Genomic DNA, 115,343 nt, shown 5'->3' on the forward strand with positions numbered 1-115,343 from the left:
CAGCGGCTCGCTGAAGAGCGGCACGATATCGAACGCATCGAGCGGCGGCTGGTTGTAGACCACCGCCAGATCGACGCGGCGGTCGAGCACCCATTCCTGCAGCGAGTTGCTGAGCCCCTCGCGAACATGGAGCGATACGCCGGGCCAGTGCGCGTGAAAGTCGCGCACGAGATCGGTGCCGATCAGCCGGCCGATCGTCGGCGGCAGGCCGACCGCGAGATAGCCGCGCTCGGCATCGGCGCTGGCCCGTACCTGGTCCGCCGTTTCGCTGACCATCCGCGTGATCATTTCGGCATGCTCGAGCAGGCGCGAACCCGCGGCCGTCAAGCGCACGCCGCGGCCGTAGCGCGTGAAGAGCGCCACGCCGATTTCCTCCTCCAGCTTGGCGATCTGCCGGCTCAGCGCCGGTTGCGCGATATACAGCTCCGCGGCCGCGCGGCTGAAGCTGCCGGCGCGGGCGACGTGGATGAAGCTGCGCAGTTCTCGAATGTCCATGTCGTTTTTGAGCTATGCCGTCGTGGCATAGAAATACATGTTCATAAGGTCTTTGTCAAAGAAGTCGGCGGATTCTATGCTGAGAACAAATAGCAAATCGACCTATAACGATTCTGGAGACACCATGCCATCCCGTTCTCGCAGCCATTCCATTCCTCGTTCGCCTCGTTCGCGGCACCGCCGCGTCGCTTCGCCGCGACGCTGCTGAGCGTTTTTCCGCTCGCCCGACGAATCAGCGACAACGACATAGGAAGGAATACTGATGAAAAGCTTGAAGAAACTTCACGTCCAGGTATTGATCGGGCTGGCGTGCGCGATCGTACTGGGCCTGCTGGCGCCCAAGGCAGCGATCGCGATGAAGCCGTTCGGGCAGGGGTTCATCGCGCTGTTGAAGATGATGCTCGCGCCGATCATCTTCTGCACGCTGGTCCAGGGAATGGCCCACGTGAAGGACCTCCGGATGCTCGGTCGAATGGGCGTGAAATCGCTCGTCTACTTCGAGGTGGTCAGCACGATCGCGATGGTGCTCGGCTTCGTGATGGTCAACGTGTTCCCGCCGGGCGCGGGCCTCCATGCCGCGAACATCGCCGAGAGCGCCGAAGCGCTGAAGACGACGTCGAACGCGGGCGAGATCTCCGCCGTCACGTATCTGCTGAGCCTCATTCCGCATACGCTCGTCGATGCGTTCGCGAAAGGCGACATCGTGCAGGTGCTGATCATCTCGATCCTGGCCGGGCTCGCGTTGAACGTATCGGTCGGCGCCGATTCGGTGCTGCTGCGCGGCATCGACGAGACGCAAAAGGTGCTGTTCCGGATGCTCGCGTTCATCATGCGGCTCGCGCCGCTCGGCGCATTCGGCGCGATGGCGGCCGCGGTCGGCAGTTACGGCGGCGTGACGCTGCTGTACCTGCTCAAGGTCATCGTTCTCTACTACGCGACGTCCGCGATCTTCGTGTTCGGCGTGCTCGGCGCGATCAGCTGGTCGATCGGTCTGCCATTCGCCGGCGTCATGCGGCTGATTCGCGACGAACTGCTGCTGACGCTCGGGACGGCGTCGAGCGAAGTGGTGTTTCCCCGCCTCGTCGAAAAGATGAAGCGTGCCGGCTGCGACGAGGTCGTGGTCGGGTTCGTGCTGCCGGCCGGCTACAGCTTCAATCTCGACGGCACCGCGATCTATATGGCGATCGCGATCGGCTTCATCGCCCAGGCGACCGATACGCCGTTCTCGCTCTGGCAGCAGCTCGGCCTGCTTGCGATTCTGAGCCTGACGTCCAAGGGCGGCACGACGGTGGCCGGCGGCGCGTTCGTCAAGCTTGCCGCGACGCTGCAGTCGGTCCGCTCGCTGCCGCTCGCCGGGCTCGGCCTGCTGTTCGGCATCGACCGGATCATGGCGACCGCGACCGCGCTCGTGAACGTGGTCGGCAACACGATGGCGGTATTCGCGATCGCCCGCTGGGAAGGGCTCTTCGATGCCGCCGCGTTCAACCGCGAAACCGGGCGCACCGCGCGCCGTTCGATGCTGCGCTCGCGCACCGTGGCCGCCGCTGCCGAGGCGCGGACCGAACGGTCCGGCGCGGCCGCCGAAGCCAACTGAATTCCGTCGAGGTGATTTCATTCATGGACCGTATTGCACCGCTCGCCCCCGAGCACCTGTCCGACGAACAGCGCCACGTGTACGACGCCATCGCCAGCGGGCCCCGCAAGGGCGTGCGCGGCCCGCTGGCCGTCTGGCTGCATCGCCCCAGGCTTGCCAGTTGCGCGCAGGCCCTCGGCCAGTACTGCCGGTATGACAGCAGCGTGCCGCCGCGGCTCTCCGAGCTGGTCATCCTGTCGATGGGGCGCCACTGGCTCGCCGAATACGAATGGGCCGCGCACAAGCCGTTCGCGCTGGAGGCCGGGCTGTCGATCGACGTGATCGATGCGATTCGCGACGGCGTCGAGCCGCCGTTCGTGTGCGACGACGAGAAGCTCGTCCACGCGTTCGTGACGCAACTGCACGAACGGCACGCGATCGACGACGCACTGTATGCGGCGCTCGTCGACACGCTCGGCGAAGGCGCAGTCGTGGATCTCGTCGGCATTGCCGGTTACTACACGCTGATCTCGATGACGATCAAGGTTTTCAACGTGCCGCCGCCGGCCGGCGTCGCACCCGAACTTCCCGCAACACACGGTTGAACACATCCATCATGAACGACACCTCCCTCCATGAAGCGGGCGCGGGCCGCCTGCAAGGCAAGATCGCCATCGTCACCGGCGCGGGCTGCGTCGGGCCCGGCTGGGGCAACGGCCGCGCCGTGGCCGCATTGTTCGCCGCCGCGGGCGCGAAGATCTTTGCGGTGGACATCAACATGGACGCGATGGCCGAGACGGTCCGTCGCGTCACCGAGCTCGGCGGCGACATCACCGCGCACACGTGCGACGTCACGAACAGCGCGGCCGTCGCGGCGATGGTCGACGCCTGCCGCGAAACCTACGGGCGCGTGGACATCCTCGTCAACAACGTCGGTGGGTCGGCCGCGGGCGGGCCGGTCGCGCTGTCCGAGGACGCATGGGACAAGCAGGTCGCGTTCAACCTGAAGAGCGTCTACCTGACCTGCAAGCACGTGCTGCCCGTCATGGAGCAGCAGGGCGCCGGCGCGATCGTCAACACCGCGTCGACCTCCGGCATCCGCTGGACCGGCTCCGCGCAGGTCGCGTACGCCGCGTGCAAGGCCGGCGTGATCCAGCTGTCGAAGGTGGTGGCCGTCGAGTATGCGAAGAAAGGCATCCGCGTGAACACGGTCGTGCCGGGGCAACTGCATACGCCGATGGTCGAGGCGCGTCTCGCCGGGCAACGTTCCGGCGGCGATATCGACAAGCTGCTCGAAAGCCGGCTCGCGCGCATTCCGCTCGGCTTCATGGGCGACGGCCGCGACACGGCGAACGCCGCGCTGTTCCTGGCCTCCGACGAAGCCCGCTTCATCACCGGCACGGAAATCGTCGTGGACGGTGGCATGACCGCACGGTGCGACTGATGGCGGACGTTCGACAGGGCCGCGCGGCACGCAGCGTATGGGATTGCCACACGCACGTCTACGGGCCGTGGGACCAGTTTCCGGTGCCGGCCGACGCGGCGTACCAGCCCGCCGAGGTGCCGATGACGCGCCTACTCGCGCTGCACGAGCGGCTCGGCGTCACGCACGGCGTGATCGTCCAGGCCGCGTGCTATCGGCACGATCACACCGCGTTGCTGGCGGCGATCGCCGCGACCGGCGGTGTTTATCGCGGCGTCGCGCTGGTCGACGACACGATGGACGACGGCACGTTGCACACGCTGCATGAAGGCGGTGTACGCGGCGTCCGCTTCAACTTCATGGGGCATCTGCCGGGCGAGCGCGACACGGACACGCTGCTGCGCACGGCGGAACGCGTAGCGGCGCTCGGCTGGCACGTGCTGCTGCACGGCCGGCTGGCGGAACTGCTGCCGGTGCTCGATACGTGGGCCGGGGTCGACATTCCGATGGTGATCGACCACATGGCGCGCCCGTCGCTGCACACACCATGGAGCGACGACGAACGCAACGCGTTGCTCGCGCGTCTCCGCGATCCGTACCGCTGGATCAAGTTGTCCGGCGTGGATCGATTCGCCGGCGGCGACGCGCGCGCATGGCCCGATGCGCGGCCGCTCGCGCGCCGGCTGCTCGATGCCGCGCCGGACCGGTCGATCTGGGGAACGGACTGGCCGCATCCGAACATCGAAGGCGCACCGCCGGACGACGTCGCGCTGCTGGCGTTCGTTCGCGGCCTGTGCCGCGACGACGCGCTTGCGGATGCGGTGCTGGCCGGCAATCCGCTGCGGCTCTACGGCTGAGCCGAAGCAGACGACGATCGCTGCCCGACGGAAATACGAAGACTTGCAGTGAACCTCGAGGAGGAGACATGAAGGAAAAAACGAGCAGGCGGGCCTGGCCGGCCGTCGCGGCATGGATAACGCTGTGCGTGGCGTCGCCCGGTGCACATGCCGACGACATTCACGTGCTGGCGACCGGTGCGCTGCACGGCGCGTTCGAGCAACTGGTGCCGCTGTTCGAAAAATCGTCCGGGCATCGTCTCGAGATCGCGTGGGGGCCGTCATACGGCACGTCCCCCGAGGCATTGCCGATGCGTTTGCGCAGCGGCGAGCCGGTCGATATCTGTTTCATGATCAAGCCGGCCCTTCAGCAGGAAGTCGACGCCGGCCGGTTCGACCGGACCTCGCTGTCGGACATCGCCGCCAGCGGAATCGGCGTCGCGGTGCGCAAGGGGCTCGCCGTGCCCGACGTCGGGTCCGACGATGCGCTGCGTCGCGCGTTGCTGTCCGCCCGATCGGTCGCGTTCTCCGAAGGGGCGAGCGGCACCTACATCGTCGGCACGCTGTTCGAGCGGCTCGGCATCGCCGAACAGATGAAATCGAAGAGCGTGCTGATTCGCGGCAAGGAACTCGTTGGCGCCGCACTCGCGCGCGGCGATGCCGAGCTGGGGCTGCAGCAGATCAGCGAACTGAAGGTGACGCCGGGCATCGACTTCGCGGGGCCGCTGCCCGCCGACGTGCAGAAGACCAGCGTGATTTCATCGGCGATTGCCGTGCATGCGCGGGCCGCCGACGCGTCGCGCGCATTCGCGGCGTTCCTGAAGACGGCGCCCGCTGTCGCGGTGCTCAACGAGACGGGCCTCGACCCGCTCTGACGCACCGAGCCGTATCGACCCATGAGGAGACGATGAAGACGAACAAGATCCTGACGCGGCTTGCACTGGCCGCCGCGTTGGCGGCATCGGGTGCCGCCTGTACCACGCAACCTGTCGATGCGAATGCGGTTCAACGCACGCTCGTATCGAAAGGCGATGTGCAGATCGAAACGCTCGCGCAAGGACGCGGGCCGGTGATCGTGATCCTGCCGTCGCTGGCGCGCGGCGCGGAAGATTACGACGAAGTCGCGCGCCTGCTCGCGCACGACGGATTCCGCGTATTGCGACCGCAACCGAGAGGCATCGGCCGCAGTACGGGGCCGCTGACCGGTCTCGACCTGCATGCGTTCGCAGCGGACATTGCGCTCGTGCTCGATCGCGAGCACACGGGGTCCGTCGTGATCGTCGGGCATGCATGGGGCAGCCAGCCCGCGCGCATGCTCGCGGTCGACCGCCCCGATCTCGTGCGCGGCCTCGTGATGGCCGCGGCTTCGGCCGGCAAGCTACCGCTGGGGTCGACCGAGAAGCCATATGGCCGCTTGCGTGACGCGATCGATGGCGCGGGCGACCCTCGGGTGTCGGACGCGCAGCGACTGACCTACCTCCGCCAGGCGTTCTTCGCGCCGGGGCACGATCCGAGCGCATGGCTGACCGGATGGTATCCGGCGGTGCACGCGGCGCAAGCGCATGCGCGCAACGTCACGCCGATCGACGCGTATTTCGGCGGGGGGACGGTGCCGATGCTCGATCTGCAGGCGCAGTACGACGCGGTCGTCGTGCCGAACGTGTTCAAGCCGTGGCTGGGCGATCGCGTGACCGTGCAGGTCCTCGCCGATGCGGGGCACGCGATGGCGCCCGAGCAGCCGCGCGCGATGAGCGATGCGATCGCAGCCTTTGCGCGCAAGGTCTACCGCACGAATTGATCATCATCGGCAGGCGTCGGAACAAGCGAATGGATTCTTCAATCAATCAGGATATCAAAACATGAAAACATCGAAGCGCGGCATCGTCGCCGCATGTCTGTTGTGGTGGGCGGCGTCCGCCTTTGCATCGGCGACCCCGGCCTCGGCCACGGTCGACCGGGAAATCGTCCGGCATGGCGATGTGCAGATCGAGGTACTGCGCGAGGGGCAGGGCCCGTTGATCGTGATTCTGCCGTCGCTCGGCCGCTCGGGAAGGGACTACGACGCGGTCGCCGCCCGGCTCGTGGCCGACGGTTTTCGCGTGCTGCGCCCGGAGCCGCGCGGCATCGGGCAGAGCAAGGGGCCGATGGACAACCTGTCGGTCCACGATTTCGCGGCGGACGTCGCGACGGTGATCGAGAACGAACATCGCGGCCCGGCGATCGTCGTCGGCCACGCGTGGGGGAATTTCCCCGCGCGCATGCTGGCCGTCGACCGACCCGATCTCGTGCGCGGCGTCGTGCTCGCGGCTGCGTCCGCCGGCAAGGTGCCGCCCGGCTCGACGGAGAAGCCGATCAGCGCCGAGATCCGGCAGGCGATCGACGGCGCCGGCGACCTGTCGCTGCCGGAAGCGAAGCGGATCGAATACCTGAAGAAGGCGTTCTTCGCACCGGGCAACGATCCGCGGGTCTGGCTGGACGGCTGGCATGCCGCCACGCACGACGCCGAATCGCATGCGCGCGAGACCACGCCGGTCGATGCATATTTCGCGGCCGGCACCGCGCCGATCCTCGACCTGCAGGCCGAACACGACGCCGTCGCACCGCGCCGGTTTTCGAACGTATTGAAATCGATGCTCGGCGACCGCGTGACGATCGTGCGGATTCCGGATGCCGGCCACGCGCTCGCACCTGAACAGCCGGTCGCCATGGCCGACGCCATCGCCGCGTTTGCCCGGAAGCTCGCGAGCCCGCAATGAGCGTACGTCGACGGCGGTTCGATCGAGCTGCCGTTTCGATGTCGTTTACCGGAAGTGCCTCGCATACGCTCAAGGAATCCATCGACATGACCACGACTTCCCCGGCGATCTCCGGGTCCACGCGCCGATTTTCCCCACCGCCGCTGGCCGAACCACGCCGGCCGCGCTTGCGTCTGCCGGCAAACAGCTGCGACGCGCATTGCCATGTGTTCGGGCCGTTCGACCGCTATCCGTTGCCCGACGACCGCAGCTTCGATCCGTCCGCCGCGCCGGAAACGGCGTTGCGGCACCTGCACGAGCGCCTCGGCTTCTCGCGCGCCGTGATCGTACAGAGCCAGGGGCACGGGTTCGATCATCGCGCGATGCTCGACGCGTTGCGCGCCGGAGCGGGGCGGTACAAGGGCGTCGCACTCGTTCGGCCGGGCGATCCGGACGCGCTCCTTACGGAGTACGCCGCGAACGGGGTGTGCGGCGCCCGGTTCAACTTCCTCGCGCATCTTGGCGGCCGCCCGGATCTGGAGGCGGTCAGGACCGTCGCCGCCCGTATCCGGCCGCTCGGCTGGCACTTGGCGATTCACGTGGCCGGGCGGGACATCATCGAATTTTCGCCGTTCATCCGTTCGCTCGACTTGCCGGTGGTCATCGACCACATGGCGCGGGTCGACATCGACGAAGGGGCGGACAGCCTGTCGGTGCGCGCGTTGTGTGCGTTGCTCGATACGGGAAACGTATGGGTCAAGCTGTCGGGCGCTGACCGGATGTCGAAAACCGGCGCGCCGTTCGACGACACGCTGGCCGTCGCACGCCGCTTCGCCGAGCATGCGCCCGAACGGGTGCTGTGGGGCAGCGACTGGCCGCACGTCAACCTCGGCCATCCGATGCCGGACGACGGCGACCTCGTCGATCTGATCGCGCGAATCGTGCCGGACGACGCACGCCGCATCCAGATGCTGGTCGACAATCCCGCCCACTTCTTCGGATTCAGGTGAACCCATGGCATCGACGCTCTCCATTGCGCACGACCAGCCGGATGTGACGAACGACGCCGCGCTTCAACGCGCATTGCGCAAGAACCTGGTTCGCCTCGTCCCGCTGCTGGCGATCGGCTACTTCTTCAATTACATCGACCGGACCAACATCGGCTTCGCGGCGCTGACGATGAACCGCGATCTCGGCCTGACCGGCAGCCAGTTCGGCATGGCGGCCGGGCTGTTCTTCGTCGGGTACTGCGTGCTCGAGGTGCCGAGCAATCTCGCGCTCTACCGGTTCGGCGCGCGGCGCTGGCTGGCCCGGATCATGATCAGCTGGGGGCTGCTGTCGGCCGCGTGCGCGTTCATCCAGGGGCCGACCAGCTTCTACGTGCTGCGCGTGCTGACCGGGGCGGCCGAAGCCGGTTTCTTTCCCGGCGTGCTGTTCTATCTGTCGTGCTGGTTCCCGAAAGCGTGGCGCGTGCGGGTGCTCGCGTGGTTTCTGGTGGCGATCCCGCTGTCGTCGGTGGTCGGCGGCGTGCTGGCGGCGTTCATCATGCAGCTGGACGGAACCGGCGGGCTCAAGGGCTGGCAATGGCTGTTCGTCATCGAAGGGTTGCCGGCGTGCGTGCTCGGCCTGCTGACCCTATGGTTTCTGCGTGACCGACCCGAGCAGGCGGAATGGCTGACGCGCGAAGAATCCGCAGCGCTCGCCGACGTCCTGGCGCGCGAATCGGCGGCGTTGCCGAAACGGCATTTCGGCACCGTGCTCCGCGACGTGCGCGTCTGGATCATGGTCGGCATTCTGTTCTGCTACTGGATCGGCATCAACGGGATCGCGATCTGGCTGCCGCTGATGCTCAAGGGGCACGGACTGTCGGCGTTTGCTGTCGGGCTGCTGTCGGGCGTGCCGTATCTCGTCGCGGCGGTCGTCATGATCGCGTGGGCGCGGCTGATGGAGCGTCACGGGCGGCACCTGCTGCATCTCGCGCTCGCATGCGTGGTATCGGCGGCGGGCTTGATATTCGCGGTCGCGTTTGCGTCGCTGCTGCCCGCGCTCGTCGGCATGGTGTTCGCGGTGATCGGGCTGAGCGCGGCCCGGCCGGCGTTCTACAGCCTGCCGTCACGGTATCTGACAGGCGTCGCGGCCGCGGGCGGCATGGCGTTCATCAATTCGATGGGCAGCCTCGGCGGCTACGTCGGCCCGTGGATGGTCGGCGCGCTGAAGGACGCGACGCATTCGTATGCGCCGGGCATGCTCGCGATGTCGGTGTCGCTCGCGTTGGCCGCATTGTTGACGTGGGGTCTGGCGATTTATACACGGTATGCCGCGCCGGTGGAAGACATCGGTGACTGAGGGTTGGAGTACAAGCATGTACGACCGACGACGTGGTTCACACGAGCGATATTCGACGTGTAACCATGAGGAATGGCGCCGACGATAATCTCGCGACGTTCGCTAAACATGCCCACGTGGGACACCCAACACGTGAACATCGACCTTCGCGTGCCCGCCTGCAGGCGGGCGTCTGAGCGATTTCATACGCTGCCGTATTCGGCACTCTGCCCTGGATGCCGAATACAGCTGGCTAGCGCGTGGAAAGTACTGCATCCAGCTCCGTCAGCAGTCGGTCGGCGTCGTTTGCTCCAAACACCAGCGGCGGCCGGATCTTCAGCACGCTCGCGTCCGGTCCGGTTGCCGAAATCAGTACGCGACGCTGGCGCAAGCCATTGACGATCTTGAGTGCGGTCGCGATGTCTGTGTCCTTCTTCGCGCGGTCGCGTACGATTTCGACGCCGAAATACAGGCCGGTGCCGCGCACGTCGCCAATGCATTCGTATTTTCTTGCCAGCATGTTCAATCCCTCCAGCATGATCGCGCCGACCCGTTGCACGTTGTCCAGCACGTGTTCGTCGCGCAACACGTCGAGCGTGGCCTGCGCGGCGGCGATGGCCACCGAATTGCCGCCGAACGTGTTGAAGTAGCGCATGTCCTGGCCGAATCCGGCGACGATCTCGGGGCGCACGACCAGGCCGGCCACCGGATAGCCGTTGCCCATCGGTTTGCCGAGCGTGACGATGTCGGGCTCGACCGAGTGACGCTCGTGCCCCCACATATGCGTACCGCTGCGCCCGAACCCCGACTGAACCTCATCCGCGATAAACAGGCCGCCGGCGCGGCGTACGACTTCGGCTACCGGTGCGAGCACGTCGGTCGGGTGGGCGAACACGCCATCCGACGAGAAGAACGAGTCGGCGATGAACGCCGCCAGGCCGCCGCCGTGGCGGCGGATGTCCTCGATCTGCAACGCGACCTGCTCGGCCATGCGCTGGCCGATCTCGGACAGAGGCACACGGTAGGAATCCGGAGCAGGCACCGTTCGCACATAGGGGCCGAGCAGGGCCTTGCGGCCGAGCGACGGGGAAAATCCCGAGGTGAGATGCGAGTTGCCGTGATACGCCTCGCTCGTCACAATGACGCCGGCCTTACCGGTGTAGTGCATTGCGATGCGCATGGCCAGATCGTTCGCTTCGGATCCCGTGCAGGTAAACATCATCTGACCGTCGCGAATCGACGTGTTGAACGTCGCGCGCAGCGCATCGGCATAGTCGAGGATCGGCTCCTGCATGTAGCGGGTGTGCGTACAGAGCGTCGAGAGCTGACGCGCAATGGCGTCGACGATGCGCGGATTGGCATGCCCGACGCAGACGACATTGTTGTAAGCATCGAGATAGTCGTTGCCTTGATCGTCGTACAGATAGACCTTCTCGCCACGCACAATCTTCACTGGCTCGGCATAGAACAGTCGATAAGACGGGCTGAGCAGCCGCAGCCGGCGAGCGATGTGCGTCTGCGTGGCGGCGTCGAGATGAGAGATCGCCGACGGATTGAAGCCGTTCGGCATGTCGCCGCGCAGTGCGTCGGGGGTTTTGCTCGTATCAGCGGCGTTGGCCGGCGCAGTCGGTTTCGATGTCGTGTTCATAGGTCAATCGGGGCAGGTGAGGTGAGCGGGCGAAGGGAAATCAGAGCAAGGCACGCGAAACGGTTTCGTGGTCGCGCTGCATGAACCAGCGCAGATGCTCCCATCCGGGGCGAGTGAAACGCAGGATGTAGGCTTCGTTTTCCGGAAACAGCGTCGCACGCCATGAGGTCAGCAACGCGCGCGCCGCGACGCGCGCCATGGCCAGATGCGGAATCAGGACCAGTTCGTCGACACTCAATTGAGCGTGCGCGAGATAGCCATGCAGGAGCTCACGCGCCTGAGTGAACAGATCGTGCGGCGCGTCGGCGTCGAAGTCGAGCGGAAACTGGTTCATTACCGCGGTGGCGACGTCGATGGCGACCGCGGTGTGCACGGTGTCCCCGAAGTCGATGATCCCGTTGACGAATCGCGGGCCGCCAGGATTTGCGACGATGTTCGAGCGGTTGAAGTCGTTATGTACGACCTGCGTGCGACAGCCTCGCAATGCGGGCTCGATCGTCGCAAAGCGGGTGAATGCCTGCTCGATCAGCGAGCGATGCAACGGGTCGGCGATATGGGCCTGCAATCCTGCTAGGCTCGACAAGTGCTTGACGTCCCACGCGAGTACCCGGCGCTCGTTTGGATGACGGAAGCTGGCGAGGGCCAGTTGCAACTGCGCCAGAACTTCGCCGATCTCGTAATAATTGACCATGGCGGAATGCAGCTTGTCGAGCGGCATACCGTCGAGAAAGCTGTAGAGCCTCGCCGTCCGATGCGGATGGGCCGGTAACGCGAGCGGTAAGACAAACTGCCCCCCTGTACCAGGTATCACGCGCGGCACCGGCAACTGCGGGGCGACCGCGCCGACGTGCCGCATCGCGGCGACCTGCAGGTCAAGCTCTTCAGCCGTCTCACCGGGGTTGGAGACTTTGAGTACGTACCGCGCGCCATCACGAGCATCGATGCGAAAGGTGTCGTCCTTCTCGGTCGAGAACCTCGTTGCTGATCCGTCAATGCCGTACATGCGGTGTGTGATCGCGATCGCGTCCGATTCGTCCAGACGCGTGAAGCCCACCGACAGGCCGCTACCCGGCAGTGTATCGGTGGCAGCCGGGGCTGCACGGTTCGTGCCGCCGGCAACAGGGGACGTGGACAACAGCGACTCCGAGTTTGAGAAGTGGACGACAGTAGTGCGGAACATGGTTGTCGAGCGATCGGCCTGCAGAACGGCATCATTGGAGCAGCGCGATGCGGGCCCACGGCAATCGTCGGAGCCGGGGTGGCGTGATCGGCTCACAAGCCGAGATGCTCGGCCAATTCGATGATGCTCCTGACGGGCGTGTAGCCGTATTCCGGCGCTTCCGGCTCATGGCCGCGCAGCACATGGGCCTTATGGACGATACCGAGGTCGTGTGCGGTCATCAGGTCGTAACGCGGGCTGGACGAGACGTGCAGGATTTCGTGCGGCTGCACATTGAGCTTCCTGAACATGTATTCGAATCCTTGCATCCGCGGCTTGTAAGCGCCGGCGTCTTCCGCGGTGATGACCGCATGAAACGGCGCGCCGAGCTTCTCGATGTTGCTCATGATCTGCGAGTTGTCCGCGTTGCTCAGACCGACCAGCCTGTATTTCTTCGCAAGGCGCGCGAGCCCTTCCGGCACGTCCGGATGCGGTCCCCACGACGGCACAGCCAGATAGAACTGTTCGGCCTCGCGTTCGACGAAGGTCACGCCGGTGCGTTCGCACGTGCGGCGCACCGAATTGACGACGACGTCGTGAAAGGGTTTCCATGCACCAAGCACTTCGTCGCGACGATAGGCGGCGAAGAGCTTCACGAAGTTTTCCATCGCGTCGCCGTGAAGACGATTGCCGTAGATTTCCCGAGCCGTCTCGGCCATTCGGAAGTGGACGAGGGTGCCGTAGCAATCGAAAGTTATGAACTTCGGCTCGAAGTCGATCATGTCGTCAGTCTCGATGAGTAGCGAATCCCTCTGAGGGACCCTTGAACGGAGGCGGTGCCGCGCGCCCGTTCGGACAGGCGTCGATGGCAACGTCGGTACGTGAAATTTAAGCAGGAGCGACTGTGCTATTCAGCCGAATTTCTCGGCGCAAAAAACAAGATTTGACGCGTTTTCGAGTGGGCCGGCGGCAGCTTCTGCGGTGTGGGACGTGCGATGCCAAACAGCGGGGACAGACCGCAAGATGACGGTATTTTCGTTCGAACGGTTGGGATACTATTCGTCTTGGCGGCAGCTTGAAGACACGCGTTCAGAGTTAACCGTACGGAACGACGGCAGGGCGGAAATGAAAGCGGATTGCACACTTGACCGGCTGGACTTGCGCATTCTGGCCGAGTTGCAGAGTGACGGTCGCATGACCAACGTGGAGCTGGCCGACGCCGTCGGGCTTTCGGCCAGCCCGTGCCTGACGCGCGTCAAGCGGCTCGAGAACGCGGGATTCATTACGGGCTACGGCGCAACAGTGCGGATCGAGAAGATCGGCGGGTTTCAAATCGTGTTTGCCAAGATCACGCTCACCGACCATCGTCGTGACGACTTCGTGCGTTTTATTGACGCCATCGCCGATATCGACGAGATCATGGAGTGCCATCACGCTACGGGGGGCTACGATTATCTGCTCAAGGTCGTTACGCGCGACGTCGACCACTTCCGTGACGTGATGGAGGGGCTGTTGAAACGTGATATCGGCATCGAAAAATATGTCAGCCACGTGGTCATTGCGTCGCCATTCGTAAAGAGCAGCTTTCGTCTCGATGCAATTTCTCCTGTGGAATGAGATCGTGTGACTCGGCGCTCGAGACGAGTCGACCCGCGTGGCTGCATGCCGGACGAATTCGGTGCGAATGTCGTTCGCTCGATTCGGCAGACGGAATGTCATGCCGGAATCAGCTCCCTGCAAGATTGCCTGTGCCAGAAGTCATCTTGGTACGAAGTCGTGTGCCGCTGCTACAGCTGTTGAAGGAAGTCGTAAAAATGGCTGGGATGTCTTTTGCTAGGACCACGTAACAGGCCGAGGCGTGCCTTTCTAGCTTGGTTCCTCATTGCCGAATCCAGCTTATCGCGGAGATCAAGCAATTGGGCGAGCTCAGGGGCGAACTGCGGCCAAGCTATCGTGTTTCCCACCCCACCTTCACGACCTGCATCAGTTTGCGCACGTTCAGCGTCGCAAGCAGGCTGCGTGTGAGGCAGACCCGTTGCCCGCGACGCTCGGCCACCCATGTTCGGACAAGGAAGTCCGTGCGCTGGGGCGCATCCTTGATTTCAGCCCGAAAGGTCAAGGCACCCAGCCCATTACCGCCACAGTTATCGAGCAGCGGCTGGGGCAGCAGCTCGCCACAAGAGTGCGTAGCGGTGGGGTGTCACGGCAGATTGGCAGGCGACGATCGAAGCCTTCTTAGTGATACCAATGGCCGTAGAAATATTTGCCAGAGCCGGCTTAGGCCCCCGCCACGTTCGCACAGATCTCTGAGCAGAAATCCAGGAAAGCTTCGACTGCTGCAGGCGCCAGCCGGCGCGATGGACGGGTGACATACAACGGGTAAGTTTCGCCTGGCCACTCCGGGAATAACTCGATCAACGACCCGTCGGCGATCAGATGCGCGACATTGAGGGCAAGCACCTGAGCAATGCCGGCGCCGTTCACACAGGCTTGAACCATGAAATCTACATCGGTCGTAGTCAAATGGCCGCGGGTATCGACCGGCAGTACTTCGCGTCCGCGATGGAATTCCCATGAGAACGGCCTGCCACGACGCGGATCGATGTATTGGATGCACTCGTGATCGAGGAGCTTTTCCGGTCGCTTGGGCCGGCCACGCCGCGCCAGATATTCCGGGGACGCCACGGTCAGTACGCGCGTCTGGAGCAGCAGTCGTGATGTCATGGTTGACGGCGGCTGCGGCCCGAAGCGCACCGCAACATCGATGCCCTCGGTCACCAAATCGCCAACGTCCGGTTGCTGCACGATCGTCAGCTCAAGACTCGGATGGCGTTCGCGCAGGAGGGGGAGTTTCGGCGCCAGGACATAGCGGGCAAAGATCGGGTTCAAGCTGACCCGCAATGCTCCGCGCACTGAGACGGCGGCACCCGAAACATAGCTGGCCGCCTCCTCGATGCCCTCGAGGTGCGGTACAGCGCGTTCATATAGGCTCTTGCCCTCGCTCGTGAGGTGCAGGGTGCGCGTCGTGCGATTCAGCAAACGCACGCCGAGCCTTTCCTCCAACCGGTCTATCGATCTGCTCACGCCAGAGGCCGACAGCCCCAACACTGCGCCTGCGCGGCTGAAGCTGCCGGCCTCGACTACCGCGGCCAGCACACTCATTCCGGACAGCAATCGTCCGTCGAAATTCATCACACCTCCATCTTTGAGTTTTAGCAAAGATAATGTGAATGAATCTACCTTTATCAAAGATGGCGCGCAACCTATCGTGTGAACCGTGACGTTACGAACCGCGGTTTTCCTTGGGACAACACCCACCGAGCGGACCTCGTGGCGACTGGTCCACCGCAACTTCCAAGGAGCATTCCATGACTGCGCAGCGCACTCTTTTCAAAGGCGGCACCATCCTGACGCTGGATGCCAAGGTTCCCAATCTCGCCGTGGGCGACGTCCTGGTCCAGGACGGTCGCATCGCCGCGGTCGGCGCTGCCTTGCAAGCGGATGATGCCCAAGTCATTGACGCCGCGGGCCATATCGTCATGCCGGGCCTGGTCGATGCCCATCATCACATGTGGCTCGGCGTGATGCGCCGCATGATGCCGAACGTGGACGATCTGTTCGCCTACATCGATGTGGTTGCCGAGCAGCTGGGCGCGCACTACCGCCCGCTGGACATGTATCTGAGCACGAAGCTCACGGCCGCCGCCTCGCTGGATGCCGGCATTACCACGATCATCGATGCCAGCCACAATTCGCGCAGCCCGGAGCACACGGATGCCGCGCTCGATGCCCTCGCAACGACCGGCATCCGTGCATTGCACATGGTCGGCGCGGCGATGGACAAGAAAGCCTCCGCCGCGCACTTGCCGGGCGACCTGCAACGGCTCGCGCACAATTGGAACAACGCAGGCAGCCTCGTGCGCGTGGGCCTGTTCGGCCAGCTCAATCTGGACTGGTGGAAGGTCGCACGCGAACTGGATATGCGCATCCTGACCGAGTTCATCGGTGATCTGGCGAAGCTTGGCCCGGAATTCGCGAAGCCGGGCGTGCTGGGCACGCACAACATCTTCAATCACTGCACGCGCGTTCCGCAGGAGACATGGAAGCTGCTGGCCGATGCAGGCGTGAACGTCACGGTCAACCCGCGTTCGGACGCACTGTTCGGTTTCGACGACGAAACCTTCGCCTATCAGCAGGCCGTGGACCACGGCCTGACCCCGGCGCTGGGAATCGACCTCGATACGGCATTCGGCAGCGACATGTTCGGAGAGATGCACGCGCTGTTCGGGCAACAGCGTTCGGCCATGCGCTACCGGCGTTTCCGTGGCGAAGCCGCCGCGCCCACGCCGATTTCCGTCGAAGCGGTGCTGAAGGCTGCAACGGTCAATGGCGCTCGCGCGGCCGGGCTGGAAGACCAGATCGGCACCCTGACGCCGGGCAAGCAGGCCGACATCATCATGGTCCGTACCAACGGGGTGGCCGTTTTCCCGGTGACCAACGCAGTCGGGACGATTGTGCAGGCTGTCGAGCGGGCTGACGTGGACACCGTGATGGTGGCCGGCCAACTGCGCAAGCGTGCAGGCCAACTGATCGGCGTCGACCTGGCCAAGCTCAGCGCAGATGTCACGGCCTCGCGTGACTACCTGATCGAAGCCAGCGGCTATCGCACGGATCTCTTCGCCGCAGCCTGACGACAGGGGGCCACCCGGCGCGCCGGGCCTTCCGCCTCGTTTTCATGCTCATCTCACTGGAGGCTTCCATGCAGGCTTTCGTCAACAAGCGGGCAGTGCAGGCCGACACGGCGCCTGTACTCCTGTCGCGCCCGGCAACGGGCATCATTGCCGCGCTGTTCTGCGGCTATCTGGCAGTCGGCCTGCCATTGCCGGTCATTCCGCTGTTCGTTCACGGCCATCTTGGCTTCAGCAACCTGGTCGTGGGCCTGGTGATCGGCGTTCAGTTCGTCGCGACCGTGCTCACTCGCGGCTATTCCGGACGGGTGGTCGACCATCAAGGCGGCAAGCGTTCCGCGCTACAAGGCGCTGTCATTTCCGCGTTGGCGGGGTTCCTGTATCTGGTGGCGTCCGTGCCCGGCTTGTCGCCCACCACGAGCCTGGGCATCGTGGTGGCCGGTCGTCTCATGGCCGGCTTCGGTGAAAGCCAGTTCGTCACGGGTTGCGTGTCCTGGGCGATTGCGTCGGTTGGGCCTCAGCGCGCCGGCATGTCGATGTCCTGGACCGGCATCGCGATGTTCGCCGCCCTGTCCATCGGTGCACCCGTCGGCATGGCGCTGTATCAAAGGCATGGCTTGGCGGCCGCGATGATCGCCTGCATCGTGGCGCCGGTTCTTGCCGCGCTGATCACATTACGCTCAACCGCGTATTTGTCCCCCGGCGGTGTGCGACTGCCGTTCTATCGCGTGGTCAATCGGATCTGGCGGGAAGGGCTTGGACTGATGCTGCAGGGCGTAGGACTGTCCGGCCTCACGGCGTTCGCTTCGTTGTACTTCGCGGCGCGCCACTGGGGCAATGCAGGGCTGGTGATGACGGCATTCGGCATCGGCTTCATCTTTGTTCGAGTCGTGCTGGGGCATCTGCCTGATCGCTTGGGCGGCTATCGTGTCGCGGCGTGGTCGCTGGCGGGCGAAGCCATCGGACAGGCGATGTTGTGGCTTGGGCCGAACGAGTGGACCGCACTTGCCGGCGCACTGGTGACGGGCCTCGGTTGCGCGCTGGTTTTCCCGGCCTTGGGTGTCGAAGCACTCAAGCGCGTACCGCCGGCCAACCGCGGCAGCGCGATGGGCGCCTTCGTGGCCTTTCTCGACATCGCCTACGGTATTTCAGGCCCAGCCGCCGGCCTGATTGCCGGGCAATTCGGTTATGCCGCCGTCTATTTGTTCGGCGCTGCCTGCGCGCTGCTGGGCGTCCTGCTCGTGGCCGCTTCTCGCAGCCGGCAAACTTGAATCAGCGCCGCATGGGCAGCGCCCAGCGGCTCATCTCAGGAGAAACAACATGTCTCGCGTCTTCATTTCCGGTTCGTCCACTGGCCTCGGCCTGATGGCCGCCGAACTGCTGGTACAACAAGGGCACAAGGTCGTGCTGCACGCGCGCAATGCCAACCGCGCAGAAGACACACGGCGCGCATTGCCCCAAGCGGAGGCGGTCGTCGTCGGTGATGTGGAAACGATTGCTGGCGCCAAAAACGTCGCGGAGCAGGTCAACGCCCTGGGTCACTTCGACGCCGTAATCCATAACGCCGCGGTCGGTTACCGTGAAGGGCATCGCGTCACGAGCGACGGCCTGCCGCACGTCTTCGCGATCAACACGCTGTCGGCCTACATACTTACCGCACTGATCCAACGTCCGCGGCGTCTCGTCTATCTGAGTTCCGGCATGCATCACCATGCGCAGGCCAACCTGGACGATGTCCTTTGGCGCAAGCGCCGTTGGAACGGCTCGGAAGCCTATGCCGAGAGCAAGCTGCATGACGCCATGCTGGCTTTCTCGGTTGCGCGTCGATGGACGGACGTGCGAGTCAACAGTTTGGAACCCGGTTGGGTTCCAACCAAGATGGGCGGACCAGGTGCACCTGACGACATGGACCAGGCTCATCGAACCCAGGTCTGGCTTGCCGCCGGCGACGATCCCCGAGCCGACGTGACAGGCGAGTACTTCTATCACATGAAGCGCATGGCAGCGAATCCTCAGGCACGAGATGCTGTTTTACAGGACCAGCTCCTACGCATGTGCGAGGAACTGTCGGGCGTCGCACTTCCTCAGTAATTAGCGAGCGACCACTGCCGCGCGCATTGCTCACGCTGAACCGCCCGGGTTTTGTGGAGGCTCGGATTCTTGAGAGAATCGAGCCATGATGAACAAGAAGGCAACCAAGTTTTCCCCTCAAGTTCGATCCGGCGCGGTTCAGTAATTGAAACAGCCAAGTCTTCTCAAAATCACATTCTGTTTGAATGAAGCGACGGGGCAGAACGAAGATTCAGCAAAACTCCCGCGACGGGGTCGGTAGGGCGCCGAGCAACTCGGTCCTGTCGACGAGCTTGCTCGCGATCACGTGTCGCACTTTCCCTTCAGCCTGCCACACGCCGCAGACCGCGAGCAGCGCGGCGCCGAGCGCTTCCTTCAAACATCTCCAGCAAGCCCGGCCAGAGGATCACGTTGACCTGGCCCGTCTCATCCTCGAGCGTCATGAACAGCACGCCGTTTGCCGTTCCTGGCCGCTGCCGTACTGTGCGATCTGCATTTACACTCGCAAGCGCACATACATCTGGCGCGCGCGATCTCGCTAAGAACGACTGACTGGAACGCCTACTTCAACGCCGCCGTTTCCATGCTCGCATTTTCAACATTCGATGATGCGCAGACGATGCTCACGCGGGGCGCAGCGGCCCCGCGCAGTCCCTCATCAAGTACGTCGACAAGAAAGCAATAGCGACGCTCAAAGGTTTGATAACGCTGATCATCGACGCATGCTGTTACTTAGCCCAACAAATTGCGGTGCTACTTCCCCGCTATCAGGCAGCCAGAGCAGTTCGCCTTGAGCAACGGAAAAGGCGGCATCTGAGCAGGAATAGACTCGTGGTCAATGAACCTTCACGGCGCGCTGGCTTCGTCGATCCGGCGGATGTCGTCCTGATCGAGCGTGACGCGGATCGCTTCGCCGAGCAGCGCGAGCTGCGCGAGCGACGTCGCGCTCGCGATCGGCGCGGTGATCGTCGGCCGCGCGATCTGCCATGCGAGCGCGATCGCGGCCGGCTGCGTGCCGTGCTTCGCGGACACGGCGTCGAGCGCCGCGAGGATGCGCAGGCCGCGTTCGTTCAGATAGCCGGCGACGCGATCGCCGCGCACGCTCTTCTTCAGGTCGGCCTCGCTGCGGTATTTGCCCGACAGGAACCCGCTCGCGAGCGCGTAGTAGTTGACGACACCGAGCTTCAGGTCGCGCACGACCGGTTCGAGATCGCGTTCGTAGTCGGCGCGGTTGAGCAGGTTGTACTCGGGCTGGATGACCTGATAGGCGGGCAGCCCGTCGCGCGCGCTGATGGCGGCGGCTTCGCGCAGGCGTGCGCCGCTGTAGTTCGACGCACCGATGATGCGCACCTTGCCCGCGTCGATCAGCGTTTGATAGGCGCCGAGCGTTTCTTCGAGCGGGGCCGTGTCGGCCAGGTCGCGGTGCGAGAAATACAGATCGATGTAGTCGGTCTGCAGGCGGCGCAGCGAATCGTCGACGGCCTTCAGGATATTGTCTTTCGACAGGCCCGCGCGCGTGCCGAGCAGGCCGACCTTGGTCGCGATCACGACCTGCTCGCGCTTGCCGGAGCGCTTCAGCCACTTGCCGATGATCGTTTCCGATTCGCCGCCGTGGTTGCCGGGCGCCCAGGCGGAATAGACGTCGGCCGTGTCGATGAAGTTGATGCCGGTGTCGGCGAGCGCGTCGAGCAACGCGAACGATGCGTTCTCGTCGACGGTCCAGCCGAAGACGTTGCCGCCGAACGCGAGCGGCGAAACCTGGATGCTGGATGTACCGAGGGTGCGATGTGCCATGTTCCTCTCCGATAACTGCGGGTAACGGGATTGAACTGCGGGATGGGTCGAGGCGATCGCGGCGGGATGGCAGGATGCGTGGTGCGGTTCCGCCGTGGTCGCGGGACACCGGACATTCTCGCCGATCGTTTCGATTCGTGCAGGCGCAGTAACGCCGTGATGATGGACGGCTTGCGGCAGATGGCGGAGACCGTGTCCGCTGCGTGCGTATTCCGTGCGGCTGCGTTGGATCGGGAGCGAATTTTTGCGGCGACGTGCGCGACGGGAATCACGCAGGTTGCGCCGGCGTGGCGCCGACGCGGAGGGAAAGCCGGGCGGCAGGCGGCCGCCCGTGCGCAGACGGGTCTTCGGTCAGCGTAACTGCACCGCCGCGAGGAACAGCACCATGCCGCCGATCGCGCCATCCAGCACGCGCCACGCGACCGCCTTGCGGAACCACGGCGCCAGCAATCGCGCGCCATAGCCGAGCCCGAGGAACCACACGATGCTGACCGTCATCGCGCCGATCGCGAACGCGAGCCGCGCGCCTTCCGGCTCGCGCGCGCCAGCCGTGCCGATCAGCAGGAACGTGTCGAGATACACGTGCGGATTGAGCCACGTGAACGCGAGCGTCATCAGCACGATCGCGAGCGCGCCCTGCGGCGGCGGCGCGACCGCGTCGCCGCGCACGTCGAGCGTGTCGTGGCCCGGCTTGAACGCACGGCGCAGCGCGTTGATGCCGAACCACGCGAGATACGCGAGGCCGACGTACAGCACCGCATGGACGAAAGTCGGATAGCGCTCGACGAGCACCGAAGCGCCACCGACCCCCGCGCCGATCAGGATCATGTCGGACACCGCGCACAGCAGCACGATCTTGCCGACGTGCGAGCGCATGATGCCCTGGCGCAGCACGAACGCGTTCTGCGCGCCGATGGTGACGATGAGCGACGCGCACAGTGCGGCGCCGTGGGAAAAAGCGAGCCAGTTCATGAGGGGGACAGCCGTGGAAGCAGTAGACGAATGAATCGGGTAGCGCTAGTCTGCGGTCAGCACAGGAATAAGAGAAGCTAAATCACCTAATGCGGATTAAGGAAATCTAATGCTCGACTACGCGTTGCTCGATGCCCTCGCGGCCGTGATCCGGCACGGTTCGTTCGAGCGGGCGGCCAAGGAGCTGAACGTCACGCCGTCGGCTGTGTCGCAGCGCGTGAAGCTGCTGGAGGAACGGGTCGGCAGCGTGCTCGTCAAGCGCGGGCAGCCGTGTGTCGCGACCACGTCGGGCGCGTTGCTGTGCCGGCATACCGAACGCGTGCAGCTGCTGGAAGCCGAATTGGGCGGCCGGATGCCCGCATTGCCGGGTCAGATCGCGAGCGCGTGGCCGACGTTGCGCGTGGCCGTCAACGACGATAGCGTCGCGACGTGGTTCATCGACGCGGTCGGGCCGTTCTGCACCGCGCGCGAGACGCTGCTCGATCTCGTGATCGACGATCAGGATTACACGGCCTCGCGCATCCGCGACGGCAGCGTGCAGGGCGCGGTGACCGCGCAGGCCGAGCCGATCCAGGGATGCCGGTCGGAGCGGCTCGGGAGGATCCGCTATCGCGCGGTGTGCTCGCCGGCGTTTTATGCACGCTATTTCGACGCGGGGATCACGCGTGATGCGCTGCGCCGCGCGCCGTGCGTGATGTTCAATCCGAAGGACGGGTTGCAGGCGCGTTTCATCCGGCGCGTGACGCGTGCGGATCTCGATCCGCCGCAGCACTGGATACCGCACGTCGCAGGCTATCTACGCGCATGCGAAACGGGATTGGGATGGGGGATGTGCCCGGACCGGATGGTCGACCGCCAGCTGGCGGCGGGTGAATTGATCGACATGTCGCGCGGACGAACCATCGACATCGATCTGTACTGGCAGAGCTGGCGTTTGTCGATCGGCTGGCTCGACGATTTCAGCGCGGCGCTGAAGGCGCGCGCCGCGCTGTTTCTCGATTGACCGGCGACGTGATGCAGGCGGCGCGCGCGACGTGTGCGCCGTGCGGTGTCAGACGTGCTGCAGGCCGTCGAAGTCGACGATCTGCACGTGACGGCCCTGCATTTCGATCAGGCCGCGCTTCTGGAATTTCGACAGCGTGCGGCTGACCGTTTCGAGCGTCATGCCGAGATAGCTGCCGATGTCCTCGCGCGTCATTCGCAGGTTGAATTCCGACGGCGAGTAGCCGCGCTTCAGGTAGCGCGACGACACGTCGAGCAGGAAAGCGGCGACGCGCTCTTCTGCATTCAGCGAACCGAGCAGCATCGTTTGCGATGTTTCGCGCACGATCTGTTCGCTCATCAGCTTGTGCATGCGCAATTGCATCGAGCCGGCTTCCGAACACAGCGCCTTGAGCGCGCTGTACGGAATCACGCAGACCGAGCTGTCTTCCAGCGCGACCGCGGTGCGCGGGTGCGTATCGTCGCAGATGCCGTCGAGGCCGAGCGCTTCGCCGGCGAGATGCAGGCCCGTGACCTGTTCGCGGCCGTCATGGCGCGTCGCGACGGTTTTCAGCGAACCCGAGCGCACTGCGTACAGGTTGTCGAATGCGTCGCCTTCGCGGAACAGCGCTTCGCCGCGCTTGACCGGGCGTGCCGCGCAGATGACCGACTCGAGGCGGCTGAGCGCTTCGGGCGCCAGACCCTGCGGCATGCACAGGTGCCGCATCGCGCACGACGAGCAGTGTGCGGCCTGGCGGGGAGCCCAGCTACCGGTATGGGGCACGGCGGCGGGGCGGGTGGCGACGGGCGTCAGCATGATCGTTTACTCCAGCGTTGGATCGACGAAATCATTGTCCCACCGCAAGTTGCCGCTGTCGGGTGACAAAACGTCGCGACCGGCCGCGCGTGCCGAACGCCGCTCAGGCAGCCGGCTCGTCCGCGTTGGCGGCCGCCGGGATCAGCAGCACCGGCAGCGTCGCGTGACGCACGCATTGTTCGGCGATGCTGCCGAGGACGAGGCGGCGGAAGCCGCGGCGGCCGTGCGTGCCGAGCACGAGCAGATCGGCGCCGAACGCTTTCGCGCCGTCGAGGATCAGCGACGATACGTCGTTGAGCGACGTCGCTTCGTTCAGCCGCGTTTCGCCTTTCACGCCGGCGGCCTGCATCAGCTTCGCGAAATCCTGCGCGAGCGCGTTGCCCTGCGCGACGAGCTGATCGCGCAGCACGGACGGATCGTAGCCGGGCACGTTGTAGTAGATCGCGGCGTTCTCGACGACGTAGAAAGGCTGCAGCTCCGCGCCGTGCGCTTTCGCGAGCGCCAGCGCGGCATCGAACGCATGGCGGGACGTGTCGCTGCCGTCGACGGCAACCAGAATACGCTTGTACATAGTGTCTCCGAATGGCGGATTGAAACGAAGTCGGCCGGATGGCCGAGCGGGCCGGGCAATGCGCAACGCTGCGAGGCAGGGTAAACCAACGGCCGCGATCGTGCAGCGAGGCGCACGCCGTGCGGCGCGGCCGTGCTGTCTGCGCCGGCCGTGCGTGGCCATGCACGCGGCGCATGCCGCATCGCGTGATGCGCGTCGTGTGGGTCGGCTGCGTCGTCGGCGAAAACGCATGCGCGCGCATCGACCCGGCCCATCAGTCATGCCGATGCGCCGTACGTATCGCCATTCAATCGCAATCGCGCCGTGATGCCATGACTTCGGTCAACGCATGTGCGTCGACACGATGCGCGGCATGCATGATTGCAACTCCCGATGCCAATATGCGGAATCGTTCATCGCGGCATCGTGCGAGCGCGTGTCGGCGCGCGGTCCGGTCGCGCGCGAGAATGCACCGTCATCGATCATCGTCGTCGACCGGTGGCGGTTCCCACACGAACGATCGATTCAAACGGCGCGCCGGCTATCCCGGCACGACGGTCAACTCGATGACGCGCTCCGGCCGTCGGCCGTGGCCGGGCCAGTACGCGCTGCCGTACATCCGGTGAACGGGACCGAACGGCGTGTCGCCTGCAGACGGCGCGTCGAAGCCTTTCTCGATCACCACGTAGCCGGCGCGCAGCGCGAACGCCGGATGGTTGCCGTCGGGGCGGCTGTCGAAACCGGCGAAACCGTCACCGGCTTCCGGCATCGCATTGACGAGCGACGCGTTGCTGCGCGTGACCTGGTCGGGCGAAATCGGCCCGACCCCGGCAAGCCGCGCCGCTTCGCGGTGCTTCCCGTCGGTGTCGACCGTGCTGTCATGCGTGTCGTCGTTGTCGAGTTCGATGCTGCGCGGATGCGCACGGCGTGTTTGAGCGGATGGTTCCATCGCGGTTCTCCTGGCGGCGACACGCTCCGGATCGAAGCAAATCCCGTTCCGGGCACGACGGGAAAAGGCGCGCGGGCGATCGCCGCGGTCGCGCGACGCGCACTGATTTGTCATGATTTATTTCAGCTAGAAGACGCGTTTTCTACAGAGTATGATTCTTTTCCTGCGAAGCGGCGACAGGGGATGAAGTCTCGCCGCCTCTGCCCGCGCCGGGGCGCCGCAGCACCCTTAAAGACGGGTAGCGAACAACAAAGCAAGGGACTAGAGGTGGCGGACTCATGCAAGCGACTACTGCCTTCACGCACCGCGGTTATCTGTTGAATTGCGCGCCCGCACGCGCCAGTGACGGTTCGTTCAAGCCCTACGTCGTGATCTCCCGATCGAGCGACGGAGAGCTCGTGGCGAACCGGTTTTTTCCGATCGACCTCCAGTTCAACGACGAAGGCGACGCGATCGCGCACGCGCGCGACTGGGCCGTTCGCTGGATCGACGCGAGCAGCATCTCGATGTGACGCCGTCACGCTCGTGCGGCGTCGGCGGTCCGGTGCGATCCGCGGGGTGCCGCTCCCGGACAAAAAACGCGGTAATCTTGCGGAACCCGTCACTTTATTAGCGGCCGTGCAACCGCGCGCGGCTGCCCGCATTGGTCTATGTCGACATCACCCGCCCGTCAGTGGGGCCTCGAAGAAATCGTCGCCGGCTTGCGCGAATCGCGCGAGGAACTCCATCGCACGCGCCATCCGCGCGGCATCCGCGAACTGCCGTCGCGCGATGCAATCTGCAAGATTGTGACCGGCCTGCGCGCGTCGATGTTTCCGACGCACTACGGCGCGCCCGACCTGACCGACGAAAGCGTCGACTACTACGTCGGCCACACGCTCGAAAGCACGCTGCGCGTGCTGTCCGAGCAGATTCGCCGCGCGCTGCCGTTTCTGCCCGAGCATGTCGATACGCCGTTCGCCGAGCTCGACGAACGCGCGTTCGAGATCGCGCGTGAATTCGGCCGGCAGTTGCCGGCGATCCGTGCGCTGCTCGTCAGCGACATCCAGGCCGCCTACGCGGGCGATCCGGCCGCGCAGCACATCACCGAGATCCTGCTGTGCTATCCCGGCGTGTTCGCGATGATGCACCATCGGCTCGCGCACGCGCTGCACCAGCTTGGTGTGCCGCTGCTCGCGCGGTTCATCAATGAAATCGCGCACTCGGCCACCGGCATCGACATTCACCCGGGCGCGCGGATCGGCCCGAGCTTCTTCATCGACCACGGCACCGGTGTCGTGATCGGCGAAACCGCGATCATCGGCGAGCGCGTGCGCGTGTACCAGGCCGTCACGCTCGGCGCGAAGAGTTTTCCGGCGGATGGCGAAGGCGCGCTGGTGAAGGGCAATGCACGACACCCGATCGTCGAGGACGACGTGGTGATCTATGCGGGCGCGACGATTCTCGGCCGCGTGACGATCGGGCGCGGCTCGGTGATCGGTGGCAACGTGTGGCTCACGCACAGCGTGCCGCCCGGCACGAGCGTCGCGCAGGGCAAGATTCGCGAGGGCGGCAGCGCCGAGAAGCCGTAACGAGGCGGCGGGCGAATGCGCGGGCGTCGTTCTGCGCAACGCGGCGGCATGACGCGCAATGGATTGGCGGCCGGCCCGCCGTCGGGCGCGATCGGGCGTGAGCGGCGCGAAGCCCGCCCGCCCCGGCGCGCGAAGGCGGCGCGCAGCCGCCTTCGTTCATCCAAGCGTCAGTGCTTGCCGTCCGGCGAGCGGTGCTTGTACAGCACGTCCTGATCGACGCGGATCAGGTTCTGGCCCGCATCGACGACGAAATCCACCCCGTTGTACGCATTGCCCGTCAGCAGCAGAATCGCGCTCGCGACGTCGTCGGGGCCCGCGATGCGCGCGAGCGGCGTCGACGCGCGGCTCGCGTGTTCGAAGTCGGCCTGCGTCTGGTCGTCGCTCGGCAGCATCAGCCCCGGGAACACCGCATTCACGCGCAGCACCGGCGCGGACGACAGCGCGAGCATCTGCGTGAGGTTGCCGAGCGCGGCCTTCGCGACCGTGTAGCTGAAATGGTCGCGGTGAAAGTTTTCCTTGATCTTCTGGTCGACCACGTTCACGACGACGCCCTGCGTGCCGGCCGCGCGGGCCCGTTCGTAGAACGCGCGCGTGAGCAGGATCGGCGCGCGGCAGTTGACGGCCCACGCGTGGTCGAACGCCGCGAGATCGAAGCTCGGGAAATGGTCCTGCCAGAACACCGACGCGTTGTTGACCAGCACGTCCAGGCGCCCGAACCGCGCATACACCTGGTCGATCAGCGCGGTGATCTGCGCGGCGTCGGACAGGTCGGCCTGCAGCGCGACCGAATCGTGCCCGCGTTCGGCGATCGTTCGCGCGGCGGCCTGCGCGGCATCGGCCGAACGGTCGTAGTGCACCGCGGTGCGATAGCCGTGCGCGGCGAAATACTCGGCGAACGCGCGCCCGGCCCGGCGCGCGGCGCCGGTCACGAGCACGACGGGCGCGTGCGCCGTTTGCTTCGTCTGCTCCATCAGGTATTCGTCAGGTTGACCGAGGAAGGATTCGCGACGATCGACAGGAATTCGCGACGCGTCGACGGATCGGTGCGGAACGTGCCGAGCATGCGCGACGTGACCATCTCGACGCCCGGCTTGTGCACGCCGCGCGTCGAGATGCACTGGTGCGCGGCTTCGAGGATCACGCCGACGCCCTTCGGCTGCAACACGTCGAACAGCGTGTCGGCGATCTGCACGGTCATCTTTTCCTGGATCTGCAAGCGCTTCGCGAATGCGTCGACGAGGCGCGCGAGCTTCGAGATGCCGACCACGCGATGGTTCGGTAGATACGCGACGTGCGCGCGGCCGATGATCGGCACCATGTGGTGCTCGCAGTAGCTCTCGAAGCGGATGTCCTTCAGCACGATCATTTCGTCGTAGCCGTCAACTTCGCTGAACGTGCGCGCGAGGATGTCGCGCGGCTCCAGCGCATAGCCGGCGAAGAACTGCTCGTATGCGCGCACGACGCGTGCGGGCGTATCGAGCAGGCCTTCGCGTGCGGGATCGTCGCCGGCCCAGCGCAACAGCACGCGGACGGCGTCTTCTGCTTCTTCGCGGCTCGGCCGCGAGACGACCGGCTCAGGCGGTGTGGTTTTCTTTCCCTTACCCATGTAGTGGCTCCATCGAAGGCCGCCTGCGGCGGCCGATATCCGGCCATTGTTTCATGCTTTCGGCGGTCGTGCGTACGGGCCGCCGCTCGCCGTTTATCACTTCGGCCATTCGTCCTGCTCGTCGTTGAACAGCGACGCGACGACGCCGCGCAGCCATGCGGTGCGCGGGTCGTTGTGGTACTTGCGATGCCAGTGCTGTTTCAGGTCGAAGCGCGGCAGCGCGAGCGGCGGCTCGACGGGCACGATGAACGCGTGTTCGGCCGCGTACGCATAGCCGATCGCGTGCGGCACCGTCGCGATCAGGTCGGTGCGGCTCAGGATGAACGGCAGGCTCATGAAGTGCGGCGTTTCGAGCACCGCGCGGCGCTGCATGCGCTGCTTCGCCAGATATTTCTCGAGCACTTCCTGGCTGCGGCCTTCCGCGCGCACCACCGCGTGGCCACATGTGAGGAACTGCTCTACCGTGAACGGCGGCGTCTGCTCGAACGGATGGCCGCGCCGCATCAGGCAGACGAACCGGTGCGTGAACAGCCGCTGCTGGAAGAAGTTGTTGCCGTCGAGATCGGGGAAGTAGCCGACCGCGAGATCGATCGACCCGGCTTCGAGGCCGCGTCCGACTTCGTCGTGCGCGAGCGAGACCGAACGCAGGTTCGCGTGCGGCGCAAGCGTCGCGAACGCCTGCAGCAGCTTCGGCAGGAACACAATCTCGCCGACGTCCGACAGCGCGATCGAGAACGTATGCGTGCTCGCGGCCGGGTCGAAGTCGTGCGGCGCGACGAGGCCGCGCTCGATCTGCGCGAGCGCATCGCGGGCGGCCGGCAGCAGCGCGAGCGCGCGCGGCGTCGGCTCCATCCCGCGCGACGTGCGCACGAACAGCGGATCGCCGAAGTACTCGCGCAGCCGGCCGAGCGCCGTGCTCACGCGCGGCTGGCTCACGCCGAGCAGGTCGCCCGCGCGGCTCACGTTGCGCGTGTCGTCGAGCGCGACGAGATAGGGAATCAGATTCAGATCGAGCGGGTCCATCGCCGGGGCCGGTATCTTCAAAACGTATACAACATATCTCCTGAATCGCGTTGCCGCATAGTCGGGAAAGCGCTCAAATGTGTTCGACGATTCGAATTAATGTTCAGGAGACGAACAATGCGCACCCAAGTCGCGATCATCGGCGCCGGTCCGTCCGGCCTTCTGCTGTCCCATCTGCTGCGCCTGCAAGGCGTCGATTCCATCCTCGTCGAAGCGCGTTCGCGCGAATACTGCGAGAACCGCATCCGTGCCGGCGTGCTGGAGCAGGGCACGGTCGACACGCTGAACGAAGCCGGCCTCGGCGACCGGATGCGCCGCGAAGGGCTCGAACATCACGGCATCGAACTGCTGTTCGACGGCCAGCGCCACCGCATCGACCTGTCCGGACTGACCGGCGGGCGCGCGATCACCGTCTACAGCCAGCATGAAGTGGTGCGCGACCTGATTGCGGCCGGTGTCGAGCACGGCCATCAGATGCACTTCGAAGTGAGCGACGTCGCGCTGCACGACGTCGAAAGCGAGCACCCGTTCGTCACGTTCAAGCACGCGGACGGCCGCGCGGACCGCATCGACTGCGATTACATCGCCGGCTGCGACGGCTTCCACGGCATCGCGCGCCAGACGATTCCCGCCGAGCGGCTGAACACGTTCGAGCGCGTCTACCCGTTCGCGTGGCTCGGCATCCTCGCCGATGCGGCGCCGTCGCTCGACGAACTCGTGTACGCGCATCACGACAACGGTTTCGCGCTGTTCTCGATGCGCTCGCCGACGGTCACGCGCCTGTACCTGCAGTGCAAGCCGGATGAAGACCTCGCCGAATGGTCCGATGCACGGATCTGGGACGAACTGCACACGCGTTTCTCGAACGACACCGGCTGGACGCCGACCGAGGGCCGGATCACGCAGAAGAGCGTGACGCCGATGCGCAGTTTCGTATCCGAGACGATGCAGCACGGCCGCCTGTTCCTCGCCGGCGACGCCGCGCACATCGTGCCGCCGACCGGCGCGAAGGGGATGAACCTCGCGGTGGCCGACGTCCGCGCGCTGTCCCGGGCGCTCGGCGCGCGCTACCGGACGGGCGACGCGACGCCGCTCGAGCGCTATTCGGCGACCTGCCTCGAGCGCGTGTGGCGCGCCGAGCACTTCTCTTACTTCATGACGAACATGCTGCATGCGTCGCCGGACGACTCGCCGTTCGTCAATCGCCTGAAGTTTGCCGAGTTGAAATATGTGACGCGTTCGCGGGCCGCCGCGCAATCGCTCGCCGAAAACTACGTCGGCTTGCCGTTCGACGACGCGACGCCCCCCGAGGCAACCCGCCTTGACAAGGCGCTGTGCGCGACTCTATGATCGGCCCATCGTTCGCTAATCGAATCTAGGTTCGATTAGCGAACAAAAGCCGAGGGTCGAACAAAGGCCTCCGGCGCGGCACGCGGCACGCGCGTGTCCTCTCGACAGGCCGCGCACGAGCCGCGGGTTCGCATCAGGAAGAGACATGGTCAACAAGATTTTCGAATCGCTTCAGTCGGCGGTTGCCGACGTCCACGATGGCGCGACAATCATGATCGGCGGCTTCGGCACGGCCGGCATGCCGTCCGAGCTGATCGACGCGCTGATCGAACAGGGCGCGCGCGACCTGACGATCGTCAACAACAACGCAGGCAACGGCGAGACGGGCCTCGCGGCGCTGCTGAAGGCGAAGAAGGTGCGCAAGATCATCTGCTCGTTCCCGCGCCAGAGCGACTCGCAGGTGTTCGACGCGCTGTACCGCGCGGGCGAGATCGAGCTGGAGCTCGTGCCGCAGGGCAACCTCGCGGAGCGCATCCGTGCGGCGGGCGCCGGCATCGGCGGTTTCTTCACGCCGACGGGCTACGGCACCAAGCTCGCGGAAGGCAAGGAAACGCGCGTGATCGACGGCAAGCCGTACGTGTTCGAGACGCCGATCCACGCCGATTTCGCGCTCGTGAAGGCTTACAAGGGCGATCGCTGGGGCAACCTCGTGTATCGCAAGACCGCGCGCAACTTCGGGCCGATCATGGCCAGCGCGGCGAAGATCGCGATCGTGCAGGTGTCGGAAGTCGTGCCGCTCGGTGCGCTGAATCCGGAACACATCGTGACGCCGGGCATTTTCGTGCAGCGCGTCGTCGAGGTGCCGCAGGCCGCGCACGCGGCCGAGCTGGCCGCCGAACACGCTGCATCGCAAGCCGCCTGACCCGCCTGGAACTTTGTATGGGACCGGAGTAAGCGCTGAAGCGCCCACTCCGGTCGACAGGAAACCGACATGAAACGACTGACCCGCGATGAAATGGCCAAGCGCGTCGCCCAGGACATCCCCGAAGGCGCGTACGTGAACCTCGGCATCGGCGTGCCGACGCTGGTGGCGAACCACCTCGACCCGAGCAAGGAGATTTTCCTGCACAGCGAGAACGGCCTGCTCGGCATGGGCCCGGCGCCCGCACCCGGTGAGGAAGACGACGAACTGATCAACGCCGGCAAGCAGCACGTGACGCTGCTCACCGGCGGCGCGTATTTCCACCACTCGGACTCGTTCGCGATGATGCGCGGCGGCCATCTCGACTACTGCGTGCTCGGCGCGTTCCAGGTGTCGGCGAGCGGCGACCTCGCGAACTGGCATACGGGCGCGCCCGATGCGATTCCGGCCGTCGGCGGTGCGATGGACCTCGCGATCGGCGCGAAGCAGGTGTTCGTGATGATGGAGCACCTGACGAAGCAGGGCGAGAGCAAGATCGTCGCGCAGTGCTCGTATCCGGTCACCGGCGTGCAATGCGTGAGCCGTATCTATACCGATCTGGCCGTACTCGACGTGACGGCCGACGGCCTCGCGGTGAGCGAGATCTTCACCGACCTGTCGTTCGACGAACTGCAGAAGCTGACCGGCGTACCGCTGATCGACGCGACGCAAAAGGCCGCCGCCTGAACGGCAAGCGTGCCGGTGCGCGCATTCGAGCGCACGCCGGCACGCTTGGGTAGACAATAGGCGCACGCCGTTTCCCCATTCCGATGCCATGCTCGAAGACAGCGCCCGCCTGACCTCCCTGATCTGCGGCACCGAGCCGCTCAACCGGATCTGGTCGCCCCGCGCGACGATCCAGCGGATGCTCGACGTCGAGGCCGCGCTTGCGCGCGCGCTCGCCGCGCGGCAAGTGATTCCCGCCACCGCGGTCGCGCCGATCGAACGCGCGTGCGACGCCGGCCGGCTCGACGCCGACGCGCTCGCGCACGGTGCCGCGCTCGGCGGCAATCTCGCGATTCCGCTCGTCAAGCAGCTCACCGCGCAAGTGAAGGCCGACGACCCCGAGGCCGCGAAGTTCGTGCACTGGGGCGCGACGAGCCAGGACATCATCGACACCGCGACCGTGCTGCAGTTGCGCGACACGCTCGACGTGCTCGAACCGCTGCTCGACGAAGCCTGTGCGTCGCTCGCGGTGCTCGCGCGCACGCACCGCGCGACGCCGATGATCGGCCGCACGTGGCTGCAGCAGGCGCTGCCGATCACGCTCGGCCTCAAATTCGCCCAATGGCTCGATGCGCTGCTGCGCCATCGCGCGCGCTTCGCCGAGTTGCGCGAGCGGGCGCTCGTGCTGCAGTTCGGCGGCGCGGCCGGCACGCTCGCGAGCCTGCGCGAGCACGCGGCCGGCGTGAGCGCCGCGCTCGCGGCCGACCTGAAGCTCGCGTTGCCGGCCGTGCCGTGGCATACGCAGCGCGACCGCATCGCGGAAGCCGCGGCGTGCTTCGGGATGCTGACCGGCACGCTCGGCAAGATCGCACGTGACGTGTCGCTGCAGATGCAGACCGAAGTCGGCGAGCTTGGCGAACCGGCGGCCGCCGGCAAGGGCGGCTCGTCGACGATGCCGCACAAGCGCAACCCGGTCGGCTGCGCGGCCGTGCTGACGGCCGCCGTACGTGCACCGAATCTCGTCGCGACCGTGTTCGCGGGAATGGTGCAGGAGCACGAGCGCGCACTCGGCGGCTGGCAGGCCGAATGGGATGCGTTGCCCGATCTCGCCCGCCTGACGGGCGGCGCGCTCTCGCAGATCGCGCAGATCGTCGCGGGCCTCGACGTGAACACCGAACGCCTCGCCGCGAACCTCGACCTGACGCACGGGCTGATCCTCGGCGAAGCGGTGATGCTCGCGCTCGGCGACCGGATCGGCCGGCTCGATGCGCATCACGTCGTCGAGCATGCGTCGAAGGAAGCCGTGCGCACCGGCGCGACGCTGTTCGACGTGCTCGCGGCCGATGCGACCGTGTCGGCCCACCTGTCGCGCGACGCGCTCGCGCAGCTGCTCGATCCCGCCCATTACGTCGGCGAGGCGCGGGCCTATGTCGACGCCGTGCTCGCGCTGCACGCGGGCGCGAAATAACCAGGAGAACCTTGAGATGCCTTTCGCCACTGTCAACGGCGTGAAACTGCATTACCGGATCGACCGTGCCGCACGCGACGACGCGCCGTGGCTCGTTTTCTCGAATTCGCTCGGCGCCGATCTGCAGATGTGGGCGCCGCAGATCCGCCCGCTCACGCAGCACTTCAATATCCTGCGCTACGACACGCGCGGCCACGGCCATTCCGACGCGCCGGCCGGGTCGTACACGATCGAGCAGCTCGCGGGCGACGTAATCGGCCTGCTCGACCACGTCGGCATCGACTGCGCGCATTTCTGCGGCATCTCGATGGGTGGATTGACGGGTGCCGCGCTCGCCGCGCGCTACCCGTCGCGCATCGTGCGCGCGGTGCTGTCGAACACCGCCGCGAAGATCGGCTCGCCGGAAGTGTGGGCGCCGCGTGCGCAGAAGGCGCGCGCCGAAGGGATGGCCGCGCTCGCCGACGCCGTGCTGCCGCGCTGGTTCACCGACGCATTCGTCGACCGCGAGCCGCGCCTGTTCGATGCGATCCGCGACACCTTCGTGCATACCGACAAGGATGGCTATGCGGCGAACTGCGACGCGCTGAATGCGGCCGACCTGCGCGAGGAAGTAAAGGGCATCGCGTTGCCGGTGCTCGTCGTGACCGGCGCGAAGGACATGTCGACGCCGCCCGACCAGGGCCGCGCGCTCGCCGCCGCGATTCCCGGTGCGCTGCACGTCGAATTCGACGCCGCGCACATTTCGAACATCGAATGCACCGACGGTTTCAACCGCGCGCTGCTCGATTTCCTGACTGCATGAGGCACCGGCGATGGACGACCAGGAACGTTATGAAGCAGGGATGAAGGTGCGTCGCGCGGTGCTCGGCGACGCGCACGTCGATCGCTCGATCGAGAACCGCACCGAGGTGACGGAGGAATTCCAGAACCTGATCACGCGCTACGCATGGGGCGAGATCTGGACGCGCGATGGCCTGCCGCGCCATACGCGCAGCCTGCTGACCATCGCGATGATGGTCGCGTTGAACCGCGGCGAGGAGTTGGCGCTGCACCTGCGCGCCGCGCGCAACAACGGCGTGACGCGCGACGAGATCAAGGAAGTGCTGCTGCAGACGGCGATCTATTGCGGCGTGCCGGCCGCGAATTCCGCGTTCCATCTCGCGGACAAGATCTTCAAGGAACAGGACGGGGCCGCATAAGACTGCCGGTCAGGCACGGCCGGCTGAGGGCGGCCGCAACCGATCGCGTGGCCTGCTTTCTCGAGCGGGCCGTCGACGACGGGATCGATGAACACGCCGGCAGAGCATCGGCGTGCGGCGCACCGGCTGGCTGGTGCGCGAACAAAGGAAGGGCGCGGCTGCCATGCCGTATCGCTCATACATATATTGGCGTTGCATGGGACCGGAGCAAGCGCTGAAGCGCCAACTCCGGCCGACAAGGAGACAGGCGATGAATCGCACCCCCGTGGTCGATGTCCAGACCTTCATCAACGAGCAGCCGTTCGGCGGCTTTCAATGGCTCGTATTCCTCATGTGTTTCGTGATCGTGCTGCTGGACGGCTTCGATACGGCTGCGATCGGTTTCATCGCGCCATCGCTGCTCGGCGAGTGGAACCTCACGAAGCCCGATCTCGCGCCGGTGCTCAGCGCCGCGCTGTTCGGCCTCGCGTGCGGCGCGCTCGTGTCGGGCCCGCTGTCCGACCGGCTCGGCCGCCGCTCGCTGTTGCTCGGTTCGGTGTTCCTGTTCGGGGTCGCATGCCTGATGTCCGCGTTCTCGAACACGATCGGGCACCTGACCATCCTGCGCTTCATCACCGGCGTCGGGCTCGGCGCGGCGATGCCGAACGCGGTCACGATGATGGGCGAATTCTGCCCGGACAAGCGCCGCGCGACCGTGATCAACCTGATGTTCTGCGGCTTTCCGCTCGGCGCCGCGTTTGGCGGTTTTCTGGCCGCATGGATGATTCCGCATTTCGGCTGGCGCAGCGTACTGATGCTCGGCGGCGTGACGCCGCTGCTGCTCGGCATGCTGTTGCTGCTGAAGATGCCGGAATCGGTACGCTTCATGGTCGCGAGCGGCCAGTCCATCGACAAGATCCGCGCCACGCTCGCACGCATCTCGCGCGACGCACTGAACGCCGGCTCGTTCGCGCTGACCGAAGCCGCGCCGCAGACCGGCGGCAAGGGCCTCGGCGTCGTGCTGTCGCGCTCGTACATCGTCGGCTCGGTGATGCTGTGGCTCGCGTACTTCATGGGCCTCGTGATCTTCTACGCGTCGATCAACTGGATGCCGATCCTGCTGAAGGATGCGGGCCTGACGCCGAAGAGCGCGACGCTGATCTCCGCGCTGTTCCCGCTCGGCGGCGTGGGCGCGGTGCTGTGCGGCGTGCTGATGGACCGCTTCAACGCGAACCGCGTGATCGCCGTGTGCTATGCGCTGACGGCCGTGAGCGTGTATGCGATCGGGCAGGCGGCCGGCAACGTCGGGTTGCTGGTGCTGGTCGTGTTCGTGGCCGGCGTGCTGATGAACACCGCGCAATCGTCGATGCCGGCGCTCGCTGCCGCTTTCTATCCGACCGAAGGGCGCGGCACGGGTGTCGCGTGGATGCTCGGCGTCGGTCGTTTCGGCGGGATCGCGGGGTCGTTCCTCGTCGCCGAACTGACGCGCCGGCACTTCTCGTTCGCGGGCGTGTTCGCGACGATCGCCGTCGCGGGCGTGCTGGCCTGCGCCGCGCTGCTGATCAAGCAGATGGCGCGGCCGCATGGCGTCGCGCAGCCGGCAGGCAAGATCGAGTCGCTCGGGCATTGAGCGACCGGCGGGCCGGTGCGACGCGCCGGCTCAGTGCATGATGGATTCGGGTCGGTTGCAAGCAGATCGACCGACGCAGGACAGCAGACCGGGCCGCCTTCGCGGCCCGTCGACATTCCGGCGGCCGCGTCGTTACTCCTCCGCGTCGTGCTCCTTGACGAAATTGCGCAAATACGCGCGCAACGCGGCTTCCCGGCTGCGATGATCGTCGTGGTTCGCGGCGCCCATTTCCTCTTCGTCACCGAACAGCGTTGGCGGCGCGCAGTAAGTGCCGACTTCGATGTTCTCGCGCAGCACGCGGATATCGTGCGTGAGCGGGTGATACTCGGCGATCCAGTGCATGCCTTCGATGTGCTCGCCCGCTCTCAGCATTGGCTTCATCAGCAATCTCCATGCAGAGCAGCGGTGCAACCGCCGAAGCGGTTGCACGCGCCCGTACCGAAAGGGTACGCCTGCATCACGCGAAGCTCAACGGGCGCGCTTGTGAGCGCTCACTGCGGCAGCAGATGGGCGACGAGCGGATACAGCGACAGGATCAGCAGCACGGCCATCGTCACGTTGAAGACGCGCAGCGCGCGAGGATTCGACAGGAAGCGCCGCAGGCCGAGGCCGAACGCGGCCCAAAGGCAGATGCACGGGAAGCCGATCAGGATGAATACGACGGACATCCATGCGGCGTTCATCCCGTAGTCGGTGGACAGCTGGACCGTCGTCGCGGCGGTCAACACCATCATCCACGCTTTCGGGTTGACCCACTGGAACGCGGCGGCTTCGAGGAACGTCATCGGCCGCGGCTTGGCGCCGTGCGCTTTCACTTCGCCCGACGTGCCGATGCGCCATGCGAGGTATAGCAGATACGCGACGCTCGCGGCTTCGAGGATCGTGTACAGCAGCGGCAGGCGCTTGAACGCTTCGCCGAGGCCGAAGCCGACGCAGAGCATCAGGATCGCGACGCCGATGCTGATGCCGAACAGGTGCGGCATCGTGCGGCGGAAACCGAAGTTGACGCCGGACGCGAGCAGCATCGTGTTGTTCGGGCCGGGCGTGATCGACGTGACGAGCGCGAACAGCATGCCGGCCGGCAGCGCGCTGAGGGTGAGGAATTCCATCGCGGATTCTCCATTTGTGTTCAAGGCTGGGATGGATCCAGTGTAGCGACGGTTTTCTGTACAGTACCGGCACAGTTTGCCTGGCGGATGCCGGTACGGGCGAGACTTGTCGGACGTCTAAGAGATGAGCAATGTTGTTTCTCAGAAAAGATGTCCGTGGTCTCAATAGGTTGTCTTCGAATAATTGGCCGCCTTCTGCACATTAAGGGTGTAACCTACCTCCCTATGCGGGAATGATCGTGGAAAATTTGCCAATATCGGATTTTTCATGCATGTTTGGCCGAACTCGCCCTGTTGTTGTTTTCGTATTGGAGGCGCTTACCTGCCCGTTTAACGTTTGAAGTTCGTCCGCGCAAACTTACGGAGAAATCGATGCTCCGGCACGTTGAGCCGGATGTAGCATGCAATTGTCCTTCGAGTGTTTCTCTCGGCATCACGGGGGGGCATCGGCTCCCGCAATCGTGTGAATCTTGTGGAGAAGCGAAGGTAGATGACAAGATGCCCATACTGACGGCAATCAAAAGCTTTTGGTCAGACCTACCCCCAAAGTACGGCCGCGACCGACCGAAACCAGCTGCATGCCCGAGTACAGGCTGCCGAAGGTTTCATAGCGCTTGTCGAAAAGATTGCGGCCGAACAGATAAACTTCGAGATCCTTGTTTTTCCATCCAATCTGGGCATTCACAAGGCTATAGGCATCAAGGTAATAAGATTTGTCGATATCCGCGGTGCGCTTGCCTGTGTATTGGTATTGAAGGTCGGCAGAGAGCTTGCCGGGCAAATGAATCGCCTTGGCTGAGGTTTCGTATTGCAGCCCGGCCGTCGCCGTCCATTTCGGTGTGTTCGGAACAGGATTGCCAGTGACCGTATTGACCGCGGCGCCGTTGGCTCCGAGTTCGCTATGGATGTAGCCGACGCCTCCGGAGAAGCTCAAGCCTTCAGCGATGAGCGCGCGCGCCTGCAATTCGAAACCACTGGTCTTGTAGTCCTGGTATGTTGTCCGGAAAGCGCCAAGCGAAGGATCGAGATAGGACATGACACCGTTCTTGATGTCGTTGTGATAGACGCTGGCATCGATCTGAAGACGATGGTCAAGAAGATCGGCCTTGACGCCCGCTTCGTAAGTCCACCCCAAAGCGGCCGGATAGGGGTTGCCCACGATGCCATCGACCGGATAGCTAAAGAGCGGGTACACCCGTGACGCGTGACCACGAGCAACCGACACGTAGCTTTGAATGTCGTTCGTCCACTTGAAGGAGAGTGCTACCCGACCTGTCGGATAGGTTTGCGACGTTGAGTTGGAGCCGGTCAGCGAAGCGAGGCCCAGGGAGTTGTCCTGCTTCATCTCGATATTGTCATGGCTTACCCGACCGCCGATCGAAAACTCCCAGCGGTTCGCAAAGGGGATCGAAACGTCCCCGAACAGTCCTAGATTGGTCGTGTCGAGATTGCTTTTCATCGCGACTGAGCCGGAATACGGAGGCGGCGCGCACTGCGTACTGCTGCACCAGCGTATGCCGTTGGTTCGCATGGCACTGGCGCCGACGACCCAGCGAACCGGGGCACCTTCGAGTGAATTCAGCCGAATCTCCTGGCTGAAGATGTTCTCCTGATCCGTCGAATGGCCCACGTTACTGGATGCGGGAAACCCGATCGCGTCATAGACAAGTTTGTCCACGAGATCGAGTTCGCTTTCCAGCTTGTTGTGCTGGTAGGAACTGATGGAAGTGAGCTGGAAATTCTTGAAGAAGTGCTCGACGGTCACGGTGGCGCCCGCTTGCGTCGTCTTCAAGTCCGGCTCGGTCAGGATGCCACTGGTCGGAAACTGACTGGCGCTACGCAGGACATAGAGCGGGGAGTTAGCCTGATCATGCAGATAGTTACCCGTCACTGTGATGAGCGTGTCGTCCAGCCCCGTGAAGCGTAGTCCTCCACGGAATGCACCGATGTCGCGCTTGCCCAGCTTGTCGGTGTAAAGGCTGCGTATATCGCCATTCTCATGGCCATAACGGATCGCCATGCGTCCGTCGAGTTGTCCGGGCACGATATTGCCGCCAAGAACCGCCTCGCCCATGCGATAGCCGTGTTCGCCGACCTCGGTTGTCACGTGAACATCCCGAGTTCCGTCAGGCTGCTTCGTGACAACGTTGATGGCGCCGCCCAGCGCATTGGTTCCCCATAGCGTGCCTTGAGGGCCGCGCAACACTTCGATATGGTCGACGTCGAGCAACATGTTCGACGCGCTCATCATGCTGTTCGGCACACCATCGACATTGAATGCGATCGTGCCATCGGCGTAGTTGGCAGGCGTCCCAAGTGAACTGACACCGCGAATCGAGAACCACTGGGAGCCTGTGGCGCGGCTGACCCATTGCACATTGGGCGCATGGCCGGCGATAGCCACGCCTGGATCGAAGGGCGATTCCTTCAAGGTCTTCGCCTGCAGAACCGTGATGCTTTCAGGCACATCCTGAAGGCGTTCGGTCGTTTTCCGGGCGGTGACCGTGACGGGCTCAAGGACCGTGCTCTCTGCGCTCGATGCCGACGTGCCGCTATCCGGCGACTCGGTGGTTGATTGCGCTTGCTTTCCTTCGGTAGCGAACACGTCCGGAGCAGCGACGGCGACGGCTGCGGCAATCGTTGCGTTGAGCAATGTATGTCGGACGGTACGGACGACACGCAAGCCACACGCCGGGAGCCCTTCGCGCATCGCATCGATCGAGCCTGAACTTCTGCCAACGGATGGATGAAAGGGAGAGCGATGGACCGCACATTGCCCTTCAATATGAGGCGTGTTAGACATTAAACGAGACTCATTTGCATTATCGGGATCGTCAATTTACCGATTCGGCGACACACCTCCGTAGCGAGATTTGGCCAATTCCTTATTCAATCAGGCCAACTGTATGTCTTTCCATCGAGATGGCCGTATTGCGAAATAAATTGACTAGATTTCGCAATGTAGAAGTGTGGGTGCACGGGTAGGCTGCGCCTCATCGTGGCCTGCCATGTCTGTTCTCTGGCCGGCCGAGTACTTCGTCCTTCCCGAGGAATACCCGTGCACTCACATATCATCGGCAGATCGGCCATGCGCGGCCGTTCAAGCGCCATCTCGACTCCCTTTGCTCGAGCGGGGCGCGCATGAGCACCGCCGCTCTCTCCCGTACCAAACCCATTGTCATAAGCGTGGTTGGGCTGGTCGTGGTCTTCGGCCTGCTGTATGCCTGGCGCGCTGTTCGCAGCGGCGGCGCGGAACAACAGGCCATGCCGCCGATGCCTGTCTCGACGATCCGCGCAGCGCCTCGCAGTGTGGCCGACGAGTGGCAGGCCGTCGGCAGCCTGCAAGCCGTGCATGAAGTGCTGCTGGCTCCCGATACCTCGGGGCGGGTGACCGCCGTCAATTTCGACGCAGGCCAGTCCGTGAAGGAAGGGGCGGTGCTGATTCAGCTCTACGATGCCCCCGAACAAGCGGATCGTGCCGCTGCCGTGGCAAAAGCCGATTTCGCCCAGTTGCAACTCAGGCGTTCGCAAGCGTTGGCGCCTACCGGCGCGGAACCGCGCGAATTGCTCGAACAACATAAGGCGGACGCTGCCCAGACTGCGGCGGCAGTCCGGCAACTGGACGCACGCATTCAGCAAAAGTCGATTCGCGCGCCGTTCTCCGGTCAGTTAGGTATCCGACGGATCAACCTGGGTCAGTATCTCAACGCCGGTGACGCGATCGCCACGCTGACCCAGCTCGATCCGCTCTATGTCAACTTCACGTTGCCGCAGCAGGATATGCCCAGGCTGACGTCGGGCGCACCGGTTCAGGTAACGGTGGATGCGGTGCCGGGGAGGGTATTCACCGCCAGGATCAGCGCCATCGAACCGCGTATCGATGGAGAAACCCGCAATGTGGCCGTTCAGGCGCTGTTGCCCAATACCGACCGGGTGCTGAAACCCGGCATGTACGTGACGGCGCGGCTGGTATTGCCCGCCACGACCGACAATATCGTATTGCCGCTCACGGCGATCCAGACTTCGGCCTCCGGTGACAGCGTGGTGGTCGTGAAAGGGGCCGACGCGCAGGGAGTCGGCAAGGCGGTTGCCGTGCCGGTCGTCACCGGCCGCCGGCTCGGGGAGGAGGTTCTGGTAACCCAAGGCGTCAAGCCTGGCGACGTCGTGGTGATGGCTGGCCAGAACCGTCTTCCGCCCGGTGCGACCGTAAAAATCAACAGCACGCCCCCTTCGGCAACGGCGACACCTGACGCCCCGGCCGGTGCGTCCTCCAGCGCCAGCGCGCGGTAAAGGAAACCACGCCATGCGCTTTACAGACATCTTCATCCGTCGACCCATCCTGGCACTGGTCGTCAGCCTGCTCATTCTGCTGATGGGCGCCACGTCGATTTTCCTGTTGCCGGTGCGGCAATACCCCTATCTCGAAAACGCCACCATCACGGTCAGTACCACGCTGCCTGGGGCAACCCAGGACGTGATGCAGGGTTTCGTGACCACGCCGATTGCGCAGTCCATCGCCACGGCCAGCGGTATTGAATACCTGAGTTCGACCACCACGCAAGGCAAGAGCGAGATCAAGGCGCGATTGGTGCTCAACGCCAACGCCGATCGTGCGATGACCGAGATCCTTGCCAAGGTGCAGCAGGTCAAGTACCAGTTGCCGGCGGGCATCACCGATCCGGTCATCAGCAAGTCCACCGAGGGCGGTACAGCGGTGCAATACATCGCCTTCTACAGCAAGACGCTGTCGATCCCGCAAGTGACGGATTTCGCATCGCGGGTTGCACAGCCTCTGCTCACCAGCATTCCGGGGGTGGCCTCGGCGGACGTCTATGGCGGCCAGACGCTGGCCATGCGCATCTGGATCGACCCGGTGCGGTTGGCCGCGCGCGGGCTGTCGGCCGGCGAGATATCGGCCGCGCTGCGCGCCAACAACGTGCAGGCCGCGCCGGGCCAGCTCAAGAGCGCGCTGACCGTCACCAACATCAGCGCGGCCACCGATTTGCGCAGCGTCGAGGACTTCCGCCAGATGGTCGTGAAGTCCGGTCCCGGCGGAGGCGTCGTGCGGTTGTCGGATGTCGCCACCGTGGAAATAGGTGGCCAAAACTACAATAGCCTGTCGTTCGCTACCGGCATACCCGCGATCTTCGTCGCCATCCAGCCCACGCCGGCCGGGAATCCACTGGAGATCGTCAAGCAGGCCAACGAACTGCTGACCAGGATTCGTGCAATGGCGCCCCCAGGACTGACGGTAGCGCCGAACTACAACGTAGCGCGCTTCGTCAATGCTTCGATCGAGGAAGTCAAACACACGCTGGTGGAAGCCATCGTGATCGTGATCGCGGTGATCTTCCTGTTCCTCGGCACGTTCCGCGCGGTGATCATTCCGGTCGTCACCATTCCGTTGTCGCTGGTCGGCACCGCTGCGTTGATGCTGGTCTGCGGTTTTTCGATCAACCTGTTGACCCTGCTGGCGATGGTGCTGGCGATCGGTCTGGTGGTGGACGATGCCATCGTCGTGGTGGAGAACATCCATCGACACATTGAGGAGGGGCTGACACCTGTGCGCGCGGCCCTGCTCGGCGCGCGCGAAATCGTCGGGCCGGTGATCGCCATGACTATCACGTTGGCGGCGGTCTATGCGCCAATCGGCATGATGGGTGGACTGACCGGCGCGCTGTTCAAGGAGTTCGCCTTCACATTGGCCGGCTCGGTCATCGTCTCGGGCGTGGTCGCGCTGACGCTCTCGCCGGTGATGAGCTCGATGCTGCTCAGTTCCAGGCAGGGCGAGGGACGGCTGGCGAAGCGGGTCGAGCACTACATGGAAGGGCTGACGGCGTTCTATGGGCGCCTGCTGGCCCGCACGCTAGCCGCTCGCGGTGCGGTGCTGCTGGTCGGTGTGGCCGTGCTGGCCGCCATCGCGGTGCTGTTCACCGGCACTCGCCGCGAACTGGCGCCGACCGAGGATCAGGGCGCCGTCATCGTCGTCACCAAGGCTCCGCAATATGCCGGCGTGGGCTACACCGCCCGCTATGCTCAGCAGATCGAAAAGCTGTTCGAGCAGATCCCCGAGTTCGACAGCAGCTTCATGAACATCGGCGACTCCGCCGGTGGCCAGAACATGATGCTTGGTGGCGCGATCCTCAAGGACTGGTCGAAGCGCAAGCGGTCGGCCACCGAAATCCAGGGGCAGATTCAAGCCGCCGGCGGCGCCATCGACGGCGAGACGTTGACCGCCGTGCAGTTGCCCCCGCTACCGGGTTCCAGCGGCGGCCTGCCGGTGCAGATGGTGCTGCGCTCGCCCGACGACTTCAAGACGCTGTACGAGACCGGCGAGAAGATCAAGGCAGCGGCCTATGCCAGCGGTCTGTTCCTCTACGTGCAGAACGACCTGTCCTACGACAGCCCGCAGGCGCGCATCACGATCGACAATGCGAAGGCCAGCGAAATGGGGGTGACCATGCAGTCTGTCGCCGATACCCTTGCCGTGCTGGTCGGCGAAAACTACGTCAATCGCTTCAACTTCCACGACCGCTCCTATGACGTGATTCCGCAAGTGCGCGGCGCCGAGCGTATGACACCGGAAGACCTCGGGCGCTTCTATGTCAAAACGACCTCCGGCGCGCTGGTGCCATTGTCGACCGTGACGCATGTCGAGATGCGCCCGCAAGCGAACCAGCTCGCCCAGTTCGGCCAGATGAATTCGACCACGCTCGAAATGCTGCCGGCGCCGGGCGTGAGCATGGGCGAGGCCGTGAAGTTCCTGCAATCGCAGCCGCTGCCGCCCGGCACCAGTGTGGACTGGCTCAGCGACAGCCGCCAGTTCGTGCAGGAAGGCAACCGTCTGCTGGTCTCGTTCTGCTTCGCGCTGGTGGTGATCTTCCTGGTGCTGGCCGCGCAATTCGAGAGCCTGCGCGATCCGCTGGTGATCCTGGTTACCGTGCCGCTGGCGGTCTGCGGTGCGCTGGTGCCGCTGTGGCTGGGCTTTGCCACGCTCAATATCTACACCCAGATCGGATTGGTCACCTTGATCGGCCTGATCTCCAAGCACGGCATCCTGATGGTCACTTTCGCCAACCATATCCAGCACCATGAAAACCTGAGCCGCATCGAGGCGATCGAGAAGGCGGCGGCGGTGCGGATGCGTCCTGTCTTGATGACCACGGCGGCAATGGTTGCCGGCCTTGTGCCGCTGTTGTTCGCAGACGGCGCAGGCTCGGCCAGCCGGTTCTCCATCGGCATCGTGGTGGTGATGGGCATGATGGTCGGTACCTTCTTCACGCTATTCGTACTCCCAACAATATACAGCTTCATCGCCAAGGACCACCGGGTAACAGCGGAAAGTTCTCGCGCCCGCGAACTCGCAACTGCGGAGGCTCCCGATGTCGCCCTTTAAACCGGTTTCTGCGATCCGTATTGTGTCGCGTCCGGCGACGCTTCCCTCTCCGCGCGCTGCCTTCATGGCGGTGGCCGTCGCCGTTATCACCGCAGGTTGCGCCAGCGGCCCCGATTACCACGCGCCGGCCTTACCAGAAACCGCAGCAGGCCCCTTCGTCAGTCACCCGTCCAATACGGATGTCGCCGAAGCGCTGCCCGCGAACTGGTGGAAGCTGTATGACGACCCCGCGCTCGACAATCTGGTGCAGGAAGCCTTGTCGGCCAATACCAACCTGCGCGTGGCGATGGCCAACCTCGATCGCGCGCGGGCCATCTACACGGAAGCGCGCAGCGGGCAATTCCCTTCGACCAGTATGTCAGGCGGCGTGGGATACGGGCGCGATCAGACCACGTGGTCCGGCACCGGCCAGGCCCCCGCGCAATGGAGCTACAGCGCAGGCCTCGACGTCTCCTATGAACTCGACCTGTTCGGTCGGGTCAGGCGCGACATCGAGGCTGCTCGCGACGACACCGATGCAGTCGCCGCCGCCTACGATGTCGCCAGGGTAGTGGTTGTTGCGGAGACGACGCGGGCCTATGTGGACGCCTGCAGCTACGGTGAGTCCGTCGGCGTAGCGCGCTCGTCCGTCGAGCTGGCACAGCGCAGCCTGGATCTCATCGACAGCCAGGCGCACGCTGGCTCGGCGTCGCATCTGGATGTCGAACGGGCTGGCGTCACGCTGGCTCAGGCCCAGGCGGCATTGCCGCCCTTGCAAGGCCAGCGCGAAGCCGCACTGTTCGAGCTGGCCGCGTTGACGGGGCGCACGCCCTCGCAAGTGCCGGAACCGGCGCGTGCCTGCACCAAGGCTCCCGAGATTTCCGGTGCGTTGCCGGTTGGCGATGGCACTGCGCTGCTGCGTCGTCGCCCCGACGTGCGTCAGGCCGAGCGCCAACTGGCGGCGGATACCGCCCGCATCGGCGTGGCCGTGGCGGATCTCTATCCGCGTGTCACGCTGGGCGCCTCGGGTAACTACCTGCGCAACGACTACCTGAAAGGCAATCGCACCTTGTCCTTCTCTTTTGGGCCACTCATCTCGTGGACGTTCCCCAACATGATGGTGGCTCGCAGTCGCATTGTGCAGGCGAAGGCGCAAAGCGCGGCGTCGCTGGCCAGCTTCGACGGCGCCGTGCTGAATGCACTGAAGGAGTCGGAGCAATCGTTGAGCGCCTATGGCGCGGCGATGCAGCAGCGCGATGCGCTGGTAGAGGCGCGTGACCGTGCCGAGAATGCCTTCCGGCTGGCCGACCAGCGTTACCGCGCCGGCTCCATCAGCTACCTCGACGTGATCGTGGCACAGACCAGTCTGATCGACGCGAAAGCCCAGGTGGCCGCTGCTGACCAGCGAGTCGGTTCTGCGCGAGTCAGCGTATTCAAGGCGCTTGGTGGTGGCTGGGAACAGGCCAGTACGCAGTAATGCTTGATGGCATCGGCGCGTGGGCGATCTCACCGTCGCGCCGATGTCTGATGCCAACCATTAGCCACGCGGCTCCGCGTTGTCGCGAACAACCGGAAGTTCGGCATAGCGAAGGAATACAGATATGGACCCGCACGACGACCCGCCTCGGATCATTGACCTGATTACATCATTCGGTAGCAAGAGCCTGCCGTCTGGCAAACACACGATGAAGCACACCACATCAGCCTGTCCGGCGACCACACCGCCGATGTCGTCTCAGGAACAACGATTGGCGGCCAGCCGACTGCGACCGACGATCGCTCGTACCCGTGTCCTGTCCGTACTGGAACAGGCGGCGCCGCGCTGTCTCGATGCCAATCAAATGTATCGCATCCTCTGCACGCAACTCGACAGCCTCAAACCGGCCTCGATTTACCGTGCTCTGAATGATTTATGGACCTCCGGCTTGCTGGTCCGTACGGAGGGCGCACAAGGCCGCGCACTCTACGCGCTCAAGCCGGACAGGAAGAACCTTCAGAACGACACCGTGCGCTGCCACTGTGGCGCGCGGTTGGTTTTTATTGAGGATCGGGCATTGCACGAGCATCTCCGATCACTGGCGACCAAGGAAGGCTTCGATCTCGACAACGAGCCAGCTTTTACCATCACCGTGACGTGTGCGGAATGTCGGCCGTTACGCGGGAGAAGAGAATAGGTGACCTTAAACCGAGGTCGCCCGATCTGACAGCGCCTCGCCGCTGTTTGCTGCCTGGCCTCCATGCTCGGTGGACGACGGCACGCTCCACTCAAGGTGAGACTTAATCGGGAAGCACGATGCCGCGTACGGCATCAGACTGCGCGTTTGTCGTTCGATCGGAAAGGTATCGTGCTGGCGGCTTGCCTACCGCCTTGCGGAACATGGTGATGAACCCGCTGGCATTTTCGTAGCCCAGTTCCAGCGCCACCGTTTGTACGCTTTCGCCGATGGTCAGGCGTTGAAGCGCAAGGATCACATGCAGTTGCCGGCGCCAGCGTCCGAAGCTCATGCCGATTTCGTGCAGCAGAAGCCGGCTCATGCTTCGCTCGCTCATGCCAATGCGGGTAGCCCAATCGCCCTTTGAGGTTTTGTCGGTAGGATCGGCCAACAGCATTTCCGCGAGTCGGCGCAATCGCGGATCACGCGGCATCGGCAAATGCAGGTCTTCGACCGGAGCCGCCGCCAACTCATCAAGCAACGCGGCAATCAGTCGGTCTTCCCGGCCGCCCGACGGGTATGACGCGGGGAAGCCGGCCACCTTCAGAAGCAACTCGCGCAGCAATGGCGAGACGGAGATCGTGCAGCAGGTTTTCGGAAGATCCGGTGCGGCATCAGGCTCCACGAACAGGCAATGACATTCGGTTTCACCGGATCCCCGTGCCGAGTGGGGCAAGTCTCCCGGTATCCATACCGCGCATTGCGGCGGCACGATCCAGACACCGTTTTCGATTTCGCAGTTGAGGATGCCACGGACGGAGTAAAGCAGTTGCGCTCTACGGTGCCGATGCCTCGCATGTTCCCAGCCCTTTGCTACCGACATGGCACTCAGGGCGACAACGGGCCGGGGCAGGTTATCCACGTCCTTGGCCACGGTCGGATCGGTGATGGCAATGCTTGACATGATGCGTATCGGGCTTGGGATCCAAGATGAGGCGCTGGCCTAATTGAAAAATATTATGGCCAACTTGTGCAATGACGTCCAGTCATTCCGTCGGTATCGTGTGATTGACCATGCTGGTCGTTCTGCTCGCCACGGCTATTGTGCTTCCGGTCCGGAGGGGTATCTCGTTTTCCTGACCAAGTGGGGCTGCCAGCTATTTCCCGTGATGCGCCGAAGGAGTATTGGCATGTTGATTGACGCCTCGAAGTTCCCCCTGGTCTGGATGCGACTAAACGCGCCAGGCACTGAGCCCACAGCCTCGCCTTTTGCCGAGTTCGAGGGATTGCTCGCACGGAAGGAGGTTTTCGTTCTACTCAACGACGAGGGGCTTGATAAAGGCGAACACGAACATTCGCCGGAAGAAAGGAAGCAAACCTCGCTTTGGATGAAACGCCACAAGAGCGAATTGCAGACCTTCGTCAAGGCAGGGATCTACATCGAACCGAATACCGCCAAGCGACTGGCGACCAAGGCGTTCGCTCTGGTGTACGAAAAATTTTGGGGCTATCCCATGCTCACGGTTGCGACGAAAGACGAGGCGCTGGCCCTGGCGCGCAGGTTGTTGCCGGGCGAGCAAACGGATGCATCGTCGCACTAGGCCCGACTGATGAGGTGGGTCGGAATCTGGAGGCCGGCGCGTTAAGAGGCGGTACGCGCACCGAAGAAATGAGGCAGGTCAATGGCATCGAAAACGGTCGAAACCCAGCGCTCCGTCTCCGTCGGCAGCAAGATTCGCTTGCTGCGCCAGCGCCAGGGTCGCACGTTGGACGACGTTGCGACCGTCTCGCAGCTTTCCAAGCCCTTTCTTTCGCAGGTCGAGCGAGATCACGCCAGCCCGTCGATCACTTCGCTCGCGAGCATCGCGAAAGCGCTGGGCGTGTCAGCCAGCTATTTCATCGATACGCCGACCGAGGAAAGTTGCGTGCGACGCCGTGAGGATCTGCGGTACTTCGCCTTCGCCGATTCCGCCGATCTGCTCGCGCGCCTGTCGATTCGGCCGGGCGACCGCCAACTCGAAGCGATTCTCGTGCGTATGTCGCCCGGCGAGCGCCCAGGCAGAGGAACCATGCACGCGCGCGAGGAATTCGTGCATGTGCTCAGCGGTGAAGTGACGATCACGCTGGAAGGCAAAACGTTCGTGCTCGGTGTGGGCGACAGCGCGCACTATGAATCGACGATTCCGCCTATCTGGACCAACACGCGCGACGACGAGGCCGTGCTGGTCTGGGTGGGCACGCCGCGGCTGCTTTGACCGGCGCGCGGCGCGCACATGGACGGGCGGCGAATTTTGTGAGGCCGTAGACGCTTTTCGTGCCCCCACCATCGCTTCCGGCCCCCCTCCGATCCGTACCTCGACTCCTTTCCCCCCGCGAATGGCGTTTCCGGCAGACCCAAGCCATGATGGTTGAGCGAGATCATGTTGCTTTCTGGGTCACGGGAGAGACCCACAAGAGTTGATGGGTGATGCGTCGCGCGTGTTCAGCGGCCGGCGTCGTAAGGGGAACGGCGCCGCGTGGTGGGGCAGAGGGAAATTCGCTGATGTCACGATACACGGAACTTGTGCTCAATTCCGGCGATATGCTGGCGCCCCCATCATCGCGCCAGTTACGCCGCTATCGACATACAATTCGGCGGCTTGCACGTAAGACGATTCATCCGAGCATATAGCGCGAGGAGTGCTGACTGCGCTTGCCGCTGAAACGCTCATTCATTGCGCTGCTGGTTGCCCAGTTCCGTCGAGACACCTAGGCAGGGCCGCGACATTCCCAAGGACGACTTTTCTGAGAATTCCCAGGGCCACGGACATCTTTTCTGAGAAGAGAGGCATGTAAATTTCTCAAAAAAGATGTCCAAGCCCTTGATCTGTCTAGGGGACCAACGACACCTTTTCTGAGAGCCCAAAGTTATTGTGGGCTCTCAGAAAAGATGTCCGTCGTCTCAATATGTTGTCTTTGAATAAAAGGCGGCGTCCCCCGCGTTCGGGATAAGGTCTGACTTGCTCTGCGAGAATCGGCAGGTCAATATTTTTCAGTGTGGGATTTTGACGCAATGTTAGATCGACACCATCGCGTCGTTGTTGCCGCACTGAGGACACTCAACCGCCACTTCACTTCGAGCGCTTATCGGCAGAGAGAGGAGCGGGGAGTGAGGAGCGGGGAGCGCGAACGGCTAACGCTAAGCTACGCACGGCGTAACTCGGCCAGGTCGCCGATCGTCGTTGCTCGGCGCGATGTTTCAACATTCGAAGAGAAAGATCTCGTTGTGATGCGCGCGAGACTCGTCTACCTGAGAGCTGTCGCGGAAGCGAAATGCTCGCGCGTTCGTGAAGTCGAAACTGTCATCAGACGGGTATCCGATCGCATCCCATGCTGCTCTTGATGGGAAAATTATCGTACATGAGGTCGATCTAACGGGCGTGCAGGTGCCGGTGAATGCCCGCTATCACGGCACGGCGACGGCCTCACTGGTCGTTCGTGACGACTTACATGTGCCGCAGCAACCACTAGAGCAAAAGGTCGTTGTTGTTCCAGTCCTCACTGCCAATGGCGCAAGTACGGTTGAAAGTACTCCCTCCGATAAGCTTCCGATCAAGATGATCTATCGAGCAATCGTCTCGCTAGTATCGGGATTGGACGGTGCATCGGCTGCTTTTCCCAATGTCGTACTCGTCAATCATTCCATTTGCGACGAATACGCGCCCTCTGTAAAGAGGTCATCCCAATGGGGATTTTCGCTAAACATTGCAATTCGGACACTCACGCTGGGAAAAAACGGTTCTGGGGTATATGGAGTCGGTGGTGGCATGGTACTCGACTCCAAAGCGGGTCTCAAATGGAACGAATGCCAATGGAAATCGCGGGTGTTGGGTAACGTTAGCAGCGAAGGGTGGCGCGAAGCCAATCATTGCAAGCTGGCCTGCGTAACGCACTAACGCACGGTCAGCGCGCCTCGATGAATTCTCTCCCCGCATCGATGAAGGCGCTCTCTCTCGACAGCCTGGCGTTTCTCGGGTTGCGACCAGGTAATCGGAATCCCAGTCGTTCTCCCAGTCGCTTTCGTAAAGCTTCCAAATTACATAATCAATGGAAAGGTAAGCGCGGCATCTACGTCAGGCGCAATATTTGCCGATAATCCGAATTTGTTGTGTTTGAAATAGCATTTTCGACATTTTAAAAAATTTCGCGGAGCCTCATAATTCGATCGATCGCTAACAGATGAGGTCTATTTGGCGGATATGTATTCGTGGAGCCATCCATTGCTCACGCCCGTCATCCCGCTCTGTCTCGATGACCTCCGGATGCGGCAAATATCTCGTGACACGATATTCATGGCGGATATACGTGGATACGCAGATCCGCTCGATACTACGGGTGACGCACCGGGATTTATGCGATTCGAGCGGGAATTCGACGGAGTCAAACATGTCTTGCTTGCGCGAGGCTTGCTTTCGGCAGCGTGTGCGGTAGTGGGCGGAAGTCTGCCCGCAATCTTTGCGGAGCCAGGATAAGAGTCTCGCAAAGAAAATCCTCGCCATCCATCGGATATGCAGTGGGCGCCAACCCGTCAAGCATTGCACCTCGGTGTAGGTCGTGCCTGAATCAAATATCCGCCCAGCCCAGCCCCTGAATATCGGCTCGCACTGCGATGCCGATGGCATGCGGACGTCAGTCATGCACGCGTATTCCGATGGGGAAACATGAGGCCGGCCGCTCGCGACGGATTATTTAAAAGCGATTCGTGAGAGCGCTTCGTTGAATGAAATCTTTGATGGAAGCAATCTCGTGAAAATTACGGCGGAGGCCGACGACATTGACGTTGGCCTGCAAATCGCCCGAAAGCTGCTGCCGGATGTGACGTCGCTCGCGCTTTTCATTGCAACCGATTCTCCCACTATCAGTAGTCGCAGCCATCTCGCAGATCGCGATCGAGTCGCGTGAGCAATGCGTTCCGGAAAGGATGTGCCGGAGGGAAATTCGCATGCAGGGTTCCGGATGGAACCGGCAGGCATAGGCGTTGTTGAAGAAAAACCAGAACCGATTGGTTGTTATTCATTGATTGTGAGAGGTCGCTCCATGCGCGTCGAACGGGTTCCATACCGCTTAATCACTGTCGCGACGGCCGCCGTTTTCCTGGCCGCGTGCGGGAAGAAAGAATCGGCACCGCCGCCGCAAACGCCGGAAGTCGGCGTCGTCACCGTCCAGCCGCAAGCCGTACCGGTCTTCACCGACCTGCCGGGCCGCACCAGTGCATTCCTCGTCGCGCAGGTCCGTGCGCGGGTCGACGGCATCGTGCTGCGCCGTGAATTCACCGAAGGCACCGACGTCAAGGCCGGTCAACGCCTCTACAAGATCGATCCGGCGCCGTACATCGCCGCGCTGAACAGCGCGAAGGCGACGCTCGCGAAGGCGCAGGCGAATCTCGTCACGCAGAACGCACTGGTCGCGCGCTACAAGGTGCTGGTCGCCGCGAACGCGGTCAGCAAGCAGGACTACGACAACGCGGTCGCCACGCAGGGCCAGGCCGCGGCGGATGTCGCGGCCGGCAAGGCGGCGGTCGACACCGCGCAGATCAACCTCGGCTATACGGATGTCGTGTCGCCGATCAGCGGCCGCGTCGGCATCTCGCAGGTGACGCCGGGCGCGTACGTGCAGGCGAGCCAGGCGACGCTGATGTCGACGGTGCAGCAGCTCGATCCGGTGTACGTCGACCTCACGCAGTCGAGCCTCGAAGGGCTGAAGCTGCGTCAGGACGTGCAGAGCGGCCGTCTGAAGACGAGCGGTCCGGGCGCGGCGAAGGTGTCGCTGATCCTGGAAGACGGCAAGACCTATTCGGAAGCCGGCAAGCTGCAGTTCTCGGACGTGACGGTCGACCAGACCACCGGCTCGGTGACGATCCGCGCGGTGTTCCCGAACCCGGGCAAGGTGCTGCTGCCGGGGATGTTCGTGCGCGCGCGGATCGAGGAAGGCGTGAACGAGAACGCGTTCCTGGTGCCGCAGATCGGCGTCACGCACGACCAGAAGGGGCAGGCGATCGCGATGGTGGTGAACGCCAGCAACAAGGTCGAGCCGCGTCCGCTGAAGACGACCGGCATGCAAGGCCAGAACTGGATCGTCGAAGGCGGTCTGCAAGCGGGCGATCACGTGATCGTGCAAGGCGTCGACAAGGTGCGCCCGGGCGCGACCGTGAAGACGGTCCCCGCGCAGCTCGCACCGGCGGCCGATGCCGCCTCGGGTGCTGCTGCCCCCGCCGCGCCGGCCGCCGCCGGGTCCGGCGCCGCTGCCGCTTCCGGTGCCGCCGCATCGGGCGCCGCGCCGGCGAGTGCTGCCGCTGCCTCGAGCGCGAAATAACAGGGAGCCTGTTTCATGGCAAAGTTTTTTATCGATCGCCCGATCTTCGCGTGGGTGATCGCCATCATCCTGATGCTGGCCGGGGTTGCGGCGATCTTCACGCTGCCGATCTCGCAGTATCCGACGATCGCGCCGCCATCGATCCAGATCACCGCGAACTACCCGGGCGCTTCCGCGAAGACGGTGGAAGACACGGTGACGCAGGTGATCGAGCAGCAGATGAGCGGTCTCGACAACTTCCTGTACATGTCGTCGACGAGCGACGACTCGGGCAATGCGACGATCACGTTGACCTTCGCGCCGGGCACGAACCCGGACATCGCGCAGGTGCAGGTGCAGAACAAGCTGTCGCTCGCGACGCCGAACCTGCCGCAGGTCGTGCAGCAGCTCGGCATGTCGGTGACGAAGTCGAGCAGCAGCTTCCTGCTGTGGATTGCGTTCAACTCCGAAGACGGCAGCATGTCGAAGGACGACCTGACGAACTACGTCGCGTCGCACGTCCTCGATTCGATCAGCCGCATCAACGGCGTCGGCCAGACACTGCTGCTCGGTTCGCAATATGCGATGCGCGTGTGGCTCGATGCGACGAAGCTGACGAACTACGGCCTCACGCCGTCCGACGTGACGGCCGCGATCAGCGCGCAGAACGTGCAGGTCGCGGGCGGCCAGATCGGCGGCACGCCGGCGAAACCGGGCACCGTGCTGCAGGCGACCATCACCGAGGCGACGCTGCTGCGCACCCCCGAGCAGTTCGGCAACATCCTGCTGAAGGTCAACCAGGACGGTTCGCAAGTGCGCGTCAAGGATGTCGCCAGGGTATCCCTGGGGACGGAAAACTATAACTTCGACACGAAGTACATGGGGCAACCCACGGCCGGGCTCGGCATCCAGCTCGCGACCGGCGCCAACGCGCTGGCGACCGTGAGTGCGATCCAGGCGAAGGTGGCCGAGCTGTCGCGATACTTCCCGCGCGGGCTGGTCGTCCACTATCCGTTCGATACGACGCCGTTCGTGCGCCTGTCGATCGAGGAAGTGGTCAAGACGCTGCTCGAAGGCATCGTGCTGGTGTTCCTCGTGATGTATCTGTTCCTGCAGAACCTGCGGGCGACGATCATCCCGACGATCGCGGTGCCGGTCGTGCTGCTCGGCACGTTCGCGATCATGGCAGCCGTCGGCTTCTCGATCAACACGCTGTCGATGTTCGGCCTCGTGCTCGCGATCGGCCTGCTGGTCGACGACGCGATCGTGGTGGTGGAGAACGTCGAGCGCGTGATGGTCGAGGAAGGCCTGTCGCCGAAGGAGGCGACCAGGAAGGCGATGGGCCAGATCACCGGCGCACTCGTCGGCGTGGCGCTCGTGCTGTCGGCGGTGTTCGTGCCGGTGGCGTTCTCAGGCGGCTCGGTCGGCGCGATCTATCGTCAGTTCTCGCTGACGATCGTGTCGGCGATGGTGCTGTCGGTGCTGGTCGCGCTGATCCTGACGCCGGCACTGTGCGCGACGATCCTGAAGCCGATCCCGAAGGGCCACCACGAAGAGAAGAAGGGCTTCTTCGGCTGGTTCAACCGGACCTTCGACAAGAGCCGCGATCGGTACCACGTCGGCGTGCAACACGTGATCAAGCGCTCGGGCCGCTGGCTCGTGATCTATCTCGCCGTGCTCGTCGCGGTCGGCCTGCTGTTCGTGCGTCTGCCGAAGTCGTTCCTGCCGGACGAAGACCAGGGCTACATGTTCGTGATCGTGCAGACGCCGTCCGGCTCGACGCAGGAAACGACCGGCAAGACGCTCGACAACATCAACGCGTACCTGACCACCGCGGAGAAGGACGTGGTCGACTCGGTGTTCACGATCAACGGCTTCAGCTTCGCGGGTCGCGGCCAGAACTCGGGTCTCGTGTTCGTGAAGCTGAAGGACTTCTCGGCGCGCCGGCGTTCGGACCAGAAGGTGCAGGCGCTGCTGCGAAGGACCGCCGCGCATTATGCGAAGTACAAGGATGCGATGGTGATTCCGTTCAACCCGCCGTCGATTCGGGAACTCGGCAACGCGTCCGGCTTCGACTTCGAGCTGACGGACAACGCCGGTCTTGGCCACGACGCGCTGATGGCGGCACGCAACCAGCTGCTCGGGATGGCGTCGAAGGACCCCCTGCTCGCGCTGGTGCGCCCGAATGGCCTGAACGACACGCCACAGTACAAGGTGGACATCGACCGCGAGAAGGCGGATGCGCTCGGCGTGACGCCGGATGCAATCGACCAGACGTTCTCGATCGCGTGGGCGTCGAAGTACGTGAACAACTTCCTCGACACCGACAGCCGGATCAAGAAGGTGTACGTGCAGGCCGACGCGCCGTTCCGGATGACGCCGGACGACCTGAACGTCTGGTACGTGCGCAACGGGTCGGGCGGGATGGTGCCGTTCAGTGCGTTCGCGACCGGCCGCTGGACCTACGGTTCGCCGAAGCTGGAGCGCTACAACGGCGTCTCGTCGTTCGAGATCCAGGGGCAGGCCGCGGAAGGCAAGTCGACCGGCCAGGCGATGGCCGCGATGGAAACGCTCGCGAAGAAGCTGCCGGAAGGCGTCGGCTATGCGTGGACGGGCCTGTCGTTCCAGGAAATCCAGTCGGGCTCGCAGGCGCCGATCCTGTACGCGATCTCGATCCTCGTCGTGTTCCTGTGTCTCGCGGCGCTGTATGAAAGCTGGTCGATTCCGTTCTCGGTGATCATGGTCGTGCCGCTCGGCGTGGTCGGCGCGTTGCTCGCGACGACGCTGCGCGGCCTCGAGAACGACGTGTTCTTCCAGGTTGGCCTGCTGACCACCGTGGGCTTGTCCGCGAAGAACGCGATCCTGATCGTCGAGTTCGCGCGCGAGCTGCAGGTCGCGGAGAAGATGGGGCCGATCGAGGCCGCGCTGGAAGCGGCGCGCCTGCGGCTGCGTCCGATCATGATGACGTCGCTCGCGTTCATTCTCGGCGTGCTGCCGCTCGCGATCAGCAACGGCGCGGGTTCGGCCAGCCAGCACGCGATCGGCACGGGTGTGATCGGCGGGATGATCACCGCGACGTTCCTCGCGATTTTCACGATCCCGATGTTCTTCGTGAAGGTACGCCAGATCTTCAGCGGTGAGCAGGAAGATGCCGATCTCGCCCTGCGGCTCGCACAGGCGCATTCGCGTCACGAAGAGCGACCGCACGACGACGAAGACGCCGGCAACAACGGACAGTGATGATGCAAAAACACACTTTGAGTGCAAGTGCGATCGCATTTGCCACCGCGCTCTTCGCCACGGGCTGCACGATGGCGCCGCATTACCAGCGGCCGGCTGCGCCTGTTGCACAGGCGTTTCCGTCCGGCGGCGCGTACGCGACGCAGCCGACCGCGAAGGCCGGCGCGCGCAGCGCGAATGGCCAGGCGGCGACTGCCGTCGGCTGGCGCGAGTTCTTCGTCGATCCGCGCCTGCAGCGGCTGATCGAGATCGCGCTGAAAAACAATCGCGACCTGCGCGTATCGGTGCTGAACATCGAGGCGGCGCGCGCGCAGTACCAGATCACGCGCGCGGACTTGTTTCCGACGCTCGACGCGGTGGGCACCGGCAATCGCCAGCGGCTGCCGAACGCGCTGACGGCTGTCCCGGGACGCAACATCACGACGACCTACAACGTCGGGCCGCAGGCGTCATGGGAGCTCGACCTGTTCGGCCGGATCCAGAGCCTGAAGGAGCAGGCGCTCGCGCAATACCTCGCGACCGCGCAGGCCCGCAAGGCATCGGAGATCGCGCTGGTGTCGCAGGTGGCGGAGCAGTACCTGACGGTGCTGTCGACCGACGACCTGCTGAAGGTGACGGACGATACGCTGAGGACCGCACAGGCGTCGTACGACCTGACGAAGCTGAAGTTCGACAACGGCACGGGCTCCGCGCTCGACCTGCGCCAGGCGCAGACGATCGTCGAGACGGCGCTTGCGAACCGGCAGGCGCAGGCGCGCGCCCGCGCGCAGGCGGTGAACGCGCTGGTGCTGCTGATCGGCGAGCCGCTGCCGGGCGATCTGCCGGCCGGCATGCCGCTCGATGCGCAAGACTTCCTGACCGACATCCCGGCCGGGTTGCCGTCGGACCTGCTGACGCGCCGTCCGGACATCATGGAAGCGGAGCAGAACCTGCGCGCGGCCAACGCGAACATCGGCGCGGCGCGCGCGGCGTTCTTCCCGCGCATCTCGCTGACGGCCGCGTTCGGCACCGCGAGCCCGACGCTGGGCGGCCTGTTCAAGGCCGGCACGGCGGCGTGGTCGTTCGCGCCGAACATCGCGCTGCCGATCTTCGAGGGCGGCGCGAACCTTGCGAATCTCGATCTTGCGCACGTGCAGAAGCGCATCGAGATCGCCAACTACGAGAAGGCGATCCAGTCGGCGTTCCGCGAAGTGTCGGACGGGCTTGCCGCACGCGGCACGTACGATCAGCAGATCGCGGCGCTGGAGCGCAACGAGCACGCGCAACAGCGTCGCTTTGACTTGTCGGACCTGCGTTACAAGAACGGTGTGGACAGCTACCTGACGGTGCTGACCGCGCAGACGGACCTGTACACGGCGCAGACGTCGCTGATCAGCGCACGCCTGGCGCGCTGGACGAACCTGGTCGATCTGTACCGCGCGCTCGGCGGCGGCTGGATCCAGCGCGCCGGCGAAGCGCCGCGCCCGGCCGACCAGCCGATCGACGACGGCAAGGCGGCCGTACCGTTCGCATCGGCCACGGCGGCGCGCGCGAACTGACCGCGAGCATGACGAAAATGGTTCGCAAGACCAAGGAAGCGGCGCGCTTGACCCGGGAAGCCATTCTCGACGCGAGCGAGCGCCTTTTCGATGCATGCGGCTATGGCGCCGTGTCGCTCGAGGACATTGCCGAGGCGGCCGGAGTCACGCGCGGCGCGGTGTATTGGCACTTCAGGGACAAGAGCGATTTGCTGCTGGCGCTCTTTGTCCGGGTGCGGGAGTCGTTTCGCGACCAGTTGGCGGCACTTGCGCGGCGCGGCAGCCGGCGCGGGAGCATCCAGGCGTTCTGCCGCCTGTTGTTGTCGGGCGGCGCGCGCTGCGCCGAAGCGAAGGCGATCCGCCGACCCGGCGGCAAGCTGCTCCCGCACGACGAGATTTTCCTTGCCGAGCCGTTGACGGCGCATCTCGCGATCGAGCTGTTTCAGGAGATGCATGAGACGCTCGTCGCGATCCTGAACAAACTCGGCGACGCCGACGAAAACGGCGCGACAGTATCGGTGGGCGAAACCGAAACCGACGCCTATTTTCTCCAGGCATTGCTGGTGGGGCACGCGCGTCTGTGCGCATTTCATGCGGCGCCGCGCAAGATGGGCGACGCCACCGCGCGGATCGTCGGGCGCGGCATCGAAGCGGTCTGCACGCGCGCTCGCGCCGCGAATCGGGGCGGCGCGATGCCGATAGCCTGACCGCGGGCGGCGCGCCGGGCCGCCGACACGCAGGTCAGGCGACGATGGCGCGCCGCAGCCGCAGCACGGCATCCTGCATGTTGCCCGGCAGCGTCGCGCCAAAACCGATCACGAGCCCGGCCTCGCCGCCGCCGCGGTAGTGCGCAGACAGCGGCGGCGTCTGCAGTCCGAGCGCCGCCGCAGCTTTCCATACCACGAGATCCGCGTCCGGTGCGGCCGCGCCACGCAGCTTCGCGACGAGATGCAGGCCGGCATCGGGCGCGTCTCCCCAATCGAGCACGTCCGCGCAATGGCATTCGAGCGCGGCCAGCAGCGCGTCCCGACGCTCCGCATAAAGCATCCGCATGCGGCGCAGGTGCGTCGCGAAATGCCCTTCGCCGATGAATTCCGCGAGCGTGACCTGCAACGGCGTCGGCGATTGCCGGTCAACCAGTGCGCGGGCGTGCGCAAAAGCCCCGGCGAGCCCCGGCGGCGCGATCAGGAAGCCGATCCTCAAGCCGGGCGCCAGGACCTTCGCGAACGTGCCGACGTAGATGACGCGATTCGCGGCTGATTGTCGGCCGAGCGCGCGCAGCGGGTGCAGCGGCCGCCCGGCGTAGCGGTAGTCGCCGTCGCAATCGTCCTCGACGATCCAGGCGTCCGTACGCTCGGCCCAGTCCAGCAGCGCGAGCCGGCGCCGCAGGCTCATCGTCACGCCGAGCGGGTACTGATGCGACGGCGTCACTACCGCGAGGCGCGCGTCCGCGGCCAGCCGTGCACCGGCCTCGACGTCGAGGCCCTCCGCGTCGACCGGCACCGGCACCGCACGTGCGCCCGCGCTTTCGACCGCACTGTGTCCCGCGACGAATCCCGGGTTCTCGATCCACACCGTGTCGCCCGCGTCGATCAGCAGGCGCGCGGCCAGCGCGATCGCGTGCTGCGAGCCGGACGTGATCACCACGTCGTCGGCATCGCACGGCAGGCCGCGCGTCACGCCCAGATGTTCGGCGATCGCCTCGCGCAGCGGGCGGTATCCGGCCGGATCGGCGTAGCCGAGCTGGTCGGCGGTCGGCCGGCTGCGCCAGAAACGGGCGGACAGGCGAGTCCACGTGTCGTACGGGAACGCATCGAACGCGGGGGTGCCCGGCGCGAGCAGGCCCGGCCCGCGCGGCACCGGCGTGACCGGCAGCCCGGCCAGGCGGCGGCCTCGCTCGGACAGCACCGGGTACGCATCGCCGCCCGCGGAGGTCACGGACAGCGGCGCCGTGGCGGCGGGCGGCGCCAGATCTTCCGGCAACACGTCCGGCACGTAGATGCCGGAGCCGCGCTGCCCGCGCGCATAGCCCTCCGCGATGAGCCTGTCGTACGCCAGCACGACGGTCTGCCTCGACACGCCCAGTTCGGCCGCGAACGATCGCGTCGACGGCAGGCGCGCGCCCGGACGCAGGTGACCGCGCAGCACCGCCTCGCGCAGGTGCCGGGCGATCTGCTCCTGAAACGGCAGCGCCGCGGCGGGATCGACAGCGAAAGCGCCCCAGACGGGTGGGGTGGCGCGTTTGCTCATGGCCTGAAAGTGGAGTGATCCGGTTTCCGAAAGTGGGCTTAGATAATAGTGCCACCTGTTGCTATCGTGCAAACCATGTCATTCCTTTACCGATTACGCGCATGACTCTCGAAGCGTCTTCCCTGCGCCGCGGCCTTGCGCTCGCGTCGCTCTATACAGGCGTATTCCTGCCGCCGCTGGATTACTTCATCGTCAATCTGGCGCTGCCTGCGATTCACGTCGGCCTGAAAGCCAGCGACGCGCAGATCCAGCTCACGGTCTCCGCCTACGCGCTCGCCTATGCCGTCGTCCTGATCACCGGCGGGCGCCTCGGCGATCTGTACGGACGCCGGCGAATCTTCATGATCGGCATGGCAGCCTTCGTCGTGGCATCGGCGCTGTGCGGCATGGCGACGAGCGGCGAGGTGCTGGTCGCGAGCCGCGTCGTGCAGGGCATCAGCGCGGCGCTGATCACGCCGCAGGTCCTCGCGTCGATCCGCACCGTCTTTCCGGTGCAGATGCAGCCGCGCCTGATGGGCCTCTACGGGTTCGTGTTCGGGCTCGCGTCGGTGGCAGGGCAGGTCGGCGGCGGCGCGCTGATCGATCTGCATCCCTGGGGACTCGACTGGCGCGTGGTATTTCTCGTGAACGTGCCGATCGGCATGCTCGCGCTGGCGGGAACCTGGCGATATCTGCCCGAGAGCCGCGCGGAGCGCGGCGCGCGCATCGACGTCCCGGGCATGGTCGCGCTGACCGTTGCGCTGATGCTGCTGATCTATCCGCTGACCGTCGGCCGCGAACTGCACTGGCCCGCATGGACGTTCTGGAGTCTCGGCCTGTGCATACCGGCGTTCGTTGCGTTCATCGGGATCGAGCGTCGGGTTGCGCGGCAGGCGCGCGATCCGCTCGTCGATGTGGCAGTGTTGAGCCAGCCGGTCGTGGCAATCGGCTTGCTGCTCGCGTTCCTCTTCTACAGCATCGCGGCGTTCTTTCTCACCTATGGCATCTACCTGCAGGAGGGGCTCGGCTGGACCCCGCTGCAATCGGGCCTCGGCCTCGCTCCCTACGGTGCCGGCTATCTGCTCGGGCCGCTCGCGACGCCATGGCTCGCCCGCCGCATCGGCGAGGGCCTGATGCCGCTCGGGTTCGGTTGCCTCGCCGGCGGCTTCGGGCTCTGCGCACTGCAACTGGGCCACGGCGCGCCGGAACTGCCGTTTTATATCGGTATCCTGATTGCCGGGACTGGACAAGGGTTGGCGCTGCCGTCGCTGCAGCGGATCGTGCTGGCGGACGTAGATGCGCGCCATGCCGGCATGACCGCCGGCGCGATCGTCGCGATGCTCTATATCGGCGCCGCTTTCGCGGCCGCCTGCATCGGCGGTGCGTTCTTCGGCGCGCTCGGCGAGGGTAGCGGCGCGGCAGCGCATGCGCACGCGATGCGCATCGGCCTCGAATGGATGCTCGTGCCGCTCGTCGCGGGGTTCCTGGTCAGCGTCTGGATGGTGCAGCGTCGCGATCGGACGACGAGCGCCGTGCGCGGCATTTGATCCGGCGCGCGGGGGCGCGGGGCGCATTTGCCCGCGTGCGGCACGGGGCGCTCACATCGTGTCCGCGACGCGATCCTTGCTGCCATACGAAGCGGCGATGACGCGCAGCGCCTGTTTCGCGCGCTCGTCCAGCGAGCCGCTGTGCAACATGACGTCGGAACTCGGCAGCGGCGGCAATCCGAACCGGGCGCCGACCTCGACGGATCCGGCCGGCGCCGCGGGCCGGGCCAGCGCTGCGACGGCCAGGCCTGCGGACACGGCGGCTGCGACCGTATTCACGCCCCCACCCACGAAGACCTCCAGCCAGGGAATGTCCGCGTCGTCGAGCGCCCGCGACGCCATCGTACGCACTCTGCACGTGGCGGGCAACGACGCAACACGCAGCGGCGTTCCCGGCTCGTAATGCAAGCTCGGCGCGGCGTACCAGCCGATCTGTTCGTTGGCGATCACGCAGCCGTCGTCGCGTCCCTCGACGCGCCGGACGATCGCGGCGTCGAGATTGCGGCCATCGAGCTCGGCGAGCAGCCGGCGGGAATTGTCGACGCGCACTTCGATCGTGAGCCCGGGATCGAACACATGAAGCATCGACAGCAATGCCGTCAATTCCGTGCCCACGAGATTGTGGCTCACGCCGAGCATCAGACGCGCGGGCGGCAGCGCCAGCCCACGCAGCGCGCGGTCATGCGCGGCGACGAATTCGCGCGCGGATTCGACGAATGCATTCCCTTCCCGCGACAGTCTCACGCTGCGCGGTGTGCGATCGAGCAACCGGTATCCCAGGCGTTCCTCGAGGCGTTTCAATTTCACGCTGACCACGCCCTGTGTCGTATCGAGAAAATCTGCCGCCTTTGTAAAGCTTTCCAATTCGGCAACCAGCAGAAATGCACGAACAGCATCGACGTCGAGTGTAGCCATGGCCAATCATCCAGAATTGTTGTGATTGAAATAATCATTTCGATATTCAACACATACTCGGGGAACTCCATAATTCTGTCAACTCGCCACACGTGAATAGCGATTCAGAACGGATATTATTGAGAGGGCCACATGAATAACTCCATCTGCGCCGGCATCCGACCGGTTTTATCGCAACCGGGCCTCTTTCGCACCGGGTAAGCCGCCGGCGCGGGTTTGCGCCGGGCATGCCATGCGCACGCCGGCAGCCATGGCGAAGCTGGTCCGGCGACAGGGCGCAGACCGATCTTCCTTCCGGGATCCAGCAATCGAGATCGCGTGATTCACACTGTTCCGGCATTTTGCCAGGACGGCGGGGCGCGCTTTTTGATTACATTCGTTTTTGACGAATTGCATTCAAAAAGCTTTCGAATTGCACTTGCCACTCCATCGAATATTCATGGGGGTGGATTGGTGTGGCCAGAATTTCGCCAAATTACGCATCGGATGGATTTAATCGATCAATAAGCCAGCCGGAATGTATTGCCGGATTTTTGAGAATGCGACGTAACGCGATCCGACTACTTCGGTTCGATAGCCTATTGATCAATTTGCAATACCAATGATTAGCGAGGAAGCCATGAACGAGCAATACGATCCCACCGTGTTCGTCTCCCCTCCGGCACGCCTGCGGTGTGAACTGCCGGCCGATCGCGACGAGATGTGCTTCGTCGCCGAATCGCGGGATGCGATCCGCCGCATTCTGGATGGAGACGACGACCGGCTTCTCGTGATCGTTGGCCCCTGCTCGGTGCACGAGCGCACCGCTGCGCTGGACTATGCGGCGCGCCTGTCCGAGGTTCGGCGCACGCTGCATCGCGACCTGGAAATCGTGATGCGCGTCTATTTCGAGAAGCCGAGAACCTGTCTCGGCTGGAAAGGCCTGATCAACGATCCGCATCTGGACGAATCGCACGACATTGATGCAGGGCTGCGGATCGCGCGCCAGCTGATGCTGGACGTCACGTCGCTGCGTTTGCCGGTTGCCACCGAGTTCCTCGACGTCCTGAGCCAGCACTATCTTGCGGACCTCGTATCGTGGGGCGCGATCGGCGCCCGCACGACCGAATCGCAGATCCACCGTGAAATGGCGTCCGGGCTGGCCTGCCCGATCGGATTCAAGAACGGCACCGACGGCGGCCTGAAGGTTGCGATCGACGCGATCCGTTCGGCACGCAGCCGCCATCGTTTTCTCGGCGTCGATGGCGATGGCCGCTTCGTCAGGCAGTCGACGGACGGAAATGGCCACGGCCATCTGGTCCTGCGCGGCGGCAAGGTCCCCAACTACGACGCGCAGAGCGTGGCTGCTGCCTGCGAGCTGCTGGTGGCGCACGGGCTCGCGCCCCGCGTCGTCATAGACGCGAGCCACGGCAACAGCGGCAAGCAGCACGAGAACCAGTTGCCCGTGTGCGCATCGATTGCCGCGCGCGTCGCGGCCGGCGACACCGGTGTCGCCGGCGTGATGATCGAGTCGAACCTCGTCGCCGGCAACCAGTCGCTCGGCGACAGCGCCGGGCTCGTCTACGGCCAGAGTGTGACCGATGCCTGCATCGGCTGGGACGACACGGTCACGACGCTCGAGCGGCTCGCTGCCGCGACCCGCGCTCGCCGGCGTCCGTCCGACGGCGAGTGCGCCGGTCTGGCGCGCCTCTCTTCGACCGCATGATCGATGGTCACCGTCCGTCGCGTCGCTCGGCCGCCGGGCCGGATACGCGCCCGCGGTGCGGCACAACCCGACACACTCTCTTTTCGCTCCATGGACAACCTCACGCACGCACCCCATGAACGCGAGGTCGACCGGCATCGCCGGTCGATCAACGCGATCGACCAGGAATTGCTCCGGTTGCTCAATCGCCGCAGCGAGCATGCGCAACAGATCGGCTTGTCGAAGCGGCGCGCGGGGCTCGCGATTCTGCAGCCGTTGCGAGAGCAACGGATTCTCGACGAACTCAAGCAGCTCAACCCGGGGCCGCTGCGGCCTGCGCAGGTCGAACGGATCTGGGGAGAGATATTCTCCGCATCGAGGAGCCTGCAGCAGGCCGCACCGATTGCCTTCCTCGGGCCCAGCGGGACGTATAGCGAAGACGCGGTGATCCGGTTTTTCGGCGACACGGCCTTGCGCATCGGCTGCGCGACGCTCGGTGACGCATTCGACGCGGTTGCGTCGGGTGCGGCACCCAGCGCAGTCGTGCCGTTCGAGAATTCCGCACACGGCTGCATCGCGGACACGCTCGACCTGCTCGCCCGCACCGGCGTGCCCGCCAGCGGGGAAGTCGTCCTGCCGATCGTGCACTGTCTTCTGTCGCATGCGCGGGACCTGAGCGCGGTGGACTGCGTGCTCGGGCATGCGCAGGCGCTCGCGCAATGCAGGAACTGGCTCGATCGCCACTTGCCCGGCGTCGAGCGACGCGCTGTCTCGAGCAACGCCGCGGCGGCGAAGGCGGCCAGCGAAAACGCCACGTACGCAGCACTCGCCGGCGAGCGCGCCGGGCAGCTATACGGCGTTGCGGTGCTGCAGCGCGCCGTTCAGGACCAGCCGTCGAATCGCACACGGTTCCTGATCATCGGCGACGCGCCGCGCGTCGAGGCGAGCAACGGCAAAACGCTGATACGGGCCGAGATCGAGCATCACGCCGGCAGCCTCGCCCGCTTGCTCGCCCCGCTGCAAGCCTACGGCGTCTCGATCGATTTCCTTGAAACGCGCCCGCTCGGCAACGATGCATGGACGTATTGCTTCTATCTCGAGCTTGCGGGCTTTCCACACGAGGCGCCGGTCGCGGCAGCGCTGGCGGAGATGACGCGACAGGCGTCGGCGGTTGCGGTGCTCGGCTCGTATGGGCGCTCGACCGCGTGCGCGGCACCCGCCGCACCGCTCCCCACCGACCCTGCCAGGGAGCGCGCGCAATGAACTGGCCCGCTGACCATGCAATGCACCGCATCAAGCGGATCTTTGCATCGCTGGACGACCGCCTGATCGTGCTGCTTCGCTGCACGCCACACATGCTCGCGCGTCGCGACACGGTGAAGTGCCTGCACACGCTGCGCACCGCTTACGAGGACGACCTGGAAATCGTACCGTTTCTCGCGGCGAGTTGCCGGCGCACGTTGCCGGAGGCCGTCGAACGAACGCTCGGCCGCCGGGTGCGCCGCACCGGCTTCTCGCTGGCCGTCGAGCACGACGCCATGAGCGGGTCCGGCTTGCCGACCGCGTGGTGGCTGTGGGACGGCCGCGCGCCGCTGCGAATCCCGTCCGATGCGCCGCTCGTCGCGACGCTGTGTCCGGCTGCCCCCCTGCCGGAACTCGGCTGGGCACTGCCGCTCGCCGAAGGCGATTGCCTGACGGAACGCCTGGCCGCGCTCGACGACGGCGCGCTGCCGGCCGGCGGCCGGCGCGTGCTGGTCGACCTGCGCGCACACGGTGCGAGCGGCGTCGGCATGCTCCGGCATACCCGGCTGGCGGCCGAAACGATCGGCTCGCATCGCGACCTGCTGGGCGGCGCGGTGCTCGATCTGCGCGAATTGATCGACCTGCGCATGCCGGCCCCGCCCTCATCGCGCGACGCGTGCATCCATCTCGATACTACGAAGGCGCTGCTCGACGAACTGGCGAACGTCGTTACGCACTGCCGCATCGCGACCTACACACGCGCAGGCCGATCGCTATGGCGGCGCTTGTAGTCCCGGAGGCGGACAGGCGGACACAGATGATCCCGCTGCCGCTCCCTTTCACCTCTCGATTCACGTCTCTATCAAGGATTCGACAACATGACGACGACCAAGGCAAGGGTGAAATTCGATTCGCTCGATCCGCTGCTGCTTGCCCGCGAACTGTCGGACGACGAAAACACGTATCGCACGCGGGTGCGTGCGTTCGCGACCGACGTACTGATGCCGCGCGTGCGCAACGCGTTCCGGCATGAGCATGAGGACCGCGCGATCTTCCGCGAAATGGGCGCGCACGGCCTGTTTGGCTGCATGGTGCCCGAGCAGTACGGCGGCGAAGCGCGCAATGCTGTCTGCTACGGCATTGCCTCGCACGAAATCGAACGCGTGGATTCGGGCTACCGGTCGCTGCTGACGATCCAGGCATCGCTCGTCATCTTCCCGATTCTGCATTTCGGTTCCGACGCCCAGCGGGAGCGGTATCTGCCGAAACTCGTATCCGGCGAATGGGTCGGCTGCTTCGGGATGACCGAGGCGAACCTCGGTTCCGATCCCGGTGCGATGCAGACGCGCGCGGTCAAGGTGCCGGGTGGCTATCGCCTGAGCGGCGAGAAGAACTGGATTACAAACGCACCGATCGCGGATGTGCTGATCGTCTGGGCGAAGGCGGAGGACGGCAGCGTGCTCGGATTTATCGTCGAACGAAATGCCGTTGGGCTGTCGACGCCCGTCATCGAAGGCAAGATGGCACTGCGCGCGTCGACGACAGGCAAGATCGTGCTGGACGACGTTATGATCCCCGATGCACAGGTGCTGCCCGGAGTGAAGCGCTTGTCCGATCTCTTCAGCTGCTTGAATTCCGCACGCTATGGGATCTCCTGGGGCGCACTTGGCGCCGCAGCTGCCTGCTACGAGACCGCGCGCGATTACACGCTCGCCCGCAGCCAGTTCGGCAGGCCGCTCGCCGCCAACCAACTGATCCAGAAGAAGTTCGCCGACATGTTGACCGAAATCTCGCTCGGGATGCTCGGCTGCCTTCGTTTCGGCCGAATGACCGACGACGGCATCGCGAGCGTCGAACTGACGTCGATCCTGAAGCGCAACTCGTGCGGCAAGGCGCTGGACATCGCCCGCGTCGCGCGCGACATGCTCGGCGGCAACGGCATATCCGACGAGTACTGCGTGATCCGTCACTTGCTCAATCTCGAAGTCGTGAATACGTACGAGGGCACGCATGACATCCACGCGCTCGTGCTGGGCAAGGCGATCACCGGCCTGAGCGCATTCGCGAACTGAGCGTCTCGATCCATCCCGACTGGAGATCAACATGCACCCCATGCAAGCGCTGCTCGTCGTCGCCGAACGGATCGGTCGGGTTGCCCATCTGCAACTCAACCGGCCGACGAAGGCGAACGTACTCAACACGGAATTGATGGCGGCCCTGTCTGCTCACCTGACGCACCTCGATGGCGATGATGAAGTCAGCGTGATCGTCATCTCGGGGCATCCGAAGTTCTTCGCCGCCGGCGCGGATGTTGCCGCGATGGTCGAGCTCGACGCCGCGGACGTGGTGCGCGAACGCTTTCTCACGGGCGCGTGGGAATGCGTCGGGCGCGTACGCAAACCGGTCGTCGCCGCGGTGACGGGCTATGCGACCGGAGGCGGGTGCGAACTCGTCCAGGCCTGCGACGCCGTCATCGCGGGCGAGTCGGCGCGCTTCGGACAGCCGGAACTGGCTCTCGGCACGATTCCCGGGCTCGGCGGCACGCAACGCCTGCCGCGCTGGATCGGCAGAATGCGCGCGCTGGATTGGTGCCTGCGCGCCCGCATCGTCACGGCACGGGAAGCGCACGACGCCGGCCTCGTCACGCAGGTGGTCGCGGACGAGAACGTCGTCCCGCACGCGATCGCGTACGCCCAGGAGGTGGCGGCCCATTCGCTTCCGGCACTGATCCTGCTGAAGGAGGCGATCAACCGCACGGCCGAGATGCCCTTGTCGGCCGGCCTCGATTTCGAAAAACGCCTGTTCTACTCGACCTTCGCGTTCGAGGACAGGCGAGAAGGCATGGCCGCGTTTCTCGCGAAGCGAGCGCCCGTGTTCCGGCATGCGTGACGCACACGCCATTTCATTTTCACGAGGAGCAGGTCGAGCATCATGACGAAACGCTATTTCACTCAGCAGATCGTCGTCCGCTATTCGGACATCGATTACATGGGGCACGTCAGCAACGCAGTCTATTACCAGTACCTGCAGGACGCGTACGTGAAGTTCATGTACGGGTTGCTCGACGCACCGTTCAGCGAACGCATCTCGCAAATCACCGTGAAGACGGTATGCGAGTACGTCGATCAGGTGCGGCTCGGCGAGGTGCTGAATCTGCGCGCAAGCGTCGTCCGGTTCGGCACGCGGAGTTTCGACATCGAGTATCTGCTGGCGCGCCGGGACAACGACGAGCATGTGGTCGCACGCGGCCTGTCGACCCACGTCACGTTCGATTACGTAAACAACGTATCGATTCCGCTGCCGGGCGACCTGAAGGCGGGCGTGCTCGCCTATCAGGGCAGCCTGTAATCGCAGCCGTCGATTCGGCCGACCTGACTGGCGGTACGCCGGTGTGCGTCCGCCAGACGGTCGGCCGCCGTGCCACGCCGGCTCGATCCCGATCGCTGACGCAGCGTTTCGGAATCGGGCCGCCTTACCGACAAGGCCTGAACATGGCTCACGCTTCCCGGCCGCACGACGGCCTAGCCGCCGCGAACGCGGTGGCGCCGAATCACCCTGGTGTGCCCGGGACGGACCGCGAAAGCGGCCGCCGGTTCTGTCTCGTCGGCCTGATGGGCACCGGCAAGACGACGGTGGGACGGCATTTGGCAGAGCGCCTGTCGATCGACTTCGTCGACGCCGACGCCCTGCTCGAAGCGCGGCTGGGCTACCCGATCCGGGAATGCTTCGCGCGCGACGGTGAACAGGTCTTCCGCGCCCGGGAGTCGGAGGTGATCGAGGAAATCGCCGGCAGGCCCGATGTCGTGCTTTCGACCGGCGGCGGCGCCGTGCTCTGCGCACGCACCCGCTCGACGCTGAAGCGCCGCTTCACGGTCGTGCATCTGACCGCCACCGTCGACGAAATCCACGCCAGAACGCGGCACGATCGATCCCGCCCGCTGCTGCAGACCGACGATCCGGTTGCTACGCTTCAAAGTTTGATACAGCAGCGGCATCCGCTCTACGAAGCCTGTGCTGATCTCACGGTCGACACGACCCACCGGTCCGTCGCAGCAATTGTGACGCATCTGGCCCGCGTGCTGATGCCGGTCGACGTACGTCGCGCGCTTTCGAACCCTTCGCGCTGAAGCGCCGTCCAGTTGACGTTCTATCGGTAGGTGCTGGATTGTTACCCAGTTATGTGAGAACGCCAACAATTGGTATTGCCTGTCTTTTGCGCAGCGAGACAGGACGGGAGACGAAAGCGCTACTAAGAAACGGGTTTCAAAAAGACTGTTTTGGGTAGCTAACTTTCACGGCGAGCTGTTAACCTCTGGTAGACGACGAGTACACCTTCAGCGCGGGCGACGGCTACAGGAAGCGCACCGATGGTGGACGGTTGATCGACGACGAACAGCAGTCGACCGTGAGTCTTGAGCTCGGCGATGAGGGCTCGCAGCTTGACCTCGTCGTTGGGTAGCGCCTTGTTGTGGCGATTGCCTTTGGACCAGCGGCGGACATCATCACGGCCGACTCGGAAGAATTCAAGAAATTTTCCAAGTACCGTTATCCGGCTATGTCATCGGATACAACTGGCTCACAGTTTGGAGAATCCGCGGATCCGGAAGTATGTCTGCGACATCTTGGAAGGTAGAGAGCGAGCTTTCAAGGAGCGGGCCAAATGCCTGCGAGTTACGATCTAGCCACGGTAGATCGTGCATGGCACGGGTTTCGGGTGAATTTCCGTTTGCCTATATTCGAGCCCATGATGTCGCGAGTAGCACGGCTTTCTTTACAATAAAGCGTCGTAACCAAGCCGTCATCACACTGGCACGTCGACGCTGCGACGTCCTGTTCGCCATGCTGCGCGACGGGCGCTATTGACAACCAAAATCAGCCCCTAACAGGCTCACGGTATCCGTTCAATGGAATCACGACGCAAGACAGTGCGCGTTGTCGCGCCCGCAGGTGTGCCCGATCCGCAAGGAATCGAGCGCGGCATCGCGCTCGTCGAAAGCTGGGGCTTCAAGGTCACGACGAGCGCACATCTCGGCAGCCGGTACCGCTATTTCGCCGGTACCGCCGAGGAGCGCGCGGACGATCTGCGGTGCGCGTTGATGGATCCGTCAATCGATATCGTCTGGCTCGCGCGAGGGGGATTCGGTTGCGCGCATCTGCTCGAGCGCCTGCCCGACGAGATCGCGACGCCGAAGACGATCGTCGGTTTTTCCGATGCGACGTCGCTGTTCTGCGCGCTCGCCGACCGGCCCGGCGTGCGCTTGTTGCATGGTCCGACATTCCACAGCCTGGCGAGCAAGGTCGACGACGCGACGCGTGCCGACATGCGCGCCGTACTGACCGGTGGCAAACGCGCCCCGCTGAGCCTGCGGCATTTGTCCGGCGCCCCTGGTGCGGTGCGGGGACGTCTGTGCGGCGGCAACGTGACGGTGCTCGCGAGCGTCGCGGGTACACGCTGGCCGCTTCGCTCACGCGACGCGATCGTACTGCTGGAGGACGTGACGGAATTCGGCTACCAGCTCGACCGCAGCCTGACGCAGCTGCGTCTGAGCGGCGCGTTCGACGGGGCCCGCGCGTTGGTGCTCGGGCAATTCACGCGCTGCCCGGTCCCGGACGGCGCGGATTTCACGCTCGAGCAGATGCTTGTCGACGTGCTGGGCGGCTTAGGCCTGCCGATCTACTCGGGTCTGCCGATCGGACATGAACACCGCAACATCACTTGGCAATACGGCCAGCAGGCTGCCATCGAGAACAGCGCCATCCGGTTCGTCGCGTAGTGTCGAATCTAGAATGACAGGAACGCCAGCAACCCGAGGCAACCCATGCACACGGACAGCACCATGATCACCGCGTCGGGTCCGAAACGCGTCGAGAACACGCCTACCGCGATGCCCGCGAGCGGCTGTGTCACGTTGTTGAGGAGGATGACGACGCCCGTCGTCTTGCCGTAGTCGCGCGCGGGGATGATCTTCTGCCGCGTGCTCCGGATGTACACGTTGAACATCTTGTCGAACCCGACGATCAGCAGGAAGCCGAACACGTACCCCGCAATTCCCGGGCTGGCTGCCGCGATGACGCCGCCGACACAGATCGAACCGAAGCCGACGAGGCCGAGGATGCGCGTCGAGACATGCAACCTCGCCGTCATCAGCAGAATCGCGATCGTCACGCACGCACCTGCCGTTTGCAGTCCTGCGTAATAGCGTCCGCTTTCGTGATGAAAGCCGGTGACCATCGCGGCGGACGTCGCGAGTGTGACGCCGATCACGAGGTTCTCCGCGGCGGCCAGCATGATGACGGACTTGAGGCCCGGTAGGTGGACGACATGAGACAAGGCCGTCCGGATCGGCTTGAACCAGGTGCCGTGCGTGCCTTCCGGCATCGCGAATTCGAACGCGCTGGCCTTTTGCCAATACGCGAGCGCGACGTCGGCCGTGACGAACAGCGCGGCGGCGGCCGCCACGACGAATTCCCAGCGCCACCAGGACAGCAGGATCGCCGCGAGCATGGGGCCGAGCACGAGGCCAAGCTGGTCGGCCAATTGCGAATACGACAGCACTTTTTCGAAGCGATGGCTGCTGAATATCTGCGGCAGCATCACCTCGCGCGCAACGATGCCCTGACTCGTCAGCATGCCGCACAACGCGGACAGCGCGATCAGCCATCCGATGCCGCCGACGAGGTCGTAGGCGACGACGCCCGCGACGCATACTGCCGCGCGGAGAACCTGACTGACGCGCATCAGTTTCGCGGGCGAATACCGGTCGCAAAGCGCGCCGAGAAACGGGAAGCACAGGTATCTCGGCAGAGTTTCGAGCGAAAACGCGATGCCCGACCAGGACACGCGCGCTGTCATCTGAAAGATGACCAGCGGCACGAGGAACAACAGAATCTGGTCGGCGAGGCGAGCGAGGAAAAGCGAATGAAAAAAGGCTTGATGCTGGGCGCGCACGAACAGTCACCTTTCTTTTGCGCGGAGCACGCGATGCATGCGCGCTTCGGCCGACGTTGCCGGGAGGGCTGGTACCGCGGGGCCTCCCTGAATGAGCGTATCGAGCCTCAGTAAGCGGACGCTTCCGCAGACTCGAGGTTATGCCGTTCGTGTCCCTTGAGCGGAGGATTGAAGATGCTGACAAGCACCAGATCCCCGTCTTTGCCGCCGCGCAGGTAATGCTGGTCGTGTCGATCGAGCACGTAGATGGTGCCCGGGCGGATCGGAAAGACGTTACCGTTCATGTCCTCGACCTCGCCTTCGCCTGCAATGCAATAACAGGCTTCGAGATGGTTGCGGTATTGCAGGAGCGATTCCGTACCCGCGCGCACCACCGTATGGCACACGCCGTAGCCCATGCCGTCCTTTTCCGTCAACAAGCGATGGCTTGTGCCGGAGCCCCATTCGACAAGCAGTCCATCTTTTTCGACATCTCTCAGGTTCCTGACAAACATATTCGCACTCCTTTATTTTTTTGTAAGAAATTATTGTCCTGCTCTCGGCGGAAGCGAAGCCACGAAAAAACAAGCCAGTGCCCGTCACAGAATGGCCGGCTAAATCATGTGGTTTTTCAACATTAACCGTTGATGGCGTGGCTGGTCAAGGGCGGGATATCGGAGAATTTCGGGTGGTTATGTAATTCTGCCCGCCAGGTATTGGAGGCGAGCTGGATAGACGCAATGTAGTTTATCTACATATTTTTGTGGATTGCATGGATTGCGCGCGCGATTTTTCTATCAAGTTGTAAGGGATGGTGCCCTGACGTATTCGATATTGGGGTTAATCAAAAGCCATCTTGGCGAGGCGCGTTTTAATAATTTGGGAAGGGTTTGGTGTTCTAACTTCGATGGATGTATTAAACCTGCCATTTCTGCGAGGTTCGTGATCTTTAATCATCGAATTGACGCTGATTGGTAATTGTAAAAAACGTGAGGGCATCGTTCCGCTGTTTACATGGCCGCCGACGGATTTCCTCGCTACCGTGGTCGTAAGCGACGCCATGCTGTACCACAGTGCCAATGCCGTTCAGCAAGCCAACCCGGACGAACTCGCGTTCCGGGACCTGGCCTACAAGCGCGTATTCCTGATCGATTCGATCACGTTTGCGGTTTCCGCCATTGCATTTCTGATGCGGGTGGGCAACATGCCGCGTCGACATCGACCAGCCGAGGCGGCACACGTTGCCGCCGAGGCCGGCGCACTGCCAGGCACGGCGCCTTATCTGTCGGCCGTCGTGATGCTGGTGATCGGCGCGCGCTTCGTCGAGGCGTTCGGCTCCGGTACGCACAATGTCGGCTTCCCGATCAAGTCGCAGCTGTTCGACGCGAATCAGCCCGCGTTTCTGTACGGCTGGCTGATGGCGGTGTGGGGCGTCGGACGGCTCGCTTCCGCGGCTGTGACGCCGCGCTTGCTGGAGCGTCTCGAATCGCGTCACCGGCCGCTCGAGCCGTATTTCATCGTGTTGCTGATCCTCACCTTCGCGTGCTTCCTCGGCGTGTTCGAGGTACGCGGCATGCCGGGCATGTTGGGCTTCGTCTTGCTGGCAGGCGTTTTCGACGCCGCCACGGAGACAATCTACTATTCGCTCCTGCAATCGACACCGGCCGCTTCACGCGATCGCGTGATCGGTATCTCGTACGTCGCGGAGCGCGCTGGCCTTGGATTGGGCATGCTGGCGGTCGGGTTCGTGTTCTCCCGGCTGGGAACGGATGTGACGGCGCTGCTGTTCTATGGTGGATCCATCGCGCTGGCCGGCCTGGCGTTCGTGGGCGTCAAAAGACGGCGGGCGCGGGGGGCAGCGGTCCGGCAGATCGGCTGATTCCGGGTGTTTTCCCTGATCCGTCCAGGCGGGCAAGGACATCTTCTCCGAGAGCCCGCAACGGGCCGATGAGCGTTGAATGATGAAAGAGGCTTCCGATCACCGGCGGACGGTAGATCGCTAATCTTCCGGCGATTCGTTGGGCGCTGACGTCACGGCTGGCGGCAACGGGCGATTCGCAATCTCTATCGCTTCACTCCGCGGCAAACCCAGCGTCTGCAAAAGGGATGACGCTGCACGCTCGGCAAAGCCGCTCCGACTGTACCCGATCATGTTCAACATGTCGGTAACTGGCTTCTCGTCCGCATCGAATCGTAGTTCGATTGCAATGGCGGTCAGTACCGCGCCCCCGACCGTGATGACGCTCATCAGTGGGTCGTTTGCCGAGAATCTCCCGGCGAGGATGCCTTTCTGAATATCCCTCAACAACCGAGGTCCGAGGCCGCGGCTGAGTGCTCGCATGGACAGCCCTTCGCGGAGGAGAAATTGTCCCCAGACCGGCTCACTTCTGGCTCGCAGCAAAGTATGGCGCAACGACACGGAAATGATCTCGGCGGGGTCGGTGAGGTTGCCTGCGATGCGGTCCAGGGTATCCGCGAACTCCTCGAACACGATTTCCAGAACCGCGGCATGAATCGCTTCTTTCGATTCGAAGTGGTTATAGAACGATCCGAACCCCACGTCCGCGGCTTCCGTAATTTCATTGATCGCGACGCCTTCCATCCCCTTTTGCGCCATGAGTACAAAGGCGGCATCCAGCAAGCGTGCCCGCGTCTCGCGCTTTCGGCGCGCGCCTCGCGGCTCGCGAACCTCGGGGCTCGACGGCGCTTGCCCGTTCGAGGCGGCCGGCGACGGTGTTCTGGTGCGGCGGGAGGAAGTGTTGGGCATCGGCGTGCACATGGGTTGGATGTTTGAGTATACGTTCGAACATCAAAATTGACAAAATCATCAGCTATGATTTTAATGTCATCAAGGCGGCCCGCAGCGGCCAGTCTGAAGAATTGGAGGCAGAACGGTGGTGGAGACAAACCTGACGCGCGAATCTGGCGTCCGTGAAGGCAACGACGACGCGAGCTCTTCCGGCGGCCGCGACTTGCCATCGGATGTAGACGTGCTTGTTGTGGGTTGCGGTCCCGTCGGCGCGGCGATCGGCGCGCTTCTTGGCCGGGACGGCGTGCGTGTGCTTGTCGTCGACCGGGCGGCGGAGATTTTCATGGCGCCGCGTGCGATCGCGCTCGACAACGACGCGCTTCGCATCCTGCAGTACATCGGGGTGAACGAAGCCGACCTCGATACGGTGGCGATCCCGTACGTCCGGATGCGCTCTCCCTGGTTCGGCGAGTTCGGGCGCATCAACACGCTCGGGAGCATCGATGGCCATCCGAAGCTCGTGACGTTCTATCAACCGGACCTGGAGCGATGCTTGCGTGCCCGACTGACCGCGCATCGCACCGCCCGAATGGCGCTCGGTGTGACGCTCGTCTCGCTCGACGAGCACGCCGATCACGTCGCCGCCACGCTCGACGGCGGCCAGGGCGCGCGGCACGTCGTGCGCGCTCGCTACGTCGTCGGTGCCGACGGTGCCAGTTCGATTGTGCGCCAGTTGATCGGACAGGATTTCAAGGGCAAGACGTTCGCGGAAGACTGGTTGATCGTCGACGCGCGAAACGTGCGTCGGCCCATCGACCATGTCGAGTTCATCTGTGACCACCGGCGGCCGACACCTCATATGACCGCGCCCGGTGGCCGCGAGCGTTGGGAGTTCATGCTCCATCCCGGCGAGACGCGAGAGGAGATGGAATCCGACGAACGCATCCGCGAGCTGCTCGCGCCGTGGGGCGACATCGAGGACATGGTGATCGAACGCAAGGCCGTGTACCGTTTTCATGCCCGAACCGTCACGACATTCAGCAAAGGACGCGTTTTTCTTGCAGGTGACGCCGCCCATATCACTCCGCCCTTCGTCGGCCAGGGGCTCGTCGCCGGCCTGCGTGATGCCGCGAATCTCGGCTGGAAACTCACGTGGGTCGTCAAAGGCCACGCAACCCCGCAAATTCTCGACTCCTACGATCAGGAACGCCGACCTCACGCCAAGGCGATGATCGGCGTCGCGAAATTCATGGGGAAGCTCGTGATGCCGCGAAATGCCGGGGTCGCGTTGTTTACGCACGGTCTGATGCGATTGACGCGGCTCGTTCCAGTGCTGCGGAATCACTTCGACGAGCTCGGGATCAAGCCGAAGAATGCGTTCCGGAGAGGCCTGTTCGTCCCCGGCTATTCGTCCACGCGGCTCGTGCGCGGAGCCGTCCTTCCGCAGGGATGGCTGCGCAAGCACGATGGGGCGATCCGCCTGAGCGACGACGTGTTCGGCAGCGGTCTCGCGTTGATCGGATTCGGACGGGATCCGGGCGTCGAACTCGACGCTGGCGCGCGAGCCGCATTGATTGCGGCGGGTGGTGTCGTGGTGCAGGTCGTGCACCGCGGACAGCGCCTTCACCGCACCGACAGCGACGGATGGGAGGACCTGGACGGCACGTTCATGCCGGGTGTCGTGCGGTTTGGCTGGGCGGCCGTGATTCGGCCGGACAAAACCGTCCTGCACGAAGGCCCGGTGGCCGAGTCGACCCGCCTCGTCCTCGAATCCCTGCAATTGCTTGGCGCGCGTACCTCCTTGCCGTCGCTATCCGGCCACATTGTTCAGCCGACTTCCTGAGGCCCCCATGAAGCTCACTACTGCACAACCCGCGCGGAATCCCCGGCCGACGACGAAGGCTCGGGCGCTTTCCTATTTGATGTTCGAGCGTCCCGATCTTGAACGGGCCGAACGATTTCTCAACGATTTCGGCCTGCGGACGGTACCCCGTGACGGCGAACATCTGTTCCTCCGAGGCACGGCCGCCACACCGTTCTGCTACGTCGTCCGGCGGGCGGAAAAAAGCCGCTTCGTCGGCTTCGGGCTCGAAGTTGACGATATCGACGCACTGCGCAAGCTTGCCGACGTGCCGGGCGCGTCGAACGTGGAGCCGTCGCCGTGGCCCGGCGGCGGGCATCGCGTCACGCTCGTCGATCCGTCGGGTTTTCGTGTCGACGCAGTCGCGGGACAAGCGCGGGCCGGCGCCCTGCCGCACCGGACGGCGTTACCGTTCAACTCGCCCGATTCCGTCGTTCGCGTGAACGATACCCAGCGTCCGCCGCTGGAGGCGCCGGAAGTGATTCGCCTCGGTCATGTCGTGCTCGAACTCGCCGATTTCCAGGCGACCTGCGCGTGGTACACGTCTCACTTCGGCTTCATCCCGAGCGACGTTCAGGTGCTGCCGGATGGATCGCCCGCCGTCGCGTTCCTGCGACTCGATCGCGGAGCGACGCCCACGGATCACCATACCCTGGCATTGGCGCAGGGATTCGCAGCGCTCTACAGCCACTCGGCATTCGAGCTGGTCGACGCGGACGCGGTAGGCGTCGGGCAGCGTGTGCTGAGCGAAAAAGGATGGACGCACGCATGGGGGATGGGGCGGCACATTCTCGGCAGCCAGGTCTTCGACTATTGGCAGGACCCTTGGGGCGACAAGCACGAACACTATTGCGATGGGGACATGTTCACCGCGGACGTGGCGACGGGCATCCACGAAGTCAGCCGTGAAGCGATGTCGCAGTGGGGCCCGCGGATGCCGCGCAGCTTCACCAAACCGAAGATCACCGCCGCGAGCATCGCATCGCTGATCCGAAACCTCCGGACCAGTCCGGACGTCACGTTCGCGAAGCTGCGCACGCTCGCGAAACTGTTTGCGTGACCTTCATCTTCACTCAGACCTGTTCGAGGCATCTTCATGGCATTGCACGTCTTGCACTATCGGCATCATGGGCGCGCCCAATGGGGCGTGGTGAGCAATCACCGGATCACACCGATACCGGGCGACTACCCGACGACCGGCGAATTCGTGCGAGCACATCGGATCGATGAACTCGCCTCGCTCGGCGGAGAAACGATTCCCGAGTCGGACGTCGAGTGGCTGTCGCCGGTCACGCGCAATCAACGGTTCGTTTGCCAGGGCGCCAACTATCGCCAGCACATGATCGAGTCCGGCATGAATCCGGACGCGAAGTCGTTCAACATGATCTTCACGAAGGCGACCAGCTGCATCGTCGCCGCCGATTCCGACGTCATCCGGCCGCAACATGTGCGGTTCCTGGACTACGAGATCGAACTGGGGCTCGTGCTTCGCCGCGATATCACGTCCCGGCAAGCCATCACGGACAAGAACCTGCACGAGTACGTGGCCGGCCTCGTGATCGTCAACGACTATTCCGCACGCGATATCCAGATCCCCCAGATGCAGTTTTACAAGGGGAAAAGCTATCGAACGTTCGGACCGGTGGGGCCGTATCTGTGCCTGCTGGAGACAAGCGATATCGCGCGGCTGCGCGCGCTGACCCTGACACTGACCGTGAACGGGGAAGTGCGGCAGAGCGATTCGACCGGGAACCTCGTGTACGGTCCGGCCGAAACGCTCACGGAGCTTTCGGGCGTTCAGGACCTGAACGCCGGCGACTTGCTGGCAACGGGCACGCCGTCCGGATGTGCGCTCAGCATTCCGTCGCCGGCGAAGCAACGGATTGCCGCGTTACTGCCCGAGCACATGAAGTGGCGGATGTTCACGAAGGTTCAGGCCGCGCGCCCGCAGTACCTGAAGGCCGGGGATCTGGTCGAGTCGCGCATCCGGAGCAGGGACGGGGCGATCGACCTCGGTGTGCAGCGCAACCGAATCGTGGACGAGCTCGCATGAACGCCATCGCAACCGAAGAGGACGTGCTTCGGATCGAAAATCAGGGGCCGCCCGCCGACCTCCCGGCCAGCACCTACGAAATGATCGGCCGTGGTGCGGCGATCGACCCGACCGCGCCAGCCTTGTCATTTTTCCTGCGTGCCGACGATCATCGCAAGCCATTGCGCTGGACGTATACGGAGCTTCTGCGGGATATCACCCGGACCGCGAACATGTTTTCGCGCCTCGGCATCGATCGCCGCTCGGTGGTCGCCTACGTGCTGCCGAACTTGCCGCAGACGCATTTCGTCATCTGGGGAGGCGAAGCGGCCGGGATCGTATGCGCGATCAATCCGTTGCTGGAGGGGCCGGCAATCGCGTCGCTGCTCAAGGCCGCGAACGCAAAAGTACTGGTGACGCTGGCGCCCTTTCCGGGAACGGATATCTGGTCGAAGATCCAACCGATCCTGAGCCAGGTGCCGTCGCTGCAAAGCCTCGTCCTGATCGACCTGGCCGAGCGCGTGCAGGGGTGGCGCCGAATCGCGGCACGCATGATGCAGCGTCGCGAATGCAAACGGCTGCACGGGCGCGCGGGCGTGCGCGGCGCCGTTCCGCGCCACGTCGCGATCCACGATTTCGACTGTGCGATGTCGCGTGAATCCGGTGATTCGCTGCTGATCCGCCGGCGTTTCGAAGCCGACGACATATCGTCCTACTTCTGCACGGGTGGCACGACGGGATTGCCGAAAATCGCGATTCGCCGGCACGGCAACGAGGTAGCCAATGCCTGGAGCGTCGGGCAGGTCGTCGGTGCCGGGATGGGCCCGGGGAAGACCGTTTTCTGCGGACTGCCGCTGTTCCATGTCAATGCCGTGCTGGCAACGGGCCTGGTGCCGTTCTCGCGCGGCGCACATGTCGTGCTGGGTACGCCACAGGGCTATCGCGGCGACGGAGTCGTCAAACGATTCTGGGAAATCGTCGAAGAGCACAGGATCAATTTTTTCAGCGCGGTGCCGACCTTGTATTCGGCGTTGCTCGACGTGCCCGTCGGCGGCCGGAATATCGACTCGCTCGAGTACGGGCTTTGCGGTGCCGCGCCGATGCCCGTGGAAGTATTCCGCACGTTCCAGGATCGCACCGGGGTCCGGATCCTCGAAGGTTACGGGCTCACCGAGGGTGCATGCGTAAGCAGCGTCAATCCCCCGGGCGGCGAACGGCGTCTCGGTTCGATCGGTTTGCGCATCCCCGGCCAAATGATGAAGGCGGTGATACTCGACGACGCCGGCCGCTACGTGCGCGATTGCGTCGAGGACGAAGTCGGTGTGCTGACGATTTCGGGGCCGAACGTTTTCGCGGGTTATCTTCAGGAAGACCAGAACAAGAGCCTGTGGCTCGATCTCGGCGACGGCCGGCAGTGGCTCAACACAGGGGACCTCGCGCGACGCGATGCGCAAGGCTACTTCTGGCTCACGGGCCGCCGCAAGGAACTCATCATCCGGGGCGGTCACAACATCGATCCGGCGACGATCGAAGAACCGCTGCACCGCCACCCGGCAGTGCAAATCGCGGCGGCAATCGGACGTCCCGACGTGCATGCAGGCGAGCTGCCAGTTGCCTACGTGCAGTTGAAAGCCGGCGCGACAGCAACCGAGGCGGAACTCGACACATTCATACGCGGCTCGATCGGCGAGCGTGCCGCGATACCGAAGCGGATTCATATCGTCGATGCGATGCCGCTCACGGCGGTCGGCAAGATCTTCAAGCCCGAACTCAAACGTCGGGAGACGCTCGACGCGCTGATCTCCGCGCTCGAGGATGCCGGCGTCGAGGGCGCTCGAGTCAGCATGGTGGACGACCCGTCGCGCGGGCTCGCCTTGCACGTGGCGCTGAGCGACCGTGCGCAGCTGGCAAACACCAATACGGTGATGGGCCGCTTCCCGTTTGCCTTTTCAACTTCGGTCGAACCCGAACATCACTGATCGCCGATTATCGGAACGTTTGCGGTTGAAGCAAGAAAATAACTTCGGAATACGAAGTTATGGAGAGGGGATTTGGATTAACGGCGAAGCATCCGATGCCTTTGGCGTCGCGCTTCATCAGCGCAGGAACAGCCCGCGAGTCACGTCTGGTGCTCGGGGATGAAGGCAGGTTTCACGATTCTTGAACACCAACACCAAAATAGGGAGACATTCATGAAACGAGTCAGCGCAGGAACCGTCGTACTGCTCGCGGCCATCTCCGGCGCGCATGCGCAATCAGCCGGTCAGTGGGTAGTCAATGCCGGCTGGTCCCACTTTGCCCCGCAAGGGTCGGCGGATCCGCTGACCGTCAATGCGCTCGGTCGGTCTCAAGTGATGACCGGCAGCGGTGGCGAGATCGCAAGCGGCGATACGTTCGGACTGACCGCAACGTACTTCGTGACCGACCATATCGCGGCGACGACGGTCATGGGTTTTCCGCCGACATGGCACTTGAACGGCGCAGGTACGCTCAGCGGCTTCGGCGAGCTGGGGACCGCGCGGGCCTGGAGCCCGGCGATCATCTTCAACTACTACTTCGGCCAACCGAATGCGCGGCTCAGGCCGTATCTGGGCGCCGGCGTCACCTACACGTGGTTCAGCAACGTCAAGCTCAGCAACCCCGTTTCCACTGGCCAGATCTATTTCTCGCCGACCGTCGGGACAGCGCTCGAGGGGCCGACATCCGTGTCACTCAGCAAATCCTTCGCGCCAGTCGTCAACGGCGGCCTGACCTACAACATCGATTCTCGCTGGTCGATCAACGCGTCGGTGGCGTATTCGTGGGTATCGACGCGCGCCACGCTGACTACGCGGTCCTCCGTCGGCACGGTCACGAGCACCAGCAAATTCCGGGTCAATCCGATCGTGACGTTCCTTTCGGTCGGATACCGCTTCTGAGCCGCATTGACGTGGATACGGTACTTGCGTGTATCAACCCGCGCCCGTGTGCGGTCGTACGGACGACGAATGTGACATCGGCGTTAAGAAATATTCGAGAATACGCTCGATCAATCTAAGTGACGAAAATATCAGTATTGAGTTTAATGTCATACGATGCCGCGGCCGGCCTTCGTGAGGGCTCGTGGTGACCGGTCTCGGCGTCGAGGGTTGCTTGATTCCAATGGAGCCCACTTGCAGCAGAGGCGTCTCGAACCTCTTGCACTGGTGTTACCCCCGGGAGGGAAATGTGAAGTCGATCAGCTGTGCTTACGCCACTGCACTCATCGCGGGATTGGCGATGCCATGTGCGCATGCCGAATTGGGTGGCGCACCGATGTCGCTGTCCGCCGCCGATCATGCCGCGAAAGTGCGCGTGATACGGCCTGCGAATCGAGCGGCCGATGGCCTGACGGCGAACCCGGCCGCTTACATCATCCGTGAATCTACGCTCGAATCGGGAACCGTGATTCGCGAATACACATCGGGCGACGGAATCGTCTTCGGCATAGCGTGGCAAGGGCCGACGGTTCCCGATCTCGCGTCGGTGTTCGGCGGTTATCTTCGCGATTACAGCGCAGGCGTGGAAGCCGCGCATGCGCTTCGTGGCTGGCGTACGCCGGTATCTGTATCGACGAGCAATGTCGTGATTAAAACAGGAGGGCACATGGGGGCATTTTCCGGGCAAGCCTGGTTGCCGCCTGCGCTTCCATCCGGCCTGACCGGCAACGATATCCTGTAACCCCGATGAGAATGATCATGAGCATTTTCCGTACTGTCGTTCGGTGGTCGAGCATATTCAGCTTGATGACCGTCTCGACAGCCTTCCTCGTTGCGTGCGGCGGCGGCGATTCAGGTTCCGGCGAAACGGGCGTCAGTAGTTCGGGTGCGTCGGACGGCAACACTGGAAATACTGCAATCGTTACGGTCGCGCGAGGCGTTGCACGCGTCGTCAACATTCCGACCGTCAACATCAAGATTTGTGCGCCCGGAACGTCACGCTGCCAGGTGGTGTCCAATGTGCTCGTCGACACGGCATCGTATGGCTTGCGGATCGTACGCGATGCAATTCCAGGCGTCATCGACAGCCTGCCTAAAACGATCACAAGCGACGGATCGACGCTTTCCGAATGCGGCATGTTCGTGTCGAGTTATACGTGGGGCACGGTTCGGACGATTGACCTGTCGATTGGCGATGAACGTGCGAGTTCCTTGCCGGTGCAGATCATCGGCGATCTCGGAACGGACAACGTGCCAAGTTCCTGTACGAACGGGAACAAGGCTGTGAACTCGGCCAGCGACCTTGGTGCGAACGGCATTCTTGGAATTGGCCCGGCGCCCTATGATTGCGGCGCAACCTGTGTGAAGGTCGCGTCGTTGAGCAACTACTACGCGTGCATGGACGGAAACGCGAGTTGCGCACAAGTCACCGTGCCGCTATCGCAACAGGTCAGCAACCCCGTCAGTCAGTTTGCCGCAGACAACAATGGCGTGATCGTACAAATGCCGCAGATTTCGGCAGGCGGTCAGGAAAGCGCGACGGGCTCGTTGATTTTTGGCATCGGCACTCGAAGCAACAATGCATTTCGTGCCACCACGAAGCTGATGTCGACGACGACGGGTGATGTGCCGGGAGCGTTTCTTTCCAGAAAGGTCACCGCGTTCTTTGATACGGGATCCAATGCGAATTTCTTCGATGACTCGTCGCAGATCACGTGTACCAGGAACACGCAATTCTATTGCCCATCAACGACGACCACTTATGCCGCGACTCTGGTTGGTCTCGATGGCACGGCGAGCATGGTTTCCATCTCCGTCGCAAATGCAGATACGTTGTTCTCAAAAAGTTCGACATATGCATTCAATGACGTCGCTGGTCACTTCGGATCGTCCTCCTGGCTCGATCTCGGCTTGCCCTACTTTTACGGTCGGACAATCTATTTTGGCCTGGATCGTTCGGCGGAAGGCGGGTCTGCGCCTTACGTCGCATACTGATGCGTTGAGAGGGGCCGCCACTGATCACGAACAAAATACGACCACTCGCCCCTTCGCCGCCTCAATCCTTGCACTTATGCTGCGGCAGCACCCAAAGCATCCGTCCGACCGCCTCGGCCTGATTCCGCGAATGAGTCTTTTCATAGATCGCCCGCAATTGAGTACGCACCGTCGCCAGCGACACACCCGCGCCGGCCGCACATTCATCAGGCGTCTTGCCGTTGATCAGCGCTTCGGCCACCGCCGCTTCGGCGCTCGACAAACCGAACGACTGCCGCAACTGTTGCGCGACGACGAGCGGGGCCGCGCCGCGTCGCCTGACCGTGACCAGCATCGTCGCATCGCCGAACGTCGCATGGAGCGCCTGTCCGGACAGCGCCGCGATGCTGAGAAAGACTTCATGCGCGGCCACCAGCGTGCCCGAAAGTGCAAGGCTCTCGCTCTTGCGGGTCTTCGCGACACGCGCCAACGTCGCCTTGAGTGCATCGTTCTGCGGCGCGCTCGTCGCGCTCAGGTATCCGTTCTCGAGCTTGAGGCAGGTGGTGGCGCGCAGCATCGACTCTGCCGCCCGGTTGACGAAGACGACATGCGCGTGCCTGTCCAGCGCAAAGACGGAGAGGCCCAGCTCCTCCATCAGTTCGGCGCCGAGCGTGGCGTCGCGATGCAGCACGCGTGCGTCTCGCCACAGGTTGATCGAGCGTTGCAGATGCCTGGCCATACCGGTCAGCGTTGCGCGTTCCTCCGGCGAATACGGCGTGCGGCCGTGCGCTCGCAGTAGCCCGAGCAGAATGTTGTCGCTGCCGGGGCGCGCGAAGCGAATCCCCATCAGGTAGCGAAATCCGGACGGAATCTGAAAGTCCTGGAAGAACTCGCTGCGTTCGACGTCGCGGTCGGTGAGGTGATCCTGACAGCAAACGAATTCGCCGAACGGTGCATTCTCGACGAAGCCGCGACGTGGATCGAGCGCGCCGTAATACTGGTCGTAGAGGGCGATGATCTCGTCGAATTCCGCGCGTGGCGAATAGATCGAGAATTGCGGGGCATTGCGCGCGGCGTCCCAACTGAACATGTGAAAAACGTTTGCGCCGAGCGATTCGGATACCCGATGAAAAACTTCGAGAAAACCGTTCGGCTGCAGCGCGGCCTCATAGAGGTCCCCGATGAGTTGGTCCCGTTGCATGCTTCCCCCGTCGCTTCGCGATCTTCGTATGTGGTTTTTGTCTGACGATATTGCTTCGAATACCGAATTTTCAGGATTTGTTTTCAGGCTAACACAGGTTGTTTGCGTTTCATGCGATGTTATTTCCCGATTTTCATCCACGTGAATGATGATCGTCAAAATCGGCTTTGCGAGAATCCTCGCCATCCAGCGTGCATGAGCGGTGCATATGACACGCATCAACCAGAAGGATGTCGGGGGAAACGCAATGAAACTCACGCCTGTCGTATCCGGTATTGCAGCGCTCGTCCTGTCGGCTTGCGGTGGTAGCGACAGTTCTTCGCCACCGCCCGGGCAGCCGGCGGCTCAGACAGTCAGCGGCGTCGCGGCGGCCGGCGCGGCGATGCAGGCCGCCACCGTGAAGCTGGTCGATGCGACGGGCAGGACGGTCGACTGCCCGGCCGATGCGTCAACCGGCGCGTTTCATTGCGCGGTGACCGGCTTGACCGCGCCTTTTGCGTTGTCCGCATACGGCAACGTCGCCGATTCGCAGGCCACGCTGATCGCGCTCAGCGCCACGGCGGGCACGCAGACGATCAACATCACGCCGATCACGAACGCGATCGCCGCCACGATCGTCGGCGGCGACCCGACGAAGCTGCTGGCCGACACCGGTTTGCTGCAAAGCAAGGTCACGGCCCAGGCCGTTGCCGGCACGGTGCAGGCTTATTCGACGGCGTTGGCCGACCTGCTGGCCGCCACCGGCAATACGGGCGTCGACCTGATTTCCGGCCCGTTGACCGCGGGTGCGCCGGGGCTCGACCGGTTGCTCGACCAGCTGAAGATCAACGTGCTGCCGGATGGCGGTGTCCAGATCAGCTCGGTGGCGGGCGCGTCCAGCGATACGCCGGTGCAGCTTCAGCTCGCGCCCGGCGTCGCGCCGCAGGCGAGTGACAAGGCCAGCCTGCCGGCTGCCGCGACGATCAATGGCGCGGTGGTGTCGAACCTGCCGAGCGCCAGCGATCTGGCGGCATTGCAGCGCGCGCTCAACCAGTGTTTCGCCGGGTCGACCGGCGCTGCGCGCACGGGCGGCAGCGTATCGGCGTGCGGCCAGATCTTCGTCGACGATGTCGCGTCCGGCGCGCTCAATGCAGGCGTGCCCGCCGCATATCTGAACAACGGGATGTCGGTCGACCAGGAGTTCGGTGCGCCGGCCGGCGGCGCGCCGGGCATCGTGGCCGACGATGCGATGAACAACGCCAGCTTCAGCCTGCCGGAAGTCATCCGCGTCGTCGCCGGCGACACGATGTGGATCAAGCTCGCGTGGACACGCAGCGACGGCATTCGCGACGGCATGCAGCAACATGTGCAGCTCGCGGTGCGGCCGGGCAGTCTCGCGAATGGCGATACCGGCTGGCGCGTGATCGGCAACCAGCGCGCGGTATTGAGCAAGGTCAACGCGAACGCGCAGAAGTGGGACTGGTTGAACCCGGCCAATCCGTCGACGGGGACCAACGCGTTCGTCGATTCGCTCAACCTGCAGGTGGGCGCCGTCGACGCGGCCGGCACGGCGGTGGACTTCGCGATCGTCAACGGCCCCGGCTTGCGCAACGGCGTGTTTCTCCAGCCGTCGAGCGGCACCTGCGACACGCTGAACATCCGTGCGCAGATCGCCAGCGGGCAGACGCCGGCGCAGCTCGCCGTACTGGCGAAGAGTGCGCAGTGCCGCAACAACTTCCGCCTGGCCGGCGTCGCGCAGGATCCGGCGAACCAGGGCCTGTTCACGTGGCCGGGCGACGCGCCGCGCAACAATACCGCGTGGGCGAAGCCGCAACTGAGCACCGCCGAGCTGGCCGACATCAAGCCGTTCAGCGCCTATACGATCGACGTCTACCAGAACGGCAACACGTCGACGCCGGCCAGGCACTACACGGTGCGCTTGCGTACGCCGTCGCCGTCGCCCGACGCGCTGCGTCAGTACGCGTGGCACGACCTCGCACAGTCCACGCGCGACAAGCTGACGCCGGGCTCCGCCGCCACGTTCGCGGGCGGCGCGACTTTCCCGCTGGGCTGGACGTCGAAAGCGGGGCTGCCGTTCGTCAAGCGCGGCAACGTGCAGATCCGCGCAACCGCGACCGGGCAGACAGTGGCGACGTTCGTCAACGGGATTGCATCGGCGCCGGTGGTTCAGCCGGGTGCGGCGGTGACGCTCAACGTGCCGGGCGATCAGGGCGTCGCGTTCCCGTCGGTGGCCGGCTGGGGCGGCAGCACGGACTTCTCGTTCGTGAGCCTGAACTGGTCCGATTCGATCGACACAGTCTTCACCGAGTCCTTCGAGTACGACCGGTAACGGTCGGTCGGACCGAGGCGTGCGGCGAACACGTGGCCGGCGGGACGATGCGCGACCCGTCGGCGCGTTCCCGCTCGCCGGCCTGGCGCGACCGCGGGGCCAGCTCGTTCTCATGCACGGCATGGACGGGTATCGAGATGTCGGCGGATGTGCCGTGCTCCGGCGCATGCACCGGCGACGATGCGCGCTACCAGCCCGCCGCCGCCCGTGCCTTCAGACACTTGAACCCCAGCCTCACGGCTCCGACGCCGCCCGCGACCGGAATTCGCGGCAACAGAAACGGATCGTCGTTCGCACCGGCACATCCGCGCCGGGTCGTCGTCGCATTGCCGTAACCGGCGGCGATGACCTGATCGCGCACGCGCGCATCCAGATCGCCGTACGGGTAGCAGAACGATTCGACGCATTGACCGCTCAGCTTTTCGAGTTTCCGCTTCGATTCGGTCAGCTGAAAGTCCGAGACAGTCGATGGCACATACGACAGCGCGACGTGATCGAGCGTATGCGAGCCGATTTCATGACCGTGATCGCGCCACGCGAGCATGTCCTCGCACGTCATCAGCGGCGAGCGCGCGGTCGGCGCGCCCGCGTCCCAGTCGTTCGCGCCCCCGAACCGGCCGGCGACGAAGTAGCACGTCGCGGTGAATCCGAGCGTGTCGAGCACGGGCATCGCGTGCGTGAGCACGTTGAGAAAGCCGTCGTCGAACGAAATGCCGAAGACCTTGCCCTGCCGCTCCCCGCGCAGGTACGGCTGCAGTTCGCGCACGCTCAGGCCGCGATAGCCGAGCCGCCTGAACAGCATCATCTGGCGGCGGAACGCGTCGGGCGCGACGCTCAGGCCGCGCAGCCGGTCGGTCGGCGGCGGCAGCGGGCGGATCTGGTGATACATCAGGATCGGATAGCGGGAGATGCGCGCAAGCATGGGTGGATCGCAGGAAAGCGGGATTACGCGGCCTTGCGGAAAATCCGCAGGGTCTTGAAGTCGCACTCCTGCGTGCGCAGGTCCCAGTATTTCTTCCAGATATTCATTGCCATTTCGTGTTTCTCAACGAGGTCACCCAGCGCGACGGGTTGTGTCGAACCGATTTCTGATAGACGGACAAGGTCGCGTCGATGAACGCGTCGAACGAGAATTCGCGGCGGCCTTTCAGCCGCGCGCTGCGCCCCATCGCCCGGATGCAACCGGGCGCCTGCACGATCGCGCGCAGGATCGCTTCGATCGCCGCGGGCTCGCGCGGCGGGACGACCCAGCCGTCCACGCCCGGTTCGACGTTTTCGGGCAGCCCGCCCACGCGCGTCACGATCGCGGGGCAGCCGAGCGACATCGCTTCGCGGCACGCATACGACAGGCTCTCGTGATACGACAGCACGAACGACACGTCGATGATCGAGAACGGCGCCCGCACATCGTCGAGGCGCCCGGTGAACGCGGTGCGCGACGCCATGCCGTGCCGCGCGAGCTGCTCGCGCTGCTCGCGGGACGGCTCCGCGCCGACCAGCAGCACGCGAAACCGCTCGCGCTCGGCTTCGGGCAGGCGGCCGAGCGCCGCGATCAGGTCCATCCAGCCTTTTTCGGGCGCGGTGCCGGCGCTGCTGCCCAGCACGATCGCGTCCGCGCCGGCCGCCCCGAACAGCGCGATCTTGCGGCGGCGGATCTCGTCGGCCGCCAGTCGTTCGGCAGCCGGCCGGCGCACGCCGTGCTTGACCACGGTGACGTTTCCGTACGGCGAGCGCAGCGCGAGCATGCTCGCGACGTAGTCGCTGACCGCGATCGTGTGGTCGGTGGCGAGCCGCGCGCGCAGCAGATTGCCGAAGCTGTCGGCGCGATAGGTGTTGTGCTTGGTCAGCACGACCGCGGGTCGATACCGGCAGCCGAGCAGCGCGAGCATCACCTGCCGGTGATCGGCGGACCCGTTCACGTGGATCACGTCGAAGCGCTCGGCGGCGATCCGCCGGCGCAGCCGCAGAATCTCCCGGCACAGCCGGTTCCAGCGCGGCTTGAATTCCATGTCGAAGATCGCCACGTCGGGACTGTCCCGCAGGAGCCGCGACAGGCGGCTGCCTTCCGGCGACGCCACGGTCACGCGGTGATGGCGGCTCATCGCGACCGCGAGATCGCGGACGTAGGTGTCCTGGCCGCCGCCGTAATCGCCGTGGAAGTTGGTGTACAGAATGTTCATCACGATGCGGCTTTTTCCCGGTCATTCATTTCAAAGGATTGCTGATGAAATGAATGACTCGACCTGATGGAAGCAATGACGTGAACGCGATGCCGCGTTTCCGGCTCGAGATTGCGTGTTGGCGTCAAGCGCCGGCGTCAACGCGAATCATTTCCAAATATTACAGATCGGTTACGTGCCGTAGTGTCGATGTCTGCGCATCTTTGTGAGAATGTGTCGCGATCGCTGCATCGTGTCGCGTCGTGCACGCCGACACGTCCTTTCCCGACGACATCAGGACGCAAATCAACCCGCGCCGCTTTCAGAATTGAAAGCTGGTGCGCCATTTGCGTTAGAATGCCCCCCCTGTCCGCCCGGGTGACCGCCGGAGACCGCCCGCAGCGGACGGATCGCCCGGATGGCGACACAGGTTTCGATTCGCCGCCGGACGCGAATGATCGGCCCGCCGTTAGCAACATACGCTTTGTAATTTGGACGACTAATGAAGAAGAAACACAACATTACCGGGTACATCGTTGTCGCGATGATTCTTGGTATCGCCGTGGGTTACGCCTGCCATAGCGCGTTTCCCGACCCGAAGATGGCGAAGGAAGTCGCCGGCTACGTGTCGCTGCTGTCCGACGTGTTCCTGCGCTTGATCAAGATGATCATCGCGCCGCTGGTGTTCGCGACGCTGACCGTCGGCATCGCGCAGATGGGCGACGGCGGCGCGGTGGGCCGCGTGGGCGTCAAGGCGTTCGGCTGGTTCTTCATCGCGTCGTTCACGTCGCTGCTGCTCGGTCTGCTGGCCGCGACGATCCTGCAGCCGGGCAGCCACCTGAGCCTGCCGCTGCCGCCGTCCGATGCGGCGCTGAACCTGAAGACGGGCGCGTTCACGCTGAAGGATTTCGTCGTGCACCTGGTGCCGAAGTCGATCGCCGAGGCGATGGCGAACAACGAGATCCTGCAGATCGTCGTGTTCTCGATCTTCTTCGGCACCGCGCTGTCCGCGCTCGGCGAAGCGGGCAAGCGCCTGACCGGCGTGATCGACGATCTCGCGCAGGTGATGCTGAAGGTGACGGGCGCGGTGATGTGGTTCGCGCCGGTCGCGGTGTTCGCGGCGCTCGCGTCGACGATCACGACCGAAGGGCTCGGCATCCTGCTCACGTTCGCGAAGTTCATGGCGAGCTTCTATCTCGCACTCGCGCTGCTGTGGGCCGTGCTGACGCTCGCCGGCGTGACGTTCCTCGGCAAGCGCGCGTTCACGCTGCTTCGGCTGATCCGCGAGCCCTTCCTGCTGTCGTTCGCGACGGCGAGCTCCGAGGCCGCGTATCCGAAGCTGCTGGACGCGCTCGACCGCTTCGGCGTGAACCGCAAGATCTCGAGCTTCGTGCTGCCGATCGGCTATTCGTTCAACCTCGACGGCTCGATGATGTACTGCACGTTCGCGGTGCTGTTCATCGCGCAGGTGTACGGGATCCATCTGCCGCTCGGCACGCAGATCACGATGCTGCTGATGCTGATGGTGACGTCGAAGGGGATGGCGGGCGTGCCGCGCGCATCGCTGGTCGTGATCGCGGCGACGCTCAACCAGTTCAATCTGCCTGAAGCCGGGTTGCTGCTGATCATGGGCGTCGACATGTTCCTCGACATGGGGCGCTCGGCCACCAACGCCGTCGGCAATTCGATCGCGGCGGCCGTGGTCGCGAAGTGGGAAGGGCAGCTCGGCGCGCCGCGCGACGACGACGATTCGGACGGCGCGCGCGTGGCCGAGGTGAAGGTGCGCGAAACGTCGGCATGATGTGTGGCAATGCGGCGGTGCAACGCCGCGTTGCCCGACCCGCGGCAAATGATATTCGCCGGCCTGGACGCGATACGGATCAGGCCGGCGATTTGCGTCGGACGCGGTAGTTTTTCCGATACTTCCGAAATGGCATTCGCCGTTTCAATTGATCGACGTCGAATGGGCGGCGATATTCCGGCAGGCGAGTGCCTGATTCTCCCGATTCCTGATTCGCCGCGTAAGTGACCGTTCACTGACGCACGGTCGAGCGCGTCGCAAGCGCGGGCGATTCGCAATTTTTTTCGATTTATATAACGCTATTCTCGCCCTGCGCATGATCGAATGCATGCCGTATGTCATACCGACCGCACCGGATGATTCGGGGAAGAATTTACATCTCGCGGACTACAAGCCATCTGGCCGGCCGATCCCTCGTGTGAACGATTACCCGATTCAGGAGAGCATCCGTCATGGTCGCCAGAAAACGCATCCAGGCTGCGGTCGTCGCCGCGGCGATCGCCGCGCTCGCGCCGGCCGCGCACGCAGCCAACACCACCGACTGGATCGCGAACACGTACGGCACGCTCGCGGCGCACGTCGGCAACGTCGCGCGCGCGATGTGGGTCGCGCCCGAAGGCGTGATCTACACGGCGTCGATGTGGGACGAGGATGAAGGCGGCGTCGCGATCTACCAGAACGGCAAGAGCATCGGCTCGATCGGCGCGCATTCGGAATTCCAGGGCAGCGCGATCACCGGCAATGCAACGTCGCTGTTCGTCGCGCTGCAGCCGGGCAAGACGTACGGCAGCGGTGCGGTGGGGCGCTACAACCGCGCGACCAAGTATCGCGACCTCGTGATCCAGATCAGCGCGGCGACCAACCAGCCGCGCATCGACGTCGTCACCGGGCTCGCGACGGCCGGCTCGCTGCTCTATGCGAGCGACTTCTACGGCAATCGCGTGCGCGTGTTCACGACCGATGGTGTGTGGCAGCGGGACATCGCCGTGTCGGCGCCGGGCGCGCTCGCGGTGGACGGCGCGGGCAACGTGTGGGTCGCGCAGAAGCGTGCCGGCTCGATCGTCGCCTTCAGCCCCGCCGGCGCGTTGCTGAACACGATCCGGATGCCGGCCGGTTCGCAGCCGTCGGCGCTGTATGTCGATGCGGCGGCCGGGCAACTGCTGGTGGGCGACGAAGGCCCCGACCAGAACATCAAGCGCTATTCGATCTCGGGCCGGCCCGCGCTGGCCGGCACGTTCGGCGTGCGCGGCGGCTATCTCGACACGACGACGGGCATCAAGGGGCAGGTCGGCGCGCAACGCTTCACGCGAATCGTCGGGATCGGCAAGGACACCGGCGGCAACCTCTACGTGCTCAACAACCCGTGGGGCGGCAGCTGGGATCTCGGGCGCAACGGCGCGACCGACATTCATGCGTACGGCAGCAGCGGCAACCTGCGCTGGACGCTGCAGTCGCTGAACTTCGAAGGCATCGCCGCGCCGGACCCGGTCACGGACGGCGCGCTGTTCTACGGCGGCACGCATATCTACAGCGGCAGTGCGGGCGGCAAGTTCGTCGCGAACACCGTCGATCCGTTCACGTATCCGTCGGACCCGCGCATCAACATGAGCGACACGCAGCGCGACGAGCACTTCGGGCTGCTCACGTCGGTCGGCGCGAACCGGATCCTCGTCGCGGCCGGCCAGAATCCGCCCGTCTTCTACTTCTATCACTTCAACGCGGCGAACGGCTACATCGCGATTCCGGACGGCTCGATTCCCGGCTCCGCGTTCAACACGACGCAGCGCGTGACCGGCGGCTTCAGCGTCGACAGCCAGGGCGGCGTATGGGCCGGGCTCGACAAGACCGGCGCGATCACGCATTACCCGCTGACCGGCTTCGACGCGAACGGCAAGCCGTCGTGGGGGCCCGGCGTCGCGACCCGCATTCCGGCCAGCATCCAGCCGCTGACGCGCATCGTCTATCTCGCGGACAGCGACACGATGGTGCTCGCGCAGGGCGCGGTCGGCAGCAACGACTGGACGTCGATCGGCACGCGCATCGAGGTGTATCACGGCTGGCGCGCGGGCAACACGACGAAGCCGGACCCGGTGATCACGCTGCCGCACAGCGGCGCGAAATCGATCGATGCGGCGGGCAACCACCTGTTCGTCGGCTACTGGTTCAGCAGCAGCGGGCCGCTGTGGCCGAACGTCGACGCGTTCAACCTCAGCACCGGCAATCTCGACACGACGCTGGTCAACGCGAGCCCCGCGACCGTCGATACCAGCAGCGCGATCGATGCGATGTACAGCATCCGCGCGTATCGCCGCTCGAACGGCGAGTACGTGGTGATGAAGAACAACGTGAAGGGAAACAGCATCACCGTGTACCGGTGGACGCCCTGACGGTTTGAACGTGTGGCCGTTTCGGGCAGCGGCCGTACTCGCGAAGTCGTGAAAGCAATCGTGCGCATTTCGCGGGATTGTTGCGCAATGCGTGTGCAATGAATCGCACGCACCCTGCGTGCCGCGCCGTGTCGGGCCGCGTTCCCGAACCTCCCGACGTGGAAATGCGGTTCCGTGCACAATGGCGGCGGCTCCCGCAGACGGTGTGCGGGCGTGCACGATGAACCGGCGCGGCTGCCCCCTGCCGCGTTTCTTATGCTCGAAGCGACCCAACGATGAAAATGAAAACGACACCGAACCGCCTGTTGACGATCGCCGCGCTGGCCGGCGCACTGAGCGGCCCCGCCTACGCGCAGACGGCGGCGACCGTCGCGACCGTCAACGGCACGCCGATCACGCAGGCCGACGTCGATACGCTGCTGCGCGCGTCCGGGCAGCCCGATTCGCCGCAGATTCGCCAGGCGATCAAGAATCAACTGATCACGCGCGTGCTGGTTCAGCAGGCGGCCGAGAAGGCGAACTACGCGGACAAGCCCGAGGTCAAGGCGGCGATGCAGCAGGCGAAGGTGACGGCCGAGGTTCAGCTGTACCTGCGCGACAACGTGAAGCCGGAGCCGGTGACGGACGAGCAGGTCAAGGCGCGCTACGACGAACTCGTCGCGGCGCTCGGCAAGAACGAATACAAGCCGCGCGTGATCGTCGTCAAGGATGCGGTGGCGGCGGCGACCGTGCTGAGCGAGCTGAAGGCGGGCAAATCGTTCGACGGGCTGGCGCGCCAGTACAGCCTGGCGCCGAGCCGCGATACCGGCGGCGAGCTGCCGTGGGTGAGCTTCAATACGCCGGCGGCGGAGGGCAAGACAGCCGGGTTGCCGCTGCCGGTCGCGCAGGCACTGGAGAAACTGCCGGTCGGCGCGGCGACGAAGGACTCGATTCCGGTCGATGGCGCGCGGGTGATCGTGAAGCTGGATGCGAAGCGGCCGACGCAGGTGCCGGGTTTCGAAACCGCGAAGCCGACGCTTCAGCAGCAGTTGCAGGCGATCGCGGCCGAGAAGGCGAGTGCGCAGATGATCGGCAATCTGCTGAAGGACGCGAAGATCACGCAGTAACGCGAAGGCGTCGAATCGCCGCGCGTCACGCGCGCCAGATCATGTTCGCGCTGGTGTCGGTCGCGGATACGACGCGGAAGCCGAGCCGTTCGTAGAGCCGCCGCGCCGGATTGCCGTGCAGCACGCTGAGCGACACCGGCACGTGCATGCGTGCCGCGTCGGTCAGCAATGCGTGCAGCACGGCCTCGCCGATTCCGTGGCCCGGGCGCGCGGGGAGGATCTGGATCTGATGGACGTGCCATTCGCCGGCGTCGCGCGTCACCTTCAGCAGGCCGATGGGGGCGGCGCTTTCGCAGACGATCATCGCATCGTCGAAATTCGCGCGGATGCGCCGGTCGTGCGCTTCATCGTCGATCGGCGCGCCGACGCGCTGCAGGTGCTCGGTCATCGTGAGTCGACGGAGCGTCAACAGGAACGGGAAGTCTTCCCGAGACGCAGCGCGCAGATGGATCGCCGGTTTCATGAATGGTGCGCGGTTGCGTCGGGCGCGAGGCCACGGCGTGGATCACAGGCCCGACAACGGAATCTGCAGGCCGGCCGGACGATGTTCGAGGACATTGGTGACCTCGTATTCGGTTTTTGCTCCGTCCGAAGTTTGCCACTGCTGCATACGGACATTGCACAACAGCACGTCGCCCCTGCTGAAACTGATCTGGCTGTTGTTCACGCGCGACAGGAAGCCGGCATCGGTGATCGTCGCGTGAATCGTCGACGTGCCGTCGTACAGGCGCCACTTGTTATCGTCCTTGAATGCGAGCGACACGATCGAGAACGCCATCTTGCGATGCTCGTCGAGCAGGAGCGCATCGGTTGGCTCCGGCGCGTGAAACCATGCGATCTCGTTGCGGGCGACCGTCTCGTACACCTCGGTATCGGTGCCGGCCGCGAAAATCTCGATGCCTTCGCGCGCGAGCGGCGCAAGCACTTGCGCGGTTGCGCGGCGAACGCGGACGTCGCGTAGCAGCGTGAGCACGGACAGATCGATTTCGAGTGTGTCGCCGTCGACGTGCAGCACCGCGGTGTGGTCCTGCATCCGCACGTGCGTGATCTCGCGCCCACGCAACCATTTGAGGACGGCGAAAAGCCCCTTCCTCGCCCTGGGCGCGGCGATGCCGAGCGAGATCAGGATCGTCACCGCATTGGCGAGCGCCGTGCCTTCGCTGCCGCTCAGCATGTCGCGCATGCGGCCGAGCAGCGACGTCGCGAGCGTGAAGTCGATGCCGAAGCTGCCGGTCTTGAAGCTGCCGCGCACGTTGACCTGCGGCCGGACCCGATCGCCGCATAGTGCGCGCGTCGACGCGTCGAGCAAATCGCCGAAGGCGAGCAGCGCGGGCGCGAGTTCGCGCACGTCCATCTCGGACGATTCGAGCGTGGGCCCGTCGTACGTGATGCGAAATCGGCTCATGGCGTCGAAGGGGGCGATATCGGCCGGGTCGGTACGGTTTCCATTGCGTTCGGTCATGTCGAGTGCTGGCAGGAGAGGGGGACGATACCCGAAACGAAGACTTTCGGATGTCCTTCATGTTGAACGCGAATGACCGTTTGTGCGCGATTTTGGCCATCCGGACAAGGCGGCTTTCCGACATGTCCCGATAGCGCCAGGCAAGCAACGAACTTTGCCGATCCCGGGCATGCGGTGAGGCCGGCGATGGCGCGGAGGAGGGCGCGGCGGGATCCGGATGCGAATCGATGCCAGATTGCTGCAACCAAGAATCAGCTGGAAGCGCTGTGCGCGCGGATCGAACACGGTGAATCATCCGATCGCTTGCTGGCGGGGCAGCAATCACGTGCCGTTACGCACGTTCATCGTGAGCGGCCGAATCTTGCGGCGCGCGGCGAGTTCGATCAATCGTACTCGACCCGGGATGCGAAGGCCGGATACTGCCGCGCCATGTCCTGCAGGCAGTCGCGCATCAGCCTCGCGTCGCGGGGAAAGCGGCGTTCGAATTCCGACCAGCCTTTCAGCCGAAGAACGAGCGGCATATCGACCAGCGCGGTAATGGCGTCCCGGAACGCATCCCAGTTTCTTCCATACCAATCCGGGAAACTCAACTGCTTCATCAGCCGCACGTGCAACTGTTCGGTCGATTCGATATCGTCGAGTTCGATTTCCACCCGCGTGTCGCGTGCCATCATGTTCTCCGACGGACAGTCGCGAAACATTCAATTCATTTCGCGCTCCGTACCGAGCATCATAGCGCGCGCTTCCGGCGGCCGTGCAATCCGCTCCCGAACCGCCGGCGCCGCCAGGCACGTGGCGACGGCCTCATATCCCGGCGCACCGGGGTAAGGCGCCACGCGCGCAGGCGGGCTGTGGTTGGCCGGGCATAACAGGATGGTTTCGTCGGGGCCGACCGCAGCGAGATCGAGGATCGCCGACGAGCGCGTCAGCAGGAACAGCGGACGCATGCCGGCGGCCGCGCATGTGCGCAGATGCGCAATCAGCGCCCGTTGCGTGGCCTGATCGAGGCCCTGCTCGATCATGTCGACGATCCGCACGCGCGGGCCTTCCGCTTCGAGGCTGACGAGCAGAGCGGTCAGCGCCGCCGCCGACGTCGCGCCGTCGCCGGCGAGTAACGCCGCGGTGCGGTCGACGCGGGACTTCAGTTCCGGATCGGCGCGCAATGCATCGAATGCCGCGGCACAGTCGTCGTCCAGCCGATCGAGGCCGACGAACACGGCGCCGGGCAACGCATCGGCCAGCCGAAGCGCGAGCCGCGTCTTGCCGCTTCCCAGCGAACCGATGATGTAGTTCAACGGCCGGATATCGCGACACTCGAACCGTTCGCCACCCCAGGGCCACGGCAGGTCGAACGCAACACCCGCGCTGCCAGGGTCGACCAGCCGCGTCAGTTCGCCGTCTGTCGGCATCCGCCCCCGTGCCAGGCCGGCACGCATCGCGCGCACGCTGTCGAGCTTGCCAACGAGATCCCGAATCCCGCGATCGAGCGCCGTTTCGTGAGCCGCCAGCGCGGCATCGAGACGGCGCGCGTCGCCGTCGAGCACGTTCGCCACCTGCGCGAGACCGAGGCCGAGCTTGCGCAGCGCCGCGATGTCGGCGGCGCGGGCAAGATCGTCCGGACCGTACGCGCGGTATCCGGCCGGCGTGCGTTCGGGCATGACGAGGCCGTGCCGCTCGTACAGCCGCAGCGCCTTGATCGAGATGCCGAGTCGGGCGGCGGCGGCCGATGCGTTCAAGCGGAGTGTGTCCGTACCCATCCGTCACCTCTTTGCTGTCGATTCGTTGCGGTCAGCATAAAGGCGATCCCAAGGGCCGGGTCAAGCGCGATCGCGCTAACGCTCAATCGGCGGCCGCGAATTCGTCGCGCAGCGCGCGATACAACCGTCGATAGCGCGCGAGCCGCCCCGCGAGCAGATCGATCGACGCGGAATCGGGCGCGACCGTTTCCGTGACGGGCGGCGCGACACAGACTTCCTCCAGGCTGTCGTTCGTCGCAGCCAGCCGTGCGAGCCGCGCGGCGCCGAGTGCCGCGCCGACCGCGCCGTCCGCATGGCGCTGCATCGCGAGCCCGGTCGCGTTCGCGCACAACCGCGCCCAGAACGCGCTCTTCGAGCCGCCGCCGATGAACGACACCGCGTCGAGCGTCGTGCCGGCCGCGCGCAGCGCGTCGTAGCCGTCGGCCATCGCGAACGCGACGCCTTCCATCACCGCATACGCGAGGTCGTCCGCATCGTGTTCGTTCGACAGCCCGAAGAACACGCCGCGCGCATGCGCATCGTTGTGCGGCGTGCGCTCGCCGCCGAGATACGGCAGGAACAGCGGCGCGCGGGCCGGATCGGCGTGTTCGGCGCGCGCGGCCAGCGCGCCGGGCGTCTCGCCGTGCGCACGCGCGAGCCAGTCGAGGCTCGCGGCTGCCGACAGGATCACGCTCATCTGGTGCCAGCGCCCTTCCACGCAGTGGCAGAACGCGTGCACGGCGGCGTCCGGGTTCGGCGCGAAGCGGTCGTTGCCGGCGAACAGCACGCCCGACGTGCCGAGCGACAGGAAGCCGCTGCCGGCGCCCGTGACGCCCATGCCGATCGCGGACGCCGCATTGTCGCCAGCGCCGCCGGCGATCGTTACGGGCCCGGCGATCCCCCATTCGCGCCGCAGCGCGTCGCGCAACTGCGCGGCGGCCGCGTTGCCTTCGACGAGGCGCGGCATCTGCGCGCGCGACAGCTCGGTCGCGGCGAGCATCCGGTCGGACCAGTCGCGGCGCGCGCAGTCGAGCCACAGCGTGCCCGACGCGTCGGACATATCGGACACGAACTCGCCGGACAGGCGCCAGATCAGATAGTCCTTCGGCAGCAGCACCTTGTGCACCGCACGAAACACGGCCGGCTCGTATTTCGCGAGCCACAGCAGCTTCGGCGCGGTGAAGCCGGGCATCGCCATGTTGCCGGTGATCGCGCGCGATTCCGGCACCAGCGCCTCGAGCTCGACGCATTCGGTGCCGGCGCGCGTGTCGTTCCACAGGATCGCGGGGCGCAGCACCTGGTCCGCGCGGTCGATCAGCGTCGCGCCGTGCATCTGCCCGGACAGCGCGATGCCGCGCAGCGCGGCGAAGCCGGCCGGATGCGCGGCGCGTACCGACGCGATCGCGTCGAGCATCGCGTGCCACCATGCCTGCGGGCTTTGTTCGGACCAGTGCGGATGCGGCCGGCTGATCGACAGCGTGGCCGCGCCGGTCGCGAGGGGGACCGATCGGGAATCGGTGAGCAGAACCTTGACCTCGGACGTGCCGAGATCGATGCCGAGATATGTCACGTATGAAGCGTCCTGTCTGGGGCGCGCGGCGGCGCGCGTCGCGGGGGCGGCGCGTCGTCGCGGCCGTGCGGTTCGTTGAGCCGGTGCAGCGCGCGGAACTTCGACGGCGGCACCTGCTTCATCGCGAGAAACTGACGGTTGAAGTTCGACAGGTTGTTGAAGCCAACCCGGTAGCAGATGTCGGTCACCGTCAGGTCGGAAAACATCAGCAGCTCGCACGCCTCGTTGATGCGCAGGCGGTTCAGGTAGCGCACGAACGACGAGCCGGTGTGGCGCCGGAAAAACCGCGTGAAGGTGCTGACGCTCATGCCGGCGAACGCGGCGACGTCGGTTTCGCGCAGCATGCCGGGCAGGTTCTGCTGCAGGTACGACAGCACCTGGTTGATGGTCGACGACATGTAGTGCTGCGCGTCGCTGCGATAGCCGGGCCCCGCGAGCACGCGCCGCTCGCGGCACGACGACAGCCGGTCGAACAGCGACATCAGGATCTCGACGCGCCGGCAGCCGTGCGCGCTGGCGAGCTCGAGCATCAGCGGCGCGACCTCGAGGCCGATGCGGTCGGGAAACTGCACGCCGCGCGCCGCGTCGTCGATCAGCTCGATCACCGGCTGCAGCTCGCTGAATGCGTCGACCATCTTCTCGATCGCATCGCGCGAGAACTGCAGCACGACGTCGCGCGACGGCACGCGTTCGCCGTCGGCGAGCTCGCTGACCCAGTTGTGCGGCAGGTTCGGCCCGGTGACGATCAGGTTGCCGGGCCCGAAATCGCCGATATGGTCGCCGACGAACACCTTGCCGCGCGACGCCTGGATCAGGTGAATCTCGTACTCGGGATGGAAGTGCCACTTCGCGACCGAATGCGGATAGTCGTGGACCCACGCGCGGAACGATTCGTCGCGGTGGGTGGGAACGATCTCGAGATCCGGGTTCATCGTGTGCTCCGTCGGGGCGTGCCGGCGCGCTACGGACGGGACATCGACCAGCCCGTCGCGGCAGGCGGCGTGGCGCGCGTCGCGGCCGCCGGCGGCGACGCGTGCGCGATCGCGTTCGCGTCCGGCAGCGTGACGTTGCGCTCGGTGCCGGCGTCGAACAGATGCAAGGCTTCTTCGTCGAAGCGAAACGCTACCACGGCGCCCGGCGCCGGGGCCATCGGGGCCGGCACGAGGGCCGCGCACGGCTGGCCGCGCCAGTCCAGCGTGACGAGCGCCTCGGCGCCGAGCAGCTCGACGAGTTCGACCGTGCCGGTCAGCGTGAGCGTGCCCGGGGTCGGATCGCCTTCGGCGACGAGTTGCAGGTGGTTCGGGCGGATCGCGGCCTTGACCTGCTGGCCGTGCTGCAGCCGCGCGAAGCGTGCAGACGCCAGCGGCCAGCGCGCGCCGTTGCAGTCGAGCAGCACGTTCGTGCCGATGCGCTCGATCGTGCCGTCCGCGAAGTTCATTGCCGGCGTGCCGACGAACCCCGCCGCGAATACCGTGTGCGGCTGGCCGTACAGCTCGGCCGGCGTGCCGATCTGCTCGATGTGGCCGCCACGCATCAGCACGACGCGATCGGCGAGCGTCATCGCCTCGAGCTGATCGTGCGTGACGTACAGCGTGGTCGTCTTCAGTTGCCGATGCAGCCGCTTGATGTCGCCGCGCAACTGCGTGCGCAGCTTCGCGTCGAGGTTCGACAGCGGCTCGTCGAACAGGAACACGGCCGGCGTCTTGATCATCGCGCGCGCGATCGCCGCGCGCTGCTGCTGGCCGCCCGACATCGCGCGCGGACGGCGGTCGAGCAGCGCGTCGAGGCTCAGGATGCGCGCGACGTCGCGCACGCGGCGGTCGATCTCGTCGGTCGGCACCTTCAGCCGCCGCAGGCCGAACGCGATGTTGTCGTACACCGTCATGTGCGGGTACAGCGCGTAGTTCTGGAACACCATCGCGACATTGCGCTCGCGCGACGGCAGGTCGTTGACGACCGCGTCGCCGATCACGAGCTCGCCGCCGGTGATCGCCTCGAGGCCCGCGATCATCCGCAACATCGTCGACTTGCCGCAGCCGGACGGGCCGAGCAGCACGATGAATTCGCCGTCGGCGATCTCGAGGTCGAGCGGATGCAGCACGGCGGGGCCGCCGTCGTAGTGCTTCGACAAAGCGTGGCAGACGATTCGGGCCATGGCTCAATCCATTTCGATCTGAATCTTGACGTCGCTGGGTTGCCCGCTCGCCGCTTCCTCGAACGCGCGCACGCCTTCGGAAAACGGGAACGTGCGCGAGATGAACGGCTTCACGTCGATCGCGCCGGACGCGATTAGCGCGAGCGCGCGCGGAAAGATGTTCGCGTAGCGGAACACCGATTCGATGCGGCCTTCCTTCGCCTGCAGCGCGACCACGTCGAGCGGTACCGGTGCGACCGGCATCCCGATCAGCACCGCGCAGCCGCCCGGGCACATCAGGTCGACGAGGCCCGCATACGCGTTCGCGCTGCCGCTCGCCTCGAACACGACGTCCGCGCCCCAGCCGCCGGAGGCTTCGGCCACCGCGTCGGCCAGCGGCCGCGTACGCACGTCGACGGTCGTGACGGCCGGGTTGCCGGCGAACAGCGCGAGCTTGTCCGGCACGACGTCGGCGAGGATCACGCGCGCGGCGCCGCCGGCGAGCGCGGCGAGCGCCGTCATCGCGCCGATCGTGCCCGCGCCGATCACGACCGCGAGGTCGCCCGGCTTCATCGCCGCCTTCTTCGCGGCCTGCAGGCCGATCGACAGCGGCTCGACGATCGCGCCTTCGGCGAACGACACGTTGTCGGGCAGCCGGTACGTGAACGCGGCCGGATGCACGACGAACGGCGTCAGGCAGCCGTGGACGGGCGGCGTCGCCCAGAAGCGCACGTCGGGGTCGAGGTTGTAGAGCCCGCGCAGCGTCGCGGGCGAATCGAGGCGCGGCACGCCCGGCTCCATGCACACGCGATCGCCGACGCGCAGGTGCGTGACGCCGGCGCCGGTCTCGACGACGGTGCCGGACGCTTCGTGGCCGAGCACCATCGGCGCGTCGACGCGGAACGGGCCGATCCCGCCGTGCACGTAGTAATGCACGTCGCTGCCGCAGACGCCGACCGTATGAACCTTGATCCGGACGTCGCCGGGGCCGACCGCCTGCGGCAGGTCGATGTCGCGCAGCGCGAGTTCGCGCGTGCGTTCGAGGACGAGTGCTTTCAACGTGTTCTCCTTATTTTCCCTTGACGATCGAATTGAGCAGCCGGCTCAGCATGCCGACGAAGACGAGCGGCGGCAGCGCGAGCAGCACCGTCGACGCGTTGATCACGCCCCACGGCACTTCCTGGCCGAGCGACGTGAACGCGGACGCGACCACCGGCAGCGTCGCGCTGCGCGACGAAGTCAGCGCGAGCGCGATCATCAGCTCGTTCCACACCAGCACGAAGCTGAACACGATGCCGCCGAGCAGCGTGCTCGCGCACACCGGCAGCGCGATATGCCAGAACACCGCGTACGGGCCGTAGCCGTCGAGCGCGGCGGCTTCCTCGATCTCGCGCGGCAGCCGGCGGAACACGGGAATCGACAGCCACGTGATGGTCGACAGCGTGACGAGCAGGTACGTGACGATCATCGACAGCTTCGTGTCGTACAGCCCGAGATCGACCCAGATCGCGATCAGCGGCAGCGCGACCGCGACGGGCGGCAGGAAGCGCAGCGACAGCAGGAAGAACTGGATGTCGCGCTTGCCGCGCACCGGGTAGCGTGCGATCGCATACGCGGCCGGCACGCCGAGCACCGCGCCGATCAGCACGGCCGCGCCGACGATCGCGATGCTGTTGCCGAGCCCGATCAGGACCTCGGGGCTCGACAGCACCTGCTCGTAGTTCGCGAGCGTCGGCGTGAAGAAGAAGCGCGGCACGGGCGTGACGATGTCGAGCAGGTGCTTGAGTGAATTGAGCACGGCCCAGAACAGCGGGAACGCGGCGACGAGCAGGATCGCGCCGGCGATCGCGACGGTGGAAACGTTGGCGGCACCGCGCCGGGCCATCAGTCGTCCCATTTGTTGACCCTCTTCCAGATGAGCGTGAACACGAGCGTGGTCGCGACCATCATCAGCACGGCCATGCCCGACGCATACGACACCTTGCCGGCGAGGCCGATGCCCTGCTGGTACGCGTAGAGATCGAGCGTCTCGGTCGCGATGCCGGGGCCGCCCTTGGTCATCACGTAGATCAGGTCGAACGAGCGCAGCGACTCGACCATCTTGATGAATACGAGGCTCACGAGCGGCGCCTTCAGCATCGGCAGCGCGATGTACGCATGCACCTGCCACGTCGTCGCGTAGTCGAGCCGCGCGGCTTCGAGCGGCTCGGGCGGCAGCGTCTCCAGCAGCTTCAGGATCACGACCGCGAAGAACAGCCCCCACTGCCACACGTCGACGAGCGCGACCGCGTACAGCGCGAGATGCGGATCGGCGAGAAACGCGGTGTGCTCGACGCCGAGCGTGCCGAGCAGCCAGCTCAGGATGCCGGTGAGCGGCGCATACATGAACTTCCAGATGAACGCGGCCGACACGCGCGGCAGCAGCACCGGCATGATCAGCACCAGCGACGCGAGGCGGCGCCAGGGGCCGTGCACGCGCTCGAACAGGAACACCGCGAGCGCGATCCCGACGAGCACCGCGCCCGCGACCGTCACGACTTCCCACAGCACCGACACCTCGATCGCGTTCAGGAAGCGCCGGTCGGACGCGAGCCGCACGAAGTTGCGCAAGCCGACGTATTCGCTGTCCGGGTAGCGCAGCACGCGGTTGCGCAGCGCGAGGTTGATCGCGGCGATCGTCGGGACGAGGCTCAGGACCGCGAGCAGCGCGAGCGTCGGCGCGAGGAACACCCACGGCAGGCTCGTGCGGTCGCGGCGCGCGCGGCGGTGCGGCGCCGACGGTGTGGATGGGGCCGGGCGGACGCCGAGCGCGCGTCCGCCGGCGCCGTCATTTGCGAGCGCCATGTTCGAGCGCGTCCTTCGCGTACTGGTCCGCGTCGTCGAGCGTGCCGCGGATATCCGTCTGCGTGCCGGTGAATACCTGTTCGAGCGCGATGCCGAGGTTGTCGCCGATATCCGGCCACTGCGGCGTGCGCCAGATCGTCACCTGCGTGACGGGGTTGGTGTCGTTCAGCCCGGCCTGGATCTGCGGCGCGACGTGCTGCTTGAAGTACGGGCTGCCGATCGTACTCGAGCGGTTGTAGTCGCTGAACACGCCGTTGCGCAGCCGCGCCTGTTCCTGGTCCTTGCTGGTCGCCCATGCGATGAAGCGGCCGGCGGCCATCCGCGTGCAGTCGTCTTTCGCGCCGACCGCCGAGATCGCGAAGCCGTGCCCGTACGCGGCCGACGGCAGCGGTGCGGGGGGGCGTGTGTAGCCCACCTTGCCGGCCACGCTCGACTTGCTCGTATCCTCCATCCAGTCCGCGAACGGCGTCGATTCGATCATGAACGCGACCTTGCCCGAGCGGAACGCTTCGAGCGCGTTGCTCCAGTCGTAGGTCGCCGAGCCCGGCGGCGCGTACTTGAACAGGTCGCTGTAGAGCTGCGTGGCCTTCACCGCGCCCGGCGAATTGAACGCGGGCTGGCCACCCTTGTCGGTCCATGTGCCGCCCATGCCGAGCATGAACGGCGACCAGCGCCACACGTTCATCCCCGAGCCGCGCTGGCCGCGTGCGACCCAGCCGTACAGCTTCGGCGGTGCGTTGAGCTGCTTGATCGCGGCGACGAGCTGGTCGAGCGTCTTCGGCACCGGAATGTGCGCGGCGTCGAGCAGGTCGCGGCGGTAGAACAGGAAGTCGCCGCCGCCGATCAGCGGCGCGAAGTACGCGACGCCGTTGTAGCTCGCGACCGCGCGGCGGCCGGGCAGGAAGTCGTCGTAGTCGTATTCCTTCGGGTAGTACTTGAGGAGCGGCACGATCCAGTTGGCCGACGCGAATTCGGCGACGTTTGCCTCGTCGACGTAGTAGATCTGGTAGGAACCCGCGCCGGTCGACGCGTCGAGCCGCGATTTCGCGCGGCGGTCGTTCTCGCCGAAATAGTTGATCTCGACCTTCGTGCCGCTTTTCTTCTCGTAGTCGGCCAGCGATTTCTCCATCACCGACAGGCCGAGGCTCTTCTGCGCGAGCACGCGGAGGGTTGGTACCTTGCAGGTTTGCGCGGCCGCGACGCCCGGCAGACAGGCGCCGAGCAGCAGGCCGGCTGCGACGATTCGCATCTTGTTCACCCGTGTCTCCTTGATTCTGCTTGTTCGAATGCCGCCGATGACGGCAGGAACAATGGTGTGACGCGGGCGATGCGATCACCACATCAAAAGAGTTCGCGGACCGATACTTTTTGCTCAGGGTTCGTCGTGCGATGCACAAAATGTGGTGGTCGGGCGGCGGTGGGCTGTTTCTCACCGTGCCGTGTATCCGGGAGAGATGCCGGGGTTCAGCCCGCCGCTCGAACAGGTCGGGCGCGAACCGCGCGCGTGAGCGGCGAGGCCCGCGCGTTACGCCGGGAAGCGCTCTCCTTCGGGCGCCGGCGCGAGATCGTCGGGCCACCGCACCTCGAACCGCGTGCCGCCCGCGCCGGTCGGCACGCACAGCGCTTCGCCGCGATGCGCATGCGCGATCGCCGCGACGACGGCGAGGCCGAGGCCGGTGCCGCCAGGTTGCGATTCGTCGACGCGCCGGAACGCCTGGAATACGTGCGGCGCGAACTCGGCCGGGATGCCCGGGCCGTCGTCATCGACGCGCAGCCGGCACATGCCGTCTTCGATGCGCGTCTGGATCCGGATCGCGCCGGGCACCGCGTGGCGGCGTGCATTTTCCAGCAGCGCGAGCAGTGCCTGGCGGATGCGGACCGGGTCGCAGCGCATGCGCCGCGGGTCGAGATCGAGCACCGGATGCTGGCCGGCGGCCAGCAGCGCGTGCGCGAACACGTCGACCACCGCGCGCACGTCCGCGGCGAGATCGGTGTCGCGGATCTCGATGCTCAGGTGGCCGCTGTCGGCGAGGCTGACCACGCGCAGATCCTCGATCAGCCGCGTCAGCCCTTCGACCTGCGCGAGCAGGCTGCGGTACAGCGTGTCGCTCGGCGTGAACACGCCTTCGGCGAGCCCCTGCAACCGGCCGCGCAGCACGGTCACGGGCGTGCGCAGCTCGTGCGCGATCGCCGCGTTCCAGAAGGTTTGCTCGTCGGTCACGCGCTGCAGTTCGCTCGCGAGCGCGTTGAAGTTGTCGGCGAGCAGCGCCGCTTCCTTCAACGAACGGTCGCCGGCGACGGCGCGCGCGCCGAGATCGCCGCGAGCCACGCGGCGGATGCTGTCCGTCACCGAATTCAGCGGCACGAGGATGCGGCGCGACAGGTTGATCGCGACGACGACCGCGATCAAGAGGCCGACCAGCGTGGTCGAGATGATCCACACCCACTCCGGCCCGCTCGGGAGCCAGCTTTGCGGCTGGAACGACTCCGGCGAGTACTGGTACAGCAGGTAGTAGAACGCATAGGCCGTCACGACGATCAGCACCGTGATGCCGAACGCGATCGCGCCCATCGTCAGCGCGATCTGGCGGCTCAGGCCATCGAGTCTCACTCGCCGCTCCACAGTTTGTAGCCGACGCCGCGCACGCTGGCCGGCACGCCCGCGACGCCGAGATCGTCGAGTTTCTTGCGCAGCTTGCTGACGTGGCTGTCGACCGTGCGCTCCAGCGCGTCGCCTTCCGGCAGGCAGGTCGCCATCAGCTCGGCGCGGCTGAACACGCGGCGCGGTGCGCGCGCGAGCTGCGCGAGCAGCTTGAATTCGGTGAGCGTCAGCACGAGCGTGTGGCGCGCGCCGTCGACTTCGACCGTCGCTTCGTGATGCTCGAGATCGATCTCGAACGGCGCGGCGCGCAGCACGCGCTGCTCTTCCTGGCGCGAGCCTGCCATCGACCGGCGCAGCACCGCTTGCGCGCGCGCGACGACTTCGGCAGGGTTGAACGGCTTGACCACGTAGTCGTCGGCGCCGATGCGCAGCCCGGTCAGCTTGTCGATGTCCTGGTCGAGCGCGGTCAGCATGATGACGGGCGTGTCGCCGCGGTGGCGGACCTCGGCGAGCACCTTCCAGCCGTCGACGTGCGGCATCTGCACGTCGAGCAGCACGAGGTCGGGCTTCAGCGACAGGTGGAGTTCGAGCGCACGGCGGCCGTCGGCGGCGTGCACGGTGCGCAGGCCGCTGCGCGCGAAATAGGCGGTCAGGATCTCGGCGATCTCGGGTTCGTCCTCGGCGATGAGGACGAGCGCTTGCGCGCCTTGGCCGGCGCCGGGAGAAGAAGAAAATTCGGGCATGGCCACTCGTTCGGATTCAGCGGGGTTCCATCGAATCGCCATACTACCGTACGGTTCCGGCGGTCGAATGGAGACGGGCGGCCACGCCCAGGGCGGCGCAGCCCCTCAGTGCCCGACTTCCTTCAGCAGCGCGGCGGCCGCGAGCTTGCCGATGCCGTTCGACGCGAGCGGGCTGTCGCCCGTGATCAGTTTGCGGTCCTGATGGCAGCGGCCGGTCATGTCCTTGTTCAGCACGCGCGCGCCGAGCTTTTCGAGGCTCTGCGCGACGAGCCACGGCAGCGGGCCAGGCATGTAGCCGATGTCGAGGTTCGGCCCCGTATCGAGCGCATCCGGAAACACGCAGAGCTCGTAGTCCTTGAACGGATAGTCCTGCGGATCTTCGTCGACGGCGGCCGACAGCAGGCATGCGGGCCCGTGACACAGCGTGACGATGTGCCGGTCGTGGTCGAGCGCCCAGCGCAGCGTGCGCTTGACGTCCTTGCTGTACGGAATGCCGGCGAGCACGCCGTGGCCGCCGGGAATGAACACCGCGATATACGGCGAATCGCCGCCGGGATGCTGGTCGAGCACGTCGGACAGCTTGAGCGGCGCCTTCAGCTTCGGCAGGTACTTCCGGTAGGTGCTCTGCACGGCCTCGTCATCGCTCGGCATCGCCCAGAGTTCGAGCTTGGCCGGATTGCCCGACAGCGTCGCGATGTCGATCTCGAAGCCGGCCTTGTCCATGTGGTGCATCGGCAGCAGCATCTCGACCGGATGGTTGCCGGTCGAGAACATCTTGCCGTTCGTCATCAGGATGTAGCGCTCGTCGGTCGCGATCATCAGGACCTTCCACTTGCCGCCGGTGTACGGATTCGGGTAATCGGTGCCGTCGAAGTCGGTCTTCGACGACGTGTATTGCGACAACGAATACGGCGACGGGAAATACGCATTGTTCTCCGCCGGGTCGGGTGCGGGCGTGCGGTCCACCTGCGTCGTGTCGGAAGTCATGGCTGCTCCTTGCTCGGGGGAATGGGTTCGGGCGGGGCGGGCGTGGCCGGTGAGATGCAGGCGCGAGCCGGTGCGGGGATTCCGCAGCGGCGACGCGGCTTTCCGGTCATGTCCTGGCCGTGCGGACGGGTATCTCACAGGAGGGATACGCGCTGCGATGCATCCTACGACGGCGTGTCGCGGCGAGGGCCTCCCCGAACGGGTGGGTATCGCGCGCGAATCGCCGTGATACGTATCCGGGCGGCCCGCCGCCGGCGCCGACAAGCGGACCCGCTCCCCCCGGACAGGGGGGGCGCGAAAGCCGGCCGGCGCGGTATCGTGGCCGCACGCCCGACGACCCGACCGGTCGCCCATGGAGACAGTCATGAATTCGTCATACCCGTATCCGCAGGACGAATCGGCCGCGGCCGCCCACGCGTATCCGCTGCTGATCAAGCAGTTGCTTCATGCGCCGCTGGCGACGCGGCCCGAGCAGGAGATCGTGTACGGCGACCGGGTTCGGCACGATTACTGGACGTTCCGGCATCGCATCGGGCAACTCGCGAGCGGCCTGGCGTCGATCGGCGTCGGCGCGGGCGACGTCGTCGCCGTGCTCGACTGGGACAGCCATCGCTACCTGGAGTGCTATCACGCGATTCCGATGATGGGTGCGGTGCTGATGACGGCCAATGTCCGGCTGTCGACCGATCAGCTGCTGTACACGCTCAACCATTCGGGCGCACGCATCGTGCTGGTTCACCGCGATTTCCTGCCGTTGTGGGCGGGCATGCGCGACCGGCTCGACACCGTGCGGCACGTCGTGCTGATCGCCGACGGCGACGAAGCCGGTTTGCCGGATGGTTTCACCGACGAATACGAGGCGCTCGTCGCGGCCGGTTCGCCCGATTTTGTGTTCCTCGATTTCGACGAGCAGACCCGCGCGACGACGTTCTATACGACCGGCACCACCGGCCTGCCGAAGGCGGTGGCGTTCACCCATCGGCAGCTCGTGCTGCATACGCTCGCGGGCATGGCGGCGTTGTCGGGCGCGCGCGATCGCGGCCGCGTGCATCGTGACGACGTCTACATGCCGATCACGCCGATGTTTCATGTGCACGCATGGGGCATGCCGTACATCGCGACCGCGCTCGGGCTCAAGCAGGTCTATTCGGGCCGTTATTCGCCGGACGGATTGGTGGCGCTGATCGCGCGCGAAGCGGTGACGTTCTCGCATTGCGTGCCGACGCTGCTCGCGATGATGCTCGACAGCCCGGCGTCCGCGGCGGTCGACCTGTCGGCGTGGAAGGTGATCGTCGGTGGCTCGCCGCTGTCCGACGGGCTTGCTCGGGCGGCGCTCGCGCGCGGGATCGAGGTCTACACGGGGTACGGGATGTCGGAAACCTGCCCGCTGATGACGATCGCGCAGATCGATCCCCCGCGCGCGGCCGGCGGTGCGTCGGCCGACGACGACATCGCGCGCCGGACGAAGGCCGGGCTGCCGCTGCCGCTCGTCGACCTGCGCATCGTCGACGCGCAGTTTCGCGACGTGCCGCACGACGGCCGCTCGGCGGGCGAGGTCGTCGTGCGGATGCCGTGGGCGACGCAAGGCTATCTCGGCGATGCGCCGGCGTCGGCGGCGCTGTGGGCCGGCGGCTATCTGCATACGAACGACATCGGCGTGATCGATCCCGACGGCCGGCTGCAGATCACCGACCGGATCAAGGACGTGATCAAGACGGGCGGCGAATGGGTTTCGTCGCTCGAACTCGAGGACATCCTGTCGCGCCATCCGGCCGTGCGGGAGTCGGCCGTGATCGGCGTGAAGGATGCGCGCTGGGGCGAGCGTCCGCTCGCGCTGGTCGTGCTGGCCGAGGAGCACGTCGGCCGCGTCGAGCCGGAGGAATTGAAAGCGCATGTGAAGCAGGTCGCCGACCGCGGGCTGATCTCGCGCTATGCGGTGCCGGAACGGTTGGTGATCGTCGACGCGATCGAGAAGACCAGCGTCGGGAAGATCAACAAGCGCGCGTTGCGCGAGCGCTACCAGCCCGACTGAGCGGCGCTTCGACCGCCTGCGACGCCGGTCGGTCGGGATAAGACATCTTCTCCGCCAGACGTCACCCCCCGAATGGGGGGCTGAACATCGCGCGCCGGTTCGACAACAATGCGGGTCCTTTGTCGTCGACCGGTACGCGCGGCATGCGCCTCCGCCTCCGCCGGTACGGACATCACCTAGTTTTGAGGGCCGGCGCGGAATCGCTATGCTGTTTTCGACGCGCGGCGAGACCCGGCCGGCCCTCCGGTCGGGTCGCCGGCTTCGCCTGCCATGCCGGCGGACACGCAATCAGCGCGAGGAGAACAGGAACAGCATGGCGCCGACGGACAGCAGACAACCGGCCCGCGCGCCGGACACCGATGCGATCGAAGTGCTGGTGCGCACCAAGCTGGCGCCGGCGTCGACCCGCGGAATCGTGGCGCGCATCGCGCGGCTCGGCCGGCTCAGGCGCGGCCTCGACCGCCGGCTGACGCTCGTGTGCGCGCCGGCCGGATATGGCAAGACCACGCTGCTGGCGGAATGGCGCCATGCGCTGGTGGCGTCGGGCGTGAAAGTCGCGTGGGTGAGTCTCGATCAGGACGACGACAACCCGTCGATCTTCGCGTCCTACGTGGTCGCCGCGATCGTCGACGCCACCGGCGGAGTCGGCGCCCGCGCGCAGCAGTTGCTGCGCGATCGCGCGCTGATTCCGCTGAAGACCGTATTCGACGAACTGCTCAACGAACTGGACAGCGCGGGCGTCGACCTGTTCCTGATGCTCGACGACTTCGATCGCCTCGCGTCGCCGATCATTCACGACGCGATGTTCGACCTGCTGCGCTATGCGCCGTCGAACCTGCACGTCGTGCTGGCGTGCCGCTCGGTACCCGCGTTGCCGCTCAGCTATTTCGAATCGCGCGACGAACTCGTGCGGGTGGACGAGAACGACCTGCGCTTCGACGACGCGGAGACGCGCGCGTTCTTCGAGCGGGTGGCCGGCAAGCCGCTCAAAGCGGAAAACGTCGAGCGTCTGCGCGCGGCGACGGAAGGCTGGGTGTCGGGCCTGCAACTGGCGGCGCTGGCGCTGCACGACGACAGCGACGCGGTACGCGTCGCCGAACAGGTCAGCCACGCACGCGCCGGCATCGCCACCTACCTGAACGAGAACGTGATGACGCGGGTGCCGGACGCGATCCGCCACTTCCTGCTGCATACGGCCGTGCTCGACCGGATGACGCCGGCGCTGTGCGATGCGCTGACCGGCCGCGACGACGCGCTCGACTGCCTCGAATGGCTGGGCGCGCACAATCTGTTCATCCGGTCGATCGACGGCGACCGTCGGCGCTACCGCTATCACGCGCTGTTCCTGCAATACCTGCGTGAGGAGCTGGCGCTGCGCGAGCCCGGCGCGGTGGCCACGCTGCATCGCCGCGCGAGCGCCTGGTACGCGGCCGAGCGGCATTGGCCGGACGCCGTCAGGCACGCGCTCGCGGCGGGCGATTTCGATGCGGCGGCCGGCTGGGTCGAGGCATGCGCGATGAAGCTCATCGCGTCGAGCGACGTGCGTACCGTGCTCGACTGGGTGTCGCGCCTGCCCGCGCCGGCGCTGACGGGCCGCCTGCGGTTGAGGATCGCGCATACGTGGGCGCTCGCGCTGTCGATGCAGATGGTCGAGGCGCGCCGCGCGCTGGAAGCGCTGGAAGCCGACATCGAGGCCGGGCGGCTCGATACCGACGCCGTCACGGCGACCGAACTGCTGGCCGTGCGCTCGCTGATCGCCGGGCTGTCGGATCGCAGCATCGAATCGCTGCAGCTTGGCGAGCGCGTGCTCGCGGCCGCCCCGCCGGCCGGTTCGTGGGTCGAGCAGATCGGGCAGACGACGCTGATCTTCGGGCTCGGCTATGCGGGTCGCCTCGGCGACGTGCGGGATCTCGGCGCGCGCGCGGAACACGCGGCGTCGGGGCACGAGCCGCTTTACGCGAACGTGTACCGACGGAACATGTCGGGCCTGGCCGAGTTCGTCGCGGGGCGGCTGCACGACGCGTCGAAGACGTTCGAGACGGCGTTGCGTGCCGCGGAGCGATCGGCGGGGCGACTGTCGGCGGCGACGGCGCTGTCGGCCGGCTACCTGTCGGCGATCTACTACGAATGGAACGACTGGGCGAAGGTGCGCGACGCGCAGGCCGACCGTTTCGACATCGCGATGCAGGCCTGTTCGCTCGGGCCGCTGCTGAGGTTCATGCAGACCGCCGCACTGCTGCAATTCCAGTCGGGAAACGACGCGCGCGCGCACGACATGCTCGACGAAGCCGATCGCGTCGCGTGCAGCCGGCAATGGCTGCGGCTGCGCGTCGGGTGCATGGCGACCGGTATCCGGCTGCATCTCGCCGCCGGCAAGCCGACGCAGGCCCATCGCGTGGGGCGCGCGCTCGCGTCGCTGGTATCGCCCGTGCCGCCGGACGAAGCGTCGAGCCACGTCGAGACGTGGCAGATGGCGCAATCCGCGCAGGCAAGGCTGCTGCTCGCCGATGCGCGGGCGAACGAAGCCGCGCAGTGCATGGCGATCGTGCACGCGGTGCTGGCCGCGCGCGGGTTCGACTGGTTCGCGGCGCAGGCCGCCGTGTTGCATGCGATCGCGCTCGACCAGGCGGGCGACGACAGCGCGGCGCTCGCGGCGTTCGCGCGTGCGCTCGAATACGGCCAGGGCAACGGACTCGTCCGCACCTTCGTCGACGAAGGGGCCGCGGCCGAGCGCCTGCTGGCGCGCGTACAAAAGCGCGCCGACCGCTTTCCGGCAGTCGGCGCATGGTATCTGCGCGATCTGGCCCGTGCGTTCGACGCGCAGCGGGCATCGAACGCCACGCCGGCCACGCGGCAGGGTGGGCCGGGCAACCTCAGCGCGCGGGAAGTCGAGATCCTCGACTACGTCGCGCGTGGCCTGTCGAACAAGGAAATCGCCCGCGCGCTGCGTGTCGCGCCGGAGACGATCAAGTGGCACCTGAAGAACATCTTCGAGAAGCTCAACGTGACGTCGCGCATCCAGGCGGTGCGTAGCGGGCTGTCGCTCGATCCGTCGCGAGTGCGGCGCGACGACGAATGACCGGCTGGGACGGCGCCGACCCGCGTCAGTGGTGTGCGGCGAACGCGGCCACGATCTCGTCGATCGCCGCGCGGATGCGCGCGGTGTGGCGCAGGTCGCGGTGCGTGACGAGCCAGACCTCGTACGGCGACTGCCGCACGCGGTCCGGCCAGATGCGCGTGAGCCCGTCGCGCTCACCCATGTGAACGGGAATCTCGCCGACGCCGAGGCCCGCCCGCAGCGCCGCACGCATCATCAGGTTCGAGTTCGTGCGCGTGACGATGCGCCCGCCGTCGATCGGTTCGCCGGCGAGGGTCGGCTCGCGGCTGGCGTCGATGTACGGCTGGTAGACGACGAGGTCGTGGCCCGCGAACGCGCGGCCGCGCTCGGGCTCGCGGTGCCGATGCAGATAATCGGGCGACGCGAACAGGCCCATGTCCCAGCATGCCAGCCGGCGCGCGACCAGATCGGGGTTCTCGGGCCGCACGGTGCGGATCGCGATATCGGCTTCGCGTTTCGCGAGATTCAGGATGTGGGTCGACGTGTTCAGCGCGACGGAGACGTCGGGATGCTTCGCGTGCAGCCGCGCGATCGACGGCATCACGAACTCGATCGCGAGCGCGTCGGTCGTCGTGATCTTCACCTCGCCGGCGAGCCGCCGGTCGACGCCCTGCGTCAGTCGCACCAGCTCGTGCGCGTGCTGCTCCATCGCCTCGGCCGCGCGTAGCGCCAGTTCGCCGACCGGCGTGGGCAGATAGCCTTTCGACGAACGCAGGAACAGCGTCGCGCCGAGCATGTGCTCGAGCGTCGCGAGCCGCCGCCCGACCGTCGCCTGATCGACGCCGAGCGTCTGCGCCGCGCGGCGCAGCGTGCGCTCGCGATGGATCGCCAGAAAGACGCGCGCGTCGTCCCAGTTCATCGTGTGTCCCGACTGATGCATTT

General features: G+C 65.0%; 97 protein-coding genes and 3 pseudogenes (1 of these 100 cut by a window edge). 57 read left to right on the forward strand and 43 right to left on the reverse strand.

Features of this window, described 5'->3' with window-relative positions:
• Nucleotides 1-495 carry the 5' portion of a LysR family transcriptional regulator gene (locus CFB81_RS28450; RefSeq protein ID WP_089437351.1) on the reverse strand. The gene continues 450 nt to the left of window position 1, outside the view, so 495 of the gene's 945 nt are visible here — the first part of the coding sequence; its start codon is at nucleotides 493-495; its stop codon lies off the left edge, out of view.
• A 262-nt stretch (nucleotides 496-757) separates the two neighbouring features.
• On the opposite strand from CFB81_RS28450, the gene CFB81_RS28455 reads away from it, so the two are divergent.
• From CFB81_RS28455 to CFB81_RS28495, 9 genes are all read left to right on the forward strand, one after another.
• The gene (locus CFB81_RS28455; protein WP_089437352.1) at nucleotides 758-2,089 is read left to right on the forward strand and encodes a cation:dicarboxylate symporter family transporter; all 1,332 of its coding nucleotides are present in this window, start codon (nucleotides 758-760) and stop codon (nucleotides 2,087-2,089) included.
• Between the two features lie 23 nt (nucleotides 2,090-2,112).
• On the forward strand, nucleotides 2,113-2,673 hold the full coding sequence (locus CFB81_RS28460) for a carboxymuconolactone decarboxylase family protein (RefSeq protein ID WP_089437353.1): 561 nt from the start codon (nucleotides 2,113-2,115) through the stop codon (nucleotides 2,671-2,673).
• A gap of 11 nt (nucleotides 2,674-2,684) precedes the next feature.
• Complete coding sequence (locus tag CFB81_RS28465) at nucleotides 2,685-3,512, forward strand: SDR family NAD(P)-dependent oxidoreductase (RefSeq protein WP_069616887.1); 828 nt, start codon at nucleotides 2,685-2,687, stop codon at nucleotides 3,510-3,512.
• Nucleotides 3,512-4,348: an amidohydrolase gene (locus CFB81_RS28470; RefSeq protein ID WP_089437354.1), complete on the forward strand. Its 837-nt coding sequence runs from the start codon at nucleotides 3,512-3,514 to the stop codon at nucleotides 4,346-4,348. Before CFB81_RS28465 ends, CFB81_RS28470 begins: the two co-directional genes overlap by 1 nt.
• Before the next feature lie 68 nt (nucleotides 4,349-4,416).
• Nucleotides 4,417-5,202 carry a substrate-binding domain-containing protein gene (locus CFB81_RS28475; protein WP_089437355.1) on the forward strand — a complete coding sequence of 262 codons (786 nt, stop codon included), beginning with the start codon at nucleotides 4,417-4,419 and terminating at the stop codon, nucleotides 5,200-5,202.
• Nucleotides 5,203-5,234: 32 nt separating this feature from the next.
• Nucleotides 5,235-6,125, forward strand: coding sequence for an alpha/beta fold hydrolase (locus CFB81_RS28480; RefSeq protein WP_089437356.1), 891 nt, complete (start codon nucleotides 5,235-5,237; stop codon nucleotides 6,123-6,125).
• Nucleotides 6,126-6,186: 61 nt separating this feature from the next.
• Nucleotides 6,187-7,083 carry an alpha/beta fold hydrolase gene (locus CFB81_RS28485; protein WP_069621789.1) on the forward strand — a complete coding sequence of 299 codons (897 nt, stop codon included), beginning with the start codon at nucleotides 6,187-6,189 and terminating at the stop codon, nucleotides 7,081-7,083.
• A gap of 86 nt (nucleotides 7,084-7,169) precedes the next feature.
• Nucleotides 7,170-8,072: an amidohydrolase gene (locus CFB81_RS28490; RefSeq protein WP_089437528.1), complete on the forward strand. Its 903-nt coding sequence runs from the start codon at nucleotides 7,170-7,172 to the stop codon at nucleotides 8,070-8,072.
• Nucleotides 8,073-8,076: 4 nt separating this feature from the next.
• Nucleotides 8,077-9,408, forward strand: coding sequence for an MFS transporter (locus tag CFB81_RS28495; RefSeq protein WP_089437357.1), 1,332 nt, complete (start codon nucleotides 8,077-8,079; stop codon nucleotides 9,406-9,408).
• A gap of 232 nt (nucleotides 9,409-9,640) precedes the next feature.
• Here CFB81_RS28495 and CFB81_RS28500 read toward each other — a convergent pair whose 3' ends face one another.
• From CFB81_RS28500 to CFB81_RS28510, 3 genes are all read right to left on the reverse strand, one after another.
• Nucleotides 9,641-10,969 (reverse strand): aspartate aminotransferase family protein, encoded by a 1,329-nt coding sequence (locus tag CFB81_RS28500; RefSeq protein ID WP_373452661.1) that lies wholly within the window; start codon nucleotides 10,967-10,969, stop codon nucleotides 9,641-9,643.
• Nucleotides 10,970-11,075: 106 nt separating this feature from the next.
• Complete coding sequence (locus CFB81_RS28505) at nucleotides 11,076-12,170, reverse strand: phosphotransferase (protein WP_179236085.1); 1,095 nt, start codon at nucleotides 12,168-12,170, stop codon at nucleotides 11,076-11,078.
• Between the two features lie 137 nt (nucleotides 12,171-12,307).
• On the reverse strand, nucleotides 12,308-12,976 hold the full coding sequence (locus CFB81_RS28510) for a haloacid dehalogenase type II (RefSeq protein WP_069621763.1): 669 nt from the start codon (nucleotides 12,974-12,976) through the stop codon (nucleotides 12,308-12,310).
• A 343-nt stretch (nucleotides 12,977-13,319) separates the two neighbouring features.
• Between CFB81_RS28510 and CFB81_RS28515 the strand changes: the two genes are divergently transcribed.
• Entirely contained in the window at nucleotides 13,320-13,811 is a 492-nt protein-coding gene (locus CFB81_RS28515; RefSeq protein WP_069621762.1) for an Lrp/AsnC family transcriptional regulator, read from the forward strand.
• A 660-nt stretch (nucleotides 13,812-14,471) separates the two neighbouring features.
• Here CFB81_RS28515 and CFB81_RS28520 read toward each other — a convergent pair.
• The gene (locus tag CFB81_RS28520; RefSeq protein ID WP_069621761.1) at nucleotides 14,472-15,386 is read right to left on the reverse strand and encodes a LysR family transcriptional regulator; all 915 of its coding nucleotides are present in this window, start codon (nucleotides 15,384-15,386) and stop codon (nucleotides 14,472-14,474) included.
• A 176-nt stretch (nucleotides 15,387-15,562) separates the two neighbouring features.
• On the opposite strand from CFB81_RS28520, the gene CFB81_RS28525 reads away from it, so the two are divergent.
• The 3 genes from CFB81_RS28525 (at nucleotide 15,563) to CFB81_RS28535 (ending at nucleotide 18,973) form a co-directional block, all read left to right on the forward strand.
• Nucleotides 15,563-16,885, forward strand: a complete 1,323-nt coding sequence (locus CFB81_RS28525; RefSeq protein ID WP_089437360.1) for an amidohydrolase family protein — start codon at nucleotides 15,563-15,565, stop codon at nucleotides 16,883-16,885.
• Between the two features lie 68 nt (nucleotides 16,886-16,953).
• On the forward strand, nucleotides 16,954-18,153 hold the full coding sequence (locus tag CFB81_RS28530) for an arabinose transporter (protein WP_069621759.1): 1,200 nt from the start codon (nucleotides 16,954-16,956) through the stop codon (nucleotides 18,151-18,153).
• 49 nt (nucleotides 18,154-18,202) lie between these two features.
• Complete coding sequence (locus CFB81_RS28535) at nucleotides 18,203-18,973, forward strand: SDR family NAD(P)-dependent oxidoreductase (protein WP_089437361.1); 771 nt, start codon at nucleotides 18,203-18,205, stop codon at nucleotides 18,971-18,973.
• A gap of 211 nt (nucleotides 18,974-19,184) precedes the next feature.
• Here the strand turns inward: CFB81_RS28535 and CFB81_RS36705 are convergent.
• The 3 genes and pseudogenes from CFB81_RS36705 to CFB81_RS28550 form a co-directional block, all read right to left on the reverse strand.
• Nucleotides 19,185-19,437 (reverse strand): annotated as a pseudogene (locus CFB81_RS36705) (hypothetical protein); the annotation flags it as partial.
• 361 nt (nucleotides 19,438-19,798) lie between these two features.
• Nucleotides 19,799-20,746 carry an aldo/keto reductase gene (locus CFB81_RS28540; protein WP_089437362.1) on the reverse strand — a complete coding sequence of 316 codons (948 nt, stop codon included), beginning with the start codon at nucleotides 20,744-20,746 and terminating at the stop codon, nucleotides 19,799-19,801.
• 351 nt (nucleotides 20,747-21,097) lie between these two features.
• A complete protein-coding gene (locus CFB81_RS28550) occupies nucleotides 21,098-21,718 on the reverse strand; it encodes a LysE/ArgO family amino acid transporter (protein ID WP_089437364.1) in 621 nt (206 codons plus the stop codon).
• A gap of 109 nt (nucleotides 21,719-21,827) precedes the next feature.
• Here CFB81_RS28550 and CFB81_RS28555 point away from each other — a divergent pair, with 109 nt between their 5' ends.
• Nucleotides 21,828-22,721: a LysR family transcriptional regulator ArgP gene (locus CFB81_RS28555; protein WP_059581311.1), complete on the forward strand. Its 894-nt coding sequence runs from the start codon at nucleotides 21,828-21,830 to the stop codon at nucleotides 22,719-22,721.
• A gap of 48 nt (nucleotides 22,722-22,769) precedes the next feature.
• Here the strand turns inward: CFB81_RS28555 and fnr are convergent, their stop codons facing one another.
• The 3 genes from fnr to CFB81_RS28575 all read right to left on the reverse strand — a co-directional run bounded on the left by fnr (nucleotide 22,770) and on the right by CFB81_RS28575 (nucleotide 25,015).
• Nucleotides 22,770-23,516 (reverse strand): fumarate/nitrate reduction transcriptional regulator Fnr, encoded by a 747-nt coding sequence (fnr, locus tag CFB81_RS28560; RefSeq protein WP_069621242.1) that lies wholly within the window; start codon nucleotides 23,514-23,516, stop codon nucleotides 22,770-22,772.
• Between the two features lie 103 nt (nucleotides 23,517-23,619).
• Complete coding sequence (locus CFB81_RS28565; protein ID WP_059793221.1) at nucleotides 23,620-24,087, reverse strand: universal stress protein; 468 nt, start codon at nucleotides 24,085-24,087, stop codon at nucleotides 23,620-23,622.
• Between the two features lie 520 nt (nucleotides 24,088-24,607).
• Nucleotides 24,608-25,015: a DUF3005 domain-containing protein gene (locus CFB81_RS28575; protein WP_089437365.1), complete on the reverse strand. Its 408-nt coding sequence runs from the start codon at nucleotides 25,013-25,015 to the stop codon at nucleotides 24,608-24,610.
• Nucleotides 25,016-25,293: 278 nt separating this feature from the next.
• On the opposite strand from CFB81_RS28575, the gene CFB81_RS28580 reads away from it, so the two are divergent.
• On the forward strand, nucleotides 25,294-25,527 hold the full coding sequence (locus tag CFB81_RS28580) for a hypothetical protein (RefSeq protein ID WP_089437366.1): 234 nt from the start codon (nucleotides 25,294-25,296) through the stop codon (nucleotides 25,525-25,527).
• Nucleotides 25,528-25,665: 138 nt separating this feature from the next.
• On the forward strand, nucleotides 25,666-26,586 hold the full coding sequence (epsC, locus tag CFB81_RS28585; protein ID WP_089437367.1) for a serine O-acetyltransferase EpsC: 921 nt from the start codon (nucleotides 25,666-25,668) through the stop codon (nucleotides 26,584-26,586).
• Between the two features lie 167 nt (nucleotides 26,587-26,753).
• Here epsC and CFB81_RS28590 read toward each other — a convergent pair whose 3' ends face one another.
• The 3 genes from CFB81_RS28590 to CFB81_RS28600 form a co-directional block, all read right to left on the reverse strand.
• Nucleotides 26,754-27,557 carry an SDR family oxidoreductase gene (locus tag CFB81_RS28590; RefSeq protein WP_050017186.1) on the reverse strand — a complete coding sequence of 268 codons (804 nt, stop codon included), beginning with the start codon at nucleotides 27,555-27,557 and terminating at the stop codon, nucleotides 26,754-26,756.
• Nucleotides 27,557-28,192, reverse strand: coding sequence for a GTP cyclohydrolase I FolE (gene folE, locus CFB81_RS28595; protein WP_089437368.1), 636 nt, complete (start codon nucleotides 28,190-28,192; stop codon nucleotides 27,557-27,559). Before folE ends, CFB81_RS28590 begins: the two co-directional genes overlap by 1 nt.
• A gap of 96 nt (nucleotides 28,193-28,288) precedes the next feature.
• Entirely contained in the window at nucleotides 28,289-29,215 is a 927-nt protein-coding gene (locus CFB81_RS28600; RefSeq protein ID WP_050017184.1) for a LysR family transcriptional regulator, read from the reverse strand.
• Nucleotides 29,216-29,332: 117 nt separating this feature from the next.
• Between CFB81_RS28600 and pobA the strand changes: the two genes are divergently transcribed.
• The 7 genes from pobA (at nucleotide 29,333) to CFB81_RS28635 (ending at nucleotide 36,408) form a co-directional block, all read left to right on the forward strand.
• Nucleotides 29,333-30,565, forward strand: coding sequence for a 4-hydroxybenzoate 3-monooxygenase (gene pobA, locus CFB81_RS28605; RefSeq protein ID WP_089437369.1), 1,233 nt, complete (start codon nucleotides 29,333-29,335; stop codon nucleotides 30,563-30,565).
• Nucleotides 30,566-30,710: 145 nt separating this feature from the next.
• Nucleotides 30,711-31,427: a 3-oxoacid CoA-transferase subunit A gene (locus CFB81_RS28610; RefSeq protein WP_089437370.1), complete on the forward strand. Its 717-nt coding sequence runs from the start codon at nucleotides 30,711-30,713 to the stop codon at nucleotides 31,425-31,427.
• A 69-nt stretch (nucleotides 31,428-31,496) separates the two neighbouring features.
• Nucleotides 31,497-32,153 (forward strand): CoA transferase subunit B, encoded by a 657-nt coding sequence (locus CFB81_RS28615; protein WP_059581289.1) that lies wholly within the window; start codon nucleotides 31,497-31,499, stop codon nucleotides 32,151-32,153.
• Between the two features lie 88 nt (nucleotides 32,154-32,241).
• Nucleotides 32,242-33,600: a 3-carboxy-cis,cis-muconate cycloisomerase gene (locus tag CFB81_RS28620; protein ID WP_089437371.1), complete on the forward strand. Its 1,359-nt coding sequence runs from the start codon at nucleotides 32,242-32,244 to the stop codon at nucleotides 33,598-33,600.
• Between the two features lie 16 nt (nucleotides 33,601-33,616).
• Nucleotides 33,617-34,402, forward strand: coding sequence for a 3-oxoadipate enol-lactonase (gene pcaD / locus CFB81_RS28625; RefSeq protein WP_089437372.1), 786 nt, complete (start codon nucleotides 33,617-33,619; stop codon nucleotides 34,400-34,402).
• Between the two features lie 10 nt (nucleotides 34,403-34,412).
• Nucleotides 34,413-34,799, forward strand: a complete 387-nt coding sequence (gene pcaC / locus CFB81_RS28630; RefSeq protein WP_089437373.1) for a 4-carboxymuconolactone decarboxylase — start codon at nucleotides 34,413-34,415, stop codon at nucleotides 34,797-34,799.
• Between the two features lie 250 nt (nucleotides 34,800-35,049).
• On the forward strand, nucleotides 35,050-36,408 hold the full coding sequence (locus CFB81_RS28635; RefSeq protein WP_089437374.1) for an MFS transporter: 1,359 nt from the start codon (nucleotides 35,050-35,052) through the stop codon (nucleotides 36,406-36,408).
• A 132-nt stretch (nucleotides 36,409-36,540) separates the two neighbouring features.
• Here the strand turns inward: CFB81_RS28635 and CFB81_RS28640 are convergent, their stop codons facing one another.
• From CFB81_RS28640 to CFB81_RS28650, 3 genes are all read right to left on the reverse strand, one after another.
• Nucleotides 36,541-36,789 carry a hypothetical protein gene (locus CFB81_RS28640; protein WP_050017178.1) on the reverse strand — a complete coding sequence of 83 codons (249 nt, stop codon included), beginning with the start codon at nucleotides 36,787-36,789 and terminating at the stop codon, nucleotides 36,541-36,543.
• Between the two features lie 110 nt (nucleotides 36,790-36,899).
• The gene (locus tag CFB81_RS28645) at nucleotides 36,900-37,517 is read right to left on the reverse strand and encodes a LysE family translocator (RefSeq protein ID WP_089437375.1); all 618 of its coding nucleotides are present in this window, start codon (nucleotides 37,515-37,517) and stop codon (nucleotides 36,900-36,902) included.
• 517 nt (nucleotides 37,518-38,034) lie between these two features.
• Nucleotides 38,035-40,227: a TonB-dependent receptor gene (locus tag CFB81_RS28650; RefSeq protein ID WP_179236087.1), complete on the reverse strand. Its 2,193-nt coding sequence runs from the start codon at nucleotides 40,225-40,227 to the stop codon at nucleotides 38,035-38,037.
• A 431-nt stretch (nucleotides 40,228-40,658) separates the two neighbouring features.
• On the opposite strand from CFB81_RS28650, the gene CFB81_RS28655 reads away from it, so the two are divergent.
• From CFB81_RS28655 to CFB81_RS28670, 4 genes are all read left to right on the forward strand, one after another.
• A complete protein-coding gene (locus CFB81_RS28655) occupies nucleotides 40,659-41,807 on the forward strand; it encodes an efflux RND transporter periplasmic adaptor subunit (RefSeq protein ID WP_089437377.1) in 1,149 nt (382 codons plus the stop codon).
• A 13-nt stretch (nucleotides 41,808-41,820) separates the two neighbouring features.
• Nucleotides 41,821-44,913 carry an efflux RND transporter permease subunit gene (locus CFB81_RS28660; protein ID WP_089437378.1) on the forward strand — a complete coding sequence of 1,031 codons (3,093 nt, stop codon included), beginning with the start codon at nucleotides 41,821-41,823 and terminating at the stop codon, nucleotides 44,911-44,913.
• The gene (locus CFB81_RS28665) at nucleotides 44,900-46,369 is read left to right on the forward strand and encodes an efflux transporter outer membrane subunit (protein ID WP_218829348.1); all 1,470 of its coding nucleotides are present in this window, start codon (nucleotides 44,900-44,902) and stop codon (nucleotides 46,367-46,369) included. Before CFB81_RS28660 ends, CFB81_RS28665 begins: the two co-directional genes overlap by 14 nt.
• A gap of 124 nt (nucleotides 46,370-46,493) precedes the next feature.
• Complete coding sequence (locus CFB81_RS28670; protein WP_089437380.1) at nucleotides 46,494-47,066, forward strand: Fur family transcriptional regulator; 573 nt, start codon at nucleotides 46,494-46,496, stop codon at nucleotides 47,064-47,066.
• Nucleotides 47,067-47,169: 103 nt separating this feature from the next.
• Here the strand turns inward: CFB81_RS28670 and CFB81_RS28675 are convergent, their stop codons facing one another.
• A complete protein-coding gene (locus tag CFB81_RS28675; RefSeq protein WP_089437381.1) occupies nucleotides 47,170-48,009 on the reverse strand; it encodes a helix-turn-helix domain-containing protein in 840 nt (279 codons plus the stop codon).
• A 226-nt stretch (nucleotides 48,010-48,235) separates the two neighbouring features.
• On the opposite strand from CFB81_RS28675, the gene CFB81_RS28680 reads away from it, so the two are divergent.
• The 3 genes and pseudogenes from CFB81_RS28680 to CFB81_RS36710 all read left to right on the forward strand — a co-directional run.
• Complete coding sequence (locus CFB81_RS28680) at nucleotides 48,236-48,646, forward strand: hypothetical protein (protein ID WP_059496349.1); 411 nt, start codon at nucleotides 48,236-48,238, stop codon at nucleotides 48,644-48,646.
• 81 nt (nucleotides 48,647-48,727) lie between these two features.
• The gene (locus CFB81_RS28685) at nucleotides 48,728-49,300 is read left to right on the forward strand and encodes a cupin domain-containing protein (protein WP_069620874.1); all 573 of its coding nucleotides are present in this window, start codon (nucleotides 48,728-48,730) and stop codon (nucleotides 49,298-49,300) included.
• Nucleotides 49,301-50,776: 1,476 nt separating this feature from the next.
• Nucleotides 50,777-50,980: pseudogene (locus tag CFB81_RS36710) on the forward strand (hypothetical protein); the annotation flags it as partial.
• A gap of 793 nt (nucleotides 50,981-51,773) precedes the next feature.
• On the opposite strand, the gene CFB81_RS35820 reads toward CFB81_RS36710, so the two are convergent.
• Nucleotides 51,774-52,028 (reverse strand): hypothetical protein, encoded by a 255-nt coding sequence (locus tag CFB81_RS35820; protein WP_124504941.1) that lies wholly within the window; start codon nucleotides 52,026-52,028, stop codon nucleotides 51,774-51,776.
• 93 nt (nucleotides 52,029-52,121) lie between these two features.
• Between CFB81_RS35820 and CFB81_RS28700 the strand changes: the two genes are divergently transcribed.
• From CFB81_RS28700 to CFB81_RS36840, 4 genes are read left to right on the forward strand one after another with little or no spacing between them, the layout of a single operon-like run.
• The gene (locus tag CFB81_RS28700; RefSeq protein WP_089435558.1) at nucleotides 52,122-53,396 is read left to right on the forward strand and encodes an efflux RND transporter periplasmic adaptor subunit; all 1,275 of its coding nucleotides are present in this window, start codon (nucleotides 52,122-52,124) and stop codon (nucleotides 53,394-53,396) included.
• A 15-nt stretch (nucleotides 53,397-53,411) separates the two neighbouring features.
• On the forward strand, nucleotides 53,412-56,615 hold the full coding sequence (locus tag CFB81_RS28705) for an efflux RND transporter permease subunit (RefSeq protein ID WP_089437384.1): 3,204 nt from the start codon (nucleotides 53,412-53,414) through the stop codon (nucleotides 56,613-56,615).
• On the forward strand, nucleotides 56,615-58,153 hold the full coding sequence (locus CFB81_RS28710; RefSeq protein ID WP_089437385.1) for an efflux transporter outer membrane subunit: 1,539 nt from the start codon (nucleotides 56,615-56,617) through the stop codon (nucleotides 58,151-58,153). The genes CFB81_RS28705 and CFB81_RS28710 overlap by 1 nt, the downstream gene beginning before the upstream one ends.
• A gap of 17 nt (nucleotides 58,154-58,170) precedes the next feature.
• Nucleotides 58,171-58,839 (forward strand): TetR family transcriptional regulator, encoded by a 669-nt coding sequence (locus CFB81_RS36840; protein WP_089437529.1) that lies wholly within the window; start codon nucleotides 58,171-58,173, stop codon nucleotides 58,837-58,839.
• Nucleotides 58,840-58,873: 34 nt separating this feature from the next.
• On the opposite strand, the gene CFB81_RS28720 is transcribed toward CFB81_RS36840, so the two are convergent.
• The gene (locus tag CFB81_RS28720) at nucleotides 58,874-60,382 is read right to left on the reverse strand and encodes a PLP-dependent aminotransferase family protein (protein ID WP_089437386.1); all 1,509 of its coding nucleotides are present in this window, start codon (nucleotides 60,380-60,382) and stop codon (nucleotides 58,874-58,876) included.
• A 14-nt stretch (nucleotides 60,383-60,396) separates the two neighbouring features.
• Between CFB81_RS28720 and CFB81_RS28725 the strand changes: the two genes are divergently transcribed.
• Entirely contained in the window at nucleotides 60,397-61,908 is a 1,512-nt protein-coding gene (locus CFB81_RS28725) for an MFS transporter (protein WP_124504659.1), read from the forward strand.
• Nucleotides 61,909-61,959: 51 nt separating this feature from the next.
• On the opposite strand, the gene CFB81_RS28730 is transcribed toward CFB81_RS28725, so the two are convergent.
• The gene (locus CFB81_RS28730; RefSeq protein ID WP_089437387.1) at nucleotides 61,960-62,823 is read right to left on the reverse strand and encodes a LysR family transcriptional regulator; all 864 of its coding nucleotides are present in this window, start codon (nucleotides 62,821-62,823) and stop codon (nucleotides 61,960-61,962) included.
• A gap of 619 nt (nucleotides 62,824-63,442) precedes the next feature.
• Here CFB81_RS28730 and CFB81_RS28735 point away from each other — a divergent pair.
• From CFB81_RS28735 to CFB81_RS28765, 7 genes are all read left to right on the forward strand, one after another.
• A complete protein-coding gene (locus CFB81_RS28735) occupies nucleotides 63,443-64,528 on the forward strand; it encodes a 3-deoxy-7-phosphoheptulonate synthase (RefSeq protein WP_089437388.1) in 1,086 nt (361 codons plus the stop codon).
• A 90-nt stretch (nucleotides 64,529-64,618) separates the two neighbouring features.
• The gene (locus CFB81_RS28740) at nucleotides 64,619-65,770 is read left to right on the forward strand and encodes a bifunctional chorismate mutase/prephenate dehydratase (protein WP_218829349.1); all 1,152 of its coding nucleotides are present in this window, start codon (nucleotides 64,619-64,621) and stop codon (nucleotides 65,768-65,770) included.
• Nucleotides 65,767-66,540 carry a hypothetical protein gene (locus CFB81_RS28745; protein WP_143328645.1) on the forward strand — a complete coding sequence of 258 codons (774 nt, stop codon included), beginning with the start codon at nucleotides 65,767-65,769 and terminating at the stop codon, nucleotides 66,538-66,540. Before CFB81_RS28740 ends, CFB81_RS28745 begins: the two co-directional genes overlap by 4 nt.
• 87 nt (nucleotides 66,541-66,627) lie before the next feature.
• Nucleotides 66,628-67,821, forward strand: coding sequence for an acyl-CoA dehydrogenase family protein (locus tag CFB81_RS28750; protein WP_069617504.1), 1,194 nt, complete (start codon nucleotides 66,628-66,630; stop codon nucleotides 67,819-67,821).
• Nucleotides 67,822-67,852: 31 nt separating this feature from the next.
• Nucleotides 67,853-68,638, forward strand: coding sequence for an enoyl-CoA hydratase-related protein (locus CFB81_RS28755; RefSeq protein ID WP_256976354.1), 786 nt, complete (start codon nucleotides 67,853-67,855; stop codon nucleotides 68,636-68,638).
• A gap of 42 nt (nucleotides 68,639-68,680) precedes the next feature.
• On the forward strand, nucleotides 68,681-69,097 hold the full coding sequence (locus CFB81_RS28760; protein WP_089437392.1) for a thioesterase family protein: 417 nt from the start codon (nucleotides 68,681-68,683) through the stop codon (nucleotides 69,095-69,097).
• A gap of 143 nt (nucleotides 69,098-69,240) precedes the next feature.
• A complete protein-coding gene (locus CFB81_RS28765; protein ID WP_089437393.1) occupies nucleotides 69,241-69,876 on the forward strand; it encodes a shikimate kinase in 636 nt (211 codons plus the stop codon).
• Between the two features lie 188 nt (nucleotides 69,877-70,064).
• Here CFB81_RS28765 and CFB81_RS35825 read toward each other — a convergent pair.
• Nucleotides 70,065-70,220: pseudogene (locus CFB81_RS35825) on the reverse strand (transposase); the annotation flags it as partial.
• Between the two features lie 433 nt (nucleotides 70,221-70,653).
• Here CFB81_RS35825 and CFB81_RS28770 point away from each other — a divergent pair.
• Nucleotides 70,654-71,523 (forward strand): LD-carboxypeptidase, encoded by an 870-nt coding sequence (locus CFB81_RS28770; RefSeq protein ID WP_089437394.1) that lies wholly within the window; start codon nucleotides 70,654-70,656, stop codon nucleotides 71,521-71,523.
• 8 nt (nucleotides 71,524-71,531) lie between these two features.
• Here CFB81_RS28770 and CFB81_RS28775 read toward each other — a convergent pair whose 3' ends face one another.
• Nucleotides 71,532-72,698, reverse strand: a complete 1,167-nt coding sequence (locus CFB81_RS28775) for an MFS transporter (protein ID WP_089437395.1) — start codon at nucleotides 72,696-72,698, stop codon at nucleotides 71,532-71,534.
• Between the two features lie 107 nt (nucleotides 72,699-72,805).
• Nucleotides 72,806-73,192: an ectoine synthase gene (locus tag CFB81_RS28780; RefSeq protein ID WP_089437396.1), complete on the reverse strand. Its 387-nt coding sequence runs from the start codon at nucleotides 73,190-73,192 to the stop codon at nucleotides 72,806-72,808.
• Nucleotides 73,193-73,638: 446 nt separating this feature from the next.
• Here CFB81_RS28780 and CFB81_RS28785 point away from each other — a divergent pair, with 446 nt between their 5' ends.
• Nucleotides 73,639-74,556, forward strand: a complete 918-nt coding sequence (locus CFB81_RS28785; RefSeq protein WP_256976356.1) for an MFS transporter — start codon at nucleotides 73,639-73,641, stop codon at nucleotides 74,554-74,556.
• A 120-nt stretch (nucleotides 74,557-74,676) separates the two neighbouring features.
• Here CFB81_RS28785 and CFB81_RS28790 read toward each other — a convergent pair whose 3' ends face one another.
• Entirely contained in the window at nucleotides 74,677-75,456 is a 780-nt protein-coding gene (locus CFB81_RS28790) for a TetR/AcrR family transcriptional regulator (RefSeq protein ID WP_089437397.1), read from the reverse strand.
• Between the two features lie 118 nt (nucleotides 75,457-75,574).
• Here CFB81_RS28790 and CFB81_RS28795 point away from each other — a divergent pair, with 118 nt between their 5' ends.
• From CFB81_RS28795 to CFB81_RS28825, 7 genes are all read left to right on the forward strand, one after another.
• Entirely contained in the window at nucleotides 75,575-77,269 is a 1,695-nt protein-coding gene (locus CFB81_RS28795; protein WP_256976371.1) for a bifunctional 3-(3-hydroxy-phenyl)propionate/3-hydroxycinnamic acid hydroxylase, read from the forward strand.
• Between the two features lie 7 nt (nucleotides 77,270-77,276).
• The gene (locus tag CFB81_RS28800) at nucleotides 77,277-78,347 is read left to right on the forward strand and encodes a VOC family protein (protein ID WP_089437399.1); all 1,071 of its coding nucleotides are present in this window, start codon (nucleotides 77,277-77,279) and stop codon (nucleotides 78,345-78,347) included.
• 36 nt (nucleotides 78,348-78,383) lie between these two features.
• Complete coding sequence (locus tag CFB81_RS28805; RefSeq protein WP_089437400.1) at nucleotides 78,384-79,340, forward strand: fumarylacetoacetate hydrolase family protein; 957 nt, start codon at nucleotides 78,384-78,386, stop codon at nucleotides 79,338-79,340.
• Entirely contained in the window at nucleotides 79,337-81,298 is a 1,962-nt protein-coding gene (locus tag CFB81_RS28810; protein ID WP_089437401.1) for an acyl-CoA synthetase, read from the forward strand. Before CFB81_RS28805 ends, CFB81_RS28810 begins: the two co-directional genes overlap by 4 nt.
• A 213-nt stretch (nucleotides 81,299-81,511) precedes the next feature.
• Nucleotides 81,512-82,237: an OmpW family protein gene (locus CFB81_RS28815; RefSeq protein ID WP_089437402.1), complete on the forward strand. Its 726-nt coding sequence runs from the start codon at nucleotides 81,512-81,514 to the stop codon at nucleotides 82,235-82,237.
• Between the two features lie 340 nt (nucleotides 82,238-82,577).
• Nucleotides 82,578-83,018, forward strand: coding sequence for a DUF2844 domain-containing protein (locus CFB81_RS28820; protein ID WP_204494090.1), 441 nt, complete (start codon nucleotides 82,578-82,580; stop codon nucleotides 83,016-83,018).
• A gap of 17 nt (nucleotides 83,019-83,035) precedes the next feature.
• Complete coding sequence (locus CFB81_RS28825; RefSeq protein ID WP_256976357.1) at nucleotides 83,036-84,271, forward strand: DUF3443 domain-containing protein; 1,236 nt, start codon at nucleotides 83,036-83,038, stop codon at nucleotides 84,269-84,271.
• A gap of 61 nt (nucleotides 84,272-84,332) precedes the next feature.
• Here CFB81_RS28825 and CFB81_RS28830 read toward each other — a convergent pair whose 3' ends face one another.
• Entirely contained in the window at nucleotides 84,333-85,451 is a 1,119-nt protein-coding gene (locus CFB81_RS28830; protein ID WP_089437405.1) for a helix-turn-helix transcriptional regulator, read from the reverse strand.
• 247 nt (nucleotides 85,452-85,698) lie between these two features.
• Between CFB81_RS28830 and CFB81_RS28835 the strand changes: the two genes are divergently transcribed.
• Nucleotides 85,699-87,780, forward strand: coding sequence for a hypothetical protein (locus CFB81_RS28835; RefSeq protein WP_089437406.1), 2,082 nt, complete (start codon nucleotides 85,699-85,701; stop codon nucleotides 87,778-87,780).
• Nucleotides 87,781-87,967: 187 nt separating this feature from the next.
• Here CFB81_RS28835 and CFB81_RS28840 read toward each other — a convergent pair whose 3' ends face one another.
• Together CFB81_RS28840 and CFB81_RS28845 are read right to left on the reverse strand one after the other, a co-directional pair.
• A complete protein-coding gene (locus CFB81_RS28840) occupies nucleotides 87,968-88,702 on the reverse strand; it encodes a polysaccharide deacetylase family protein (protein WP_089437407.1) in 735 nt (244 codons plus the stop codon).
• A gap of 103 nt (nucleotides 88,703-88,805) precedes the next feature.
• Nucleotides 88,806-89,960, reverse strand: a complete 1,155-nt coding sequence (locus CFB81_RS28845; protein WP_089437408.1) for a glycosyltransferase — start codon at nucleotides 89,958-89,960, stop codon at nucleotides 88,806-88,808.
• 481 nt (nucleotides 89,961-90,441) lie between these two features.
• Here CFB81_RS28845 and CFB81_RS28850 point away from each other — a divergent pair, with 481 nt between their 5' ends.
• From CFB81_RS28850 to CFB81_RS28860, 3 genes are all read left to right on the forward strand, one after another.
• Complete coding sequence (locus CFB81_RS28850; protein WP_069617519.1) at nucleotides 90,442-91,740, forward strand: dicarboxylate/amino acid:cation symporter; 1,299 nt, start codon at nucleotides 90,442-90,444, stop codon at nucleotides 91,738-91,740.
• A gap of 452 nt (nucleotides 91,741-92,192) precedes the next feature.
• Complete coding sequence (locus CFB81_RS28855) at nucleotides 92,193-94,127, forward strand: SMP-30/gluconolactonase/LRE family protein (RefSeq protein WP_089437409.1); 1,935 nt, start codon at nucleotides 92,193-92,195, stop codon at nucleotides 94,125-94,127.
• A 275-nt stretch (nucleotides 94,128-94,402) separates the two neighbouring features.
• Entirely contained in the window at nucleotides 94,403-95,233 is an 831-nt protein-coding gene (locus tag CFB81_RS28860; RefSeq protein WP_089437410.1) for a peptidyl-prolyl cis-trans isomerase, read from the forward strand.
• Between the two features lie 25 nt (nucleotides 95,234-95,258).
• Here CFB81_RS28860 and CFB81_RS28865 read toward each other — a convergent pair whose 3' ends face one another.
• The 14 genes from CFB81_RS28865 to hchA form a co-directional block, all read right to left on the reverse strand.
• The gene (locus CFB81_RS28865) at nucleotides 95,259-95,696 is read right to left on the reverse strand and encodes an N-acetyltransferase (protein ID WP_089437411.1); all 438 of its coding nucleotides are present in this window, start codon (nucleotides 95,694-95,696) and stop codon (nucleotides 95,259-95,261) included.
• 42 nt (nucleotides 95,697-95,738) lie between these two features.
• Entirely contained in the window at nucleotides 95,739-96,695 is a 957-nt protein-coding gene (locus CFB81_RS28870) for a hypothetical protein (protein ID WP_089437412.1), read from the reverse strand.
• 383 nt (nucleotides 96,696-97,078) lie between these two features.
• Nucleotides 97,079-97,366: a barstar family protein gene (locus CFB81_RS28875; RefSeq protein WP_089437530.1), complete on the reverse strand. Its 288-nt coding sequence runs from the start codon at nucleotides 97,364-97,366 to the stop codon at nucleotides 97,079-97,081.
• 30 nt (nucleotides 97,367-97,396) lie between these two features.
• Nucleotides 97,397-98,452 (reverse strand): MerR family transcriptional regulator, encoded by a 1,056-nt coding sequence (locus tag CFB81_RS28880; RefSeq protein WP_089437413.1) that lies wholly within the window; start codon nucleotides 98,450-98,452, stop codon nucleotides 97,397-97,399.
• 82 nt (nucleotides 98,453-98,534) lie between these two features.
• Nucleotides 98,535-100,001 (reverse strand): xylulokinase, encoded by a 1,467-nt coding sequence (xylB, locus tag CFB81_RS28885; protein WP_089437414.1) that lies wholly within the window; start codon nucleotides 99,999-100,001, stop codon nucleotides 98,535-98,537.
• On the reverse strand, nucleotides 99,998-100,933 hold the full coding sequence (locus CFB81_RS28890; protein ID WP_089437415.1) for an AraC family transcriptional regulator: 936 nt from the start codon (nucleotides 100,931-100,933) through the stop codon (nucleotides 99,998-100,000). The genes xylB and CFB81_RS28890 overlap by 4 nt, the downstream gene beginning before the upstream one ends.
• 29 nt (nucleotides 100,934-100,962) lie before the next feature.
• Nucleotides 100,963-102,156 carry an ABC transporter ATP-binding protein gene (locus tag CFB81_RS28895; RefSeq protein WP_089437416.1) on the reverse strand — a complete coding sequence of 398 codons (1,194 nt, stop codon included), beginning with the start codon at nucleotides 102,154-102,156 and terminating at the stop codon, nucleotides 100,963-100,965.
• A gap of 3 nt (nucleotides 102,157-102,159) precedes the next feature.
• Nucleotides 102,160-103,194: an NAD(P)-dependent alcohol dehydrogenase gene (locus CFB81_RS28900; RefSeq protein ID WP_089437417.1), complete on the reverse strand. Its 1,035-nt coding sequence runs from the start codon at nucleotides 103,192-103,194 to the stop codon at nucleotides 102,160-102,162.
• Nucleotides 103,195-103,204: 10 nt separating this feature from the next.
• Nucleotides 103,205-104,032: a carbohydrate ABC transporter permease gene (locus tag CFB81_RS28905; RefSeq protein WP_089437418.1), complete on the reverse strand. Its 828-nt coding sequence runs from the start codon at nucleotides 104,030-104,032 to the stop codon at nucleotides 103,205-103,207.
• Nucleotides 104,020-104,979 carry a carbohydrate ABC transporter permease gene (locus CFB81_RS28910; RefSeq protein WP_249190361.1) on the reverse strand — a complete coding sequence of 320 codons (960 nt, stop codon included), beginning with the start codon at nucleotides 104,977-104,979 and terminating at the stop codon, nucleotides 104,020-104,022. Before CFB81_RS28910 ends, CFB81_RS28905 begins: the two co-directional genes overlap by 13 nt.
• The gene (locus CFB81_RS28915) at nucleotides 104,963-106,228 is read right to left on the reverse strand and encodes a sugar ABC transporter substrate-binding protein (protein WP_373452662.1); all 1,266 of its coding nucleotides are present in this window, start codon (nucleotides 106,226-106,228) and stop codon (nucleotides 104,963-104,965) included. Before CFB81_RS28915 ends, CFB81_RS28910 begins: the two co-directional genes overlap by 17 nt.
• A 276-nt stretch (nucleotides 106,229-106,504) precedes the next feature.
• Nucleotides 106,505-107,590: an ATP-binding protein gene (locus CFB81_RS28920; RefSeq protein WP_089437420.1), complete on the reverse strand. Its 1,086-nt coding sequence runs from the start codon at nucleotides 107,588-107,590 to the stop codon at nucleotides 106,505-106,507.
• Nucleotides 107,587-108,324, reverse strand: coding sequence for a response regulator (locus tag CFB81_RS28925; RefSeq protein ID WP_069617531.1), 738 nt, complete (start codon nucleotides 108,322-108,324; stop codon nucleotides 107,587-107,589). Before CFB81_RS28925 ends, CFB81_RS28920 begins: the two co-directional genes overlap by 4 nt.
• Before the next feature lie 105 nt (nucleotides 108,325-108,429).
• Complete coding sequence (gene hchA / locus CFB81_RS28930; protein WP_089437421.1) at nucleotides 108,430-109,311, reverse strand: glyoxalase III HchA; 882 nt, start codon at nucleotides 109,309-109,311, stop codon at nucleotides 108,430-108,432.
• Nucleotides 109,312-109,675: 364 nt separating this feature from the next.
• Here hchA and CFB81_RS28935 point away from each other — a divergent pair, with 364 nt between their 5' ends.
• A complete protein-coding gene (locus CFB81_RS28935) occupies nucleotides 109,676-111,343 on the forward strand; it encodes a fatty acid--CoA ligase (RefSeq protein ID WP_179236091.1) in 1,668 nt (555 codons plus the stop codon).
• A 313-nt stretch (nucleotides 111,344-111,656) separates the two neighbouring features.
• The gene (locus CFB81_RS28945; protein ID WP_089437423.1) at nucleotides 111,657-114,422 is read left to right on the forward strand and encodes a LuxR C-terminal-related transcriptional regulator; all 2,766 of its coding nucleotides are present in this window, start codon (nucleotides 111,657-111,659) and stop codon (nucleotides 114,420-114,422) included.
• Between the two features lie 25 nt (nucleotides 114,423-114,447).
• On the opposite strand, the gene CFB81_RS28950 is transcribed toward CFB81_RS28945, so the two are convergent.
• A complete protein-coding gene (locus tag CFB81_RS28950; protein ID WP_089437532.1) occupies nucleotides 114,448-115,320 on the reverse strand; it encodes a LysR family transcriptional regulator in 873 nt (290 codons plus the stop codon).
• Nucleotides 115,321-115,343: the final 23 nt, after the last annotated feature.

The organism is Burkholderia sp. AU28863 (genome assembly GCF_002223195.1).
In the GTDB taxonomy this organism is placed as follows: Bacteria; Pseudomonadota; Gammaproteobacteria; order Burkholderiales; family Burkholderiaceae; genus Burkholderia; species Burkholderia sola.

Coding starts and splice junctions, on each gene's coding strand:
- CFB81_RS28455 (WP_089437352.1), top strand. CDS start 758: ATGAAAAGCTTGAAGAAACTTCACGTCCAGGTATTGATCGGGCTGGCG.
- CFB81_RS28460 (WP_089437353.1), top strand. CDS start 2,113: ATGGACCGTATTGCACCGCTCGCCCCCGAGCACCTGTCCGACGAACAG.
- CFB81_RS28465 (WP_069616887.1), top strand. CDS start 2,685: ATGAACGACACCTCCCTCCATGAAGCGGGCGCGGGCCGCCTGCAAGGC.
- CFB81_RS28470 (WP_089437354.1), top strand. CDS start 3,512: ATGGCGGACGTTCGACAGGGCCGCGCGGCACGCAGCGTATGGGATTGC.
- CFB81_RS28475 (WP_089437355.1), top strand. CDS start 4,417: ATGAAGGAAAAAACGAGCAGGCGGGCCTGGCCGGCCGTCGCGGCATGG.
- CFB81_RS28480 (WP_089437356.1), top strand. CDS start 5,235: ATGAAGACGAACAAGATCCTGACGCGGCTTGCACTGGCCGCCGCGTTG.
- CFB81_RS28485 (WP_069621789.1), top strand. CDS start 6,187: ATGAAAACATCGAAGCGCGGCATCGTCGCCGCATGTCTGTTGTGGTGG.
- CFB81_RS28490 (WP_089437528.1), top strand. CDS start 7,170: ATGACCACGACTTCCCCGGCGATCTCCGGGTCCACGCGCCGATTTTCC.
- CFB81_RS28495 (WP_089437357.1), top strand. CDS start 8,077: ATGGCATCGACGCTCTCCATTGCGCACGACCAGCCGGATGTGACGAAC.
- CFB81_RS28510 (WP_069621763.1), bottom strand. CDS start 12,976: ATGATCGACTTCGAGCCGAAGTTCATAACTTTCGATTGCTACGGCACC.
- CFB81_RS28515 (WP_069621762.1), top strand. CDS start 13,320: ATGAAAGCGGATTGCACACTTGACCGGCTGGACTTGCGCATTCTGGCC.
- CFB81_RS28520 (WP_069621761.1), bottom strand. CDS start 15,386: ATGAATTTCGACGGACGATTGCTGTCCGGAATGAGTGTGCTGGCCGCG.
- CFB81_RS28525 (WP_089437360.1), top strand. CDS start 15,563: ATGACTGCGCAGCGCACTCTTTTCAAAGGCGGCACCATCCTGACGCTG.
- CFB81_RS28530 (WP_069621759.1), top strand. CDS start 16,954: ATGCAGGCTTTCGTCAACAAGCGGGCAGTGCAGGCCGACACGGCGCCT.
- CFB81_RS28535 (WP_089437361.1), top strand. CDS start 18,203: ATGTCTCGCGTCTTCATTTCCGGTTCGTCCACTGGCCTCGGCCTGATG.
- CFB81_RS28540 (WP_089437362.1), bottom strand. CDS start 20,746: ATGGCACATCGCACCCTCGGTACATCCAGCATCCAGGTTTCGCCGCTC.
- CFB81_RS28550 (WP_089437364.1), bottom strand. CDS start 21,718: ATGAACTGGCTCGCTTTTTCCCACGGCGCCGCACTGTGCGCGTCGCTC.
- CFB81_RS28555 (WP_059581311.1), top strand. CDS start 21,828: ATGCTCGACTACGCGTTGCTCGATGCCCTCGCGGCCGTGATCCGGCAC.
- fnr (WP_069621242.1), bottom strand. CDS start 23,516: ATGCTGACGCCCGTCGCCACCCGCCCCGCCGCCGTGCCCCATACCGGT.
- CFB81_RS28565 (WP_059793221.1), bottom strand. CDS start 24,087: ATGTACAAGCGTATTCTGGTTGCCGTCGACGGCAGCGACACGTCCCGC.
- CFB81_RS28575 (WP_089437365.1), bottom strand. CDS start 25,015: ATGGAACCATCCGCTCAAACACGCCGTGCGCATCCGCGCAGCATCGAA.
- CFB81_RS28580 (WP_089437366.1), top strand. CDS start 25,294: ATGCAAGCGACTACTGCCTTCACGCACCGCGGTTATCTGTTGAATTGC.
- epsC (WP_089437367.1), top strand. CDS start 25,666: ATGTCGACATCACCCGCCCGTCAGTGGGGCCTCGAAGAAATCGTCGCC.
- CFB81_RS28590 (WP_050017186.1), bottom strand. CDS start 27,557: ATGGAGCAGACGAAGCAAACGGCGCACGCGCCCGTCGTGCTCGTGACC.
- folE (WP_089437368.1), bottom strand. CDS start 28,192: ATGGGTAAGGGAAAGAAAACCACACCGCCTGAGCCGGTCGTCTCGCGG.
- CFB81_RS28600 (WP_050017184.1), bottom strand. CDS start 29,215: ATGGACCCGCTCGATCTGAATCTGATTCCCTATCTCGTCGCGCTCGAC.
- pobA (WP_089437369.1), top strand. CDS start 29,333: ATGCGCACCCAAGTCGCGATCATCGGCGCCGGTCCGTCCGGCCTTCTG.
- CFB81_RS28610 (WP_089437370.1), top strand. CDS start 30,711: ATGGTCAACAAGATTTTCGAATCGCTTCAGTCGGCGGTTGCCGACGTC.
- CFB81_RS28615 (WP_059581289.1), top strand. CDS start 31,497: ATGAAACGACTGACCCGCGATGAAATGGCCAAGCGCGTCGCCCAGGAC.
- CFB81_RS28620 (WP_089437371.1), top strand. CDS start 32,242: ATGCTCGAAGACAGCGCCCGCCTGACCTCCCTGATCTGCGGCACCGAG.
- pcaD (WP_089437372.1), top strand. CDS start 33,617: ATGCCTTTCGCCACTGTCAACGGCGTGAAACTGCATTACCGGATCGAC.
- pcaC (WP_089437373.1), top strand. CDS start 34,413: ATGGACGACCAGGAACGTTATGAAGCAGGGATGAAGGTGCGTCGCGCG.
- CFB81_RS28635 (WP_089437374.1), top strand. CDS start 35,050: ATGAATCGCACCCCCGTGGTCGATGTCCAGACCTTCATCAACGAGCAG.
- CFB81_RS28640 (WP_050017178.1), bottom strand. CDS start 36,789: ATGAAGCCAATGCTGAGAGCGGGCGAGCACATCGAAGGCATGCACTGG.
- CFB81_RS28645 (WP_089437375.1), bottom strand. CDS start 37,517: ATGGAATTCCTCACCCTCAGCGCGCTGCCGGCCGGCATGCTGTTCGCG.
- CFB81_RS28650 (WP_179236087.1), bottom strand. CDS start 40,227: ATGCGCGAAGGGCTCCCGGCGTGTGGCTTGCGTGTCGTCCGTACCGTC.
- CFB81_RS28655 (WP_089437377.1), top strand. CDS start 40,659: ATGAGCACCGCCGCTCTCTCCCGTACCAAACCCATTGTCATAAGCGTG.
- CFB81_RS28660 (WP_089437378.1), top strand. CDS start 41,821: ATGCGCTTTACAGACATCTTCATCCGTCGACCCATCCTGGCACTGGTC.
- CFB81_RS28665 (WP_218829348.1), top strand. CDS start 44,900: ATGTCGCCCTTTAAACCGGTTTCTGCGATCCGTATTGTGTCGCGTCCG.
- CFB81_RS28670 (WP_089437380.1), top strand. CDS start 46,494: ATGGACCCGCACGACGACCCGCCTCGGATCATTGACCTGATTACATCA.
- CFB81_RS28675 (WP_089437381.1), bottom strand. CDS start 48,009: ATGTCAAGCATTGCCATCACCGATCCGACCGTGGCCAAGGACGTGGAT.
- CFB81_RS28680 (WP_059496349.1), top strand. CDS start 48,236: ATGTTGATTGACGCCTCGAAGTTCCCCCTGGTCTGGATGCGACTAAAC.
- CFB81_RS28685 (WP_069620874.1), top strand. CDS start 48,728: ATGGCATCGAAAACGGTCGAAACCCAGCGCTCCGTCTCCGTCGGCAGC.
- CFB81_RS35820 (WP_124504941.1), bottom strand. CDS start 52,028: ATGCGAATTTCCCTCCGGCACATCCTTTCCGGAACGCATTGCTCACGC.
- CFB81_RS28700 (WP_089435558.1), top strand. CDS start 52,122: ATGCGCGTCGAACGGGTTCCATACCGCTTAATCACTGTCGCGACGGCC.
- CFB81_RS28705 (WP_089437384.1), top strand. CDS start 53,412: ATGGCAAAGTTTTTTATCGATCGCCCGATCTTCGCGTGGGTGATCGCC.
- CFB81_RS28710 (WP_089437385.1), top strand. CDS start 56,615: ATGATGCAAAAACACACTTTGAGTGCAAGTGCGATCGCATTTGCCACC.
- CFB81_RS36840 (WP_089437529.1), top strand. CDS start 58,171: ATGGTTCGCAAGACCAAGGAAGCGGCGCGCTTGACCCGGGAAGCCATT.
- CFB81_RS28720 (WP_089437386.1), bottom strand. CDS start 60,382: ATGAGCAAACGCGCCACCCCACCCGTCTGGGGCGCTTTCGCTGTCGAT.
- CFB81_RS28730 (WP_089437387.1), bottom strand. CDS start 62,823: ATGGCTACACTCGACGTCGATGCTGTTCGTGCATTTCTGCTGGTTGCC.
- CFB81_RS28735 (WP_089437388.1), top strand. CDS start 63,443: ATGAACGAGCAATACGATCCCACCGTGTTCGTCTCCCCTCCGGCACGC.
- CFB81_RS28740 (WP_218829349.1), top strand. CDS start 64,619: ATGGACAACCTCACGCACGCACCCCATGAACGCGAGGTCGACCGGCAT.
- CFB81_RS28745 (WP_143328645.1), top strand. CDS start 65,767: ATGAACTGGCCCGCTGACCATGCAATGCACCGCATCAAGCGGATCTTT.
- CFB81_RS28750 (WP_069617504.1), top strand. CDS start 66,628: ATGACGACGACCAAGGCAAGGGTGAAATTCGATTCGCTCGATCCGCTG.
- CFB81_RS28755 (WP_256976354.1), top strand. CDS start 67,853: ATGCACCCCATGCAAGCGCTGCTCGTCGTCGCCGAACGGATCGGTCGG.
- CFB81_RS28760 (WP_089437392.1), top strand. CDS start 68,681: ATGACGAAACGCTATTTCACTCAGCAGATCGTCGTCCGCTATTCGGAC.
- CFB81_RS28765 (WP_089437393.1), top strand. CDS start 69,241: ATGGCTCACGCTTCCCGGCCGCACGACGGCCTAGCCGCCGCGAACGCG.
- CFB81_RS28770 (WP_089437394.1), top strand. CDS start 70,654: ATGGAATCACGACGCAAGACAGTGCGCGTTGTCGCGCCCGCAGGTGTG.
- CFB81_RS28780 (WP_089437396.1), bottom strand. CDS start 73,192: ATGTTTGTCAGGAACCTGAGAGATGTCGAAAAAGATGGACTGCTTGTC.
- CFB81_RS28790 (WP_089437397.1), bottom strand. CDS start 75,456: ATGTGCACGCCGATGCCCAACACTTCCTCCCGCCGCACCAGAACACCG.
- CFB81_RS28800 (WP_089437399.1), top strand. CDS start 77,277: ATGAAGCTCACTACTGCACAACCCGCGCGGAATCCCCGGCCGACGACG.
- CFB81_RS28805 (WP_089437400.1), top strand. CDS start 78,384: ATGGCATTGCACGTCTTGCACTATCGGCATCATGGGCGCGCCCAATGG.
- CFB81_RS28810 (WP_089437401.1), top strand. CDS start 79,337: ATGAACGCCATCGCAACCGAAGAGGACGTGCTTCGGATCGAAAATCAG.
- CFB81_RS28815 (WP_089437402.1), top strand. CDS start 81,512: ATGAAACGAGTCAGCGCAGGAACCGTCGTACTGCTCGCGGCCATCTCC.
- CFB81_RS28820 (WP_204494090.1), top strand. CDS start 82,578: ATGCCATGTGCGCATGCCGAATTGGGTGGCGCACCGATGTCGCTGTCC.
- CFB81_RS28825 (WP_256976357.1), top strand. CDS start 83,036: ATGAGCATTTTCCGTACTGTCGTTCGGTGGTCGAGCATATTCAGCTTG.
- CFB81_RS28830 (WP_089437405.1), bottom strand. CDS start 85,451: ATGCAACGGGACCAACTCATCGGGGACCTCTATGAGGCCGCGCTGCAG.
- CFB81_RS28835 (WP_089437406.1), top strand. CDS start 85,699: ATGAAACTCACGCCTGTCGTATCCGGTATTGCAGCGCTCGTCCTGTCG.
- CFB81_RS28840 (WP_089437407.1), bottom strand. CDS start 88,702: ATGCTTGCGCGCATCTCCCGCTATCCGATCCTGATGTATCACCAGATC.
- CFB81_RS28845 (WP_089437408.1), bottom strand. CDS start 89,960: ATGAACATTCTGTACACCAACTTCCACGGCGATTACGGCGGCGGCCAG.
- CFB81_RS28850 (WP_069617519.1), top strand. CDS start 90,442: ATGAAGAAGAAACACAACATTACCGGGTACATCGTTGTCGCGATGATT.
- CFB81_RS28855 (WP_089437409.1), top strand. CDS start 92,193: ATGGTCGCCAGAAAACGCATCCAGGCTGCGGTCGTCGCCGCGGCGATC.
- CFB81_RS28860 (WP_089437410.1), top strand. CDS start 94,403: ATGAAAATGAAAACGACACCGAACCGCCTGTTGACGATCGCCGCGCTG.
- CFB81_RS28865 (WP_089437411.1), bottom strand. CDS start 95,696: ATGAAACCGGCGATCCATCTGCGCGCTGCGTCTCGGGAAGACTTCCCG.
- CFB81_RS28870 (WP_089437412.1), bottom strand. CDS start 96,695: ATGACCGAACGCAATGGAAACCGTACCGACCCGGCCGATATCGCCCCC.
- CFB81_RS28875 (WP_089437530.1), bottom strand. CDS start 97,366: ATGGCACGCGACACGCGGGTGGAAATCGAACTCGACGATATCGAATCG.
- CFB81_RS28880 (WP_089437413.1), bottom strand. CDS start 98,452: ATGGGTACGGACACACTCCGCTTGAACGCATCGGCCGCCGCCGCCCGA.
- CFB81_RS28890 (WP_089437415.1), bottom strand. CDS start 100,933: ATGAACCCGGATCTCGAGATCGTTCCCACCCACCGCGACGAATCGTTC.
- CFB81_RS28895 (WP_089437416.1), bottom strand. CDS start 102,156: ATGGCCCGAATCGTCTGCCACGCTTTGTCGAAGCACTACGACGGCGGC.
- CFB81_RS28905 (WP_089437418.1), bottom strand. CDS start 104,032: ATGGGACGACTGATGGCCCGGCGCGGTGCCGCCAACGTTTCCACCGTC.
- CFB81_RS28910 (WP_249190361.1), bottom strand. CDS start 104,979: ATGGCGCTCGCAAATGACGGCGCCGGCGGACGCGCGCTCGGCGTCCGC.
- CFB81_RS28915 (WP_373452662.1), bottom strand. CDS start 106,228: ATGCGAATCGTCGCAGCCGGCCTGCTGCTCGGCGCCTGTCTGCCGGGC.
- CFB81_RS28925 (WP_069617531.1), bottom strand. CDS start 108,324: ATGCCCGAATTTTCTTCTTCTCCCGGCGCCGGCCAAGGCGCGCAAGCG.
- hchA (WP_089437421.1), bottom strand. CDS start 109,311: ATGACTTCCGACACGACGCAGGTGGACCGCACGCCCGCACCCGACCCG.
- CFB81_RS28935 (WP_179236091.1), top strand. CDS start 109,676: ATGAATTCGTCATACCCGTATCCGCAGGACGAATCGGCCGCGGCCGCC.
- CFB81_RS28945 (WP_089437423.1), top strand. CDS start 111,657: ATGGCGCCGACGGACAGCAGACAACCGGCCCGCGCGCCGGACACCGAT.
- CFB81_RS28950 (WP_089437532.1), bottom strand. CDS start 115,320: ATGAACTGGGACGACGCGCGCGTCTTTCTGGCGATCCATCGCGAGCGC.